General features: G+C 42.1%; 98 protein-coding genes, 1 tRNA gene and 1 pseudogene (1 of these 100 cut by a window edge). 51 read left to right on the top strand and 49 right to left on the bottom strand.

Annotated features, from left to right (window positions below; all coding sequences use genetic code 11):
* Nucleotides 1-124: 124 nt before the first annotated feature.
* Entirely contained in the window at nucleotides 125-2,962 is a 2,838-nt protein-coding gene (gene leuS / locus QM738_RS09495) for a leucine--tRNA ligase (protein ID WP_462276713.1), read from the bottom strand.
* Nucleotides 2,963-3,219: 257 nt separating this feature from the next.
* On the opposite strand from leuS, the gene QM738_RS09490 reads away from it, so the two are divergent.
* From QM738_RS09490 to QM738_RS09465, 6 genes are all read left to right on the top strand, one after another.
* The gene (locus QM738_RS09490) at nucleotides 3,220-4,098 is read left to right on the top strand and encodes a cell division protein FtsX (protein WP_462276450.1); all 879 of its coding nucleotides are present in this window, start codon (nucleotides 3,220-3,222) and stop codon (nucleotides 4,096-4,098) included.
* Nucleotides 4,099-4,120: 22 nt separating this feature from the next.
* Nucleotides 4,121-4,411 carry a DUF3098 domain-containing protein gene (locus tag QM738_RS09485; protein WP_462276449.1) on the top strand — a complete coding sequence of 97 codons (291 nt, stop codon included), beginning with the start codon at nucleotides 4,121-4,123 and terminating at the stop codon, nucleotides 4,409-4,411.
* Between the two features lie 78 nt (nucleotides 4,412-4,489).
* Entirely contained in the window at nucleotides 4,490-5,281 is a 792-nt protein-coding gene (locus QM738_RS09480; RefSeq protein WP_462276448.1) for an undecaprenyl-diphosphate phosphatase, read from the top strand.
* Nucleotides 5,282-5,347: 66 nt separating this feature from the next.
* Nucleotides 5,348-6,808 carry an MFS transporter gene (locus QM738_RS09475; protein WP_462276447.1) on the top strand — a complete coding sequence of 487 codons (1,461 nt, stop codon included), beginning with the start codon at nucleotides 5,348-5,350 and terminating at the stop codon, nucleotides 6,806-6,808.
* A 27-nt stretch (nucleotides 6,809-6,835) separates the two neighbouring features.
* Nucleotides 6,836-7,858, top strand: coding sequence for a TraB/GumN family protein (locus QM738_RS09470; RefSeq protein WP_462276446.1), 1,023 nt, complete (start codon nucleotides 6,836-6,838; stop codon nucleotides 7,856-7,858).
* 6 nt (nucleotides 7,859-7,864) lie between these two features.
* A complete protein-coding gene (locus QM738_RS09465) occupies nucleotides 7,865-8,776 on the top strand; it encodes an MBL fold metallo-hydrolase (protein ID WP_462276445.1) in 912 nt (303 codons plus the stop codon).
* On the opposite strand, the gene QM738_RS09460 is transcribed toward QM738_RS09465, so the two are convergent.
* A complete protein-coding gene (locus QM738_RS09460; RefSeq protein WP_462276444.1) occupies nucleotides 8,777-9,559 on the bottom strand; it encodes a DUF3108 domain-containing protein in 783 nt (260 codons plus the stop codon). It abuts the gene before it with no gap.
* 14 nt (nucleotides 9,560-9,573) lie between these two features.
* Nucleotides 9,574-10,554, bottom strand: a complete 981-nt coding sequence (locus tag QM738_RS09455) for a lysylphosphatidylglycerol synthase domain-containing protein (protein WP_462276443.1) — start codon at nucleotides 10,552-10,554, stop codon at nucleotides 9,574-9,576.
* 43 nt (nucleotides 10,555-10,597) lie between these two features.
* Between QM738_RS09455 and ruvC the strand changes: the two genes are divergently transcribed.
* From ruvC to QM738_RS09440, 3 genes are all read left to right on the top strand, one after another.
* Nucleotides 10,598-11,167: a crossover junction endodeoxyribonuclease RuvC gene (gene ruvC / locus QM738_RS09450; protein WP_462276442.1), complete on the top strand. Its 570-nt coding sequence runs from the start codon at nucleotides 10,598-10,600 to the stop codon at nucleotides 11,165-11,167.
* A gap of 186 nt (nucleotides 11,168-11,353) precedes the next feature.
* Nucleotides 11,354-12,625: a sensor histidine kinase gene (locus QM738_RS09445; protein ID WP_462276441.1), complete on the top strand. Its 1,272-nt coding sequence runs from the start codon at nucleotides 11,354-11,356 to the stop codon at nucleotides 12,623-12,625.
* A 10-nt stretch (nucleotides 12,626-12,635) separates the two neighbouring features.
* A complete protein-coding gene (locus QM738_RS09440) occupies nucleotides 12,636-13,322 on the top strand; it encodes a response regulator transcription factor (protein WP_462276440.1) in 687 nt (228 codons plus the stop codon).
* 73 nt (nucleotides 13,323-13,395) lie between these two features.
* On the opposite strand, the gene QM738_RS09435 is transcribed toward QM738_RS09440, so the two are convergent.
* The 3 genes from QM738_RS09435 to QM738_RS09425 all read right to left on the bottom strand — a co-directional run bounded on the left by QM738_RS09435 (nucleotide 13,396) and on the right by QM738_RS09425 (nucleotide 15,352).
* Entirely contained in the window at nucleotides 13,396-13,785 is a 390-nt protein-coding gene (locus QM738_RS09435) for an HIT family protein (protein WP_462276439.1), read from the bottom strand.
* A gap of 76 nt (nucleotides 13,786-13,861) precedes the next feature.
* Complete coding sequence (gene greA / locus QM738_RS09430; RefSeq protein ID WP_462276438.1) at nucleotides 13,862-14,335, bottom strand: transcription elongation factor GreA; 474 nt, start codon at nucleotides 14,333-14,335, stop codon at nucleotides 13,862-13,864.
* Between the two features lie 84 nt (nucleotides 14,336-14,419).
* Nucleotides 14,420-15,352 (bottom strand): NAD(P)-dependent oxidoreductase, encoded by a 933-nt coding sequence (locus QM738_RS09425; protein WP_462276437.1) that lies wholly within the window; start codon nucleotides 15,350-15,352, stop codon nucleotides 14,420-14,422.
* A 45-nt stretch (nucleotides 15,353-15,397) separates the two neighbouring features.
* Here QM738_RS09425 and QM738_RS09420 point away from each other — a divergent pair, with 45 nt between their 5' ends.
* Nucleotides 15,398-15,910 carry a hypothetical protein gene (locus QM738_RS09420; RefSeq protein ID WP_462276436.1) on the top strand — a complete coding sequence of 171 codons (513 nt, stop codon included), beginning with the start codon at nucleotides 15,398-15,400 and terminating at the stop codon, nucleotides 15,908-15,910.
* Between the two features lie 6 nt (nucleotides 15,911-15,916).
* Here QM738_RS09420 and QM738_RS09415 read toward each other — a convergent pair whose 3' ends face one another.
* Nucleotides 15,917-16,297, bottom strand: coding sequence for a RidA family protein (locus tag QM738_RS09415; RefSeq protein WP_462276435.1), 381 nt, complete (start codon nucleotides 16,295-16,297; stop codon nucleotides 15,917-15,919).
* A 68-nt stretch (nucleotides 16,298-16,365) separates the two neighbouring features.
* Between QM738_RS09415 and QM738_RS09410 the strand changes: the two genes are divergently transcribed.
* From QM738_RS09410 to QM738_RS09375, 8 genes are all read left to right on the top strand, one after another.
* Nucleotides 16,366-16,977, top strand: coding sequence for a 3-hydroxyacyl-CoA dehydrogenase family protein (locus QM738_RS09410; protein WP_462276434.1), 612 nt, complete (start codon nucleotides 16,366-16,368; stop codon nucleotides 16,975-16,977).
* Nucleotides 16,974-17,642 (top strand): tRNA (adenosine(37)-N6)-threonylcarbamoyltransferase complex dimerization subunit type 1 TsaB, encoded by a 669-nt coding sequence (gene tsaB / locus QM738_RS09405; protein WP_462276433.1) that lies wholly within the window; start codon nucleotides 16,974-16,976, stop codon nucleotides 17,640-17,642. The genes QM738_RS09410 and tsaB overlap by 4 nt, the downstream gene beginning before the upstream one ends.
* Before the next feature lie 127 nt (nucleotides 17,643-17,769).
* Nucleotides 17,770-18,123 carry an ArsR/SmtB family transcription factor gene (locus QM738_RS09400; protein WP_462276432.1) on the top strand — a complete coding sequence of 118 codons (354 nt, stop codon included), beginning with the start codon at nucleotides 17,770-17,772 and terminating at the stop codon, nucleotides 18,121-18,123.
* An 80-nt stretch (nucleotides 18,124-18,203) separates the two neighbouring features.
* Nucleotides 18,204-19,607 carry an MBL fold metallo-hydrolase gene (locus tag QM738_RS09395; RefSeq protein ID WP_462276431.1) on the top strand — a complete coding sequence of 468 codons (1,404 nt, stop codon included), beginning with the start codon at nucleotides 18,204-18,206 and terminating at the stop codon, nucleotides 19,605-19,607.
* Nucleotides 19,608-19,920: 313 nt separating this feature from the next.
* Entirely contained in the window at nucleotides 19,921-20,487 is a 567-nt protein-coding gene (locus QM738_RS09390) for a hypothetical protein (protein WP_462276430.1), read from the top strand.
* Between the two features lie 137 nt (nucleotides 20,488-20,624).
* Complete coding sequence (locus QM738_RS09385; protein WP_462276429.1) at nucleotides 20,625-21,170, top strand: hypothetical protein; 546 nt, start codon at nucleotides 20,625-20,627, stop codon at nucleotides 21,168-21,170.
* Nucleotides 21,139-21,624, top strand: a complete 486-nt coding sequence (locus tag QM738_RS09380) for a hypothetical protein (protein WP_462276428.1) — start codon at nucleotides 21,139-21,141, stop codon at nucleotides 21,622-21,624. The genes QM738_RS09385 and QM738_RS09380 overlap by 32 nt, the downstream gene beginning before the upstream one ends.
* 43 nt (nucleotides 21,625-21,667) lie before the next feature.
* Nucleotides 21,668-21,991, top strand: coding sequence for a hypothetical protein (locus tag QM738_RS09375; protein WP_462276427.1), 324 nt, complete (start codon nucleotides 21,668-21,670; stop codon nucleotides 21,989-21,991).
* Between the two features lie 81 nt (nucleotides 21,992-22,072).
* Here the strand turns inward: QM738_RS09375 and QM738_RS09370 are convergent, their stop codons facing one another.
* The 5 genes and pseudogenes from QM738_RS09370 to nadB all read right to left on the bottom strand — a co-directional run bounded on the left by QM738_RS09370 (nucleotide 22,073) and on the right by nadB (nucleotide 26,117).
* Nucleotides 22,073-22,951 carry a lysophospholipid acyltransferase family protein gene (locus tag QM738_RS09370; RefSeq protein WP_462276426.1) on the bottom strand — a complete coding sequence of 293 codons (879 nt, stop codon included), beginning with the start codon at nucleotides 22,949-22,951 and terminating at the stop codon, nucleotides 22,073-22,075.
* A gap of 153 nt (nucleotides 22,952-23,104) precedes the next feature.
* Nucleotides 23,105-23,827: pseudogene (locus QM738_RS09365) on the bottom strand (lysophospholipid acyltransferase family protein); the annotation flags it as partial.
* An 11-nt stretch (nucleotides 23,828-23,838) separates the two neighbouring features.
* Entirely contained in the window at nucleotides 23,839-24,000 is a 162-nt protein-coding gene (locus QM738_RS09360) for an LpxL/LpxP family acyltransferase (protein WP_462276425.1), read from the bottom strand.
* A 49-nt stretch (nucleotides 24,001-24,049) separates the two neighbouring features.
* Nucleotides 24,050-24,445, bottom strand: coding sequence for a four helix bundle protein (locus QM738_RS09355; RefSeq protein WP_462276424.1), 396 nt, complete (start codon nucleotides 24,443-24,445; stop codon nucleotides 24,050-24,052).
* 73 nt (nucleotides 24,446-24,518) lie between these two features.
* Nucleotides 24,519-26,117 (bottom strand): L-aspartate oxidase, encoded by a 1,599-nt coding sequence (gene nadB / locus QM738_RS09350; protein WP_462276423.1) that lies wholly within the window; start codon nucleotides 26,115-26,117, stop codon nucleotides 24,519-24,521.
* A gap of 173 nt (nucleotides 26,118-26,290) precedes the next feature.
* On the opposite strand from nadB, the gene QM738_RS09345 reads away from it, so the two are divergent.
* Nucleotides 26,291-28,276, top strand: coding sequence for a prolyl oligopeptidase family serine peptidase (locus QM738_RS09345; protein WP_462276712.1), 1,986 nt, complete (start codon nucleotides 26,291-26,293; stop codon nucleotides 28,274-28,276).
* Between the two features lie 562 nt (nucleotides 28,277-28,838).
* On the opposite strand, the gene ispG is transcribed toward QM738_RS09345, so the two are convergent.
* From ispG to mutY, 8 genes are all read right to left on the bottom strand, one after another.
* A complete protein-coding gene (ispG, locus tag QM738_RS09340) occupies nucleotides 28,839-30,806 on the bottom strand; it encodes a (E)-4-hydroxy-3-methylbut-2-enyl-diphosphate synthase (protein ID WP_462276422.1) in 1,968 nt (655 codons plus the stop codon).
* A gap of 91 nt (nucleotides 30,807-30,897) precedes the next feature.
* A complete protein-coding gene (locus QM738_RS09335) occupies nucleotides 30,898-32,550 on the bottom strand; it encodes a VWA domain-containing protein (protein WP_462276421.1) in 1,653 nt (550 codons plus the stop codon).
* Nucleotides 32,551-32,666: 116 nt separating this feature from the next.
* Entirely contained in the window at nucleotides 32,667-33,509 is an 843-nt protein-coding gene (gene blaOXA, locus QM738_RS09330) for a class D beta-lactamase (protein WP_462276420.1), read from the bottom strand.
* Between the two features lie 23 nt (nucleotides 33,510-33,532).
* A complete protein-coding gene (locus QM738_RS09325) occupies nucleotides 33,533-34,123 on the bottom strand; it encodes a DUF3109 family protein (RefSeq protein ID WP_462276419.1) in 591 nt (196 codons plus the stop codon).
* A gap of 174 nt (nucleotides 34,124-34,297) precedes the next feature.
* Nucleotides 34,298-34,996 carry a gliding motility lipoprotein GldD gene (gldD, locus tag QM738_RS09320; protein WP_462276418.1) on the bottom strand — a complete coding sequence of 233 codons (699 nt, stop codon included), beginning with the start codon at nucleotides 34,994-34,996 and terminating at the stop codon, nucleotides 34,298-34,300.
* A 59-nt stretch (nucleotides 34,997-35,055) separates the two neighbouring features.
* The gene (gldE, locus tag QM738_RS09315) at nucleotides 35,056-36,402 is read right to left on the bottom strand and encodes a gliding motility-associated protein GldE (protein WP_462276417.1); all 1,347 of its coding nucleotides are present in this window, start codon (nucleotides 36,400-36,402) and stop codon (nucleotides 35,056-35,058) included.
* A 67-nt stretch (nucleotides 36,403-36,469) separates the two neighbouring features.
* A complete protein-coding gene (locus QM738_RS09310) occupies nucleotides 36,470-36,901 on the bottom strand; it encodes a single-stranded DNA-binding protein (RefSeq protein ID WP_462276416.1) in 432 nt (143 codons plus the stop codon).
* A gap of 39 nt (nucleotides 36,902-36,940) precedes the next feature.
* Entirely contained in the window at nucleotides 36,941-38,020 is a 1,080-nt protein-coding gene (gene mutY, locus QM738_RS09305) for an A/G-specific adenine glycosylase (protein ID WP_462276415.1), read from the bottom strand.
* Nucleotides 38,021-38,172: 152 nt separating this feature from the next.
* On the opposite strand from mutY, the gene QM738_RS09300 reads away from it, so the two are divergent.
* The 3 genes from QM738_RS09300 (at nucleotide 38,173) to QM738_RS09290 (ending at nucleotide 41,270) form a co-directional block, all read left to right on the top strand.
* Nucleotides 38,173-38,556, top strand: a complete 384-nt coding sequence (locus tag QM738_RS09300) for an HU family DNA-binding protein (RefSeq protein WP_462276711.1) — start codon at nucleotides 38,173-38,175, stop codon at nucleotides 38,554-38,556.
* A 27-nt stretch (nucleotides 38,557-38,583) separates the two neighbouring features.
* Entirely contained in the window at nucleotides 38,584-39,435 is an 852-nt protein-coding gene (locus tag QM738_RS09295; RefSeq protein ID WP_462276414.1) for a tetratricopeptide repeat protein, read from the top strand.
* Nucleotides 39,436-39,719: 284 nt separating this feature from the next.
* Nucleotides 39,720-41,270 carry an Rne/Rng family ribonuclease gene (locus QM738_RS09290; protein WP_462276413.1) on the top strand — a complete coding sequence of 517 codons (1,551 nt, stop codon included), beginning with the start codon at nucleotides 39,720-39,722 and terminating at the stop codon, nucleotides 41,268-41,270.
* 68 nt (nucleotides 41,271-41,338) lie between these two features.
* Here the strand turns inward: QM738_RS09290 and QM738_RS09285 are convergent, their stop codons facing one another.
* Complete coding sequence (locus QM738_RS09285; protein ID WP_462276412.1) at nucleotides 41,339-41,830, bottom strand: glycine zipper family protein; 492 nt, start codon at nucleotides 41,828-41,830, stop codon at nucleotides 41,339-41,341.
* Nucleotides 41,831-42,118: 288 nt separating this feature from the next.
* Between QM738_RS09285 and QM738_RS09280 the strand changes: the two genes are divergently transcribed.
* Genes QM738_RS09280 through QM738_RS09260 form a run of 5 tightly spaced genes read left to right on the top strand, consistent with a single transcriptional unit; the run spans nucleotide 42,119 to nucleotide 52,200 of the window.
* Nucleotides 42,119-43,303 carry a Pycsar system effector family protein gene (locus QM738_RS09280; RefSeq protein WP_462276411.1) on the top strand — a complete coding sequence of 395 codons (1,185 nt, stop codon included), beginning with the start codon at nucleotides 42,119-42,121 and terminating at the stop codon, nucleotides 43,301-43,303.
* Nucleotides 43,304-43,322: 19 nt separating this feature from the next.
* Entirely contained in the window at nucleotides 43,323-45,350 is a 2,028-nt protein-coding gene (gene ppk1 / locus QM738_RS09275; RefSeq protein WP_462276410.1) for a polyphosphate kinase 1, read from the top strand.
* Nucleotides 45,340-46,170 carry an SdiA-regulated domain-containing protein gene (locus QM738_RS09270; protein WP_462276409.1) on the top strand — a complete coding sequence of 277 codons (831 nt, stop codon included), beginning with the start codon at nucleotides 45,340-45,342 and terminating at the stop codon, nucleotides 46,168-46,170. The genes ppk1 and QM738_RS09270 overlap by 11 nt, the downstream gene beginning before the upstream one ends.
* On the top strand, nucleotides 46,170-49,790 hold the full coding sequence (locus QM738_RS09265) for a BamA/TamA family outer membrane protein (RefSeq protein ID WP_462276408.1): 3,621 nt from the start codon (nucleotides 46,170-46,172) through the stop codon (nucleotides 49,788-49,790). Before QM738_RS09270 ends, QM738_RS09265 begins: the two co-directional genes overlap by 1 nt.
* A gap of 4 nt (nucleotides 49,791-49,794) precedes the next feature.
* Nucleotides 49,795-52,200: a CBS domain-containing protein gene (locus QM738_RS09260; RefSeq protein WP_462276407.1), complete on the top strand. Its 2,406-nt coding sequence runs from the start codon at nucleotides 49,795-49,797 to the stop codon at nucleotides 52,198-52,200.
* A gap of 51 nt (nucleotides 52,201-52,251) precedes the next feature.
* Here QM738_RS09260 and QM738_RS09255 read toward each other — a convergent pair whose 3' ends face one another.
* The 4 genes from QM738_RS09255 to QM738_RS09240 all read right to left on the bottom strand — a co-directional run bounded on the left by QM738_RS09255 (nucleotide 52,252) and on the right by QM738_RS09240 (nucleotide 56,317).
* Complete coding sequence (locus tag QM738_RS09255) at nucleotides 52,252-53,631, bottom strand: hypothetical protein (RefSeq protein ID WP_462276406.1); 1,380 nt, start codon at nucleotides 53,629-53,631, stop codon at nucleotides 52,252-52,254.
* 137 nt (nucleotides 53,632-53,768) lie between these two features.
* Nucleotides 53,769-54,296 (bottom strand): hypothetical protein, encoded by a 528-nt coding sequence (locus tag QM738_RS09250; protein ID WP_462276405.1) that lies wholly within the window; start codon nucleotides 54,294-54,296, stop codon nucleotides 53,769-53,771.
* A gap of 473 nt (nucleotides 54,297-54,769) precedes the next feature.
* The gene (tig, locus tag QM738_RS09245) at nucleotides 54,770-56,137 is read right to left on the bottom strand and encodes a trigger factor (protein ID WP_462276404.1); all 1,368 of its coding nucleotides are present in this window, start codon (nucleotides 56,135-56,137) and stop codon (nucleotides 54,770-54,772) included.
* A gap of 98 nt (nucleotides 56,138-56,235) precedes the next feature.
* A tRNA-Leu gene (locus QM738_RS09240) sits at nucleotides 56,236-56,317 on the bottom strand.
* 618 nt (nucleotides 56,318-56,935) lie between these two features.
* On the opposite strand from QM738_RS09240, the gene QM738_RS09235 reads away from it, so the two are divergent.
* Nucleotides 56,936-59,173: a RelA/SpoT family protein gene (locus QM738_RS09235; protein WP_462276403.1), complete on the top strand. Its 2,238-nt coding sequence runs from the start codon at nucleotides 56,936-56,938 to the stop codon at nucleotides 59,171-59,173.
* 116 nt (nucleotides 59,174-59,289) lie between these two features.
* Nucleotides 59,290-59,631, top strand: a complete 342-nt coding sequence (locus tag QM738_RS09230; RefSeq protein ID WP_462276402.1) for a hypothetical protein — start codon at nucleotides 59,290-59,292, stop codon at nucleotides 59,629-59,631.
* Between the two features lie 49 nt (nucleotides 59,632-59,680).
* Here QM738_RS09230 and QM738_RS09225 read toward each other — a convergent pair whose 3' ends face one another.
* The 3 genes from QM738_RS09225 to QM738_RS09215 form a co-directional block, all read right to left on the bottom strand.
* On the bottom strand, nucleotides 59,681-60,328 hold the full coding sequence (locus QM738_RS09225; RefSeq protein ID WP_462276401.1) for an NADPH-dependent F420 reductase: 648 nt from the start codon (nucleotides 60,326-60,328) through the stop codon (nucleotides 59,681-59,683).
* A gap of 26 nt (nucleotides 60,329-60,354) precedes the next feature.
* Nucleotides 60,355-61,245: an NAD(P)H-binding protein gene (locus tag QM738_RS09220; RefSeq protein WP_462276400.1), complete on the bottom strand. Its 891-nt coding sequence runs from the start codon at nucleotides 61,243-61,245 to the stop codon at nucleotides 60,355-60,357.
* A gap of 61 nt (nucleotides 61,246-61,306) precedes the next feature.
* A complete protein-coding gene (locus tag QM738_RS09215; RefSeq protein WP_462276399.1) occupies nucleotides 61,307-61,729 on the bottom strand; it encodes a MarR family winged helix-turn-helix transcriptional regulator in 423 nt (140 codons plus the stop codon).
* Nucleotides 61,730-61,854: 125 nt separating this feature from the next.
* Between QM738_RS09215 and ruvB the strand changes: the two genes are divergently transcribed.
* A complete protein-coding gene (gene ruvB, locus QM738_RS09210) occupies nucleotides 61,855-62,886 on the top strand; it encodes a Holliday junction branch migration DNA helicase RuvB (protein ID WP_462276398.1) in 1,032 nt (343 codons plus the stop codon).
* On the opposite strand, the gene QM738_RS09205 is transcribed toward ruvB, so the two are convergent.
* The 5 genes from QM738_RS09205 to QM738_RS09185 form a co-directional block, all read right to left on the bottom strand.
* Nucleotides 62,887-63,585: a response regulator transcription factor gene (locus QM738_RS09205; protein WP_462276397.1), complete on the bottom strand. Its 699-nt coding sequence runs from the start codon at nucleotides 63,583-63,585 to the stop codon at nucleotides 62,887-62,889. It abuts the gene before it with no gap.
* Between the two features lie 95 nt (nucleotides 63,586-63,680).
* Nucleotides 63,681-64,052 carry a four helix bundle protein gene (locus tag QM738_RS09200; RefSeq protein WP_462276396.1) on the bottom strand — a complete coding sequence of 124 codons (372 nt, stop codon included), beginning with the start codon at nucleotides 64,050-64,052 and terminating at the stop codon, nucleotides 63,681-63,683.
* 76 nt (nucleotides 64,053-64,128) lie between these two features.
* On the bottom strand, nucleotides 64,129-65,076 hold the full coding sequence (locus QM738_RS09195) for a cytochrome-c peroxidase (protein ID WP_462276395.1): 948 nt from the start codon (nucleotides 65,074-65,076) through the stop codon (nucleotides 64,129-64,131).
* A gap of 93 nt (nucleotides 65,077-65,169) precedes the next feature.
* A complete protein-coding gene (locus QM738_RS09190) occupies nucleotides 65,170-67,263 on the bottom strand; it encodes an insulinase family protein (protein WP_462276394.1) in 2,094 nt (697 codons plus the stop codon).
* Nucleotides 67,264-67,336: 73 nt separating this feature from the next.
* Nucleotides 67,337-68,599: a M16 family metallopeptidase gene (locus QM738_RS09185; protein ID WP_462276393.1), complete on the bottom strand. Its 1,263-nt coding sequence runs from the start codon at nucleotides 68,597-68,599 to the stop codon at nucleotides 67,337-67,339.
* Nucleotides 68,600-68,753: 154 nt separating this feature from the next.
* Here QM738_RS09185 and QM738_RS09180 point away from each other — a divergent pair, with 154 nt between their 5' ends.
* Nucleotides 68,754-70,304: a helicase HerA-like domain-containing protein gene (locus QM738_RS09180; RefSeq protein WP_462276392.1), complete on the top strand. Its 1,551-nt coding sequence runs from the start codon at nucleotides 68,754-68,756 to the stop codon at nucleotides 70,302-70,304.
* Between the two features lie 114 nt (nucleotides 70,305-70,418).
* Complete coding sequence (locus QM738_RS09175; RefSeq protein ID WP_462276391.1) at nucleotides 70,419-72,338, top strand: LTA synthase family protein; 1,920 nt, start codon at nucleotides 70,419-70,421, stop codon at nucleotides 72,336-72,338.
* Nucleotides 72,339-72,624: 286 nt separating this feature from the next.
* Here QM738_RS09175 and QM738_RS09170 read toward each other — a convergent pair whose 3' ends face one another.
* Nucleotides 72,625-74,526 (bottom strand): RecQ family ATP-dependent DNA helicase, encoded by a 1,902-nt coding sequence (locus tag QM738_RS09170; RefSeq protein ID WP_462276390.1) that lies wholly within the window; start codon nucleotides 74,524-74,526, stop codon nucleotides 72,625-72,627.
* Nucleotides 74,527-74,547: 21 nt separating this feature from the next.
* Nucleotides 74,548-76,656 (bottom strand): heavy metal translocating P-type ATPase, encoded by a 2,109-nt coding sequence (locus QM738_RS09165; protein WP_462276389.1) that lies wholly within the window; start codon nucleotides 76,654-76,656, stop codon nucleotides 74,548-74,550.
* A 62-nt stretch (nucleotides 76,657-76,718) separates the two neighbouring features.
* On the opposite strand from QM738_RS09165, the gene tsaE reads away from it, so the two are divergent.
* Together tsaE and QM738_RS09155 are read left to right on the top strand one after the other, a co-directional pair.
* The gene (gene tsaE, locus QM738_RS09160; RefSeq protein ID WP_462276388.1) at nucleotides 76,719-77,126 is read left to right on the top strand and encodes a tRNA (adenosine(37)-N6)-threonylcarbamoyltransferase complex ATPase subunit type 1 TsaE; all 408 of its coding nucleotides are present in this window, start codon (nucleotides 76,719-76,721) and stop codon (nucleotides 77,124-77,126) included.
* 117 nt (nucleotides 77,127-77,243) lie between these two features.
* Nucleotides 77,244-78,458: an alanine dehydrogenase gene (locus tag QM738_RS09155; protein ID WP_462276387.1), complete on the top strand. Its 1,215-nt coding sequence runs from the start codon at nucleotides 77,244-77,246 to the stop codon at nucleotides 78,456-78,458.
* Between the two features lie 6 nt (nucleotides 78,459-78,464).
* On the opposite strand, the gene QM738_RS09150 is transcribed toward QM738_RS09155, so the two are convergent.
* The 6 genes from QM738_RS09150 to QM738_RS09125 all read right to left on the bottom strand — a co-directional run bounded on the left by QM738_RS09150 (nucleotide 78,465) and on the right by QM738_RS09125 (nucleotide 86,694).
* Entirely contained in the window at nucleotides 78,465-79,082 is a 618-nt protein-coding gene (locus tag QM738_RS09150) for an ABC transporter ATP-binding protein (protein ID WP_462276386.1), read from the bottom strand.
* Between the two features lie 201 nt (nucleotides 79,083-79,283).
* Nucleotides 79,284-80,081 (bottom strand): acyl-ACP--UDP-N-acetylglucosamine O-acyltransferase, encoded by a 798-nt coding sequence (gene lpxA / locus QM738_RS09145; protein ID WP_462276385.1) that lies wholly within the window; start codon nucleotides 80,079-80,081, stop codon nucleotides 79,284-79,286.
* Nucleotides 80,082-80,185: 104 nt separating this feature from the next.
* A complete protein-coding gene (locus tag QM738_RS09140) occupies nucleotides 80,186-81,592 on the bottom strand; it encodes a bifunctional UDP-3-O-[3-hydroxymyristoyl] N-acetylglucosamine deacetylase/3-hydroxyacyl-ACP dehydratase (RefSeq protein ID WP_462276384.1) in 1,407 nt (468 codons plus the stop codon).
* Nucleotides 81,593-81,735: 143 nt separating this feature from the next.
* Nucleotides 81,736-84,216: a DUF5686 and carboxypeptidase-like regulatory domain-containing protein gene (locus tag QM738_RS09135; protein ID WP_462276383.1), complete on the bottom strand. Its 2,481-nt coding sequence runs from the start codon at nucleotides 84,214-84,216 to the stop codon at nucleotides 81,736-81,738.
* Between the two features lie 169 nt (nucleotides 84,217-84,385).
* The gene (gene lpxD, locus QM738_RS09130) at nucleotides 84,386-85,426 is read right to left on the bottom strand and encodes a UDP-3-O-(3-hydroxymyristoyl)glucosamine N-acyltransferase (RefSeq protein WP_462276382.1); all 1,041 of its coding nucleotides are present in this window, start codon (nucleotides 85,424-85,426) and stop codon (nucleotides 84,386-84,388) included.
* An 86-nt stretch (nucleotides 85,427-85,512) separates the two neighbouring features.
* Entirely contained in the window at nucleotides 85,513-86,694 is a 1,182-nt protein-coding gene (locus QM738_RS09125) for an HD domain-containing protein (RefSeq protein ID WP_462276381.1), read from the bottom strand.
* A 155-nt stretch (nucleotides 86,695-86,849) separates the two neighbouring features.
* On the opposite strand from QM738_RS09125, the gene QM738_RS09120 reads away from it, so the two are divergent.
* The 6 genes from QM738_RS09120 (at nucleotide 86,850) to QM738_RS09095 (ending at nucleotide 92,080) form a co-directional block, all read left to right on the top strand.
* Complete coding sequence (locus tag QM738_RS09120) at nucleotides 86,850-87,170, top strand: response regulator (protein WP_462276380.1); 321 nt, start codon at nucleotides 86,850-86,852, stop codon at nucleotides 87,168-87,170.
* Nucleotides 87,142-88,410, top strand: a complete 1,269-nt coding sequence (gene porX / locus QM738_RS09115) for a T9SS response regulator signal transducer PorX (protein WP_462276710.1) — start codon at nucleotides 87,142-87,144, stop codon at nucleotides 88,408-88,410. Before QM738_RS09120 ends, porX begins: the two co-directional genes overlap by 29 nt.
* 185 nt (nucleotides 88,411-88,595) lie before the next feature.
* Nucleotides 88,596-88,865: a hypothetical protein gene (locus QM738_RS09110; RefSeq protein ID WP_462276379.1), complete on the top strand. Its 270-nt coding sequence runs from the start codon at nucleotides 88,596-88,598 to the stop codon at nucleotides 88,863-88,865.
* A gap of 145 nt (nucleotides 88,866-89,010) precedes the next feature.
* A complete protein-coding gene (locus tag QM738_RS09105; protein ID WP_462276378.1) occupies nucleotides 89,011-89,790 on the top strand; it encodes an MBL fold metallo-hydrolase in 780 nt (259 codons plus the stop codon).
* 41 nt (nucleotides 89,791-89,831) lie between these two features.
* Nucleotides 89,832-90,785 (top strand): ComEA family DNA-binding protein, encoded by a 954-nt coding sequence (locus tag QM738_RS09100; RefSeq protein WP_462276377.1) that lies wholly within the window; start codon nucleotides 89,832-89,834, stop codon nucleotides 90,783-90,785.
* A 155-nt stretch (nucleotides 90,786-90,940) separates the two neighbouring features.
* Nucleotides 90,941-92,080, top strand: a complete 1,140-nt coding sequence (locus QM738_RS09095; protein ID WP_462276376.1) for an acyl-CoA dehydrogenase family protein — start codon at nucleotides 90,941-90,943, stop codon at nucleotides 92,078-92,080.
* A 69-nt stretch (nucleotides 92,081-92,149) separates the two neighbouring features.
* Here QM738_RS09095 and QM738_RS09090 read toward each other — a convergent pair whose 3' ends face one another.
* Nucleotides 92,150-93,328: a thiolase family protein gene (locus tag QM738_RS09090; protein WP_462276375.1), complete on the bottom strand. Its 1,179-nt coding sequence runs from the start codon at nucleotides 93,326-93,328 to the stop codon at nucleotides 92,150-92,152.
* A 179-nt stretch (nucleotides 93,329-93,507) separates the two neighbouring features.
* Between QM738_RS09090 and QM738_RS09085 the strand changes: the two genes are divergently transcribed.
* Both QM738_RS09085 and QM738_RS09080 read left to right on the top strand, forming a co-directional pair.
* On the top strand, nucleotides 93,508-94,554 hold the full coding sequence (locus QM738_RS09085) for a quinone-dependent dihydroorotate dehydrogenase (protein ID WP_462276374.1): 1,047 nt from the start codon (nucleotides 93,508-93,510) through the stop codon (nucleotides 94,552-94,554).
* 10 nt (nucleotides 94,555-94,564) lie between these two features.
* On the top strand, nucleotides 94,565-95,359 hold the full coding sequence (locus QM738_RS09080) for a TerC family protein (RefSeq protein ID WP_462276373.1): 795 nt from the start codon (nucleotides 94,565-94,567) through the stop codon (nucleotides 95,357-95,359).
* Between the two features lie 55 nt (nucleotides 95,360-95,414).
* Here the strand turns inward: QM738_RS09080 and QM738_RS09075 are convergent, their stop codons facing one another.
* From QM738_RS09075 to dnaB, 6 genes are all read right to left on the bottom strand, one after another.
* On the bottom strand, nucleotides 95,415-100,433 hold the full coding sequence (locus QM738_RS09075) for a LamG-like jellyroll fold domain-containing protein (RefSeq protein WP_462276372.1): 5,019 nt from the start codon (nucleotides 100,431-100,433) through the stop codon (nucleotides 95,415-95,417).
* A 73-nt stretch (nucleotides 100,434-100,506) separates the two neighbouring features.
* Nucleotides 100,507-101,130, bottom strand: coding sequence for a response regulator (locus tag QM738_RS09070; protein ID WP_462276371.1), 624 nt, complete (start codon nucleotides 101,128-101,130; stop codon nucleotides 100,507-100,509).
* Nucleotides 101,131-101,185: 55 nt separating this feature from the next.
* Entirely contained in the window at nucleotides 101,186-102,595 is a 1,410-nt protein-coding gene (locus tag QM738_RS09065; RefSeq protein ID WP_462276370.1) for a sensor histidine kinase, read from the bottom strand.
* 17 nt (nucleotides 102,596-102,612) lie between these two features.
* Nucleotides 102,613-104,427 carry a tetratricopeptide repeat-containing sensor histidine kinase gene (locus tag QM738_RS09060; protein WP_462276369.1) on the bottom strand — a complete coding sequence of 605 codons (1,815 nt, stop codon included), beginning with the start codon at nucleotides 104,425-104,427 and terminating at the stop codon, nucleotides 102,613-102,615.
* Between the two features lie 31 nt (nucleotides 104,428-104,458).
* Nucleotides 104,459-105,169, bottom strand: coding sequence for a 16S rRNA (uracil(1498)-N(3))-methyltransferase (locus QM738_RS09055; RefSeq protein ID WP_462276368.1), 711 nt, complete (start codon nucleotides 105,167-105,169; stop codon nucleotides 104,459-104,461).
* A gap of 130 nt (nucleotides 105,170-105,299) precedes the next feature.
* The gene (gene dnaB / locus QM738_RS09050) at nucleotides 105,300-106,886 is read right to left on the bottom strand and encodes a replicative DNA helicase (protein WP_462276367.1); all 1,587 of its coding nucleotides are present in this window, start codon (nucleotides 106,884-106,886) and stop codon (nucleotides 105,300-105,302) included.
* Between the two features lie 370 nt (nucleotides 106,887-107,256).
* Here dnaB and pheT point away from each other — a divergent pair, with 370 nt between their 5' ends.
* Nucleotides 107,257-109,683 carry a phenylalanine--tRNA ligase subunit beta gene (gene pheT, locus QM738_RS09045; RefSeq protein ID WP_462276366.1) on the top strand — a complete coding sequence of 809 codons (2,427 nt, stop codon included), beginning with the start codon at nucleotides 107,257-107,259 and terminating at the stop codon, nucleotides 109,681-109,683.
* 77 nt (nucleotides 109,684-109,760) lie between these two features.
* Nucleotides 109,761-110,048 (top strand): hypothetical protein, encoded by a 288-nt coding sequence (locus QM738_RS09040; RefSeq protein WP_462276365.1) that lies wholly within the window; start codon nucleotides 109,761-109,763, stop codon nucleotides 110,046-110,048.
* A gap of 3 nt (nucleotides 110,049-110,051) precedes the next feature.
* Here QM738_RS09040 and QM738_RS09035 read toward each other — a convergent pair whose 3' ends face one another.
* Complete coding sequence (locus tag QM738_RS09035) at nucleotides 110,052-110,306, bottom strand: hypothetical protein (RefSeq protein WP_462276364.1); 255 nt, start codon at nucleotides 110,304-110,306, stop codon at nucleotides 110,052-110,054.
* Between the two features lie 171 nt (nucleotides 110,307-110,477).
* Here QM738_RS09035 and QM738_RS09030 point away from each other — a divergent pair, with 171 nt between their 5' ends.
* From QM738_RS09030 to QM738_RS09000, 7 genes are all read left to right on the top strand, one after another.
* Nucleotides 110,478-110,762, top strand: a complete 285-nt coding sequence (locus tag QM738_RS09030; RefSeq protein ID WP_462276363.1) for a cell division protein ZapA — start codon at nucleotides 110,478-110,480, stop codon at nucleotides 110,760-110,762.
* A gap of 167 nt (nucleotides 110,763-110,929) precedes the next feature.
* Nucleotides 110,930-112,495: a ribonuclease Y gene (gene rny / locus QM738_RS09025; protein WP_462276362.1), complete on the top strand. Its 1,566-nt coding sequence runs from the start codon at nucleotides 110,930-110,932 to the stop codon at nucleotides 112,493-112,495.
* 195 nt (nucleotides 112,496-112,690) lie between these two features.
* A complete protein-coding gene (gene rplS / locus QM738_RS09020) occupies nucleotides 112,691-113,050 on the top strand; it encodes a 50S ribosomal protein L19 (RefSeq protein WP_462276361.1) in 360 nt (119 codons plus the stop codon).
* 182 nt (nucleotides 113,051-113,232) lie between these two features.
* A complete protein-coding gene (locus tag QM738_RS09015; RefSeq protein WP_462276360.1) occupies nucleotides 113,233-113,364 on the top strand; it encodes a hypothetical protein in 132 nt (43 codons plus the stop codon).
* 107 nt (nucleotides 113,365-113,471) lie between these two features.
* A complete protein-coding gene (locus QM738_RS09010; protein ID WP_462276359.1) occupies nucleotides 113,472-113,738 on the top strand; it encodes a Sec-independent protein translocase subunit TatA/TatB in 267 nt (88 codons plus the stop codon).
* A gap of 114 nt (nucleotides 113,739-113,852) precedes the next feature.
* Nucleotides 113,853-115,328, top strand: coding sequence for an Asp-tRNA(Asn)/Glu-tRNA(Gln) amidotransferase subunit GatA (gene gatA / locus QM738_RS09005; protein ID WP_462276358.1), 1,476 nt, complete (start codon nucleotides 113,853-113,855; stop codon nucleotides 115,326-115,328).
* Nucleotides 115,328-115,343: the 5' end (the start) of a lytic transglycosylase domain-containing protein gene (locus QM738_RS09000; protein ID WP_462276357.1), read on the top strand. The gene runs 1,184 nt beyond the window's last position; 16 of the gene's 1,200 nt are visible here — the first part of the coding sequence; it begins with the start codon at nucleotides 115,328-115,330; the stop codon falls past the right edge of the window. The genes gatA and QM738_RS09000 overlap by 1 nt, the downstream gene beginning before the upstream one ends.

The raw sequence follows: 115,343 nt of genomic DNA, 5'->3' as shown, positions 1-115,343 counted from the left end.
AATCAAAAAATAATCAGGGGAGTATATTTTAAAGAGTATTTGTATTTGTAGCCGGATTACTACAGTTGCAGGGTTTATTTCTTTTTTAAAAAAATAAACCCTGCACCATAAAAATTTTTGCCTGTTAGATCACTACGTTGATCATTTTGTTCTTTACATACACGATCCGTTTTGGCGCCTTGCCTTCCAGCCATTTTTGTACCACTTCATTCTGCAGCACCAGTTCTTCCACCTGTTTCTGATCAATATCCAGCGCAAGGTTGATATTCGTTCTTACCTTACCATTAATGGATACAGGGTATTCTTTACTGCTTTCCACCAAAAGGGCTGCATTCAGTACGGGATAAGTTGCGTCCAGCACAGAGCCTTTGTTGTCCAGCTGCTGCCACAATTCTTCTGCGATGTGCGGTGCATACGGTGTAAGCAATACCAACAGTTGTTCCAGTATTTCTTTCTTGCTGCACTTTGCATCCGACAATTCATTCACACAGATCATGAATGTACTAACGGCCGTATTGAAACTAAAGCGTTCTGTATCTTCTTCAATCTTTTTAATGGTCTTGTGCAATATCTTCAATTCTGCTTCAGTTGCTTTTTCCTCCTTCCATATCTTTCCTTTCAGTTCATCATTGAACAGGCGCCATAATTTTTTTAAGAAGCGGTGTACACCTTCAATCCCTTTTGTATCCCAGGGTTTGCTGGCTTCTACCGGGCCTAAGAACATTTCGTACATGCGGAAAGTATCAGCACCGTATTGTAAGCACAAATCTGTCGGGTCAACAGTATTGTATTTTGATTTAGACATTTTTTCTGTTTCCACACCACAGATGTATTTGCCATCATCTTCTAAAATAAATTCTGCGTCTGCAAATTCACCGTTCTTCCACTTTTTAAATTCATCTATGTCCAGTTCAACGCCATCCACAAAATTCACATCTACATGTAATGCATCGGTTGGTTCTGCAAAGCCTGCTTGATTCTTTTTATTAAAGGAGATGAATTTTTTTGTGCCTGATATCCTGTACACAAACCTGCTGCTTCCCTGTATCATTCCCTGGTTCACCAGTTTCCGGTAAGGTTCATCAAAGCCTACCAGGTCCAGGTCAAACAATACTTTCGTCCACATACGGCTGTATAGTAAATGGCCTACTGCATGTTCGGTACCGCCGATATAAATATCCACCTGGTTCCAGTAATCGCTGGCTTTACGGTCGCAGAATACGGCATCATTGTGCGGATCCATATAGCGTAAAAAATACCAGGAAGAGCCTGCATAACCGGGCATGGTATTCGTTTCCAGTTCTTTGGCCACCCACTCCGGTATATTGGCCAGCGGGCCCTGTGCATCGGGACCAGGGCTGTAACTATCCACATGCGGCAGTTCCAGCGGCAGATCACCTTCCCATACCCTGGCAACATTATCCTTCCAGGTTATAGGGAATGGTTCGCCCCAATAACGTTGGCGGCTAAACGCAGCATCCCGCATTTTATAATTCACCTTGTGTTTGCCGATGCCCATCTCTTCCAGTTTTTTTATCACTATCTCCATGGCATCCTTCATCACCACACCATTTAAAAAACCACTGTTCTCTAATTTTGCTTCTTTGGTGGCATTGGCTTCTTCTCCATTATAGTGGCTGCCAATGATATTGGTAATGGGTATATTAAAATGTTGTGCAAATTTAAAATCACGTTCATCACCACAGGGCACGGCCATGATAGCGCCGGTGCCGTAGCCCGCCAGTACATATTCGCTGATCCAGATCGGTATCTTCCTGCCGTCGAAAGGATTTACGGCATACGCCCCTGTAAAACAGCCACTGATCTTTTTTTCTGCCATGCGCTCCACATCGCTGCGGCTTTTTACATATGCAATGTATTCATCCACCGCTGCGGCCTGTTCTGCAGATTTTATTTCGTTGATCAGTTCCAGTTCCGGCGCCACTACCATAAAATCCACGCCGAAGATGGTATCGGGGCGGGTAGTGTACACTGTGAGTGGTGAGTGGTGAGTAGTGAGTGGTGCATTACTCACAACTGACAACTCACTACTGACTTGAAAAGTTATTTCTGCTCCCGAGCTCTTACCGATCCAGTTGGTCTGCATATCCTTCATAGCATCGCTGAAATCCACACGGGTAAGCCCTTCCAGCAGCCTGTCGGCATAATCGGTAATGCGCAGATACCACTGGCGCAGTTTCTTTTTTACCACGGGATGACCACCGCGTTCGCTTACGCCATTCACTACTTCATCATTGGCCAGTACAGTACCCAGCGCTTCGCACCAGTTCACTTCGCCATAGCCGCAATAAGCCAGGCGATAGTTCATCAGTATGTTCAGCTGCGTGGCTTCATCATAGTCCTTCCACTCTTCGGGAGTGAATGGTGAATGGTGAGTGGTGAGTGGTGAGCCTGAAGTTGCAAACTGTTTCACCAGCTCTGCAATGGGTTTTGCTTTATTTTCTTCTTTATTATAATAGGAATTGAAGAGTTGTAAAAATATCCACTGCGTCCATTTGTAATAAGATGGATCACTGGTACGCACTTCTCTTTCCCAGTCGTAACAAAAACCAATTTTATCCAGTTGGCTTTTAAAAGTGGCGATATTATTTTTAGTGGTCACGGCAGGGTGCTGCCCTGTTTCCAGTGCATACTGTTCGGCAGGCAAACCAAAACTATCGAAACCCATCGGGTGCAGTACATTAAAACCTTTCAGCCTTTTATACCGGCTAAAGATATCGCTGGCAATATAGCCCAGCGGGTGCCCCACATGAAGGCCTGCCCCACTTGGGTATGGGAACATATCCAGTACATAATATTTTGGCTTAGCAGAGTTGTTGGAAACCTGGTATGCTTTGTTTGCTTTCCAGTACTCCTGCCATTTTTTTTCTATCTCGGTAAACTTGTATTCCATTTGTCTTTTTTCTTTTTGAGCCTGCCAGTCGATCCTGTTGAATTTCATTGGCAGCACACTCCTAAACAGTATGTATTTATTGGTTTTTTCTTTTTATATTTTCTCTCAAAAATGTGAAAGAAAAGTTATTTAACCCCCGTTCACCCCATATCCGCTCCATCCATAAAAATAAATAAGGCAGGCAGTCGTTTTGTGGACAGCAAAAATAACGCAATACAGTCAAATTGAATTAATTTGCGTTCTGCTGATCAACTGTACAGGCGGCTGCCGGGTACTTACAACCATTAAATAAACTAAAAGCAAGTATGTCTCAATTCGGAAAAGCAAGCAGCAAAAGAGGTAAACCAACTTATGCCTATGCCATTATTGGTGTGTCGCTGGTATTGTTTTTATTTGGTCTTGTGGGCTGGTTTTTCCTGAACCTGCGTAAAACAGGCGACTATTTTAAAGAAAATATACAGGTGCAGTGCTTCCTGAACAGGGACGCCACGCCAAAAAAGATCGATAGTGTAAAGAATTATATTGCAGCCCTACCTTACGTAAAAAGTACGGAATATGTTACCCGGGAAAAGGCCATCCAGAAATTTGAGGCTGATAATGATACTACCTGGCGCCAGTTCATCAAAAGCAACCCGCTGCCGGAAAGCATTGACTTTTTTGTTACGGCCGATCATGTGCAGCGAGACAGTTTAAGGGCCATTTCTTCCACCATAGAAAGCAATTTTCCCGGTGCTATCTCGGAATATAAATTCCCCGACGAAATTGTGACCAAGGTGGGCGATTTTGTAAAATATGTGTTCATAGGCACTTTGGTGGCGGCCATCATACTTACCATACTGGTGATATTCTCCATCGATAATACCATCCGCCTGGCCATGTACAGCAACCGTTTTTTAATAAAGACCATGCAGATGGTGGGGGCCACCCGGTGGTTCATTGCCAAACCCATCAATGTAAGGGCTATCATCAATGGTTTGATCGCTTCGTGCATTGCCATAGCAATGATATGGGCCGTGGTGATACTGGTGGAATCCTTCCAGCCCCAGTTCAAGGTTTTAAGGGATAACAAAAGCCTTATCCTGCTGTTCCTCAGCATTATTGCGCTGGGCATTACCATTACGCTGGTAAGCACCCACAGGGCGGTGATCAAATACCTGCGAATGAAATTGGATGATTTATACTAATATTGCACTTCAATAACCAATTATGGCAACTACAAAAAAAACGGCAGAAGCAACAGCAGCCACTACTAATACAAAAAACAGTACCAGCAATGTGAACCTGTTCACTAAAGATAATTATATGTGGATGGTGATCGGCCTGGTGGTAATGGCGCTAGGATTTCTTTTAATGTCGGGAGGTAAAAGCGCTGATCCAAAAGTTTTTAATCCTGATGAAGTATACAGCACCAGGAGGATCACGATTGCCCCGATACTCATTATTGGCGGATTGCTGATAGAAATATTTGCGATCATGAAAAAACCGAAGAGTAATTAATAACTGATAGTTAATAATGAATAGTTTTTGCGAAGTTTTGCTTCGCATTTTTTATTTTACGTTTTCAAAACCAATTGCATGGATACTTTACAATCAATCATTATTGCGATAGTGGAAGGACTCACCGAGTTCCTGCCCATTTCTTCTACAGGCCACATGATCATTACCGAAAAAGCGCTGGGTATGACCGAAACAGATTTTGTAAAAGTGTTTACGGTAGCCATACAGTTAGGTGCCATACTGGCGGTGGTGGTGCTGTATTATAAAAAGTTCTTCGATTTTAAAAGATGGCAGTTCTATATAAAACTTGCCGCGGCAGTGATACCGGCGCTGGTACTGGGTAAATTATTCTCCGATAAAATTGACACCCTGCTGGAAAGTTCTTTGACCGTAGCTATTTCTATGCTGGTGGGTGGCATCATCTTATTATTCATAGATAAGGCATTTAAAAATCCCGTGGTGGATACAGAAGAAAAAGTTTCTTACAGCAAAGCAGTTACAATAGGTGTTTGGCAATGTATTGCTATGATACCCGGTGTAAGCCGCAGCGCCGCTTCTATCGTTGGCGGTATGCAGCAAAAGCTGACCCGCAGCGCCGCAGCAGAATTCTCTTTCTTTTTAGCCGTGCCTACTATGTTGGCAGCTACCGGTTATAAGCTATTCAAGTATTACAAACAAAGTGGTGGATTTACCGGTAGCGAAATAAAGCAACTGGCCATTGGTAATATAGTGGCATTTGTGGTGGCCATGCTCGCCATTAAATTCTTTATAGGATTTGTAAAAAAATACGGCTTTACCATCTGGGGCTGGTACCGCATTATAGTAGGTGCCGTTTTGCTGCTGCTGATATGGAAAGGCATCATACAATAAGCTTACGGTAAATTTCCGTTGCGATTTAATTTTTAATGATTAATTTTTCATCCTTAATTAATCAGCATGCAAACAGCTTCCAAAAAAGTGATCAATGGCTGGGCTATGTTCGACTGGGCCAACAGCGTTTATAATTTAGTGATCACCACCACCTTCTTTCCTATATACTTTACATCGGCAACCAAGGCGGCATTTAAAAGCGAACAGATCAGTTTCCTGGGCAGAAAGTTCGAGAACTCTGCATTATACGATTATACCCTTGGCGTTGCTTATTTCATCATAGCGTTAAGTTATCCAATACTTACATCTATTGCCGATATAAAAGGCAATAAGAAAAATTTCACGCGCTTTTTTACCTACATGGGTTCTATTGGTTGCAGCGGGTTGTTTTTATTCCAGGGCGAAAATGTAGGGTACGGTATTGTATGCTTTATGCTGGCAGCAATGGGTTATGTAGGTAGTCTCGTTTTTTATAACGCTTACCTGCCCGAATTAGCTGCACCTGAAGACAGGGACAGGATCAGCGCAAAAGGATATACCTATGGATATATCGGGAGCGTATTGCTGCAGATCATTGGTTTTGCACTCGTCATCATCATGAGCGAAAACCAGGGACTTGCTTCCCGTATCACTTTTTTACTGGTTGGCTTGTGGTGGTTTGGCTTTGCACAAATAACTTTCAGCAGGTTACCTAGCGGCCAGGCATCAGCACATAAAAAAGGCGCCAGCATATTTACGGAAGGTTTTTCAGAAATGAAAAAAATATACCAGCAGGTAAAGCTGATGCCGGTGCTGAAAAGATATTTAAGAGGTTTCTTTTTTTACAGCATGGGTGTACAAACCGTAATGCTTGCCGCTACTTTATTTGGCAGTAAACTGTTGCACCTGGATGATACCAAGCTGATCATTACGGTAGTGATCATTCAGCTGGTAGCTATCATTGGTGCTATAATGATGTCGAAGCTTTCTTCAAAATTCGGTAACCTGAAAGTGTTGATGGGTGTGGTATTGTTCTGGATATTGATCTGTGTGGCCGCTTTTACCATTGCTGGCAAAGCCGAACCGTTAAAAGTTTATTTTGACAAGATAGATGTAATAAAGAACGAAGAAACCACTTTAAAAGATGCGGATGCTTCTTTAACAGCCAACTCCCCGGTAATAAAAGAAAAAGAAGCTGCAATGGAGGTGATAAAAAAAGAAGTGGCTCCATTGCAGGCGCCTATTGAGTATGGTTTTTACGGGTTGGCGGTAGCCGTGGGATTAGTAATGGGCGGTATACAATCATTAAGCCGTTCCACTTATTCCAAACTCATGCCCGAAACAACTGATACCGCTTCTTATTTCAGCTATTATGATCTTACAGAAAAGATCGCAATTGTGATCGGCATGTTCTCTTTCGGTTTCATTGAAGAGTTAACCGGCAGTATGAAAAATTCAGTATTGTCACTGATCATATTTTTTGGATTGGGCCTTGTTTGGTTACTGGCTGCATCGTCTAAACAAAAACAGCTGAGTACACAGGCATGATCGTTTCCTTTTCATAAAACTTTACCCATGAAAAAACATTTTCTTTATACTATTTTATTTTGCCTGCTTGCTGTTGCAGTAAATGCACAACAAAACAATACTTTTTTATGGCGTATCAGCAACCCTGCCAATAAACAGGTATCTTATCTTTTTGGCACCATTCATTTGCCCCAGGAAAAATTTATGCCGGTTACTGATTCTGTGTACAGGGCCATTATGAACACCGATTATTTTTATGGCGAACTCGATTACCAGAATATGTACAAGGAGATGAGTAAGAACAACGATTTCTTTGACTCGAAACTCCACTACATGGATTCGGTGAAGACCACTGCGGGCTGGAAAAGGATGATCAATGCCATCAACAGGAAATACGATAAACACCTCAATCCCGAAAATGTAGATGAATTCAGTCAATTCGGGCAAAGTCTCCTGGATGATTATATGAAACCCGACCCCGGCGTAAAACCGCTGGATATTGCATTGGCTGCTTATGCAGTTAACCTGGGCAAACAGGGACGTGGGCTGGAAACTTTTGTATTGCAGGTAGACATGTTGTATAAAATTATTGATGCCCGCCTGCGGGATACTACTTTATTATTTGATGAAGACATCAGGCTTACCGCTGACCTCACTAATTTTTATATTCACCGGCAATTTGATTCTTTGAGCAATCTTATCGAAGGATTGAATGCGAACTACCGTAAAGTATTATTCGATGACCGCAATATCGGTATGGCAGATTCGATGTACAATATCACGAAAAACAAGACCGCCTTTTTTGCAGTGGGTTGTGGCCACCTGCTGGGCAGCCATGGTATCATTGCGCTTTTAAGAGCAAAAGGATTAACACTTACACCGGTTTTCTCCAATAAAACTTATTCTGTTACCATAGTAACAAAAATGCTGAAGGGCACAATGAATAAGCTCGACAAGAGTATGAACTGGAATGATGCGCCCAAAGAAAGAATGGAAGAAATAAAAGAGGACGTGCAGATAAAACCCGGCGCACTTATAGGCGCACCGGCAAAATCTAAAACAAAAAACTAACAGGCTATGAAATTATATACGGTAAACGCAGGCTATTTTAAACTGGATGGCGGCGCCATGTTCGGCGTGGTGCCCAAAAGCATCTGGAACAAACTGAACCCTGCCGATGAGAATAATATGTGCAGCTGGGCCCTGCGTTGTTTGCTGATTGAAGACGGTAACAAATTGATACTGGTGGATAATGGTATGGGCGATAAGCAGGATGCAAAATTCTTTGGACATTATTACCTGCATGGTGATGATACATTAGAAAGATCATTGGCAAAACATGGTTTCAGCAAAGATGATGTTACGGATGTTTTTTTAACGCACTTACATTTTGATCATTGCGGTGGCAGTATTGTTCGTGAAGGCGATAAATTAGTACCTGCATTTAAGAATGCGGTTTACTGGAGCAATCCAATACACTGGCAATGGGCCACACAACCCAACGAAAGAGAGAAAGCAAGTTTTTTAAAAGAGAATATCTTACCGATAGAAGCAAGCGGGCAATTGCAATTCTTTAACGTGAGTGGTGAGTCGTCAGTCGTGAGTAGCAACCTGGAAGCAGCAGGGTCCTCCACTCACCATTCACCACTCACCACTCACGATTCACGACTCACGTCTCACGTTTCCTTCCTCACCGTAAACGGCCATACGGGCGCTATGATGCTGCCTAAAATAACTTATAAGGATAAAACCATCGTATACATGGCAGATCTGTTGCCTTCCACTGCACATATACCACTGCCTTATGTAATGGGATACGATATGTTTCCGCTAACCACGCTGAATGAAAAAAAGGTCTTCTTTGACGAAGCAATGGCCAATAATTATATCCTGTTCTTTGAACACGATCCCGTAAATGAATGCTGCAATTTACAAATGACCGAAAAGGGCATTCGCCACAAAGATGTTTTTAAGTTGAGTGAAGTGTGATTATTTTACACTGATGAGCGAACTTAATGGATAACGCAAATTGCGGTAGCCCATCATATCCACTTTAATACTGCCCACGGCAATAGGGCTTTCCACCCTCAATAATAAATGATTGGGATCGTCGCTGATCCATGCGTTCATTTTTTCGCCGCCTTCAAAAATGGTTCCTTTTATCAGCAGCGGTTTTATTTTTATAGCGTTGAATTTTCCGTAGCGAGTTTTGATCTTTTCCTTGCCCATATAGCGGATGTATAAATGAAATACCTCATCATCCAGGAACATATCAAAAGGTATCTTATCATCCACCTTGTATTTATTGAAATCAATATTGCGGGCATAATACACAGCGCTCACCACATCCTGTATGCAATTGGTAACTTTAAAAACACCATTGGTACTTACGGCTGTACCGGCGCTCTGGTTAAAAGTTACATTGTTGTATTTTTTATATCCACCTTCATCTACGTTGCGGATGAATTTGTAAGGCACCAGGTTATTGGTATCAATATAACTTTCATAACGGTCCCTCACCTTAAAAAAATTATCAAAGAAAGAATAGGTCTTGCCATCTCCCACGCAGTGATACACCGGTTTGCCATTATACCGTTCCAGTGTAGTGGTAAACGTTGCTTCGCCGGCGCCGATATAAGCGCCCAGCGCACTGTAATATACTTTCATCACCACCACTTCATCTTCTTTAAAAGCAGTATTCTTTGTGCCGCAAAAATCGTCGTTACCCGACGTAAAGCCCAGCCCGCAAATACTTAAAATCAGTAAACCCAATTTAAAGTGATTGATCATTTTTCTTTTACTATTTTAATACCTAAAATTAATAAACTCCCGATTAATGCCGGTACTACCAGGTTGATGAGCCATATTGCCAGCGCTGCCGACTCTATACCCAGCGTATTGGTGCTGTACAGTTTCATCAGTTCCACACTCGCCTTTGCCCTTACCGGCAGTTCTAAAAACCCTATCGTGGGCGCCACTGCCATCAGCAGGTAAAAAACTGATATCAGCCAAAAACTCAACCCTGCTTCAATATGCACCTCCATTACCCGCAATAACAACACGTATTGTAATACAAACACCAGGTAACGCAACAACGACAGTGACAGTATCCTAAGCAATTGGCTTGCCGAAAATTCGTCCAGCACCTGTATGTGTTTTACAATTTTATTAAATGCTGTTAATTTTTCCATTAAGCTTACCAACCAGCCCAGGCGTATGTAAAATAAAAAGAGCAATACTGTTCCGCTAATGCTGAAATAGATCAGTATGTTGTTCCAAAAGTCTGGTAAAACGCTTAATGCGCTGCGTCCGCTGTGTGAAAAAAACCTTAAAAAAATCAAACCGGCGCAACCCATTATCATGGTTACCAGCAATTGACTGATGCTGCCTACAATATTCAGCGAAATAGCTTTGATGCGGTGCTCTTCTTTTATAAACAATATCCTGCCGCCATATTCGCCAATGCGGTTGGGCGTAAGCATGGTAATACTGCAACCTGATAAAACCGATTTGAATGCCCGCCCGAAAGAAAAATCCTGTACATGCAATACCAGCACCTGCCACTTTCTTGCTTCAATGCCCCAGTTTACCAACATCAGTAAACACACTACAAAAAAAAGAGGCTGTTGCCAGCTGTGTTTTACCTGTTGCCAGCGTATGGCCAGGTCCTGCTGCTGCAGCAACTGCCTGTATAAACTGTAACAAAGTACAATTAATAATACAGGTCCTAAAAAATAGTTGATTAATATTTTAATATTTTTGTTCAATACACAATGTTAGTTCAATTATCAAACTCAAAAAACTTTTAGTGTGCCACAGGCAAAACCATCCATTATTTTAGGTATCGATCCCGGCACAATTATCATGGGCTATGGTTTGATAAAAGTGGAGCATAATAAAGTATCCCTACTGGAAATGGGGGTATTGCAACCCGGTAAAGTAAAGGATACCTACAAAAAATTGCAGCTGATCTTTGATAATGTAAGCGGGTTGATTACGAAGTACAAGCCTGATACATTTGCCATTGAAGCGCCCTTTTTTGGCAAGAACGTACAGAGTATGCTCAAGCTGGGCCGGGCGCAGGGTGTGGCTATTGCAGCAGCTATGCGCCATGGTATCGAAGTAACAGAATATTCGCCCAAAAAAGTAAAACAATCTGTAACAGGCAATGGTAATGCAGGCAAAGAACAGGTAATGAAAATGCTGCAGCAGTTATTAAGTTTTAAAGACGATCCCAAACATTTTGATGCCACTGATGCGCTGGCCGTTGCAGTCTGTCATCATTTTCAGCAGAAAACTCCTAAAGCCGTTGCCGGTAAAAAATTAAAAGACTGGGAGGCGTTCATCGCACAGAATCCGGGAAGGGTTAAGAAAATATAAGTTACGGGTTGTTTTTGTTGCGAGTTGCGGGTTACGGGTTTTTGATCGTTAGCGGAAAGCATTTCTAATACTCGCAAACGATCAAAAACCCGCAACAAAAACAACCCGCAACTCTTACGTGTAAACAATCTGTTAACCCCATTCTCTTTAAATCTATAACTTTTGCCAAACCCGTAACTTTGCCAGATGGTCATTCGTTCAAAAACACTGCGGTTCGTGATCCTGATCAGTACGGTGCTGGTAACCATCATTATTGGCGTACAGTTGTTCTGGTTGCAGAAGGTATACCTGCTGGAAGAAAAGCAATTCAACATCAATGTATCCAAAAGCATCCGTAACCTTTACCGCGACATGCAGCTGGTGAATGATGTAAGTGATAATGTGCAGAAAGTAGTGGAAAATCCCAAACCTGATCTTTATATACTTCGCATAGACTGCACACCCAATCTGGATAGTCTTTGGCTGAACCTGAAAGCGGAATTCACCGATTTTGATGTGTACACCGATTGCGAAGCTGCTATCTACAGCCACGAAAAGAATGCCTACATATACGAGCAATATATCGACCTGCCGGATGCTTATCACACGGTTGACAAAAAAACTTCCAACCCTGTTTTAAAAAGAGATTATTCCTATATCGCTTTATATTTTCCGCACCGCGGCGAGTATATTTTAAAACAGATGTATTTCTGGATGGCATCAGGTGGATTATTGCTGCTGGTATTGATCGCATTCGGCGCCAGTATATTTTACCTGTACCGGCAAAAATTCCTCAATGAAACACAAAAGGATTTTGTAAATAATTTTACGCATGAATTTAAAACACCATTGGCGGTTATTAAGATAGCAGCCGAAGTGTTACAGCAACCCAACATTTCAGAAAAGCCGGATAAGCTGAAAAACTATGCGGCTATCATTGATGAACAGACCACGCATTTGCAATCACAAACACAAAGGCTTTTGGAAATTGCCTATACCGATAGCAATACACTGCCGCTGGAAAAAGAAAGATTTGATGTAACGGTTTTACTACAGCAAGCTATTGCCGACCTGCATCCATTGGTGGAACAAAAGAATGCGGTCATCACTACTTCTTTTGCAGAAGGAAACAATATCATCAATGCCGACAGGTATTACATGCTGCTCACCTTTATCAACCTTATTGAAAATGCCATTAAGTATGCCTCCCAGCCGCAGATACAAATATCTACTTATACTGAAGCAAATGATTGCTGCATTTCCATAAAAGATAATGGTATCGGCATCAGCGCAGAAAACCAGAAAAAAATATTCGACCGGTTTTTTCGTGTTACCGAAGGCGAATTACATACTGCCAAAGGTTTTGGACTGGGCCTGAATTTTGTAAAGAAAGTGATCGACGCACACAATGGAAAAATTGAAGTAAAGAGCCTGCCCGGTACCGGCAGTATCTTTACCATAAAAATAGCAATGAATTAAAATTTTTATAATGAGCAAGGCAAAAGTACTACTGGCAGAAGATGATCTTTCACTCAGCTTTGTTATTAAAGACAACCTGCAGGATGCAGGCTTTGAAGTTACACACTGCACCGACGGAGAAAGCGCCTGGCAAAAATTTCAGAAAAAAGAATTTGATATCTGTTTGCTCGACATCAATATGCCGGTAAGGGATGGTTTTTCGCTGGCAAAAAAGATACGGCAGCAAAGTGATGTGATACCCGTGATATTCCTTACTGCCAAAAGCCTGGAAGAAGATAAACTGAAAGGATTTCAAACCGGTGCTGATGATTATATCACCAAGCCATTCAGCATGCAGGAATTACTGATGCGCATGGATGTTTTTTTACGCCGCACCAAAAAATTAAAATCAGATGCGGTGGAAGAATACAAGTTGGGTGCTTTACGTTTTGCTTACAACGAATTAAAAATATACAGTGACAGCGGCACCACATCGCTTACACAGCGGGAAGCCGACCTGCTGAAATTTTTTGTACTGCACTTAAATAAGATATTAAAAAGAGAAGAATTACTGCGCAACGTATGGGGCAAGGATGATTATTTTTTAGGCAGGAGTATGGATGTGTTCATTACCAAATTGCGTAAGTATTTAAAACCCGATCCTTCTATATCATTAGAAACTATTCACGGGGTTGGTTTTCGCCTGCAGATAAATTAGATACAGTATTACACGAATTTTTACGAATTACACTAATAAAAGCAATTCGTGTAATTCGCAAGAATTCGTGCCATTAAAGATTGCTTAATATTTTTTCCTGTACTGCTTTTAGCTCTTCGGGTGTTGTTTTTGTTTTGCCCTTTGTAAAGTTCAGATCGTTGGCCGAATTGATGGGCAGCAGGTGCACATGTGCGTGCGGCACTTCCAGCCCCACCACGCTGATGCCGCAACGGTTGCAGTTAAACGACTTTTCAATAGCATGTGCAATGGGTTTTGCAAACACCAGCATGCCCGCCAGGTAATCATCCGGCACATCAAATAGTTTGTCCACTTCAATTTTAGGTACCACCAGTACATGCCCTTTCACCAATGGTTCTATATCTAAAAAGGCAAAGAATTTTTCATCTTCTGCAATTTTATAACAAGGTATCTGGCCTGCAATGATTCTTGAAAAAATGGTCATACAAATGTTTTGCTAAAGGTACAATAGAAAAAGCCCATTCAACAATGAATGGGCTTCAAAAAAATATCGTGAACACTTAGATAGAAATATCCTCGATCTTGAATTTTAAAGTTCCTGCAGGTACCTGCACATCCACGAGGTCGCCCACCACTTTGCCCAGCAAACCTTTGCCGATTGGCGAAGTAACGGAGATCTTGCCCAGTTTAAGATCGGCTTCTTTTTCAGAAACGATCTGGTAGGTCACTTGCTTTTTAGTGCCCAGGTTGGTAAGCGATACCTTGGTAAGAATACTTACTTTGCTGGTATCAATATTGGTCTCATCCAGTATACGTGCAGTGGCAATAACGCCTTCCAGGTATTTTATTTTTGCTTCCAGCATGCCCTGTGCTTCCTTGGCCGCATCATACTCTGCGTTTTCTTTCAAGTCACCTTTTTCACGGGCTTCTGCAATAGCCTTACTTGCTGCAGGTCTTTCCACGCTCTTCATCACGTGCAGCTCTTCCTTCATTTTTTCAAAGGTTTCTTTTGTTACATAATTAGTGGTACTCATACATTTCTTTTTAGTAAAGAGAAAAAAAATACAACGCCCCAGGTCGACTAAGGCGTTGCATATATTGCAAAAATAGTAAAAATTTTAAATACCCAGTTTTTCCAGTATCACGGCGCTCATTTTGTAAAAAGCTTCGTGCGAATAACCTGCAATGTGTGGTGTTACGATCACGTTGAGCTGGCTGGTCAAAAAACGCAGTTGTTCCTGCTCTGCGGGTGAAAGTTGGGGTATCTTTTCATTCTCCAGTACATCTAGTGCAGCGCCTGATATGCGGTTATTTTGCAGGGCCCTTATCAATGCGGCAGTATCCACCACCTTGCCACGGGAAGTATTAATGATGATGGGTTTTTGCTGCAGGCTGTTAAAGAAATCATCATTGGCAATATGCCTTGTTTCTTCTGTTAAAGGCAAATGAAAACTGATCACATCTGCATAGCGGCCGATCTGTTCCAGGTTGGCTTCCTTGATATAATCTTTACCAAAACCAAATTTATATTTATCGTACGCCAGCACCGTTACATTGAACGACGATAATATTTTTGCAAAGCTGCTGCCGGTATTACCATAGCCAACAATGCCCACCGTTTTGCCGCTCAACTCTGTGCCACGGTTGGCATCTCTTATCCACTCGCCGTTTTTTACTTCATTAAAGCTGGAAGGTATTTTATTCAGCAGGCCCAGCAGCATACCGGTAGCATGTTCAGCCACTGCATTACGGTTGCCCTCAGGACTGCTTACACATTGTATGTTTTTGGATGCAGCATACTCCACATCAATTAATTCCATACCACTGCCCAGGCGGCCGATCCATTTTAACCGGCCCGCTTTATCGAGTATATTTTTATCGATCGATAATCTTGTGGTAACCACCAGCCCTTCTGCTTCACCTATCTGCGCTGCCAGTTCATCATAAGTAACAGCAGGCTGGTACAATACCCTGTACCCTCTTTTTTCGAGTGTATCAATAAGGTATTGATGTACTTTAGCGGTTATTATCACCTTTTTTTCGTGCTCCATTCTGCTGAATTGTTTTTATCTTACCTGTAAAATTAAAGCGCCATCATGTTTACCAAAACTTCTTTTTTAACAGCAGCGATCCTGTTTTGTTCGCTGTGTTCCTTTGCACAAATAACCGACCTGGAAGAAAAAAAGCCGGAAACTGTTGACGGCATGGAATATGGTTATTATATAAAAAATGAACAGGTAAAAAGTGTAAAGGAGGAAGAATACAACCGTTTCGAGATCACCCTCTACGTTACCAATAAAAGCGGCTGTACCAAATTGTATACCGACCGGACTTCAGTATTATCTTCCGAACAAAATAACTTACTCGCCAGCTTTAACTGCACCAACGCCAATGGTAAAAGATTGACCGCCAAAAGCGGCAGTGTAAAAGCACGTGACTTTTATATCAATGCTAAAGTGCAGGAAAACGGAAAGGATGTGACCAAAGCTGTAAAGGCCGGTTATATTTTCCGCAATGGCGAAACACTTAAAACCAATATCATTGTACTGGTGCCCAAAGATCAAAGGCCGGTGATGCAATGCACCATCAATACATTACCTGAATTATAGCAATCCTTATACTGCAGCGATCATACTTATCTCCACGTTCACATTTTTAGGCAATGTTTTTACAGCCACGGTTTCCCTTGCAGGGAAGTCGCTGCTGAAATACTGTCCATAGATCTCGTTCACCTGTGCAAACAGGTTCATATCGCTTAAAAAAATGGTGGTCTTCACCACGTTGCTGAAATCCGCCGAAGCTTCTGTAAGTATGGCCTGGAGGTTTTTCATTACCTGGTGTGTTTCTTCAGCAATAGAAGCCATTGCCAGGTCATTGGTGCCCGGTATCAAAGCCACCTGGCCGGAAATAAAAAGCAGGTTGCCCGTTTGCACAGCCTGGTTATACGGACCAATAGGCGCCGGAGCATTCGTAGTATTGATTATTTTTTTAGCCATATCCTATTTTATTTATTGGAATGCAAATATATCTTTTTGTAACCACCTATTTTTGCAAAAAATCGTACATGCAGATCGTTGTAGTTGATAAGGGTAATGAATGGGAAGTATTGAATACTGCCGATACCGGTATTGAATGGATAAAAGCCGGGGCGCCTTTTTCATTTACAGATCATCCCGGCGCAGCTGCTTTTTTATTACTGGATGAAAACCCGGAGTATGATCTTACAGGCACTACTAAACCCGTATTCATCAACAGTGTTATCAAAACGTTGCAGCAATTAAATGCACCATCGAATGTATTGCGCATCAATGGCTGGAGTGGATTTTTACAAAGACCCGTTTGGGAAATTGCCGGTTCACCCGATGATAACAGCAGGCTAATACTGGAAAAAATGAATAAACGTATCAGCCCTGTAAAAGATGAACCGGGATTTATAGCGGCCCGTATCATAGCCATGATCATCAACGAAGCTTATTTTGCATTGGGCGATGCCGTAAGCACCAAAGCCGATATTGATACCGCTATGAAGCTGGGCACCAATTATCCTTACGGCCCTTTTGAATGGGCAGAAAAGATCGGTATAAAAAATATTTTTTTGCTTTTGCAACAACTAACAATTACGGACACACGCTATTTACCTGCGCCTGCACTGGCGGCAACACAAAATAATTCATGAGCCTTTTATTAAATATCGACACCGCAACAGAAACCGCCTTTGTAAGCATTGCAGACAAAGGGTTGATCATTGCGTCGCAAAGCAACGCATCGCAAAAAGACCATGCAGCATTTTTGCAGGTGGCTGTGCGGCAGTTGGCACAGGAAACAGGCATTCATCTAAGTGATATTGCCGCTGTAGCAGTTGCTGCAGGCCCGGGATCGTATACCGGTTTGCGTGTAGGCATGTCCGGTGCAAAAGGTATCTGTTATGCATTGAATAAACCATTGATCACGCTTAATACTTTAGAGATATTGGCTAACGGTATCTTACTGCAGAACGATACTCCGGGTACGTTACTATGCCCCATGATAGACGCCAGGAGAATGGAAGTATTTACAGCAGTTTACGACCATTCGTTGAATGCAGTATTGGATCCCTGTGCAATGGTACTGACGGAAGATTCATTCAAACAATTGCTGCAGGAACACAGTATTGTATTCTTCGGCAACGGTGCCGCTAAGTGGCAGCAGGTATGTCAACATCAAAATGCTTCATTTGCAACAGTTTCCAATGCAGCGGCGGCCATGGCTCATTTATCCCATCAATATTTTACCCGGCAGCAGTTTGCCGATCTCGCTTACAGCGAACCGTTCTATCTTAAAGAATTCCAGGATAAAATATAAAAGATTGCTTTTACCTGTAAAAGGCATTTTTTTAGTTAAAATATGGCTATAAATTAGTTGCATAAGCAATAATTTGTATATTTATGCGTTCAAATATTGTTCAAGCATAATTAAAATTTAAAGTCTTATGATGGTTGCAACCCAATCAGCGGAGTCTGTTTTGCCGACTTCCAAACCCTCGTCCGAATCTTCTATTAATGTGGATTATCATGCCCTGAAAAAAGCGGCCCTCGTTTTAAGAGCATTAAATCACAAACTTCGCCAGCAATTATTGAAACTGATCGAAGAAGAGAAAAAGATTACTGTTACAGAGATTTATGTACGCTTACGTTTAGAACAATCCGTTGCATCGCAACACCTGGCTATTTTAAGAAAAGCCGGTATTGTTTCTACCCAGCGTGATGGTAAATTTATTTACTATGCAGTTAATTTTAAACGTATAGAAGAAATAGACACTTTTGTTAAACAATTAGTTGGTTAACATGTTATAAGTGTCAAGTGAAGCGTCCCGTCAATTTCGGGACGCTTTTTTATTTTACCTTTGTACTAAATAATTATTCTATGTTCATTAAGCAATTATATACCGGGTGCCTCAGCGAGGCGGCTTATTATATTGAAAGTGAGGGAGAAGTAGCCATTATTGACCCTTTGAGAGATACCGAAGATTATATTGCTTTGGCCAAAGAAAGAAATGCCGGCATCAAATATATTTTTGAAACGCATTTTCATGCCGACTTTGTAAGCGGGCATTTAGACCTTGCCAAACAAACCGGCGCTCCCATCATTTACGGACCCAATGCCGTTACCGATTTTAAAAGTTATACCGCCAAAGACGGTGAGCGTTTTAAGCTGGGTAAAATAAGTTTTGAAGTGTTGCATACACCAGGTCATACGCTGGAAAGCACTTGTTATTTATTAAGCGATGAGAACGATAAACCGCACGCCATCTTTACCGGCGATACGTTATTTGTTGGCGATGTGGGTCGTCCCGACCTGAGCAGCGGCAACATGACCAGCGAAGAACTGGCGGGTATCATGTACGATACTATTCAAAATAAAATATTGCCGTTGGCCGATGATATCATTGTGTATCCTGCGCACGGCGCCGGCAGCAGCTGCGGAAAAAATTTAAGTCCGAACACTTACAGCACCATTGCCGAAGAAAAGCAAGGTAACTATGCACTGCAACCACAAACCCGGGAGGATTTTATTAAAGCGGTAACCGATGGTTTAACGGAAGCACCCAAATATTTTGCAGTAAACGCAGAAATAAACATGAAGGGTTACGACAGCCTGGATGATGTAAAGCAAAAAGGACTTACAGCTTTAAGCATTGCTGATTTTAAAAAATTAATAGAGGAAGATGTATTAGTATTGGATACCCGTCATGCTGATATTTTCACGCAGGGTTTTGTACCCGGCAGCATTTTCATTGGCCTGGAAGGCCGCTTTGCAGAATGGGCCGGCAGTTTATTGCCTTTTGATAAACCCATGATACTGGTAACCGAACCCGGTATGGAAGAAGAAACGGTGATCCGTTTATCCAGGGTAGGCTTCGATAAGATGCAGGGCTATTTAAAAGGCGGTTACGAAGCCTGGAAAGCAATCGGCGAAAAGACCGACATGATCATCAATATTGAAGCCGATGAACTGGCCATGGATATTCCGCACGACGATCATTTAGTAGTAGTGGATGTAAGAAGGGAAACAGAATTTGCTGATGGCCATGTTAAAGGCGCCCAGAATATTCCTTTGAATGAAATGACCGATATCGCCAACATTGCCGGCTTTGAAGACAATCAGAATCTCTACATCCATTGCGCCGGTGGTTACCGTAGCGTGATCGCTTCTTCGTTAATCAAACGCCAGGGCGTACATAACCTGCGCAATGTACTGGGCGGCTGGGGCAAGATCAAAGAAGAGAAAGGAATTGTGATTGATAAGGATGCGAGTGTGTTGAATTGATTGGAATTGATGAATTGTTTTATTGATAAATTGATCCCCGGTAATTGCCGGGGATTTTTTATGCGCCAGATTCAAATCAGCTGTTATCCCTTCCCTGCTTTCACTTTGTACTATTTGCAGTCACTTCTCTTTAAAATTTTTAAAAATATCTCACTTGGTATTGCTTTTACAAAAGCAGTTTATTATTTTGGGAGAGTAAAAATCGTATCATACTATACCCGTTTTGATTTTCTCCTTTAACCTTAAACCAATTTTATGAGAATCCTTCTACGGCCTTATCATCACCTGCTTTATACTATCCTGCAGCGTCAGTATGTTTGCCCAGGGCAAGATCACAGACGAGGACTATCTAAAAGGAAAAGAAAACGATACCGAGGTATTCGTTATAACAAGTGACAGTGTAAAACATAGCGGGACCAAATTAAAATTCCCTCCCCGTTATTTTAAAACGTCAGAGTACATTGCTATTGATGGTGTAAGATATTCACGCAAAAAGAAACAGGATATTATTACTTTTCAAACAGAAGATTGGTATTGTGTTTATTTTCCAACAATTGGAGATGATATCACAAGGATAAGAAAAGGAAAAGTGAATTTGTATTTCTATTATGTCGATACCTATACTCCCGGCCATGCTACCGCTGATTACGCCCGTCACTATGTAATTGAAAAAGAAAAAAATACTTTTGTGATCGCCCGTTATGAAGTACTGGAAAATGCATTTGCTGATAACAGCGCTGTACTGGAAAAATTTCATGAACTTTTTCCTGATAAAGAAAAAGCGGATAAGATATTCCTTAAAATCAATATTCCTTTTAAGGTTGAAGCTGAAACATTAAAAAGTATGCTGTTGTTGATGGATATGTATAATGGAAATTGATATCCCTTTCCACGCTGCATTATTCTCCGATGTATTTTTATGCAGCATTTTTTACACTTACCCTATTCCCCGGTAATTTTTTAAACCCAGGGATGCAAAAGCAGCAAAAAAGCACGCTTTACTCATAGAAATAAACAATGAGATTTTACACCCTTCTGGTTTTGACGCTTTGCCTGGCAAATTTTGCAGATGGGCAAAGTAATATTAACACGAACAATCGTTTGCTGTTTGTAGACAGCAATTTTATAACTCAAATGTGTATTGGAAAGAGTTTGTCTTACTATCGAAAAGTATTTGCAACAAATGATCATTCAATATTACAACTTAAAGTGTATGATCACAAAAACGTTTTAATTGTTGGCGGTTATTTAATTGAAGGTAAAAAAGATAAATATTTAGCTCACGGGCAGTGGCGTTTTTATACAGCCTCTGGAAAGCTCAGGAAAACCGGGTCTTTTGACAGTGGCTTTAAGACTGATTACTGGTTAGATTTCAATTCAGATCAGGAAGAGTTTTATAAAACACATTATAGAAAAGAAGACAAAATTGGAAATGAGCAAATAGCAATTTTAGACGCCGGAGTTAATTTAGAAATTTATTTCGACATTAAACAGTTACTAACCGGTATAAAGCTCCCGAATCAAAAGGATAATGGCAACAACATTAAGAATCATTACCGTTAATGTTGATATAGTAGCATCAAGTAAGTCACTAGAATCGCAATATTCCAAAGCTGAAAACGAATCATTCTTTATAGTGATTACACTCGAAAATACACAAGACACTACCGTTCATTTTACAACGATGACATGCTCCTGGGAAGATAGCTTTGTATTTAATAATGATTCCATGTATTTGTATTACCCTGGTTGTGACAGTAACTACCCGACATCACTTGATATTATACCACATGGGAAAGTAAAATTTTTTGCTGAATTAGCGGGAATAGGAAAAAACTATGACTGGCAAAATCCACCATCTTTTAAAATAGGCTTTGCTGATTTGCCGTCAAAGTTTTTTTGGGAAAACCATTCCCGAAGAGACAAAATGAAATACCCTATTTTCTGGAGTGACAATACTAATTTAATCAGTAGCCTTTATGACTATAAAGAAGAGAAGATACCTGGGAGCAAGTAGTAAAAAACGATCTTTTATTACCTAATAACTCAAACCTGTAAAAATGGATGCAGAAACTACCAAGGCATATTTAGCAGGGCTTAAGCTTAAAAATTCCGGCTTAAGCGAAGAAATTATCTATGCACGTTTAGAGAAACAAGGGTTTCCGGAAGAATTAGCCAGGCGTGTAGCCAGGGATGTGATCAGAGAAAATGAAAAAGAAAGTTTAAAAGACAGCATACATTATGGGTTAATAATTGCGGTAATGGGGTTTTTAGTTTCAGTAGGTTCGTTCTTTATTTTTGAAGACCACATTTATATATTTCCGGGGCTCATCATTGCAGGAATTGGTAGTGCAATTTGGTTACTGAATAAACGGAAAGATTGATAAAGCAATGTGTGTTTTTATCCTCATCTGGCGGTTTATAACCGCTGCATTCTACCCAATAAAAGAATAGTATTGAGACTCTTACCCCAACACATTCCCATACTCCGGCTTCCAGTCAAATTTAAATCTGCGGTGGCTCCATAAATAATTGGCGGGATCTTCGCGGATCGTTCTTTCCAGTGCATCGCGGTATAAGCAGGTAAGTTCGCCTGTGGCTGTACCGGCGCTTTTTTCGGCTAAAAGTGTAGTGGTGAATTTATAACAGCCTCTTGTAATTTTTTTAAACCCTACATATACCACGGCTGCATTGTTTAGTACAGCGCCTTTTTCAGGTCCTGTAACAAAAGGCGTTGGTCTGTTAAAAAAACGGATCCAGTAAGCGCAGCTTGCATCGCCGGGATTTTGATCGGCAGCTAAAGCAAGCAGGTATTGCTTTTTAAAAACATCGCACTTTTCTTTTTTAAAATCGCAGGCGCTTATCAATATCGTTCCATAACGGTTACGGATATCCAAAAATATTTTATTGAAAATTTTATTTTTAATGGGCATATACACACCCACAAATGGTATTTTTAAATTCATTGCATACAACAGGTTGGCATACTCCCAATTGAACTGGTGCCCCGCCATGATGTTGATGTTATAGCCTTTATCGATCAGTTCGTTGATCAGGTCAAAAGAACCGGTGCTTCTTTTTAATAATTGCTTTTTTGAAATGGAGATGAACTTGAGGGTTTCAATAAAAGTATCAGTGAAGTATTGGTAGAATTTTTTGGCAATGGCATTTCTTTCTTCCATAGTTTTTTCCGGGAATGCGATAGCCAGGTTATTAAGTATAACTGCTCTCCGGTATTTAATTACGTTTGACAATAAAAAAGCTGCGAAGTCGCTGATGCGGTAGAGAATAAAAAAAGGTAACAGGGAAATGAGGTATAATAAGGGGTAAACGATATAATACATTAGCTGAATTTAGGATGCATGCAATTGTTGAGGTGAAGATAAGGTTTAGTTGGAAGTAAACCACCCCGTTAACATTTATATTGCATCTAAAACCCGGCTATCCTGTTTTTATTGTGTTACTACAACGCCGTACTACAAGTATTTTTAAACCATCTATATTGATTGGTTGTCCACCCACATTTTTCGATACTCTTCCTGCCATTCAAATTTAAACTTACGGTGGCTCCACAGGTAATTGGCAGGATCACTTTGCACCGCCTGCTCCAATGCATCCCTGTACAGGCAAATGAGCTGCCCACGTTTATCCGTTTTGGATGCGTCATCTGTTAACAGCACCGATTCAAAATGATAATAGCCTCTTTTAGTTCTTTTAAAACCAACAAATACCACCGCCGCTTTTTTTCTTACTGCACTTTTTTCTGGCCCTATTAAAAAAGGGGTGGGATGATGGAAGAAATTCAACCAGTAACCTGATTTCGGTGCGGCAGGTGATTGATCGGCCGCCAGCACCAGTGCATGTTGTGCATTGAATACATGATGCAGCTTGCTGCCGAATTCTGCAGGGCTTACCAGTATGGCATTAAAGCGGGTGCGTATCTTAAACATCAGCCGGTTGAAGACTTTATTTTTTACCGGCAGATACACCGTTACAAAAGGCACTTTCAATTCAGAAGAATATAACAGGTTGGCATACTCCCAGTTGAACTGGTGCCCACACAACAGGTTGATACTTTTTCCTTCGCTCAATAATTGATTGATGATATCATAAGTGCCACTCGTTCGTTTGCGCATTTGCTTTTTAGAAATGGAAAGAAATTTAATGGTCTCTACAAATGAATCTGCAAAATATTGATAGAATTGTTTGGCGATTTTTTCTCTCTCTTCAGCTAATCTTCAGGGAATGCAATTTTTAAATTATGCAGCACAACATCTCTTCTGTACTTAATAACTCGCCGCAGCAAGAAAGCAAAAAAATCACTGATACCATACAGTATAAAGAATGGTAACAATGAGATAAGGTACATCAAACCATAAACTAAATAATACATTACGAGTACAGAGTTTTAAGTACAAAGTTAAGAAGCATAATATTTGAAATTACTTTTTGAATTTATAACCTCGTGAGTTTGACTGATGAATAGTTCTTATTAATGCTGATATCATCTTGCATATTTCATCTGCAAGATGATACATCTGATTTTGTTCCTCCGCTGTTATGTAGCTCTTGTCGAATGCACGATAGAGCTGGGATTGATATTCTCTTGCCGAGGCAGCAGCTATAGTTAAAAAATGAACAAATTCGCCGTTACCCATTCTTCCAAATCCTTCAGCAATATTATCCATCACAGAACCCGAGGAAGCATCCATTTGCGCACTGAATTTAAAGTTAGCTGCCAGAGCAGGATATTTTTTATGACACACATCAAACAGTTTACACAATTCTCTTGCCTTCTGCCATGCAATAATATCTTCAAACCTGGTAAAGCTTGCCATATTTATCTTAGGGTTAGAATTGAACAAATTTGTACTCTGTACTTTGTATTTTTTTACTTTGTACTCTGTACTCCTACAACACAATATTCTGTATCATATCTGATTTACCCGGGTAATCCGTATTAAAATGCAGTCCCCTGCTCTCATGCCTGAACTCTGCACTTTTAACTATTAAGAAAGCTACCGTGATCATATTTCTTAACTCACATAATTGCGGCGATACATTGGTTTTCTTATACAGGTCTTCTGTTTCTGCAAATAAAAGATCGAGGCGCTTCATCGCTCTCTGCAAACGCTCATTATTCCTTACAATACCCACATAATCGCTCATCAGCAATTTCAGTTCTTTTACACTTTGCGTTATCAGGATCATTTCTTTGGGATGCGATGTACCATCTGCTTTCCAGTCGGGTACATTCTTATTGTATTGTTGCTGATCAATATTCTTAACCGCATCAATATAGGCCCGGTGTGCAAACACCATGGCTTCCAAAAGCGAATTGCTGGCTAGGCGGTTGGCCCCATGTAAACCGGTACTGGCGCATTCGCCGGCAGCATATAAATTATTGATGGAAGTTCTACCATGCTCATCCGTTTTAATTCCACCGCAACTGTAATGCGCTGCAGGTGCAACAGGGATGAGGTGTTGCGTGATATCTATTCCTATACTCAAACATTTATTATAGATATTCGGAAAATGCTCCACGAATTTTTCTTTGGTAAAATGACGGCAGTCTAAATAAACGTTTTCCGTACCGGCCACTTTCATTTCATTATCAATTGCACGGGCAACAATATCACGGGGTGCAAGATCTTTTCTTTCATCATAACGTTCCATAAAGGCATCGCCGTTATGATTGCGCAAAATACCTCCATCACCACGTACCGCTTCGGTAATTAAAAAACTTTGTCCGCGTACGCCCGGCTCGTACAATGCTGTTGGATGGAATTGTATGAATTCCATATTCTCGATCCTTCCCTTTGCCCTGTATACCATGGCCACACCATCTCCCGTTGCAATGGCAGGATTGGTAGTGGTACGGTATACCTGCCCGTTACCACCTGTTGCCAGCAAAGTTATTTTGGCAAGTATCTTTTCTATTTTATTGGTGGCAAGGTTCAATACATACACACCATAGCATTCAATATCCGGTGTGGATTTGGTTACCAGGTAACCCATGTGGTGCTGCGTAATAAGATCGAGTACAAAACAATGGCTGATCAATTCAATATTCGTTCTTCTTTTGATCGCTTCCAGCAATGCCCTTTCCATTTCCTTGCCCGTAACATCTTTATGATGCAATATCCTGAACTCGCTGTGCCCTCCTTCTTTACCTAATTTAAAATCACCATCCGGTTCCTTGTCAAACTGCGCCCCCCATCCAATCAGTTCCTGTATCCTCTCCACGCCTTCTTTTACCACTATCTCCACCACATGCCTGTTGCACAACCCATCACCGGCGATCAGGGTATCTTCAATATGTTTTTCAAAACTGTCGTTATTAAAATCCATTACACCTGCAATACCACCCTGGGCGTACTTGGTGTTGGTCTCATCGCTTTGCGTTTTGGTGAGAATGGTTATCTTTTTATCGGGGCATTCCTGCGCCACTTTTAAAGCATACGTAAGGCCCGCAATACCGCTGCCGATCACTAAAAAATCTGTTTCCATATTCTGCTATAAATATTAAGACAGTAAAATTAATTTTTCTACCTTGTAATTAAATCATTGTGACCAAAATAAATATACTGCACATGAGAAAGCTATTTTTTACATTCACCGCTATAACTCTTTTTAATTCCGCCATGAGCTAGGTAAAATTCAATCCTCCCGTCACACCCGTTATCCCTGTAACTGACACCCTGCATGGCACTTTGCTTACAGATAATTACCGCTGGCTGGAAGATAAGGATAATGAGCAGGTAAAAGCCTGGACAAAGGCCCAGCACGATTATACGCTCCAATACATGAGTGAAACACAGAAAACGATAAAAGGTTTACGGGAAGAGATCGCCGCTATTGTGGATATGGATTACGAAGGGCCTGTTTCCACTGTGGGAAAATATAAATTCCAATCCATCAAAAGAAAGGGCGATAAGCAAAATAAGATCTACCGGGTGCTGGAAGATGGCAGTAAACAATTGCTTTTTGACCCGGTTGCCTATGATACTTCGGGTAAAACTGCTTTGTCAGGATCCAATTATTCTTACAATGGCGAAGTATGTGCTTTTAGTATACAAAAAAGCGGGTCGGAGATCAATACCGTATATTTTATTGATACCCGAACCGGCAAAGAATTGTACCCGCCGCTGGATGGTGTGTTTGGTTTTGACTGGACAAAAGATCAGCAACATGGCTATATTACATTGCGCAATAAAGAACTGATCGATAAACAACTGCCGCTGCCCACCTACCTGCACAAGCTGGGCGATGACAGGAAGAACGATGTTTTTTTAGGAGAACCCAAAGATGCGAAGAACAGCTTTTACATTTACGACAACCGCTACAGCGATGTAAGTTTTTTAGGTGAAAGTGATTTTTACAGTAATACACTACGTATAAAAAAGACGGGTACACCGGACAGTGGTAAAGTAATTTACAGCAGTACCAAATACAGGGCTTATCCCGAAGCGATCGGTGATAGAATGTATATCATGACCAATGATAATGCACCCAATTTTAAACTGCTGATCGGCAACACCAAAAATCCCGATAGCAAGAACTGGAAAGTATTGATCCCCGAAAGCAAAACAGTAATGGAAAACTACAGTGTTACCAAACACAACATTATTGTACAGGATAAAAAAGATATTGTAAGCCGGTTACGGATATTTGATTTTGCAGGCAAATATGTAAAAGATGTACCTATGCCTGAGCCGGGCAATATCAGCAGTTTCAGTTACGACAGGGAGGAAGACCTGGTATACCTTACCATCACTTCCTTTACCACTCCTGCAAAAACTTTTGTGGCCAATGCTGCGGATTTTAAATGGAAACTGTATTTCTTCCGGGAATTACCGGTGGATACAAAGAATATTACCGGCAGCATACAATTCTATATTTCCAAAGACGGAACAAGGATACCTATAAAAGTGATCCATCGTAAAGACTTGAAACTGGACGGCAATAATCCTGTATTGCTGACGGGGTATGGAGGTTTTAATTCCGGTATCAGCATTGGCTTTGTGGGCAGCTATGCTTCCTTTATCAATCGTGGCGGCGTGATACTGGAACCCGGTATAAGAGGCGGTGATGAGTACGGCGAAAAATGGCACGAAGGCGCTATGCTCCAGAATAAACAGAATTGCTTTGATGATTTTATTGCCGCAGCAGAATGGGCCATTAAAGAAAAGTACACCAATAAAAATAAATTAGCAATCTGGGGCGGCAGCAATGGTGGTTTATTAATGGGCGCCATGGTTACACAAAGGCCCGATCTTTTTAAAGCGGTGATATGTGGCGTTCCGCTGCTGGATATGGTACGGTACCATAAATTTTTGATCGCACGGTACTGGATACCCGAATATGGCAGTGCAGACAATGAAGCTGATTTTGGATGGCTGTTAAAATATTCTCCTTATCATAATATCAGGGCGGGTGTGAACATTCCGAATATGCTGGTAACCGCCGGCGCTTACGACAGCAGGGTGGATCCACTACATGCCAAAAAATTTGTGGCCGCCATACAGAATAATGTGGGTCAGAAAAGCCCGGTAATGCTCTGGATCGATTTCAACAGTGGTCATGGCACCGGCCAGCAAACACAGCAAAGGATCGATAATGCCACCATGCAGTTCAGCTACCTGATGAACCAGCTGGGGATGGAATAGAATGATAAATACAACCCGCCAGGGCGGAAGAAAACAGAACACAGATTATCATGATCAAGCGGATAGATCATGATCTTATAAAAAACGAGTGACCTCATCATCTGATGAACCATTTGCGAATGAAGTAAGAGCTTTAAGAGATCGTCTTTCTTTTTTGTAGGGTTCTTTTATTCGAACAGCACCAGGCGTTCCTACGGAACGCCGCGGCTTTTTGTTGCACTTTGTTACCAATGAAATGTCCCTACGGGACAGCAAAACTGCACCTCGTATTTCGTTCCGGCAGTATCTCTCGTTTCTCAAAAATCTGGTAATGTGAATGTATGTTTTACAAGAGTATTTCCTCGTCTCTCAAAAAAATCAGCTACTATATTTTTGTCCGGCAGGGGTATTTTCTCATTTCTCAAAAAATTAAATGATGTACTTTTGTTCCGTAGGAACATCTCATCGGTAGCCCAGGCAATGTGGGAGGGTTTCGTTCCGTAGGAACGTTTTGCGCAAAGCAGGTTGTAACAGATAAAAGCAAACCGGGCATTATGATTTATCCCGTCAATAAAATGGCAGATTAATTCTCCACCCAGGCCTCGTTTTCCTTTAATAGGTTGATCAGTTCATCCACGGCAATAGCGCTGTCGATATTTCTTTTTACCACCTCTTTGCCTTTGTACAAGGTTATTTTACCAACACCACTGCCCACATAACCAAAATCGGCATCCGCCATTTCGCCGGGACCATTTACGATGCAACCCATGATAGCGATCTTAACACCTTTCAAATGATTGGTCACTGCACGGATCTTTGCCGTTGTTTCCTGCAGATCGAATAAAGTGCGGCCACAACTGGGGCAGCTGATGTATTCTGTTTTGGAGATACGGGTACGTACCGCCTGTAAAATAGAAAAAGAAGTATTGTTTAAAAATTGGTGGTTGTTCTTTGTTTGCAGGTAAGTTCTGCCCGAAACTTTTGCATTCACGATCTTTGAAGGATCATTGATCAGCCAGATACCATCACCCATACCATCTAAGAACAAAGCGCCGCTTTCTGTAGCAAAATGTATCAGTTGTTCATCAATAGAAGTATGATGACTTTCAACAGCAAGAATTACCGGTGTTTGCAAGGGCATCAATCCATTGATAAAACTCCGGACCGATTGCATACTGTTTTCAGCAGAAGAATACACACAAAGTACGGTTGTATTATCATTGCTGATCTTTTCTATCAGTTGCTTCTCATCCTTTGCAGTATCAAAGGCAATAAAATTCATGGCAGCAGATCTTTTTTCTGCTGTGCTGAATTCTGCAACAGTAAATAATGGAAAATATTTTGGGCTATCCGCAACTGCAAGCCAGGTATTATAATTACAGATCACTTTTACGGTGCCTGGTAAAGCAAAGTCAATGGTTTTATCGGCCGTATAAATATAATCCGCTGCCGCATCCGCAATATTCCATTTATCACTAGGCACATCGTAGCTATAACCTATTGCCTGCAGGTCGGTATGGCCGATCACTTTATCAAGCATAAAATCAGCAATAACTATAGGAACATGTTTAGCGCCAACATTACCCAGTTCGTACGTTTCTCTTCTTTTATATTCAAAAGGAGAATAAGAAAGTTTACTTTCTGCAGTTAATGCATTATCATTTACTTTAGATTGATAACGCTTTACAATATCCTTACAAACCGGTATCTCAAATTCCGGATCTTCTGTCAACGAAACCCTGATCGTATCACCAATACCATCTTCCAAAAGCGTACCGATACCGATCGCAGATTTTATCCTGCCGTCTTCCCCATCACCTGCTTCGGTTACGCCTAAGTGTAAGGGATAGCATTCACCAAACTCTTCCATCATGTGTACCACCAGCAGCCGATAAGCCTGTACCATCACCAGCGGGTTACTGCTCTTCATGCTGAGGATGATCTCGTGATAATCCTCGCTTCTTGCGATACGCAAAAATTCCATAGCACTTTCCACCATACCAATAGCAGTATCACCATAGCGGCTCATGATACGGTCGCTTAAGCTGCCATGATTGGTACCAATACGCATAGCAGTACCATGCTCCTTACAGATCAAAACCAGTGGTGTAAAACGTTCCCTGATCCTTTCAATTTCTTCTGCATATTCTTCATCGGTATATTCCAGTTGCTCAAACTTTTTCTTATCAACATAGTTGCCGGGGTTCACCCTTACCTTCTCTACAATTTTTGCAGCGATCTCTGCTGCATTGGGTGTAAAATGAATATCAGCCACGAGCGGTGTATCGTAACCACGCTTTCTTAATTCATCCTTGATGTTCTGTAAATTCTCCGCTTCTTTTTTAGAAGGCGCCGTGATACGCACCAGCTCTGCTCCTGCCTCAATGCAACGGATAGATTGTTCTACTGTAGCCATCGTATCCATGGTATCAGTAGTGGTCATGGTTTGAATACGGATGGGATTATTACCGCCCAACACAAGGTTGCCGATCTTTACTTCTCTTGTCTTAAGGCGTTTATACGAAGTGAGTGATTCGCTGTAGCGTTGCATGGTGCAAAATTAACGTAAAATGGCGGTTCCACATTGTCTGACGCCCCGTCTGACCATGTGATTGATCTGACGCCCTCGTCTGATCATGTTTTTACCAATCCTTATCTGGTTTATTAGGTGATGCAGTATTTACTTTTCTTAATTTATCCTGCAGGTTCTTTTCCTGCTGCAGCAATGCCTTCAGCTTTTCCTCTGCATCTTTTTTACTTATTTTAGGTTGTTGCTGCTGTTGTTGTTTTTGCTCTTCTTTTTTCTTTTGTTCATCTTTTTTCTGTTCATCTTCCTTCGGTTTTTTCTTCTGCTTGTTGTCTTTTGGCTGTTGCTGTTCCTGCTGTTGTTGTTGCTGTTTTAGTTGTTTTAACGCTTTTTGCAAATTCTGCCGGGTATCATCATCATCAGGATTCAGCTTTAAAGCATTTTTATAAGCCTCGATACATTCCTGCAGTTTATCAGATTTTTGCAATACAACACCTTTGTTATACAACGCTTTCGCCTTTTCCTGTTTCGATTGCAGGCTGGAAGCCGCATTGTCATAGGCTTTTACAGCCTCTTCCTTCTTATCGTTTTTATACAATGCATTGCCCAGGTTAAATTGTGCGGTGGCATTGGTAGGTGTTTTAGTGATCACTTTCTGGTACTGCTCTGCCGCCTTGCCATATTCATTCTTCTTATACTCCTCGTTGCCTTTTTTGATCTCTTTTTCATCCTGCGCAAAACTAAAAGCCGGCAATATTAAACACAGCACAGTGGCAAATGCAGCCGCCTTTGTCATTTTACTTTTATCCGTCTTCGGCCTGATCCTTTCCGGCAATACCATTTCTATCAGCAGCAGTAAAACAGCAAACAATAAAAAATACTGGTAAAAACTTTCATAATTCACCAGCGAATCTTCTGTAACCGCACGCTGGTCCATATTCCCCAGCTGTGTATCCAGCTTAGCCACCACATCATCTGTGTTGTTATATAATTGATAGATGCCGTTGCCTTTTTCTGCAATGGTTCTCAATTCTGCTTCATTCAGTTTAGTGATCACGGTATTGCCTTCATTATCTTTTTTAGTCTCATTGGTAGAAGGATCAAAAATAGGAGAACCATCGGGCGAACCAATACCGATCGTATTGATCACAACACCATCCGAAGCCATCTGTGTGGCTACTTTTGCAGCTTCTTCATCATGATCTTCACCATCACTGATAAGGATAACCGATTTATATTTTTTTTCTTTGGTATTAAAAGAGGCATTGCTCATTCTCAACGCATCTGCGATCACCGTGCCCTGCGTAGGCACAATATCAGGCGTGGCAGAAGAGAGATACATTTTTGCAGCGCCATGATCACCGGTAAGCGGCATCTGCAGGTAAGCCTTGCCTGCAAAAACAATAATGCCGATCCTGTCGTTGCCCAGTTTATCGATCAGTTTGCTGATCACCTGTTTGGCCCGGTCCAAACGGCTGGGCTTGATATCCTGCGCCAGCATACTCTTGCTTACATCCAGCGCCACCATTACATCAATACCATTACGGCTTACTTTTTCGGAGCCCCTGGGCGTACGCAGGTTGGCCAGTGCCAAAGCGCCGGATGCAAAAGCAACAATGATAAGTATGAATTTGATAGCAAAGCGTTGGGCAGAATAGTTTTTCGTCATTTCCTTCACCAGCCTTTCATCCCCGATCTTTTTAATGGTCCTCTTTTTCCAGCGCAACACAAAAAAATACAGCAATGCCAGTAAAGGTATTGCTGCCAATGCGAGTAAATATTCGTTATGTTGAAATGTATACAAAACCAGATCGATGCTTTGTGTTTATTAATGATCAACAGGGTAAAATAAGCACATTCAGGGCAAACAATTCTGTTAAAAAATTATTTCTTCCCTTCAAAAAAGCCCAGTTGCTTTAATATACCGGTGGTAATATTTTTACGGATGGTACGCATATCTATATCTCCCGGGGCGCCTTTAATAAAAGTTACAAAGAAATATACATGGTTATTCTCCTCGATCCAGCCCACCTGCCAGCCAATATTATTTTTCTGCTCATCAAAGCCCCAGCCCGTTTTATAACTCAATTTGTATGCCGTATTATCTTCCTGCAGCATTACATTCTTAACCTGTTCGTGCACACCTTTTCTAAAGGGCAACTGGTCAAAATACAGTTTTTTTACCAGGCCCAGCTGTTCATCCGGTGATATTTTTAAATGATTGTTCAGCCAGAACGAATCAACAGGACCACCGATATTTTTATTGCCATAACCAATACTGTCTATCCAGTGCTGCATGGTATCTTTTCCAATACGGCGGGCCACTTCCTGGTAATAAGCCACATTGCTTACTTTAAACGCCTCCGTCATGCCCATATCTTTGTTCCAGTCCTTTGCAGTATCGCCACCGGGAAAAATGCGCACCTTACCATCCCATTTTATCATCATCGTATCATTGGTAATAGCACCTGTTTGCAGGCCAATGAGAGAGTTAACAATTTTAAAAGTAGAGGCCGGTAAAAAACGCTGTGTATCCAATGCCATATTGTACACTGTTATCTGTCCGTCGGCATTGTTGAGTAAAGTAAAACAACCATCCACTTTATTTTCATCAAAATATTTTTTTAAGCTGTTATCGATCTTTGCCTTGTTTACGCTGCAGGAATTAAAAAGAAAGATACTGGCAATTACAAGGGATACAAAGCCGGTAATGCGAAATGATCTCATAAAAAATAACGGGGATTTTGTCTTTAAGGTTTCGGGGATTTATTCAAATGTTTTGCAGTGGCATCCAGGGCATCATAAAATTCCTGCCCGAACTTGCGTACCAGCGATTCTTTTAAAAATACATACACGGGCACTTTTAATTTCTTACCCAGGCTGCAGGCAGCTTTGCAGTTATCTTCCCTTGGTTCGTAATTAACGTATACATTGGCGCTGCGCTTGCTCTCTTTGGTTATTACAGGGAAAAGATGGCAGCTGATCGGTTTTTTCCATTTTACTTTTCCATCCAGGTAAGCCTGCTCAATGCCGCATTTAACAATGCCCTGTTTATCGGTAATACCGTATACACATATCTTGCTGTTGATGGTAGGTGTAACCCAGCCAAACTCTTTATCGTATACATAACGGCCCTGCCTGTCGATCTCCGCTTTGCTTTCCTCGTTCAGGTAAGGCAGCACGGCATCAAACACTTCGTTGATCTTTTCCAGTTCAGCTTTTTCAAGTGGTGCACCGGCATCGCCATCCACGCAGCAGGCGCCCTTGCACTTGGTAAGGTCGCACACAAACTGCTCCTTCACCACTTCTTCGCTGATCAAAATATTGTCTATTGCAATCATGCTGCAAAGGTACAGCAAACAGGCAGGCTAATAAAATTTGTGATGAATGGTCTGGCACATGGTCTGACGCCCTCGTCTGACCATGTGCAGCACTGACCATGAAATGGTCAGACGAGGGCGGCAGGCCATAGGGTGATCGCGGTCAACATGGTCAGACGAGGGCGTCAGACCATGTTAGCTATGCACCCACCGGAACGTATTGATCATGTGCTCAATATCCTTCTGCAAAAAATCCTGCACCGGCTTTAAGGAATCTGAGTTGGGCGTTACATCAAAATACAGGGCGCCGCGGATAAAGTTTTTGGTTGTATCGCTTAAAAAGAATTGTTTGGCCGTGGCCGCATTGCCGCCCACTTTAAAAAAGATGCCGGTAACACCATTCGGCGTATGCATCACACTGTCTTTAATGGCATTGGTAATGGCCTGGTTCTTATTGGTAAGATTATATGCATCCGTTACCATATTATCAAAAGCGTTGATACCCGTAGAGTCTTTATAAGCTCCGTTGGGTTGTTTTACTTTATAAATAGCCTTGCCACCAATGATCTTGTAACTCAAAAATATCCTGCCGCCAAATTGCGGAAAATCAAGGTTGATCCAGTAAGGGTTTTCAGGATTGCTGTCAAAATAAGTGCTGTCTTTTACCACCTGTGCATAAGCCGGGTATTCAAAAGTATAAGGGAAGCCGGGTTGCTGAAAGGCAACGTATTTTCTTTCAGGAAAATCCACTTTAAAGTAACCTCTTTTTTTTGAGGTATAAGTAGAGTTGCAGGAGAACAGGAGCAAAGTACAAAGTACGAAGTACAAACCCAGGCTGATCCAATTACGTTTAGATATCATGCTGCAAAAATAATTATCCTCTATCAACTCCATACTTAAAATTTTGTACTCAAACTTTACACTTTTAACTCTCAACTTTTAACTCTGTACTCTCAACTTTTCCCTTCCGCTTCTTTTAAAATAACTTTCACCTTATCGATCCTGTTCTTTTTTATCTCCAGCGGGATGAATATAAAATCGCCGCTCACCACTTCTTCATCCACCTGCGGAAATTCGCCGGCTATTTCCAGCACCAGCCCTGCAAGCGAATCACTGTCGCCCCGCACATTTTCAAAAGTATCTACCGGCAAACCCAGTGCCTTGCACACATCATTGATCATTGTTTTACCTTCAAAAATATAAGTATGGTCATCTATTTTTTTATTTACGCTTTCTTCATCATCAAATTCATCCTTGATATCACCAATGATCTCTTCCATGATATCTTCCAGCGTTACAATACCCGAGGTGCCGCCAAACTCATCCACCACCACGGCAAAATGATTGCGGCGGTTGCGGAATTCCTGCAACAGGTCTTCGATCAGTTTTTGTTCATGCACAAAAAAAGGCTGGCGCATCAGGGTATGCCAGTCGTAACCGGGGCCTTCGTTCAGGTGCGGCAGCAGGTCCTTGGTATGCAGCATACCCACCACTTCGTCCAGGTTGTTCTTATACACCGGCAGGCGGGAGTAATGCAGTTCTTCCACTTTCCTGATCGTGTCTTCAAAACTGCTGTTCACATCAATGCCACTAACGTCCAGGCGTGTACGCATGATCTGCTTTACCGTGGTATCACCAAATTTGCGGATGCCTTTCAGTATCTGTTTTTCTTCCACCGTAGCTTCATGCTCGGGCAAAAGGTCAATGGCATAATCCAGGTGGCTGCTGTCCATAGCAGCAGTATTATCCGAAGAGAATTTCTTTTCAATACCATCGCTCCACCTTACCATGCGTTTGCTGAAGCGGTAAAAAACACTGTTGAATATTTCTACAATCAGCGATGCTGTTGCAGCAAACCATATTTTATGATGTGTGGCCCAAACCTTCGGTAACACTTCGGCCACCAGTACCAGTAAGATGGTTACCGCTACTACTTTTATTAAAAAGATACTGAGGAAATTAAAATGCAGTCCGCCGATCCATCCATCGATCAGGATATTAAAAATGAGAATGATACCGATATTGACAAAGCTGTTGGTGATAAGCATGGATGCCAGCAATGTTTTGGGCTGCTCCAGTAAATTAACAATGCGGCGGTAAGCAGGCTGCTGCTTGGTTTTAAGTATGTTGATATCCTTATAAGTAAGCGAAAAAAAAGCTACTTCCGAACCCGCCAGTAAGAAGGAAATGATAAGCAGCAAAAATACCAGGAACATCAGTACAGCATTTGCCGCAAGTGTTATTGCCAGTAAAGGAAATGGGAATGAGTGAATAAAGCTGTTAGCCGAATGGTAATCCAAAATATAGATTTTATATAAACAATGGTAAAGCCAAAAACCGCTTTACGAATTCAATGGGTTAAACTTATTAAAATGGCAGGCGTTCTGCTCCATCGTCAATTGGTGGAATATCGGGACCACCCAAACCTTCCATACCTTCAACACCTGCAGCAGGATGACTGCCATCGCTTCTTTTTTCCAGCATGATAAGATTATCGCCCACTATCTCAGTAGCAAATTTTTTATTGCCGTCCTTATCTTCCCAGCTGCGTGTTTTTAATCTTCCTTCTATATAAACAAGGCTACCCTTGTGCAGGTATTTTTGTGCCAGGTCGGCAAGCCCACGCCACAATACCACGGTATGCCATTCTGTTTGAGAAATTAATTTGCCGCTCCTGTCCTTAAAAGTTTCTGTTGTTGCCAGCGAAAATTTTGCCACACCAATATTGCCTTCTAAAAATTGTATATCGGGATCCTTACCCAGATTTCCTATTAACATTACCCTGTTTACGCCTCTCATAAAATTTTTATTTTAAGAATGTAGACTCATGGTTCCCCTCTATAACAAATTTAAAGATACATTTTTATCTTTCAAATAGGATGTTATCAATTTTGGGAAAGGCAGCAGCTCCAGCTCTTTTTCTGTAACTGCCTCGTAGCCTTCCAGTTCGGGTGCATTTTTAAGGTGCAGCCTTGCAAACTGGCCATGTATGGTTTGGTGGGTCAGTTTCTGGCTGTATATTTTAGAAATGGGCCCCGCGGTATAAGCGTTCTTTGTCAGCATCTTTTTAAATCCGGGCGAACGCTTTACTTCTTCCATATCCGTTGGGGCGGGCGATTCCAGCAACACAAATTCGTACAGGTTTTCCCATATATCCTTCGCACCCCGTTTGCGCACATACAGCCTGCCCTTATATTCCATTACAAAATAAAAGAACCACCTTGTTCGCTGCACAATGGTCTTTTCTTTAACAGGCAAATTGCTTACCATTCCGGTTAAATAAGCGCCACATTTTTTTTGCAGCGGGCATTGTGTACACAAAGGCAATTGTGGTTTGCATACCACGGCGCCAAAATCCATCAATGCCTGGTTATAGATACCGGGCTGTTTTTTATCCAGTAATTCATTGGCCAGTGCTGTAAAAAAACGTTTGCCTTCGGTGCTGTCTACCGGTGTGTTGTTAGCAAAAAAACGTGATAGTACCCTGAACACATTTCCATCCACCACCGCATGAGGCAGGTTATAGGCAAAGGATGCAATGGCAGCGGCCGTGTATGGCCCCACGCCTTTCAGTGCAAGAATGTCTTCATACTGATCGGGGAATTGGCCCCTGCATTCATCTGCAATATAGCGGGCAGTGGCCAGCAGGTTCTTGCAGCGGGTATAATAGCCCAGGCCTTCCCATAATTTAAACACCTGTGTATCGGGCGCCTTGGCAAGATCCATAATAGTAGGAAAAGCAGCCACAAAACGATTGTAATATTCCCAACCCTGCTCCACCCTGGTCTGCTGCAATATCACCTCACTCAACCATATTTTATAGGGATTTTTTTCCCCTTTCCAGGGCATGTGCCGGTCGTTAACGTCTGTATTCCACTGCAAAAGCCGGCTGGTAAAATATTTTTTTGAAGCATCCATATTGCCAAAACTGTTTTTTATAAAGATATTATGCCAACATATTTATACATATCAAATAAAGCACATACCGTTGATTATCAATCAATTAGAGCCGTTTTTCATCTTGCGTTAAATGATTTCTTTGCAACAAAGTAGCTGATAATCACTAACTTATTTGGATTTTTGGAGCAAATTTTGTATTTTACTCAAAGAATTCTAAAAATCATTTTATGAGAAAAGCAGACCTTATTAATCAAATTTCCGAAAAAACCGGTATTCCTAAAGTGGATGTACTGGTAACTCTTGAAACTATGTTTAAAGAAGTTAAAAAGTCATTATCTGAAGGCGAAAATATTTATATACGCGGATTCGGCAGCTTTATTACCAAAAAAAGAGCGGCCAAGATCGGCCGTAATATCAAGAAGAATATCGCTGTTGAAATACCCGAACATTTCATTCCCGCATTTAAGCCTGCCAAAGAGTTTATGCAGGAGATCAAATCTTCCAAAAACATTAAAGAGAGCACCGATAACCATGATGATGAAAGCGAAGACTGATGTAACTTTGCCTTCTAAATTTTTACGGTGAATAAACAATTATTACTTGCTGCAACAGGTTTGACCCTGGTAGCGGCATTGTTCTTTTTTGGACGTACCACGGCAGAAAAAAAACCGGCTGCTCCTAAAGCCATGCCGGCAGCGCAGGTTCCTTCCTTTAATATAGATGGTTTTATTGCCCAGGCAAAACAGCAACTCACTGCCGGGCAGATAGTTACGCTGGATAAACTGGAGAACAGCGTAAAACGCGGCGACGTGCTGCACCAGCAGATAGAGGCCAGTAAACAGCTGGCAGACTTCTGGAAGGACAGCGCCCATGCGTTTGAACCCTACATTTATTATTTATCAAAGGCTGCTAAGTTGGAGAATTCAGAAAAAAACCTCACCTTTGCTGCCCAATTAATTTTGGACGATCTGAGAGGTGAGCAGGACGAGGCTAAACTGAACTGGAAAGCCACAGAAGCGATCGGGTTATTTGAACAGGCTATTAAGCTGAACCCGGACAACGATGATCTGAAAATTGGTTTGGGCAGTTGTTATATATATGGTAAGGGCCGTGGCGGTAACCCGCAGGAAACCATGACCGGCATACAGCAGTTGCTGGCCGTGGTAAGAAAAGACTCCACCAATATGAAAGCACAACTGGTGCTGGGAGTAGGTGGTTTTGTTTCGGGGCAATATGATAAAGCTATTGACCGTTTAACAAAAGTGATAAAGGCCGAGCCGAAGAATGTGGAAGCCGTGGCATTTTTAGCCGACAGCTACGCAGCAAAGGGAGATAAAGCCTCCGCCATTAAATGGTACCAGGCTTTAAAAGGATTGACCAATAACCCGGAGCATAGCAAAGAGATAGACCAGCGGATAAAGATGCTGCAATAAAACGCAAAGAAGACCTGAAAAATATTATTTTAAAACATAAAAAAGACTAGTTATGCCTTGTGGTAAAAAGAGAAAACGTCATAAAATTGCAACTCACAAGCGTAAAAAACGTTTAAGAAAGAACCGTCATAAGAAAAGATAAGTAGCTTTTCTTAAGATGCCGGGAATCCTCATCCCGGCACATTTATCTGTATGCACTGCAGTAAACGCTGAATATAACAGCGATACCGGTGCATGCAGGTATGTTTGCTTTCCACGATGTATGGTCTTATAAAATTTTACGCTTGACCAAGGAACTTATTATAAATGCTGCACCGCAGGGTGTTGAGATTGCCCTGCTTGAAGACAAAAGACTGGTGGAGCTGCATAGCGAAAAAGCTGACGCCAGTTTTGGTGTGGGGGACCTTTATCTTGGAAAAGTAAAAAAATTGATCCCCGGTTTAAATGCGGCTTTTGTAGATGTGGGTTTTGAAAAAGATGCCTTTTTACATTATACCGACCTTAGCCCCTATGTACGTTCGATATTAAAATTCACCAACGAAGCCATTAACGACAAGACCGAAGGCGGTTTTGATTTTGGCAAATTCAAGGTGGAGCCCGAGATCGTTAAGACCGGCAAGATCACCGAGATACTCAGCGGACGCCCCAATATACTGGTACAGATATTAAAGGAACCTATTGCTGCCAAAGGCCCGCGCCTCAGCTGCGAATTATCGCTGCCCGGCCGCTTTGTGGTGGTTACTCCTTTTAATGATATTGTGGCAGTATCCCGCAAAATTCATTCTTCCGACGAAAGGAAACGTTTACAGAAGATCATAGAAGCGATCAAACCCAAGAACCTGGGTGTGATAGTACGTACTGCTGCAGAAGGCAAGCATACTGCCGAACTGCACGAAGACCTGCTGAGCCTGATCGCTACCTGGAAGACCATTCAGAATAACCTGAAAGGCGCCACACCTCCTGCAAGGATATTGAATGAACTGGGCAAGACCACCAGTATACTGCGTGACCTGCTGAATGAAGATTTCAATAAGATCGTGGTGAATGACAAGAATATCTTCAGTGATACAAAAACTTATATCCAGCGTATAGCGCCCGATAAAACAGATATCGTTTCTTATTACAATAACGGCTCTCCTATCTTCGATAGTTTTGGTATTACCAAGCAGGTAAAAGCTGCTTTTGGTAAAACTGTGAACCTGCCCAGCGGCGCTTATTTAATTGTTGAACACACCGAAGCATTGCATGTGATAGATGTGAACAGCGGTTATAAAAGCGTAAGCAATAACCAGGAGCAGAACGCACTGGAAACAAACCTGGAAGCAGCAGAAGAAATAGCAAGGCAATTGAGGTTAAGGGATCTTGGTGGCATCATCGTGGTAGACTTCATTGATATGAAGCTGATGGAGAACAAGAAGAAGCTGGCCGATGCCATGGAGCAACTGATGCGTACCGACAGGGCCAAGCATGCCGTATTGCCGATCAGTAAATTTGGTTTGATGCAGATCACCCGCCAGCGCATGAAGCCGGAGATGACGATCAACACCACCGAGATCTGCCCAAGTTGCGAAGGCACCGGAAAAATATCTTCTACTTTAATTCTTGAAGACGAAATAGAAAAGAACCTGAATTACCTCATCATGCAAAAGCATAAAGGTTTAACAGTGGAAGTACATCCTATTTTGTACGCTTATCTTACCAAAGGTTTCTTTACCTCCAAACTGGGTAAATGGAAACGCAAGTTCAAACAAAAGATCAAACTGAAAGAGAACACCAACTATCATTTAACTGAATTCCATTTTTTTGATGACAGCGATGAAGAGATAAAACTCTGACACAAATAATTAAAAAAAGATCCCTGGCTAATTACCAGGGATTTTTATTTTACAAATGGTTTCAAAAACTATTGTTTTGCAGCCTGCCTCCTCGCTTTTTGCCTTGCCACACGGCCGCTTTTTTTATCTCTTGATCTGCCGATCGCATAACCGGTACCTGCGCCCAACACTGCACCTATCACAGCGCCCTTGGCTTTATCTTTACTTACCACAGCACCTAATATAGCCCCGGAACCTGCACCAATCGCGGTACCTTTTGCAGCATCACTCCAGCCTTTATCCTGCTTTACAGGAGCTGCAGCAGCATTATTACCACCACCACCTGTACCTGTATTGGAATTATTATTGGCCGTATTTGCTGCGTTATAATTGCGTATCACGGCAGTTTTTTGTTTTACACCCACTGCCACCACATCTTTACCTATATCGGTGCTGGCATTGTTCTGATAAAGTCCGGTGGTATCGGTCATCACCATATCTCTTTTATCATCTGTTGCGGATTTGTTTTTACAGGCAGCCATTGCTGTAATAAATGCTGCCATTAAAAGTGCTTTTTTCATAAACTTAAATTTTAGTTTTAAAAGAGTCGAGCAGATCTTCACGCTCACAGACACACTTGTAAAAAACCATGCCAAAGTATTTTTTTTATATATAACAGTATTGTCATACGGAGGCAGTATTTTTATATATGCAGCAGCATTTCAAGGGTTAACGTTGGTTGGTACAAATTGTAAAGCAGGCAATTGTTTAATACCTTAGATGATATTTTCAAACCTGTTCCCCCGTTCACCAACGGATCAGCAGTTTAAACCGGGAGCAGGATACTGACCTCTAAAAATAACTTTACAATGATGAATTTTAATGAACTGACCGGCAAGGTGGAATTGTATGTAAAGCAACTGGCCAACAGCGATAACAGCGGCGTATTGCATTATCACAACATGGAGCATACCAAAATGGTGGTGGCTGCAGCCAGGCAGATCGGTGATCATTACCAGTTGAATGAAAGAGATTTTTTTGTGGTGGTAACAGCAGCATGGTTCCATGATATCGCCTATTGCAAAGGCATTCGCCAGCAGCACGAAGAAAAGGGTGCAGAGCTGGCCCGTACCTTTTTAGCAGAAAATAATGCACCGGATGATATCATTAGTGCCGTGGGGAATTGCATACTTGCTACAAAAATTCCACAGGTGGCGAATAATTTACTGGAGATGATCATTTGCGATGCCGATATGTTTCACCTGGGCACAGATGATTTCAGTGAGCGCAATAAACTGATGCGCAAGGAAATGGAAGCCGTGCTGCACAAGGATCTTGATAAAGGTGAATGGCGCACCGGCACCATTCAGCTGATGCAGCAGCACCATTATTTTACTGATTATTGTCAGTTGCTTTTGAACGATAAAAAACAACAGAACCTGGATAAACTTTTAAAAAAACAGGAAACAAAAATGAATACAGAAAATATTATCCCTGCTGAAACGTCTGTAAAAGAAAAGAGCAAGGAGCCCAGCCGCGGTATTGAAACGATGTTCCGCATCACATCATCCAACAACCAGCGGCTGAGTGATATGGCCGATAATAAGGCGCATATATTGATCACGGTGAACTCGATCATATTGTCGGCCATTATCAGCTTGGTATTGCGCAGGCTGGATGAGACAAATTATTTTACCTATCCAACCTTCTTTTTACTCATTGTAAGCGTGGTTACCATCATTGTGTGCATACTGGCTACAAGACCATCGCTGCCCAATGGTGTGTTCAGTGCAGAAGACATTGATAAAAAAAGGACCAACCTGCTTTTCTTTGGCAACTTTTATAAAATGAGCCTGGATGATTACAGCAGTGGCATGCTGAAGGTAATGAAGGATAAGGATTTTTTATACGGTACATTGATCAGGGATGTATACTCGCAGGGAGTGGTGCTGGGTAAAAAATACCAGTTGCTGAGAAAAGCCTATAACATTTTTATGGTGGGGTTAACGCTTTCCATATTGAGTTATATCGTTGCGGTAATGATGTCACGCTAATTTTTTTGAAAAGGATCACATGGCAGAATACAGGTATTTCGACAGGGATATAAGCTGGCTTTATTTTAATGAAAGGGTTTTGGAAGAAGCCGCCGACAGCAGCGTGCCATTGATAGAACGGATCAGGTTCCTCGGTATCTATTCTTCCAACCTGGATGAATTTTATCGTGTACGCATGCCTGTTTTAATGGCATTGCACGAAATAAAGATACCCGGCAACGATCAACAGAGTTATTATAGCGAAGCCAGTACGCTCATCAGCAAACAACTGGATTTTTTTGGCAGTACTTTGCGGCAGCAGATCATTCCTGCGCTTAAAGAAAACAATATCTGCCTGGTATACAACGAACCTGTTCCCACCGCCATCAAAGCAGCTACTGATGAATATTTTTACAATGTACTGGCTGCTTATACCGAGATCATTGATCTTGAAAAAGACAGTTCTTTCTTTCCGGAAAACAATAAACTGTACATCGCCGTTGCTTTTAATAAAGCAGGCAAGGCCGGTATCCGCATTGTAAATATTCCTTCTGCGCAGGTATCCAGGTTCTTTACCATTACCGCAGCAGAAAAGACCTATATCGTTTTCATTGACGATATTATCAAGAACAATCTTTCGTTTATTTTTCCCGGTGGTGAAATTACCGGGGCTTATAGCATCAAGGTCACACGGGATGCAGAACTGGACCTGCAGGATGAATTTGAAGGAGATATTGCAGAAAAAATAGAAACACAGATCAGCCGCAGGGATTATGGTCTGGCTACAAGATTTCTTTACCAGCCCGATATGCCCGAAGCTATTTTAGCTGCTATTATTCAGCAGTTCAAATTATCGGGTGCAGGCATTGTGCAGGGTGGTTTTTATCACAACCTGAAAGACCTTTCCGCTTTTCCGTTAAGCACACCTGCATTACTGTATACCAAACAACCGCCTGTCAATATTAAGATCGCAGCGCCTTCATTATTAGCTGCTATACAGCAAAAGGATATACTGGTACACCCGCCTTACCAGTCGTACGATACAGTGCTGCGTTTTTTTAACGAGGCAGCTATTAACGAAAACGTGGAAGAAATTTATACCACCATGTATCGTGTGGCCAATGATTCCCGCATTGTGCATGCTTTGATAAGCGCCGCAAAGAATGGTAAAAAAGTGACGGCCTTTGTGGAATTAAAAGCAAGGTTCGACGAAGCCAATAATATAAAATGGGCCAAAGTGATGAAGGCCGCAGGTGTAAAGATCATTTACAGCATACCTAAATTAAAAGTGCATGCAAAAGTTGCATTGGTAAAAAAGAAAGACCAGGAACGCATGCAGTATATTGGTTTGCTGGCCACCGGCAACCTGAATGAGAGCACTGCAAAATTTTACACCGATCATATTTTATTGACGGCTAACGGCGCTATGTTGCGGGAGCTGGAACTGCTGTTCATTTTTTTAAGCCAGCGTAAAAAAACTGATGATACCAATAAGATAAAATTTGAACACTTACTGGTAGCACAATTCAACCTGCAGAAAAAATTCCTTTCGTTGATCGATAACGAGATCAGCAATGCGCAAAAAGGATTGCCGGCCGGCATTACCATCAAGCTGAACAACCTGGAAGAAGAAGTGCTGATCAATAAATTATACGAAGCAAGCAATGCCGGTGTAAAGATCAACCTGGTGGTACGGAGTATTTGCCGCATAGTACCGGGCATGCAAAACATGAGTGACAATATTACAGTTAAACGCATTGTGGACAGGTATTTGGAACATGGCAGGATATTCATTTTTACCAATGGTGGTTCGGAATTATATTTTTTAGGCTCCTCCGACTGGATGAACAGGAATATCTACAGGCGCATAGAAGTATGTTTCCCGTTGTACAATAAGCAATTGCAGCAACAGGTCAGGGAGATCATCAACCTGCAGTTGAATGATAATGCTGCGGCTGTGATGATTGATGAGCATCTTAAAAATGTACGGCAGCCGGCAACCGGTACTATCATACGTTCGCAGCTGGAGATATATAAGCTGCTGCAAAAAAACAATCATGAAAATTAAACTCTTTTTCCTGGCAATTGTTATGTATTGCGTTTCCTGCAATAACAACAGTGGTCAATACAAAAGCCCGGAAGGTTATGACCTTACGAAACCGGAAAAATTTGCCATGCCAATAGTGCTGGACGAAATTTCAGGTATCACTTTCAGCAAGGGAAGTAACGATACTATATATGCCGAACAGGATGAAGAAGGCAAGCTCTTTCATTTTAAGTTGGGCGATAAAAATATCAGCAGCACAAAATTTGGCAAAAGAGGAGATTATGAAGATCTGGCCATCAGTGATAATACCGTGATAATGTTACGCAGCGATGGCACTTTATTTTCTTTTCCTTTAAGTGAAACATCCAATAAGGAAACCGACAGTGTACAGGAATGGAAAGGGTTGGTGCCGGAAGGAGAATATGAAGGTTTGTATGCAGATGACAGCAGTAATATCTATGTTTTATGTAAAAACTGCGGCAAACAAACCAATGTGTATGTTTTAAAATTAACAGCAGGAACTATTACAGCAGCAGGCAATTTTACTATTGATGTAAAACCAATAGAAGAACTTACCGGCGATAAAAAAATAAAGTTCCACCCTTCTGCTTTGACAAAAAACCCATTAACGCACGAATGGTATATACTTTCTTCTGTAAATAAATTACTGGTAACTGCAGATAATAACTGGAACATAAAAAATGTGTATCCCCTGGATGGTTTGCTTTTCGATCAACCGGAAGGCATTGCATTCGACAAACAGGGAAATCTTTATATAAGCAATGAAAAAGGAGAAACGATAGAAGGAACAATATTGAAATTTAACTATAACAAAAAATAATGCCGCTGAAAAAACTATACCTGCTATTTTTTACTGCGCTTTTAACACAGCAACTTTCCGCACAAACAGATTCTGTGCGCAGCCGTATTATTTTTATTGGTGATGCCGGAGAAAAAAATCCACACCAGCAAAAACTGATCGATGATGCTGCATCAAAAATAATCGCCGGCAAAACAACCGTAATGTACCTGGGTGATAATATTTATCCGCAGGGCATGGGCCTGCCCGGCAGCAGCGATGAAGCGGCAACACAACAGATACTCCGCTCGCAATTTGCCCCCATGCGTAGCAAAGGCGCCATGGTGTATTTTACCCCTGGCAACCACGATTGGGACAGGATGGGCGTACATGGCCTCGAAAAGATCATTGCACAAAATAATTTCATCAAAGCGCAGCACGATCCCATGCTGAAAATGGCCCCCGAAAATGGTTGTGTGGGCCCAACTGAAATTAGCGTAGGCGACAGCATTACCATTATTGCATTTGATAGTGAGTGGTGGCTCTTCCAGCACAATAAAAAAAATCCTGCTGCAGATTGCGAGTGTGATACCCGGAAAGAATTCACCGATAAATTAGCGGAGTTATTATACAAGAACCGTTACAAAATAATTTTACTGGCAGCGCATCATCCTTTCCAGAGTTACGGGCATCATGGCGGTTATTTTTCATTTGCCGATCACCTGTTCCCATTAACGGCCATCAATAAAAATCTATACATTCCTTTACCAGTTATCGGTTCTCTGTATCCCTTATTAAGAAGCACACTGGTGAACCCGGAAGATAAAAAGCACCCGTTGTACAAAGACATGATCAAAGAGATCGATGATGTATTTGCAGGCTTCCCTAACCTGGTGCATGTAGCGGGCCATGAACATGGTTTGCAATTCATCAAATCCGATCAAACACAGGTGGTGAGCGGCGCCGGCGCAAAGAATGCTTTTGTAAAGAAAGGAAAGAATGCATTGTTTGCCGAAAAGAACAGCGGCTATGTAGTGGCCGACCTGCTTGCAGGCAACCAGTTAAGATTTACTTATTACGTAATAGGATCAACAGGTAATATTGATGCAGGCTTTAGTTACCTGCAACCTTACACCAGCGTAAAACAAATAGAAGATTCATTATACAATGCAGCTGCGGCAAGTAATAACGACAGCGCACTGGTGCAGGCAAACGCTTCGTACGATAAAGTAAGTGGTTTACACCGCTGGATGTTCGGTAATAATTACCGTAAGGAATGGGCTGCCAAAGTAAAACTGCCTGTCATAAAATTATCTACCATTAAAGGTGGTCTTACGCCTTTGCAAAGGGGCGGTGGTCACCAGTCCATGTCGCTGCGCCTGCAGGACAGTACCGGTAAAGAATGGGTATTGAGAAGCGTGAACAAATATCCCGAGGTATTATTACCCGAAGCATTGCGGGAAACATTTGCAAAAGATATCATTACCGATGCCATGAGCGCACAGCACCCCTACTCAGCTTTAACAGTGCCGGTATTGGCAGATGCTGCGGGTGTACCACACAGTAATCCCATAATTGGATTGGTAGCACCTGATAAACAACTGGGCATTTACCAGAAAGATTTTATGAATACCGTTTGTTTGCTGGAAGAACGGGAACCATTAGGAAAATCGGACAATTCGCCAAAAATGTACAAAGAGTTGTTAAAGGATAATGACAACAGCCTCGACAGTACTTTATTGCTGAAAGCAAAATTGCTGGATCTTTTATTGGGCGACTGGGACCGCCATGAAGACCAATGGCGCTGGGCCTATGAAAAAGATGGCAAGGGTAAAAAATACCTGGCCGTTCCCCGCGACCGCGACCAGGTATATCATATTATGGATGGCGTATTGCCTTCTTTTATCAACCGGCCATGGGTATTGCCGCTGCTGCACGATTTTGATGGAAAGATCAAACAGGTGAATGCCTTCTTTACCGAAAGTGATTCTATGAGCAGGCGCCTGCTCAACCAGTTCAGCTACGAACAATGGATGGCGGTGACCAATGAGTTTGTATCAAAAATAACAGATGATGTTTTAGAAAAAGCCATCGCAAAACTGCCCCCGGTCAACGGCCCTAACAGCACTGCAAAGATCCTGCAGCAATTGAAGCAAAGAAGGAGTAATATTCCTGCTGCCATGAGCAAATATTATCACTTCATCAATAAGATCGTGGATATACAAACTACTGATAAAAATGAAATGATAACCATTACGGATGCCCCCAATAAAGGATTGGAAATTGTGATCCGTAAAATAAACAAGGATGGCAAAATAAAAGAACAATTGTACAGGAGGGTATTCGATCCATCCATTACAAAAGAGATACGGTTATATGTACACGAAGGAGATGATAGCGTGATCGTGAACAACCATGCATCGATCAAACTCAGGATCATTGGAACAGAAGGCGCAAAAAAATACAGTATCATCAACAGCAGCCGCAAACTGCAATTATATGGCAAGACAAATGGTGTAAGCATCAATAATACTGGTGGTAAACTGAAACAGCATTTATCAGATGATCCCGCCAATACCGCTTATATGCCCACCAATTCGTACAACAAGATCATACCTATGTTGAATGTGGGTTATAATTTAGATGATGGCCCGATGCTGGGTGCTTCTGTAAAATTCATCAACCAGGGTTTCAGAAAGAAGCCTTATGCAAGTATGCAGATCATATCATTCACCCATGCATTTTCCTCAAAGGCATACAAGATAAATTTCCACAGCGAATGGTTGAATGCTATTGGTAAAACTGACATCATTACCAATGTAAAATTGCTGGCGCCGGATAATACACAAAACTTTTTCGGCATCGGCAACAACACCGTTTATAACAAAAGCGCTACACCTATCAAATATTACAGGGCCAGGTTCTCTATTTACCAGGCCGATGCCTTGCTGCGCAAAAGGTTTGATAAAAAGAATACTTTATCATTTGGTCCCTCCTTCCAGTACTATCACTTTGATACTGATGATAATACGGGCAGGTTTATCACCAACAGTTCGTTGATCGGCTCTTACGACAGCAGCACCATCGCCAGTGATAAGGCATTTGCCGGAATTGTTGTTAACTTTGTAAGAGATAACAGGGCCAATAAGATAATGCCGGTACGTGGCAGTTACCTGTCGTTAAAAACACAGGCTTATGCAGGCGTGAATGACCACTCAAAAAACTTCGTACAGGTAATTCCTGAATTTGCCTTTTACAAAAAACTGAGCCGCAAAGGAAATATTGTATTCGCCAACCGAACAGGCGCCGGTATCACATTTGGCAAAACCACTTTTTACCAGGCGCAGTTCCTGGGCGGGCACGAGAATTTATATGGTTACAGGCAATACCGCTTTGCCGGTGATCAGATGCTTTATAACAATGCAGAGTTGCGCATCAAGCTGGCACAGGCAGGCAGTTATATACTGCCCGGTCAATTGGGTTTGGTAGGTTTTTATGATGCAGGAAAAGTGTGGGCCGATGGGCACGACAGTAAAAAGATACACCAGGGTGTAGGAGGTGGCATCTATTTTGCGCCTGCACAAATAGCGGTATTGCAATTGGTAATGGGGCACTCACCGGAAGGCTGGTACCCTTATTTTTCACTCGGATTTAGATTTTAATTTTATGAAGACAACATTACTTGACATAACCAATGGCAGGAAAACTGCAGCAGACAATCTTGATGTAAGTATTTCCTTCAATGGTTTTATTAAACACCTGCAACAACGCATACAGGAAGAAGATGGCATTAAAAGAGAATTCTTTGAATACGTTTTATCCAAATTACATGCAGATAAGAATGCCACCGGAGATATCAGCCTCGATGAAACAGAAAAGCACAAAGAAGCGCTGTACCTCATTTACAATTTACTGGTACCTGTAATTACTGATGAAGCACAGCAGCTGTGGGGATTAAGCGTGCCCTTAAAGCCGCATATATTTTTTGGCACCAACGCCTTTTACGATCTGCTCACCAATATGGATACCGGCGCCGTAAAATGCCAGATACTGAACAATGCGGACAATGATATGCACGACAAAATGAAGATCCAATTGTTGTGCTCGCTGGTATTGGAAAAACTGTATCGTTTTCCTGCATTGCATAAAAATGAATTATCGTATTCAGTAGAAGATGAAACGACCGGGCTCATGAACTTCTTCAAAATAAATATTGATACAAGGTTTGTGGAAGTAACGGCCAAAGAAGAATTGCCCGAACTGAACCTGTTTGAACTGGCCGCAGAAATGGAGAATGCAGATTTTGACTGGAGTAATTTAGCTGCACGATTACCATTGACCTCACTCAAATTTTCCGGCTTCTCCATCATCACTGCAAAAGATATTACATCCATGCAGGCCATCGAAAATATTAAAAGCGCTATTATTAACCGGCACCCCGGAGATGAAGGCGATTATTACAAAGGCGTGGTGAGTTCGCTTAAAACCATCGTGGGCAGCAATGATATTGAATTTGGCTTACTGCCTGTTTTTAAACTTAACAATAAGCTGGTGATCACCCGTGAGAACAGAACGCATAATATGATGGTAAGAGTGTTTGGCACTATGGATCAGCAGGATGATTTTTACCAGCGCACTGAGGCCTATCTTGAAAACCCTAGAGTGATACTGTACAGCAATATCAATACCGATAATAAAGAACATAAATACCTGAGTTATCTTTACCAGAATGGCATTGTATCCTACGCATTGTTCCCGGTGTATTCCGGCACCCATTTGGCAGGTGTGGTAGAAATATTTTCTAAAAAAGAAAACCTGCTTACTGCAACCACGCTCACCAAGCTGGAACCTGCATTGCCTTTATTATCACAATTGTTCCAGCACCATATCGATGAATTCAGCAGGAATATTGAAAACATCATCAAGGAAAAATTCACTTCGCTGCAACCTGCTGTGGAATGGAAGTTCAGGGATATTGCATTGAGTTATTACGACAGCAATGAAGACAGCGGTAAAAAGAAGACAGATGAAAAGATCATCTTTAAAGAAGTGTATCCTTTATACGGCGCCGTTGATATCCGCAACTCCACAGTAGAAAGGAACAACGCCCAATCTGCCGATCTTATCGTTCAGTTCAAACTCATCATCACCACTTTAAAAGAAATAAAAAAGCAGGTGAATATCACGTTGGCCGATGAGCTGATATTTAAATGCAATACCTGGTTAAAAGCCATTGAAACAAAAAATATCAACGAGGATAATTTAAAGATCACGGAGTTCCTGGATGAAGAGATCAATCCTTTCCTGGATTATTTTAAGAACAATAATCCATTGGTAGAGCCTGTTATCACGCAATACTATCAATCCGTTAATGAAGAGAACGGCATAGTGCATCATAACCGCAGGGTGCTGGAAAAATCCATGCAAACCATCAATGCGGCCATCAATCAATACCTGGAATTATTCAGGGATGAAGTGCAGTTATCTTATCCCTGCTATTTCGAAAAATTCCGTACGGATGGTATTGAGTACGATATTTATATCGGGCAATCAATAACACCGCAAAAGCCTTTCAATAATTTGTATTTAAAAAACATCCGTTTGTGGCAACTGAATTCGATGGTGGCCATAGCACGCATTACGCAGGCATTGCAACCCGAGCTGGAAAAGAAACTGGAAACAACACAACTCATCTTTATCCGTTCATCTGCCATTGATATTGCTTTCCGCAATGATGAACGCCGCTTTGATGTGGAAGGGTCCTACAATATCCGTTACCAGATCATTAAAAAACGTATTGATAAAGTACATGTAAGAATTACCGGCGAAAGGCTTACACAACCCGGTAAAATTGCATTGGTATATTTCAATAAAAAAGAAGCGGACGAATACCTGGAATACATTAAATACCTGCAGAGTAAAAACCTATTGAAAAAAGAAGTGGAATTTTTAGAGCTGGAAGAGTTGCAGGGTGTATCGGGCTTAAAAGCCATCCGCGTAAGCGTGGTGCTGCACGAAACAACGGTTGCAGAAAGAAAGACCATTGCTGCATTAGAAGGAAAATTAAATTAAGTACAATAATAAAAAGTCCGTCAAGCCTGAGGCTTGACGGACTTTTTTATTTTATATCCTTACATTCTTTCCAAACATTGCTTTCATTTCATCTTCCGAAATATTTTTAAACTCAGGTTTTATGGACTGTTGTTTACCGATCACAAAATCTTCCTTGCATTGCATGATCTGCCCGTTACTTTTTGTAAAAGCAACAAACGTCACTTCCTGGCCCACTGGTAATCCCTGCAGTATATAGCGCATGCCGCTGCTCTTGCCTAAGCTGCCATTCATCAGCCCATTGAATGATTTGTAAATAATAAAATATTGTATATCCGGTTTATCCAGTGTGATGGGCAATTCCAGCGGCACTTCTGTTTTTTGAGGGTTATCATAAAAACGATCGCAGTTGATCCACCCCAGCCTGTTGATGGATGAAGGTGCATAATAACGTTGCACCTGCCCGGTCAAAGAATTTTCTTCTGTCACCCTGTTCCATTCTTCGGTATATTTTTGATTGGCTTCGCGGTAAATGGCTAATCTTTTCTCTTCTTCGCATACAGAATCTTTTTCTTTAGCCAGTTCAGTGCTCGATATCATGCGATACATTTTATACCAGCGGTCATGTTCTCTAAAATAAAACGGACTCCTTTTATAGCCGACTGTTTTTGTCAGGTCTATCGTCATTGTATCAATAATCTTATCAATACCCCTGCTTTGCAAAGTTGCCACCATTTCTTTCAGGCTCATCGTTTTGTTATCAAATATCACTTTGCTTTCTATAGAATTGTAAAGCTGGTATTTATTGTTTTTATAGGTTTTGTTGAACACACTGTCCGGGTAAGGGGGCTCGTATATTCTCAGATCAACATGCTGGCTAAAACTCAACGGTTGTTCCATCGGCAGCCAGTTCATATTACCTTCATCATCTCTTTTGCCATAAAACAATTCCATATCACTATCCTTCAGTTTAGGAAAATCTACCTGCAGGTGAGCGCCTTTTTTGATCTGTATCTTTTTACTGCCACTTTCCATACCGATAAAATAACTGCCGCCCGAAGCCAGCAAGCGGCCATTGCTCATAGTGGCAGCATTGCTGCGGAAAAGGTCGGCACTGTTGGTCAGTTCAACAATGCTGATCGCGATCTCACTATTAACAGGGCTGCCATCTTCATACTGCAGCGATGCAGGATTCACCGTGACCTTTAAACCTCCTTTTGCAGTTACAACAGACACACGGCTGGCAGCAACTACAAAATGCTGTGCACAGTTCGCAATAAACTGGTCGTTATAAGATAAGATACGCAGCGCATCTACAGCAGGAGCCATAGCAGCGCTGTTTTTTTCCGGGCTAACTGTACTTGCCGTATCCGGAACTGTTTTTCTTTCATTGCAGGAAAATAAAATGGCAGCGCATAGCGCTAATGCTGCATAAACACGTTGTGTTGGCATAAAAGGGCAGTTTTGATGGTTATAAAATGGAGGGAGACAACCAAACAACGACCACTGTTAAAATTATTGTATAAATGGAGTGCTAAGAATTTGTTAAAGGAAAATAGTGGTAGGTGAATTTGAAGTGAACTGCTCGCTTATGATTTCTTCTTAAATTTTATTTTCCAACCAGCACCGATGCCGATCCAGCTATAACTTGATCTGTTCAGATCATTTAAATAAGAAAATTTTGCTGACAGATCAATGTTGAAGCCTTCTGAAATTTTTACAAGATAACCTGCGCCAATATCAAGATTAATACCTGTCCCTTTAGCAATCGCTCCCGTTAATATCGTCAGTCCGGACCTGGCTTCCACGTAAAAATTTGAATAAATAGTATAATTGAATCCCAGTTGGATAGGGATCATTTCAGCCTTTGGAGATTTCGGAAGTGTATCTTTTTTATTCCAGTAAGCATAACCAAGACCGGCTAACAGGCTGCCCTTTTTTGAAATGGAGCGATAGCCTGTTACATACAGACCATTGCCGGATTTAAAGTTCCTGGCAAAACTTCCCAATGGCATTTCAATTGCTCCCTGCATTTTTAAATAGGTATTTTGTTTTTGTGCAGAACAAAAACCGGTGCCTATAAAAACAAATAAGATCGATAAGATATTTTTTTTCATCCAGGAAATTAATGCCCGATATCAAAGAAGTAAAATTTTTTTTATTCCAGCAAGTCAAACTTTACAACTGTGTTGTTTTAGGCATAAATCGTGTTGTTTTGCCGATAACTGTGCCAGGGCGATACAGCACTTATACTGTAGCTATACTGTAACACACCTGCTTTAACCTTGCCATATATCCGCATCAGAAGTATAGCTACCTCAGGCTGACTTTACACCATCCCGATAGCATCTCCGCGGCAATAGTAAGGCTACTCCGGCGTAAATTGGATGCAAGCCGCTTGCGAAGTGCTGGCTTCACCACTCACCAAACGGTTCAGGTCGCTTAAAGCGCCCCGACCCTCAATTCACGACTCACCACTCACGCCGCACGTCTAACGAAACGGTTCAGGCCGCGGGGAGCGTCCCGACCCGGCAACAAAAAAGCGGCAGTCTTTTACAACTGCCGCCTTAACTATCTTAAACAATTTGTATTAATGATGATGATTGTGCATCATACCATTCAACTCTTCACCGGTCACTTCTTTTTCTTTTGCCTTTACCTGTGTTTCTATAAAGTTGAATAATTTATCGGTGATCAAACGACGGTAGCTGGCATCCACTTGCTTTTCGTCTTTCATCATGCGGTCGATATAGCTTTCTATCCAGCTGGTATCGTCGCCCAGTTGCACCGCACCAAAATAACGCATGATCTCTGCCTTCATACTATCCCTCAATTCTTCATTGGTAACCTGCAGTTTGTTATCCTGTACCAGTTTATCACTGATCAGCGTCCATTTTAACTGGTTGCTGAAACCAGGAAATTCAGCTTCCGCTTCTTCGGCAGTTTTAGGATTTTCGCCACCGGTCTGTAACCAGCGCTTTAAAAAATCTTCCGGAAAAGACATGGTTGTTTCATCGATCAGGTAATGATACAATTGATCCTGTAATTGATTCTTACTTTGTGCATCCCAGTATTGCTGTATCTCTTCTTTGATAGAAGCTTTTAATTCATCCGCTGTTTTAATATCCTTTGCGGGATAAATCTCTTTAAAGAAAGTTTCATCCAGTTCTCTTTTTTCAACCAAACCAATTTTTACAATTTCAAGATTGAAATATTTTTTGGCGGCATCCTTATCAGCTGCATCAAAGCCCAGGTCCTGCAGCATCATTGCCAGTTTATCATCATCAAAAGCTTTGCTCAATTGAGCGGTTACCACTTCACCTACTTTTTTACCGGTGAATTTTTTCTGTATCGCTGCGGTAAAATATTTCAGTATCACCGAATTTTCTTTTGATACACCACCTTCCACTACTGTACCTTCTTTATCGGCTTCGGTAAATAAAATGTTCAGTACATTTTCTTCGTTATCCACTGTTTCAGGTTCGGTCATTTTACCGCCCTTTATCTGCATACGGGTAATTTCTTCATCCACCATGGCATCGGTAGCCGCTACTTTATGCAGGGTAACTTTTGCCTTGCTTACATCGGCCAGGGTATAATCAGGTTTCAATCCCATTTCAAAACCAAATTCATAATCGCCGGGATTGTTGATGTCCAGCTTTGTTACATCATTGGTCAAAGGTAGTGGCTGCGCAAAAATTTCCGGCTTTTCAGTATTCAGGTAATTGTACAATTCCTTCTCCACTGTTCTTAAAACCTCGTCGGTAAAAATAGAGCTGCCGTACATTTTTTTGATCATGCCTGCAGGCACCATTCCTTTTCTGAAACCGGGAATATTGGCGGTTTTGCTGTATTCTTTCAGCTTTTTATCAAAGGCGGGAAAATAATCGTCTTTACTTACTTTAACAGTTAATTTGTCGTGCAACAAACCAATGTTTTCTCTTACTACTGTAGCCATTTAAAAATGTTGATTGGTTAATTTGTTTATTAGTTAATTAGTTATAGCCTTCTTCCCTGAGTACCAATTAACTAATTAACCAGTTAACTTTAAAAAAGTCCGGATGATAGGGGTCGAACCTACATGGATTGCTCCGCCAGATCCTAAGTCTGGTGCGTCTGCCAATTTCGCCACATCCGGTTATTAAATATTCTTTTTACCTGGTGCTTCTGCTCCCGCCTTAGGCAGGACCACATCCGGTTATTTAATACTCTTTATTAATGCTGGTGTGTCTGCTCCCGCCCCAGGCGGGACCACATCCAAGTATTAAATATTCTTTCTTACCTGGTGCTTCTGCTCCCGCCTTAGGCAGGACCACACCCGGTTAAGGGGTGCAAAAGTAAGGGATTTATGCAAAACAGGAAAGGGAAATTATGCTAAAAATGGGTGGGCCGGGTGTTTAAAACCAGGTCAGTATATTTTTTTACTTTTCACTTAATTGAACCACATAGACACATAGGATACGTAATAAAAACTGTGTTTTGGCACTCCTATGTCCTCTACGTGCCTATGTGGTAGAAAAAAAGGCAGCGGGTGTTAAACCAGCTCAGTATGATTTTTCATTTTTTGTGCAATTGAACCACATAGGCACATAGTACACATAGTTAAAACTGTGCTTTAGCACATTTATGTTCCCTATGTGCCTATGTGGTAAAATCCTCCATAGTGTTTAAAAATCATTGTGTTTCAATCCTTAATCTTCCTGGTGTACCTTTTCACCAAAAACCACTTTTTAATCTTAAATTCGTAAGTACTGATATGGAAACAACGATCGACATACCCAAATACAACCTCACCGAGGAGGAAGAGAAAAAAGAGATACTACGCCAGTACCGGGGCCTTTTACGTGTTTTAAAGCCCAAGCTTAAGCCGGGAGATAAAGAACTGGTAAGGATAGCATTTGAAATGGCTGCCGAAGCCCATAAAACCATGCGGCGCAAAAGCGGTGAACCCTATATACTGCATCCGCTGGCCGTGGCCAAGATATGCGTGGAAGAGATCGGCCTGGGCGTACGCAGCACCATTTGCGCCTTGCTGCACGATACCGTGGAAGATACGGACATCACCCTCGATGATATCAAAAGGGAATTCGGCACCGAGATAGCAAAGATAGTGGACGGGCTTACCAAGATAAGCACGGTGATGGATACCAATACCTCGCAGCAGGCAGAGAATTTTAAAAAGATACTGCTCACCCTTACCGATGACCCGAGAGTGATACTGATAAAACTGGCCGACCGCCTGCACAATATGCGTACCATGGACAGCATGAAGCGGGAAAAGCAGTTAAAGATCAGCAGCGAAACGGTATATGTATATGCTCCGCTGGCCCACCGTATGGGCTTGTACAATATCAAAACAGAGATGGAAGACCTGTCCATGAAATACATGGAGCCGGATACGTACCGCTACATTGCCCAAAAACTCAACGATACAAAAAGAGAAAGGACCAAATACATCAATGATTTTATAAGGCCATTAAAAGAAAAACTGGAAAAAGCGCATTTTGATTTCGAGATATACGGAAGGCCTAAAAGCATCCACTCTATCTGGACCAAGATGAAAAAGAAGGGCGTATCCTTTGAAGAAGTGTATGACCTTTTTGCCATTCGTATTTTGGTAAACGCTTCCCTGGAAAAAGAAAAAGAAGAATGCTGGAAAGTGTACAGCATCATTACCGATGCCTACAATCCTTCGCCGGAAAGATTAAGGGACTGGTTGAGCAATCCTAAAAGCAATGGATATGAAGCATTGCATACTACTGTAATGGGCCCGCAGGGTAAATGGGTGGAAGTGCAGATACGCACCAAGCGCATGAACGAAATTGCTGAAAAAGGTTTGGCGGCGCATTGGAAATACAAAGAGGGTAAGGATGATGAAAGCCGCTTTGATAAATGGTTTCACCAGATAAGGGAAGCGCTGGGCAACCAGGATACCAACTCGCTGGATTTTTTACAGGATTTTAAAACCTCTTTTCTTGCCGAAGAAATTTATGTATACACACCCAAGGGTGAGATACGTATGCTGCCTGTAGGCGCCACCGCACTGGATTTTGCTTTTAGTGTACACACGGCCGTTGGTAGCCGTTGTATTGGCGCCAAAGTGAATCATAAACTGGTGCCCATTGGTACCAAGCTGCGCAGTGGCGACCAGATTGAAATTATTACCAGCGCCAAGCAAAAGCCCAGCCAGGAATGGTTGAATCTTGTTGTTACCACCAAAGCAAAAACAAAGATCAAGGATACTTTAAAAGAAGAAAAAAGAAAAGTGGCCGAGGATGGCAAACATATACTGCAGAAAAAACTGGAAGCCATCGGCGGTATGATGACGCAGCACAATATGGAAGAGCTGGCTTCATTTTACAAACTCAATTCATCGCTGGACCTGCTGTACGAGATCGCTATTAAAAAGATCGATCTGAAAGAATTGAAAGATTTCACCGCTTCCGGCGACAGGCTGTTCTTTCCCAAACCGGCTGTAAAACCAGAAGAAGAAAAAACAGAAACCGAAACGAAGCACAGCGGTAAAAAAGACAAGGATGCCGAGCTGATCATCTTTGGCGAAAGCAGCGATAAGATACAATACACGCTGGCCAATTGCTGCAAACCCATTCCCGGCGATGATGTGTTTGGTTTTGTAACCACCGGTGAAGGTTTAAAGATACACCGCACCAACTGCCCCAATGCCGCCAGGCTGCTGGCCAATTACGGCCACCGGGTGGTAAAAACAAAATGGGCGAAGAATAAAGAGATCTCTTTCCTTACCGGTTTAAAGATCATCGGGCTGGACGATGTGGGTGTGATACACAAGATCACCAACCTGATCAGCGGCGAAATGAAATTCAATATTGCTGCTATGACCATTGAAGCTGCCGAAGGGATCTTTAAAGGCAATATCAAAATATTTGTACACGATAAAGACGAACTGGATGAGCTGGTAAGAAGGCTTACAGACCTGCCGGGTATTGAAAGGGTGGACAGGTATGATACTGAATAACGATCCAGGCCGCTTAAAGCGTCCCGGCTCGAATTAACATTAGGTTTACCATTCAATACAACCATTCCGGCGAAAAACGCATCATATTTGTACTTCAAATTTTAAAACGAAATTTTATGCAGGAACTCATTACCCGCCTTACTGAAAAAGCAGGCATCAGCGCAGATCAGGCCACCAAGAGCCTGGAAACAATAAAGGATTTTGTAAAAGAAAAATTTCCTATGCTGGCAGGCGCAGTAGACAATATGTTTACCCCTTCGCCCGAAGCAACAGCCGCAGCTACTGCAGCAACAGCAAAAAAAGATGAATCAATGATGGATAAGATCAGCGATGTGATCCCGGGCCAGGCAGGAGAAAAAGTAGAAGAATTTGCAAAGAACGCCGCACATAAAGCCGAAGAGGTTTTTGACAATGTAAAAGACAAGATCAGCGGCATGTTCGGAAATGATAAAAAATAATTGCAGCTGAATGTAAAAAGCCCCAACAATTGTTGGGGCTTTTTTATGTTTACGTTCTCAGTAATTTAAAAGCATGCGTCCATTCGTTCTTTAAAAAGCCCGGTATACACCACAGTATACAAAGCGATTCGATAGTACCCGCCGCTTCTGCTTTGCCCAGGTCTTCTGTTTCCCAGCCAAAAATATCCAGTATACCCGTTACCGTTTGCTTTGCCGCAGCATCATTGCCACAAATAAACATCGTGGGTTTTATATCACCGTACGAAGGTTTGTACATAACGTTATTGCCTACACTATTAAATGCCTTTACAATTTTTGCTTCGGGTAATGCTGCCTGTACCTGCTGTAATAAAGAGTCGTTTTGCGTTGTAAAAAACTGCAGCACGCCATTTACTGGTGGTGCGGCAGCAATGGGGTTGGTGGTGTCGATCACGGTCTTTCCTGTAAAATTTTCTTTCCCTGCCAACTCTATCGCATTCAGCGCAACAGCACCATTCGTACACAGTAGTATTATTTCGCCAAACGCAGCCGCTTCTTTAAAGCTGCCCGTTTGTGCGCCTGCATTGGTAGCTTTCCATTTTTGCACTTCGGGTTTTTCCGTATCTCTTGTACCCAGCATTACCTGGTGGCCTTCTTTTAAAAAACCGGCTCCTAGTACCTGGCCAACAATACCGCTGCCGATGATGCCTATTTTCATAACAGTGCTTTTAATTTTTCTTCAAATTACTGCGCATTGAATGCAGCTGCAAATTCTTTTGCAAAATCTTCCAGTTTTACTTTGCCTAACACCGGCTTGTGCTTCCAGTAATCTTCCTGCATCCTGCCTTCTCGTAAAGATCTGCCCATGGTTGTATACCCTTCTGCCATGGTTTCTTTTAATCCTGCCTGCCTCATTCCTTCCAGTGATTGTTCATCTGAAAACACTACCCAGGGAATGCCGGGTTTATTGATGGTATTACTTAGTAAAGTGGCGATCTCGGTACCAGTTTTTTCATCGCTGGAAATATACCTCACAGAAATACCCGTAAAGTTCAGTGCCAGTAATTCTTCTGCGGCTACATCTGCAATATCACTGGTATGCACTAACACCAGCTTTTCATCACCACCGCCAAAATTACTCCCCATAATATTCATTCCTTTTATCAGCGGTATCATGTTAAAAAGGTTGTACATAAAATAAGAAGGCCTTAAAAATTTTGCATTGATATCCTTTTGTTTTTTCAGCAGGTCTTCCAGGTCAGCGAGGCCATCCACAGGACCAACCCCGTTACCAACGTGTGCACCAATGCTGCTAAGCAGCACTACATTTTTAACAGCGTTCGCTGCAATTGCTTCCACATAATTTCTTGCCACCGTGTTTTGATAATGGCGGAAATTTTCTGCTGCAAAATTGGGTGGTATCATCAGGTATACCGCATCCGCTCCTGCAAATGCCTGCTGCACAAATGCAGCATCTTCTATAGAGCCTATCGCAGCTGTAGCGCCTTTATCCACTAAGGGTTGCAGTTTTTTTGCATCGCGGCCAATAACGGTTACATCGTGGCCTGCGTTTAATAATTTTTGTGTGAGGGGTGAAGAGATATGTCCTGCACCACCGGTAATTACGTACTTCATGATCATTGATTTTTGTTGGTTAAACAATATTTGTATATACAAATATTGTGATAAAAAAATTTTATAGCTTATCCGTCAGTTTGTTAATGTTTTGTACCATACGCATACTTTCATCCGCACCCAGTATGTCCGTATAGGTTTTGGTGAATTCCCCCATGCACACTTTCATCTTGGGCAATAATTCTTTTCCTTTCGGGGTAGGATATACATTGGTGATCTTTCCCTCAGTAGTGCGTATCACCAGTTTTTTTTCTTCCAGTTTTTCTATCAGCCGGGTAATGGTACTGGGCGTCAGCTGCATTTCATCTGCAATGCAACCAGGCTGGGCACCAGGGTTTTCCAGCACCATCATCAATAAATAAGCATGGCTGGGGGAAAGGCCTACCTTCTTCCAGTTTTCCACTGCAATTTTCTCTACTTTCCTTGCCAGTGCATTGGTGGAAAAATAAAGACATTTATTAAAACGGCTGTTAGATGATTTCATTTATACCACAAAGAAAAGCATTTTATTTGTACATACAAATAAAATGGTCATTTATTTTTCCACCATTCTTTTTTACCGGCCCTAAATATTAACAGCGCTTAGCCATCAATTCGTTAATTTTACTTATGGCAAATCCCAATTTAAATAACCAGTCAGCATTTGCAGATAAGGAATTTGAGAATACCATCCGGCCGGCTGCTATCAACGATTTCAGCGGGCAGGGGCAGATCATAGAGAATATTACCATTTTTATAAAAGCAGCCAAGCTGCGTGGCGAAGCCCTGGATCATATTTTATTTCATGGCCCGCCAGGATTGGGCAAAACAACATTGAGCCGCATTGTGGCCAACGAATTGGGCGTTAGCATTAAAGAAACCAGCGGGCCTGTTATTGAAAAGCCCGGCGACCTTGCGGGATTGCTTACCAATTTAGAACCCAATGATGTTTTATTCATTGATGAGATACACCGCCTGAGCACCGTGGTGGAAGAATACCTGTACGCAGCGATGGAAGATTACCGCATCGACATCATGATCGACAGCGGGCCCAATGCAAGAAGTGTGCAGCTGAATTTGAATCCTTTTACTTTGATCGGCGCCACTACCAGAAGCGGTTTGCTTACAGCGCCCTTGCTCAGCAGGTTTGGCATAAAATCAAGACTGGAATATTACGAAGCAGGCACTTTAAAGAATATCATTCTGCGCTCTTCCAAAATACTCACCACCAAGATCACCAGTGATGCTGCAGCAGAGATAGCCGGCAGAAGCCGCGGCACGCCCCGTATTGCCAATGGATTATTAAGAAGGGTAAGGGATTTTGCGCAGGTGATCGGCAATGGTGTGATTGACCTGGGCATTACACAGCATGCTTTAAAAGCGTTGAATGTGGATGCTTACGGACTGGATGAAATGGACAACCGCATACTGGCCACTATCATAGAAAAATTCAAAGGCGGTCCGGTGGGCATTACCACCATAGCAACTGCTGTGGGCGAAGAGCCGGGCACCCTGGAAGAAGTGTATGAACCATTTTTGATACAGGAAGGCTTTTTACAACGCACCGCAAGAGGCCGGGAGGTTACTGAAAAAGCTTACCGGCATTTAGGAAAAATGCCACCCATGTCGGGAGGCACTCAAAATAATCTGTTCAGCCAGTAATTATTCCGAAACCACTAAACGGAAACCGTTACCGTGGATATTTACAATTTCGATAGAAGGATCTTCTTTTAAATACTTACGCAGTTTTGCAATGTACACATCCATACTGCGGCCGTTGAAATAAGTATCGCTGCCCCATATTTTCTTTAAAGCCACTTCACGGCTCAGCAGGTCGTTCTTGTATTCGCTCAGCATTTTAAGTAATTCATTTTCCTTTGGAGAAAGCACCTGCACTTTACCATTGATGCCCAGTTCACGCAGGCGTGGATTGAAGTGGTATTTGCCCAGGTCAAACTCGGCATTCACTTCTTCCTTGTGCATTTCTTCATTGCGTTTTAAGATCGCTTTTATCTTATGCAGCAATACTTCGCTGTCGAATGGTTTGGTGATATAATCATCGGCACCCAGTTTGTATCCCTGGATGATATCATCCTTCATCGTTTTTGCACTCAAAAAGAACAAAGGCACATCCGGGTTTACATCCCTGATCTCTTCGCCCAATGTAAAACCATCCATATTGGGCATCATTACATCCAGTAAACAGATGTCAAATTTTTCCCGCTGAAAAGCTGCCAGTCCCAAGCGTCCGTCCCTTTCCAGTGTTACATCATAATCGTTCAGCTCTAAATAATTCTTTAATACCAGGCCCAGGTTGGCGTCGTCTTCGCAAAGTAATATTTTAGGTTTCACTGCTTCCATGTTTTATTAGTTTAAGAGCAAATAAAATTAATTCATTTTTGGTACAGCGAATATAGTGCCTAATTTTTTGTTAAACATGAAAATTAGTCATTAAGTCATTTGTCATTGGGTTTAGCAGTTCCAATGCTTTTGATATACTTATTCAGCAGGAGATGGCATTCGGTAAGTTTACCAAGTATACTATTGAATTCTTCTTCTGTAATTAATTTACGGTTATAGGCTTTTTGATTGGCTGTTTTAGTTTCATACAGCGAGCCCCGGGCATACCAGCAAAAATTCTTGTTCTCTTTATAATGGAATCTTCCGTAACCTTCGGAAATATTTAAGGCAATAGAATCAGCAGCTCTCATATATTGATCACCCAGGTTCTTCTTATTGAAGATGTCCCATTTCACTGTTATTTCATGAACCAGTTCACCAATTTGCATAGCAAGCTTGTAAACAATTAAGTCTTCGAGGAGGATCATAGATTTTATTTTGGCAGCTAAAAGTAAAGAAAAAATCTTTCATCCCTTCAATGACTTAATGACCAATGACCCTTCATTAATGACCTTTGAGGTACTTTTTATCCGTCAATGTTTTCAGAAATGCAATAAGATCTTTCTTCTCGTTTGGTGTTAGTCCTAAAGGCTTTTTAAGATCATCATCAATGTTGATGGCATCGGGTACAAATTTTTTAGGATCGTTATAATAGTCTACTACTTCTTCCAGGGTTTTAAACATGCCATTGTGCATATAAGGCGCCGTTACTGCAATATTGCGCAGACCGGGAATTTTGAACTTGCCTTTGTCGCTTTCTTTTTGGGTGATGTTGTACAGGCCTGCATCATTCAGTTCCTTGCCATTGTACAAACCAATGTTCTTAAATTCATCGGTGGTAAAATCTTCCTGGCTGTGGCAATTAAAACATTTTGCCTTATCTCCAATGAAAAGTTGCCGGCCCCGCTCCTCCTGTGCTGTCAATTTTTTAAGATCGTTGCTCCAGTCATCAAACTTACTGTCTACTGTTTCCAGTGTACTTTCATAAGCAGCCAGTGCCTCGGAGAGGTTTTTTGCAGAAGGGTTTTGCTTAAATATCTTTTGAAAAAGCAAGCGGTATTCTTTTGAAGCATTCAATCGTTGAACAGCTTCGTCAATGGGCAGCCCCATTTCATCAGGGTTTTGTACCGGCATCAGCGATTGCTCCTGTAACGATGCCGCCCTTCCGTCCCAGAAATAATAAGGGCGGTTCTTCATATTCAAAACAGAAGGTGCATTGCGTAAAGTGAGCTTACCATGTATACCAATACTGAAAGCGGTGGTATCTGCAAATGCATAAGCGGGTTTATGACAGGAAGCGCAGCTTACAGAAGTATCTTTGGATAATAGTTTTTCAGTGAACAGTTTTTTACCCAATGCCGCTTTGGTATTGATCCATTCTTTTTGCTGCTGTATAAAAGCAGTAAAACAAAGCACCGGTATAAAAAGCAATACAGTAAACAGCCACTTCATAAGCGCAAATTAAAAAAGGTTTTATTAATTGCTGCAGTTATTACACCGTTGCAATTAATAAAACCTCTTATTGTAATGATCCGATTCTGTGATCTATTTAAAATCGTCTTCAGTCACACCCTGGTTGATCTTGATATTGCTCAGGTTCAGGGTCAGCTCCTGTCCGTTACTGTTCCTTACGATCTGCGTAGGCAGCATGATGGTGCCTACTTTCTGGTAATTCTTGTAATCGATCGTTACAGGAATATCTTCTGTACCCTGTTTGCTGGTGGTTTCTTCCTGCAGCAGCAAACCTGTTTTTAAAGAGAACTGCTGTACAGAAGTTCTGCCGCTCGGCATTACTATTTTAAGGCGGTAAGTATCTTCATCCCCTACTTTTCCTTTACCCATATACTCGGTTTTGTAATCCGCAGTGTTGTAATACAGTTGCGGAATAACACCTTTATCATCCTGTTGTTCTTTGATCTCTTCCGGAACCATATCCTGCTTTTGTGGCCCCTGTTGCTGGTAGCCGGTAAGGCCATTGAACACGGCTTTAAAAACGGTCATCGATCCCATCTGCAATTCCGTAAGCATTTTATTAGGGTTCATGTGCAGGTCCCTGCCGGTAAAATCGCGGCCCATCATCTGCATACTTACGGTAGAAGAAATAGTAGTTACTTTTTTCACTTCATCTTTTCCGCCGATCGCTTTTAAGTAATCTTCAATAATGCTGTACCCGGAAATCGCATCCGATGTTTTACCGGTTTCATTCACCTTGGTGTCTTTCACTTCTTCCACAACCGGCTCAGCATATTTATCATACTTTTTAATAGGATAACCCAGCCTTGCCAGGTTAGGCAATATTTTTTTGCCATTACCTACTATCACGATCCTGCTCCTGCTTTCACTGAAAAAGTGTTGTGATACCCTTTTAATATCTTCTACTGTAACTGCGTTTATCCGTTGCAGGTAGGTACGGTAAAAATCCTTGGGTAAATTATTGATCAAAATATTGGTGGCATAAGTGGCTGCTGTGGCCGGATTTTCCATACCCAATGCAAAAGAGCCATTGTACACCGCTTTGGCCATGCTCAGTTCATCAGGTGTTATTTTACCATCCCGCATGTTCAATATCTCACCGATCAGTTCCGCAACAGCACTGTCCACTTTATCGGTACGTACCGCAGCGGATGCTGTAAAAGTGCTCTGGAACCTTCCACTACCAAGCCTTGAATAACTGCCGTAAGTAAAGCCGTGCTTTTCACGCAGGTTCATGAATAATTTACTTTCTGCACCGCCACCTAAAATATGGTTGGCCATCAGTAAAGGAAAATAATCACTGCCATTCATCGGGTTATTGATCAGGTTGCCCACTCGCATTTCTCCCTGCACTGCAGTAGGCAGATCCACAAAATCAATTTCAGTTTTGGCAGGATTTTCTGCATCGGCAATTACCGGCAGGGTCAGTTTTTTTCCGGTCCATTTACCAAAAACTTTTTCTGCCAGCGCTTTTGCAACAGCAGGCGTGATATCTCCCACAAAAGTTAAATAACTGCGGGAAGGTGTTATATAATTATCATACGCTTCTTTTACATCTGCCAGCGTTAATGCCTTTACCGTTTCTTCCGTAGTGAATTCGCCCTGTGCAGTATTTTTTCCATATACCAATGCAGCATTCACTCTTCCTGCAATGGCAGGTGCACTCTTTTCGTTCGATTTTAAACCGGTAAGGGTTTGCGATTTTAATTTATCAAATGATTCCTGTGGAAAAGAAGGGCTTTTTAAAGCATCCCCCATCAGTGAAAAAGCCTTGTCAAAATATCTTGTAAGCGCTGATGCAGAACCGCCGTTATAATTGAGTGATACATCCGCACCGATCATATCCACCGCCTCATCAAATACGGCTTTATCCATTGTGGTGGTGCCTTCGCTCAGCATGCCGCCCATCAGGTCCATCACGCCGGCTTTTTTACCTTCTTTTACAGGACCCATATCAATATTCAATGTGGCACTTACTTTAGGTAATTTATGATTTTCCACCACCAGTATGGTCATGCCATTGGGCATATTAAAGATCACGGGGTCTTTAATGGTGATGGTTGGTGCAGGGCCTGCAACCGGTCTTTTACTGCGGTCTACTTTTACCTGTGCAAAACTGTATTGCAATAAACAAACAGCAACTGCAAGTATGATTGTTTTTTTCATTCCGAATATTTTTGAAAAATGAATTGAAATTATTTTTTAGGAAGATAATACAGCAATACCCTTTGATTCTTGTTCAGGTATTTTTTAGCAACATTCTGTATATCCTGCCGGGTGATCTTCTTAACTCTTCCAGTTCTGTATTGATGTTATTGGTATTCTTAAAAAAAGTATACCCATCTGCTAAGTTTTCTGCAACACCCAGCATACGGTTGTTCTTATCTACATACTGGTTCTCAAACTGGTTCAGCAGTTTGGTGAATTCTTTTTCGCTGATCAGTTCATTCTGCAGTTTTACTATTTCATCATCCATGTCTTTTACCAATGTATCCAGTGGCGTATCATTGTTGGGCAAGGCATACATAAAATAAGCGCCATAATCTTCCAGTGCATAACTGAATGATCCCACCTGCAACGAATTCTTTTTATCATCCACCATTTTTTTAAACATACGGCTGCTGCTGCCCTGGCTCAATACTGCCGAAGCCATTTCCAGTATCTTGGATTCTTTGCTCGTCATACCCGGTACACGGTAAGCAGTGATCACTGCGGGTATCTGTATATTACTATCGAAGGCAGAATCAATGATTTCTTTGGTGATAGGCGTTTCGGTATATTTTGTTTTTACCACCGGTGCATTGCCCGGTATAGGGCCGAAATAAGCATCCACCAGTTGCTTGGTTTTGGCAATATCAATATCGCCTGCAATCACCAGCACTGCATTGGAAGGGCCATAATATTTTTTATTAAAGGCTTTGAATTCATCCAGTGTAGCAGCATCTAAATGCTCCATGCTACCAATGGGCACCCAGGTGTACGGATGTTTGGTAAAAAGCCTTTTCATTACTTCCGGCAAAAAATTACCATAAGGCTGGTTATCCACCCGTAATCTTTTTTCTTCCTTCACCACTTCGTTCTGGGTTTTAACACCGATCTCATTAATTACAGGGTGCATCATCCTTTCGCTTTCCAGCCACAGGCCTGTTTCCAGCTGGTTGCTGGGAAAGGTCTCGTAGTAAAAAGTTCTGTCCTGGCTGGTATTGGCATTGGCCTGGCCACCGCTGGAGCTTACGATCTTATCGAATTCTCCTCTTTTGATATTATCAGATCCTTCAAATAAAAGGTGTTCAAAAAAATGGGCAAAGCCGGTACGGTTGGGCTGCTCGTCTTTACTGCCCACATGGTACATTACCGATACGGCCACCACGGGTGCAGTTTTATCCTGGTGCAGTACCACCCCCAGGCCATTTTTAAGTTTGTACTCGGTGTAGGCCACTTTTTGTGCCTGTACCGAAGCCGTTGCTGCAACCAGCACAAGGCCAAGAATGCTTCTTTTCATGTTTATAAGTTAAGGCAACAAAAATAGGCAGTTATTGACCGCAGCAAAAAGAAATAACAGTTTTTTGATAAGTGGCAAACACCCCTTTTTATTTTTAACCAGCGATAAACAACCTGTTTCAATAACCTTCGTACCTTCCCGAAAATTTTATATCATGCCCAGCAAAGAAGCATTTATACAGGCCATCAATAATGGCTATACTTTTAAAGGCGAATCTGTAAAGATCGGCTGTGCCGTTCTGGATGGTGAAGTGGTGGCCGAAGCTGCTATTAATCTTCCCTTAAAAACGATGAACCGTCACGGCCTGATAGCCGGTGCCACCGGAACGGGTAAGACCAAGACGCTGCAGATGATCAGCGAATTTTTGAGTGATAACAGTGTGCCGGTTTTATTGATGGACATCAAGGGCGACCTGAGCGGTATTGCAGCCGAAGGCACCACCAACGATAAGGTAAAAGAACGTTACACCAAGTTAAATTTCGAATACAAACCGGCGTTATTTCCATCAGAGTTAATGACGCTTACCGGACAAAAAGGGGTACACCTGCGTGCCACCGTGAGTGAGTTTGGCCCGGTATTGCTTACAAAAATATTAGGACTGAATGATACACAAGGCGGCGTAGTGGCCATGATATTCAAATATTGTGACGACTCTCAATTACCGTTGCTGGACCTGAAGGATTTTATAAAAGTATTGCAATACATTGGTGATGAAGGCAAGGCTGAAATAGAAAAAACTTACGGTAAGATCTCCACTACCAGCACCGGCACTATTTTACGTAAAGTGATAGAATTACAGCAGCAGGGTGCTGATATTTTCTTTGGCGAAAAAAGTTTTGAAGTGGACGACCTGATGCGCATGAGCGATGATGGCCGTGGTATGATCAATGTACTGCGTGTTACCGACCTGCAGGATAAACCCAAACTCTTTTCAACATTCATGTTGCAGATGCTGGCCGAATTATATGCCAGCTGCCCTGAGGAAGGCGATCTTGAAAAACCCAAACTGGTAATGTTCATCGACGAAGCGCATTTGATATTCAATGAAGCCAGCGAAGCATTATTGCAGCAGATAGAAACGATCGTAAAACTCATCCGTTCCAAAGGCATTGGTATTTTCTTTTGTACGCAAAACCCGATGGATGTGCCTGCAAGTGTACTGGCGCAATTAGGTTTAAAAGTGCAGCATGCTTTAAGGGCTTTCACGGCTGCTGATAGAAAAGTAATTAAACAAACAGCAGAGAACTATCCTGAAACAGAATTTTATAAAACTGAAGACCTGATCACACAACTGGGTATTGGTGAAGCACTGGTAACCATGCTGAACGAAAAAGGTATACCCACGCCGCTGGCGCATGTAATGTTGTGTTCACCCCGCAGCCGTATGGATGTATTGACCGATGGCGAGATCGATGCGATCAATGCCAAATCGAAACTGGTGGCTAAATACAATCAAACCATCGACAGCAAGAGCGCATACGAAATATTAACCGCCAAGCTGCAGGAAGCGGCCGATAAAGGCCAGGATGAAACGGATAATGCCAAGCCTAAAAAGGAAGAAAAATCCACGTTGGAAAAAGTGGCTGACAATACTATTGTAAAGAGCATGGTGCGTACTGCAGGCAATACCATTGTGCGCTCCTTACTGGGCGCACTGGGCCTGGGCGGCAGAAGCAAAAGCTCGAAAAGCAAAGGATGGTTTTAACATGATCTGACGTCCCCGTCTGATCATGTTGGGAAGGTCAGACCTTCCCAAATTCGCACAAGGTCAGACGGGGGCGTCAGACCTTGTGCGAATTTTTGTTTCCTATCTTTGCCCATGCTTAAGAAAATCTTTCATCATCGTTTTGGCCCCGTAGCACTGGTAGCTGTTTTGGTTTGCTCCATCAGTTGTATCACCCGGCTCATTCTATTAATTAAAAGCTGGTCTTCGCTCGAGTTAAATCCGCTAAGCTTTATTGGTATTTTTTTGATCGGTTTTTTTTACGACCTGGTGGTGAGCAGTTTTTTTGCTATACCCGTAGCATTGTATTGCTGGCTGATGAAAGACAGCATTTACCGTAAACGCTGGCATCGTATTCCATTGTTCCTACTTTTTTTTCTCATCAGTTTTATTTTATTGCTGAATGCAGGTGCAGAGATCACTTTCTGGGATGAGTTCAGTGTGCGCTTTAATTTTATTGCGGTTGATTATTTGATATACACTACTGAAGTATTAGGTAATATCTGGGAATCCTACAATATCCCCTTAATAGGTGCCGGCGTAGTATTGGCAACTATTGCAGTTGTTTTCCTCATTCGGAAAAAGATCATTGCATCACAACTGGTAAGCATGCGTTTTGCAAAGCGCAGTATTTTTTTCGGGTTGTTTTTATTGGTGCCGGCTGCTGCTTATTTTTTGGTGAACAATCGTTTTAAAAATATCAGCAGTAATAATTACGTGAACGAACTGGGCGGCAATGGCATTTATGAATTTGGTACCGCTTACTGGAACAATGAAATTGATTACAACCGTTTTTATGCCACACAAAATGATACGGCCAATTTTAAGATACTGAAAGCAATGCTGCAGGCGCCCAACGCCACATTCACCAACGATCCTTTAAGCATCGAAAGAGTAATTAAGAACGACAGCCCCGAACATAAATGGAATATTGTACTGGTAAGCGTGGAAAGCCTAAGCGGTGATTATTTAAAATACTTTGGCAACAAACAAAACATCACGCCTTTCCTGGATTCATTGATACCGCACAGTTTATTCTTCGAAAATTTTTATGCCAGCGGTACCAGGACGGTAAGAGGTCTGGAAGCATTGTCGTTAGCTATACCACCCACACCAGGCCAATCCATTGTGCGCAGGCCCGATAATGCGGACATGTTTACCATGGGCAACGTTCTAAAAACAAAAGGTTATGATGTGAATTACATCTATGGCGGCAATGCCTTCTTTGATAATATGGGAAAATATTTTGGCGCCAATGGTTATACCGTGCTGGATAAAAGAGACATTCCTGAAAAAATGGTGCACCATACCACGGCATGGGGAATAGATGACGAAGGCGCTTTTGAATACACACTCGAGCAATGCGATAAAAGTTTTGCAGCAGGCAAACTTTTTTTCAATCATATCATGACCGTGAGCAATCACCGGCCCTATACCTATCCCGATGGCAGGATCGATATCCCCTCTTCCACGCAGTCTATCGAAGGAGGTGTGAAGTATACGGACTATGCCATCAATAAATTTTTAAAAGATGCGCAGCACAAACCCTGGTTCAATAATACGTTGTTTGTAATTGTTGCCGACCATTGTTCTAAAAGCGCCGGTAAAACAGACCTGCCGGTGAACCGTTATCATATCCCCTGCTTAATTTATTCGCCGGCTTTGGTAACGCCCGCAATTGAAAAAAGATTGACGAGCCAGATAGACTTGGTACCAACAGTGCTGGGTATGCTAAAACTAAATTACACCAGTCGTTTTTTGGGTTATGACATTTCTATGACAAAGCCCGGCAATGAAAGGATCTTCATCAGCACCTACCAGGATATGGGTTATATCAGGGATGGAAAGCTCATAATTTTGTCGCCGCAGAAGAAAATTACCAGCTTTTCGCCCGACTTTATTTCGGGTACCAACAGCAAAATACCCCCCGAAAAGGCCCTTACCGACGAGGCAATTGCCTGGTACCAGGGGGCAAATTTCCTCTATAAATCGGGTGGTTATAAAATAATAAAATAGAGCTATTTTTACTGCATATTTAATTGATTATCAATTAATATAGAAGTTATACTGTGTACTTCCCACATGATTATGCAACTGATTGCATTAGAAAATATTTTAAAAATACTTCATTAAAATGTTGTGTAATCGTAAATTCCGCATTATCTTCGTCTCGGTTTTTCATAGGATATTGGATTTTAAAGCGGGACTAGATTTCTATCTTGGTCCCTTTTTTATTTTATGGACTTTCCGTTCCAAATTTGATGTCGAAACATCGGTATAAGCCCTGGTTTTAAAAAAGTTTTTAACAATACAGCCTCCCCTCCTTATCTGTTGCAATTTTATTTTCGGCCTGCAGAAAGCTGATCACCTTCCACAATTTCTCTTTTTTAATTATTTTAAGTTGCTGTTGAATTTCGTTCAAGTGAAGTTTATTTTCTTTTACCAATTGTAAAAGCGCAATCGATATCGTTTGGAATTCTTCCTTTGTTATCACCAATTCTTTTTGATTGATGCAATTATCACAAATGCCACATGGTTTTTCAAGGGCCGCATTAAAATAACCGGATATGAATTTGCTCCGGCAGCTCAATGTATCACCCGTATATTCCAGCATAGCTTTCACCCTTTGCTCAAAATTCTTTTTGCGTTCCAGGTGAGCGGTAATATTAATGGCATAACTGTCGGTATACATCCTGTTCTTGAGTAAGGTTATTTGTGGCTTTTCTTTTTGCGGTGAATAAGCGATCATGCCATGATCGTTCAATTGCTGCAAACCTTTTTTAACAGCAACAATATCCTGCTTTAAAAATTTAGCCAACCTGCTTTCGAAGATGATAACAGGAAGATCAAATACGCCTTCATAAGAACGCAGCAGTCCTTTGATCAGCGGTTCCAGTTGCGGCTGCATCTTTTCAAACTCTGTAAGGTCATCGCGGTTAGCAATTACCTGCACCGTGGCCGGTTTAAAAACGATCTCGTTAAAACTTACAATATCATCCTGCTCCAGCGCTTTGATGGCATAAGTGGCCTGCAATACATCCAGTTTAAACGCAGCTGTAAAAGTGGCAATATCAAGATCATAACTCACCCCTTCGCCACTGCCTGCCGCCACCTGCAGGTGGTTCATTAATGCGATATAAGTTTTTTTGATCTCGTCCGGTGAAGGAAAGCGGGTATTACTTTGCTGTTGCAGATCGTTCACATCCTTATTCTGGTATAATAAAACAGCATAGGCCCTTCTTCCATCTCTTCCTGCACGCCCTGCTTCCTGGTAATAATTTTCCAGGCAGTCGGGCACATCGTAATGCACCACCACCCTTACATCGGGTTTATCAATGCCCATCCCGAATGCATTGGTACAAACGATCACCCTTGTTTTATTCTGTATCCAGCTTTCCTGTTTATTCGTTCGCTCTTCGCTACTAAGACCGGCATGATAATGATCTGCATTGATCTTATTCATGCGCAGCAGCTCCGCAATTTCCTGTGTATGCTTCCTGCTTTTGCAATACACAATGGCAGTGCCCGGTACATTCTTTAATATCTTCAGTAATTTATTTTGTTTGGAAGCCACATTAAAAACACTGTACGAAAGATTCGGCCTTTCAAATGATTGCTGAAAGCGTTGTTGGTTTTTACCGAACAATAATTTCTCGCAGATATCATCCTGCACATTTTTAGTGGCCGATGCTGTTAATGCCAGTACCGGCACCTGTGGCAATAATTCCCGCAGCGCAGCAATGCGTAAATAAGGCGGTCGGAAATCGTAGCCCCATTGCGATACACAATGCGCCTCATCTATAGCCAGCAGGTTGACATTGATGGCAGGCAGGTATTCTAAAAATAATCTCGTTTCCAGCCTTTCCGGCGATACGTACAGGAATTTATAATTACCAAAGGCGGCATTCTGCAATGTTTTTTTTACTTCAAAAAAACTCATGCCACTGTATACCGCCAATGCATTGATGCCACGGCGTTTCAGGTTTTCCACCTGGTCTTTCATTAAAGCTATCAGCGGACTAACCACCAGGCATACACCGTCTTTTGCCAATGCAGGTACCTGGAAGCAAATGGATTTTCCTCCACCCGTAGGTAGCAATGCCAGCACGTCTCTGCCTTCCAGCACTGCATTGATGATATCTTCCTGCAAAGGACGGAAATCATCATACCCCCAATATGCTTTAAGAATTTCTTTTGGCGCCAACAGAATTAATTTAGCCTCAAATTAAATTACTTTCCTGTAATTAAGGCGTATAGAATTTATGGCCAGCACCACATCGCTGAAACCCATTGCCAGTGCGGCAACCCCGGGATGCAGTAAGCCTATTGCTGCGATGGGTATCGCTACGATATTATAAATAAAGGCCCAGAACAGGTTGCCTTTGATAGTTAAAAAAGTATACCTGCCCAAGCCCAGCGCCAGGGGTAAATGTTTAATACCATTATTGGTAAGCACCACCTGCGCCGTTTGCATAGCCAGTTGCGATGCATCGGATATGGAAATACCAATGGTTGCTTTAGCCAGCGCAGGCGCATCATTGATGCCGTCGCCTACCATCGCTACCGGCGATACTTTATTCAGTTGTTCAATGATCTGTAATTTTTCTTCCGGCGTTTTTTCCGCATATACTTCGTCTATGCCTACGGTTTGTGCAAGGCGGTTGGTCTTTTCAAAACTATCACCGCTTAAAAGCACGGTCTTTATATTTTTTGAATGCAGGTAGCTGATGATATCTTTTGTTTCTTCCCTTATTTCATCTTCCATATCAAAGCCACCCAATAAAACATCGTTCTTTAAAAGTACAGCCTGCCGTTTTCCAGCGCCGGTCTTTCCCAATTGATAAATATTGCCTTCATTATCTTCTGCCTTCATGCCCACACCTTTTACTTCTTCTATCTTTTTCCAGCTGATGGGGTCATTCACTTTCCACTCGGCAGTAATTGTTTTTGCAATGGGGTGATTAGAATATTTTTCTATGGAGAAAACGATGCGTTTAAATGTTGCTTCGTCAATATTTACATATTCAACATTCGATATTTTCAATTTGCCTTTAGTCAGTGTTCCTGTTTTATCAAATACCACTGTGCTGATGTTCTTAAACAACTCCAGGCTTTTTGCATTGCGGAACAGGATGCCTTTTTTAGTGGCCCTGCCCAATCCCACGGCAATAGCTGCAGGTGTTGCCAGGCCCATGGCGCAAGGGCAACTGATGACGAGTACTGCAATGCTGCGCATTAATGATGGCGTCAGCGCAATATTGAATGCAAAATAATTCAGTAAAAAGGTAAGCACAGCTATGCCCAATACCACGGGTACAAAAATGGCGCTGATCTTATCGGCCAATTGCTGAATAGGCGGCTTTTCGCCCTGCGCCTGTTTTACAAGGTTCAGGATATTACTTAATACCGTATCCTTGCCTACTGCCGTTACCTGCGCTTTTACCGTACCCTCTGTAAACAAACTTCCCCCTATCAAGGTGTCCTTCTTTTGTTTATGAATGGGTTTACTTTCGCCGGTAAGCAGTGCTTCGCTTACATAGGCTTCGCCCCATAGTATCTTACAATCTGCCGGCACCTGTTCCCCCGTTTTTATCAGCACTAAATCGCCGGTATGTAATTGTGTATTTTCTACAGGAAAGATCAGTTCTTTATGTTCTTCATCAAATGCGATCATATTGGCCATTACTTTTTGATGGCCTGCCAGTTTGTTCAGTTCTTTTTGCGTGGTGGATACTGATTTATGTTCTACCCATTCGCCTAAAAATACCAGTGTGATAATGGTAGCAGTAGTTTCATAAAAAATATAATCAGGTCCGTAATTGTTCAACGTGCCAATGAAACTGTAGATAAATGCAGCCAACGCACCCACCGCTATCAATACATTCATATTGGGTATGCCGCGGCGCAGGCTTTTTACAGCGCTTACCCCAAAATATCCCATACCAACTATGAATACCGGTAAGCAGATCGCCAGCTGTATCCAGGGGTTCATTAAAAAATGAATATGCCAGGGCAGCATGTGCAGCATCAGTACCAATGTAAAAGGCAGACAGAAGAGAAATCGTTGTAAGTGGTTGCTGAAGAGATGTTGAAGGTTGAAAGTTGAACGTTGAAGGTTAGTGGCAATATGTTCATCCACTACTTTGTAGCCCAGGTCGGCAATGCCTTTGGTGAGTGTTTCTTTAGATCGGGTACCGTCTGTTTCAAAGTTCACATCGCCGCCAATAAAATTCACTTTCACCTCCTTCATACCTTCTTTTTGCAGGTACCTGGTGATGGTTAATGCACAATTGGTGCAATCCATGCCCTCTACTTTCCATTCAACTTTTTCCATACTGCAAAATTATTTATTGCATTTGTGGGCCAATTACTAATGAAGGAAAATATATTTGCAACATGGAGGTAATTTTTAAACTGGAAGATATACAACAGGCTGCTGCTGAGTTTATAAAGCATGCCCCCGGGGCAAAGGTATTTGCCTTTTATGCGCCCATGGGCGCCGGTAAAACCACCTTTATACAGGCATTGTGCAGGGCCCTGGGTGTTAAGGACAATACTTCCAGTCCTACTTTTTCTATTATCAATCAATATAAGGCGGGTAACGACATCATTTACCACATGGACCTGTACCGTGTAAGGGATGAAAATGAAGCCATTAATGCCGGTGTGGAAGATTGCCTGTATTCGGGCAGCATTTGCTTTGTGGAATGGCCCGAAAAAGCCCCCGGTATCTTACCCGATAATACCCTGCAAGTATCGATTACAATCATCGATTCCCATACCAGGAAACTGAGTACTCTTTAAGGTATATGGAGAATTGCAGCTTTTAGAATTTAACCCTCCTGGTTTTTAAAAGGTTGCAAAAAAAAATGTAATTTGAGAAGCTTATTTATTATTCACTAATCAATTATTAATTAAAAAGTGGCTACTTCAAAACCCTTTGTATCTCCTTCCTTTTCGTACGAAACATTAGAAGAAACACTGGATGTAAAACCCAAAGGCGCTGAATTGTTCATTGGCATCCCCAAAGAAACTTCTTTCAGCGAAAACCGTATTGCCCTTACCCCCGAAGCAGTAGGTGTAATGGTGGCCAACGGGCATCGTGTGGTGGTGGAAACCAGGGCAGGCCTGGGCGCCAGCTATACCGATAAGGATTACAGCGAAGCAGGCGCCAAGATCGCCTACGACCGAAAGGAAGTGTACGAATGTGATATACTGGTTAAAAGCGCCCCTGTAAGTGAGTCTGAATGTGAATTATTAAAATATGGACAATACATCATCTCTCCTATTCACCTGGCAGTAATGCAGCGGGAGATATTGCAGAAGATGATGGATAAAAAGATCACGGCTTTAAGTTTTGAGAATTTAAAAGACGACAGCGGTCACAATCCCATTGTACGCAGCATGAGCGAGATTGCCGGGAGTGCTGTTATGTTGATCGCCGGGCAATATCTAAGCAATGCCAACAATGGTAAAGGTGTATTGGTGGGAGGTATCAGTGGTATTCCGCCTACAAAAGTTATCATCATTGGCGCCGGTATTGTGGGCGAATATGCTGCAAGAACAGCATTGGCCATGGGCGCCAGCGTAAAAATATTCGACAACAGCATTTACCGTTTAAAACGTTTACAGAATAATATCGGTGGTCGTCTATGGACATCCGTTATAGAGCCCAAAATACTGGCCAAGCAGTTAAAGACCTGCGATGTGGCAGTGGGCGCTTTAAGCAGCACCGGAGGCCGCACACCTATTGTGGTAATGGAAGAAACCGTGAGCAGCATGCGGCCCGGCAGCGTGATAGTGGATGTGAGTATTGACCGGGGCGGTTGTTTCGAGACCAGCAAGGTTACCACGCATGAGAACCCGGTGTTTAAAAAATACGATGTGATCCATTACTGCGTACCCAATATTCCCAGTGGTTTTGCACGCACTGCTTCCCAGGCCATCAGTAACGTATTGATGCCTTTATTGCTGGAGACCGGTGAAGATGGCGGTATTGATAATGTGATCTGGTATAAAATAAATATCCGCAGTGGTATTTATTTATTCAAGGGAAGTCTTACTAATTTTTATTTAAGTGAAAGATTTGATCTGAAATATACAGATCTGAATTTGCTGATTGCCAGTAAGCGTTAATAACGGTTACTTGTAATCGCTTATTTTGATCACTTGCTCACAAAAAGCATATTCCTGCTGGTCATTGCTGCTTACGATCACCAACCTGTTGTTGACATGATCGGCAACAAGCTGCTGGTATAAAGCGATCCCTTCTGCATCTAAATTAGTGGTGGGTTCATCCAGCAACAAAACAGCCGTATCGCTGAAGAATGCCTGCGCCAGTTTCAGCCGCTGTTTCATACCGCTGCTGTAATAGCGTATCTGCTTATTGGTTGCACTTTTTAATCCTACCGTTTGCAATATAGTTTCGATAGAAACCGAACTGATCAGCGGCTTGAATTGTGCATGAAAATGCAGCATTTCCTTTGCGGTCATTTCTTCCACCAGTTCTAAATAAGGGGCTGCAATAGCAATATGGGTGTATAATTTTTCTGCAGTAATGGGCTGATATGCGTTTTTGATCTCGATGCTGCCTTCGTTGTGTGTAAGGGAACCTGATATTACCTGTAATAATGTTGATTTGCCGGAACCATTGGAGCCCGTGATGGCATAAGAAGTGCCGCTTTTAAACTGGTAACTGCAGTTGCGGAAGATCCACTCCCGGTTGTATCGTTTACCAACATTATTTAAATTGATCTGCATTGGAATTTACCTGTAAAAAGATAAACTTAATAAGTTTTTATATGCTTTGATAAAAGTTCAACAATGGTATGCAGTACAAGAATACGACGCAACAATGCAGCATTGAATTACAAAAGTTGGTCTCAAAAAACTGGTACAATTTAAGTACCTGAACAAAAAGCGATGCCGTAACAATCTTAGTTCCCCTTTAGGGGACAGGGGTTATTCGTCGTCGCTGTTGCCTTTCGTAAATCTTTTTATGATCCCCCTGCCGCTTTCTCTTACAAAAGTTACGATCTCATCTCTTTCATCAGTTGCAGGAAATTCTTCTTCAACAAAATTCAGCGCCTGCGAGGTGTTCATGCCCTTGTTATAGATAATGCGGTAAATATCCAGTATGGAATTGATCCTTTCCAGCGAAAAGCCACGGCGTTTTAAACCTACAGAATTTACACCGGCATAGCTTAATGGCGTACGGCCTGCTTTAATATATGGTGGCACATCTTTGCTTACCAAACTACCGCCTGCAATAAAAGCGTGCTGGCCTATCTGCACAAACTGGTGTACGGCACACATACCGGCCAATATTGCATTATCGCCCATTATCACGTGCCCGGCCATTTGCGTGTTATTGCTCATGATGCAGTTATTGCCCACAATGCAATCGTGCGCAATATGGCTGTAGGCCATTATCAGGCAGTTGTTACCTACTCTCGTGGTCCATTTATCTTTACTGCCGCGGTTAACGGTCACAAATTCACGGATGGTGGTATTGTCGCCTATCTCAACGGTGGTTTGTTCGCCATCGTATTTAAGGTCCTGCGGTATGGCTGCAATTACAGCACCGGGAAAAATGCGGCAGTTCTTGCCGATCCTGGCGCCTTCCATAATAGTTACATTACTGCCTATCCAGGTGCCTTCTCCAATTTCTACATTGGGATGTATCACGCTGAAGGGGTCGATCTTTACATTGGTAGCAAGCTTTGCGCTGGGGTGTATGTATGTGTGCGGATGAATCATTCTCTTTGGTTAATTCGTTAATTAGTTGATCAGTTTATCCGTTAACTGGTGTATTGGTTAGCAGCAAACGAATTTACTACTTAACCAGTTAACCAATAAACTATTTAACTGCGTTTTACAAGTTGTGCGGTAAGATCTGCTTCGGTGCAAAGTTTATTGCCCACGTATACACTTCCCCGCATGATGCATATACCACGGCGGATGGGTTCAATCAGTTCCATCTTCAACAGCATCGTATCTCCTGGCACTACTTTTTGTTTGAACTTACAATTCTCAATCTTTAAAAAATAAGTATCATATTGTCCTTCGGGCATGGCATTGATACATAGCAGGCCGCCTGTTTGCGCCAATGCTTCAATCTGTAACACACCCGGCATTACAGGATTACCGGGAAAATGTCCCTGGAAGAAAAATTCGTTGAAGGTCACGTTCTTGATACCTACAATTTGTTTATCGCTCAACTCAATGATCTTATCTACAAACAAAAAAGGGAAACGGTGCGGCAACGTTTTTTCTATCTGCTGCTGCGTATATACCGGTTGCTGGTTGGGATTGTAAATGGGTATATCCTTGGTGTGTTTGTTCTTTTTGATGTATTGTTTGATCTTACGGGCAAACTCCACGTTGCTGCTGTGGCCCGGCCTGTTGGCAATGATATGCGCCTTGATAGGATAACCAATCAATGCCAGGTCACCAATTACATCCAACAGTTTATGCCTTGCAGGTTCATTGGGGAAACGCAGTTCTAAATTATTGAGGTAGCCTTCGCTTTTTACTTCCACTTTAGCACGGCCAAAGGCTTTTGCCAGGCGGCTCATCTCTTCATCCGTAACAGGCTTGTCCACCACCACAATGGCGTTATTGATATCACCACCTTTCACCAGGTTATTGTCCAGCAGCATTTCCAGCTCGTGCAAAAAGCAAAATGTGCGGCAGGGTGCGATCTCGGTTTTAAATTCCTTGATGGTTTTTAAACTGGCATGCTGTGTACCCAATACCGGGCTGTTAAAATCTATCAGCGTGGTAATTTGATAATTAGTGGCCGGCAAAGCGGTCATGTCCACCCTTTTTACATCATCATAATGCGTGATATTGGTATCGATGGTGTACCATGCTTTGGCAGCATCCTGTTCCAGCACACCGGTTTCTTCAATGATCTCTACAAATGGTTCGCTGCTGCCGTCGATAATGGGTATTTCCGGCCCGTTGATCTCGATAAGGCAGTTATCGATGCCCATACCCACCAGTGCGGCCAGTATGTGCTCTACAGTGCTTACTTTAATGTCCCCCTGTTCCAGCGTGGTGCCCCTGGAAGTATCGGTAACCAAGTCGCAATCGGCCTTTATCACCGGCATTCCCGGCAAGTCGATACGCTGAAACTGGAAGCCAAAGCCCGGGTTGGCCGGTTTCAGTGTCATATCCACATTTACACCCGTATGCAGGCCCGTGCCCGAAATACTTACTGAAGCCGCCAGCGTATGCTGCTTATCAGGATTAAAATTGTTATCCATCAGAGTTGAAAATTTTGGGTGCAAAGATATTTCATTTAATGAACAATGGATAATGAATAATGTATAGTAATAACACTACAAAATAGGCTGCAACCCGGTTTAAATGAGCCAATTATCCATTTTTCATTATTAATTATTCATTGTTAAAACTGGAACTGGAAGCTGCCGAAAACACCAAAACGGGATATTTTATTGGCAGGCAATGGCCGTGGCAGCACCCGCCATACAAAATCAAGCCGGAGTACCTTCAGGATATTATCGATACCCGTGCCCACTTCCAGGTAAGTACTGCCATTGAGTGTTTTAAAGCTGCCCGATTTATTATTCAGCGTGGTATTGGCATCGCTCAGCGAACCCCACAATGCTTTCGCATTCCAGAACTGGCGCAGTTTTAATTTGCGGGTAAAAGGCACAAAGCGGAATAATCCCGAACCAATATTATGCTCCACATTTACCCCGGCATACTGATCACTTAAATATTCAAAGCGGTTCATCAGGTTAAAGCTGTTGGGATTGTAATAATAGATATCGTTACCGGGATGATTTTCAAGGAACGCAAAGGGCAGTGTACCATTGATCTTACCGGCGTATACTTTATAAGAAAATGAACCGTAGGGCGATATCTTCATATAATCTTTTACCGAAAGACCGATCTTGGTATAGTTATAAGCGCTGTTCAAAATGCCGGAAAAACCTTTGGCCAGCATCAGTTCGGCAATGGGATACTTGGTGCCCAATGAATAACGGAAATAATCCCCCTCTATGAATTGCTCCAGGTAGGCGAAACGCAGTTTCATGGCCACTTCAAAATTGCTCAGGGGCAAGCCTTCACTTACCGGGAAAGTTTCTTTAAAAGGCAGGTTCTTAAGTGGTGTGTATTGGCGGTGAGAAATGAACCATTCGGTGGAAAATCCTTTGCCCAGTTCGTTAAACACCTCAAAGCGTACATCCTGCAATTGAATGAACTTACGGGTGGTATTGGGTTTGCGGATGGCAAGCGAAAATATATTATCCTGTCCCACATCGCCCACCTGGCTGATGCCATTATCAATATCATTGGAATAAGAAGCGTGTAGGCGGAACCGTTTGGGATCCCTTTTCACGATCCAGAATGCTTCGGCTTTGCCTTTGAATTTTTTATCTGCAAAGCCATAAGCAAGATAAGTATGCAGATAAATATGTTTATTGAAACCTGTAGTGGTACCCAGGTCGAAACGCAGGCGGAGGCCTTCCCAGCTGTTGGTACTGATCCAGTTGAACCAGGGCCCGATCTCGTAATTAGTTAGTTGTTTATACCCTGTGCCAATGAACTTCAGCGTATTCTGCAGGCGTTGGAATTTGGGCATCTGCAACAGTTTGTCCACCGTGGCATAGATGGCTTTTTCATTGGTCGATAAGGTATCGTGCCGCAAGGCATTCCATACAGAATCTGATTTTAAATTGCTGCCCGGTTCTGTTTTTACCACTTCTTCTATAGGTTGCTGTTTGAACAATGCGGTAATAGAATCGCTGTTGATGATGATATTGCGGTACGAAGTGGTTTTACGTCCGATGAATGTCAACGATTGCTTGCCGAGAATTTTAAAATCAGCAAAGAATTTATCCCTGTTCAAAAAATATACGGTGTCATTCAGCGGAATGAATTCCTGGAACACACTTACGCGGTCAATGTAATTGATATTGGCGTCTTTGCCCAGGTAAAGGTTTATTTTTTGTATCTGGTAGGTTTGTGCGGTTACCCATGCATCGCCTTCAAAAGTATTTTGCCCCGCATGCTTGGGTGAAAAAACAAAATGGAATATTTTTTTTCCATTCACCACCTGTGTATCGGGCACCTGGAAATTGTAATACACATCTGCATTATCATTAAAAGGACCAATAAAATCCTTGTCCATCACGTTCACATAATTACCATATACATTCACATTCTGGTTCATCACACCCATCAGCTTGGTAATGCTCTCGTTGGAAAAACCCTTGGTATTACTGGCTTTTACGTTCTCAAAATATTTTTTGGTGTTCTTTTGAAAAGCATAATCACTTACACTTTCTACCAGGTAAGCCGGTAAAAAAGGTTCTTTTTCCGAAGTGCTGTCGATATTATCAAACACAAAAGAAAATGGTTTGAGCAGGAAATTCCTTTTTGCCTTTTCGGGTTTAAAATTCTTCAGGTCTATTTCCAGTTTATTGTAAGCTTCGTATCCAAAATTGGGCAGGTTATAGCGGTTGTATTGTTTCTTTTTACTCATGATCTTTTTCCACAAATACAATCCTTTATTGATCTTTGATTTTACCAATACACCATTAGTGGCAGCACCCCGCTGCAATTGCACCACAATGGTTTGATTGTTCATAGAATCGGTGATGGGCAGCTTGTAGGTTTCGTAACCAACAAAGGTTACCACCATGGTATCTTTTGAAAATTTGCTGATGTAAAAAGAAAAATTACCGGCGCTGTCGGATGTTTTACCAATAGAGGAGCGGGTAAAATACACCGAGGCATAGCTTACCGGTTCTTTGGTATGTGCATCCTGTATAATGCCTTTAAAGCTGATGCTTTGAGCATGCAGCTGCGCCGCCAGGATAATTGCACCAATAAATAAAAAATAACGTAAAAAACTCAATGTAATATCTGTTGATACCGATTAAAAATTACAAGTCATTTGTCTTTAAGTCAACTGGCAACTTTTGACGTAACTAACCTGTTCTTAATTTGTAAATTTTGTTGCATACAAAATAAGAAGATTACAATAACAGCAAAATCGTTGGCAGGTAATAAAAGCTTTACAGAAATTATATCTTTTCTTTTAAAGCAGCTATCTGTTTTTCCAGTTCCTGGATACGTTTTTCCATATCAGGCAGTTTGCGGCTGGCAGCCTGGCTGCGCAATGCCGCTGTATAATCATGTGCCGGCAAGCCGGTAACGGCCTTGCCCGGATCGAGCGATTTACTTACGCCGCTTTGTGCATTGATCTTGGCGCCATCACCAATGGTGATATGGCCCACAATGCCCGCCTGGCCACCTATCATTACATTATTACCAATTTTTGTACTACCGCTTACGCCACTTTGTGCAGCAATAACGGTATTATTACCCACTTCCACATTATGCGCTATCTGCAATAAATTATCCAGTTTGGCGCCCGATCGTATAATGGTGCTGCCGATAGTAGCCCTGTCAATAGTTGAATTGGCACCTATCTCCACGCCGTCTTCCACAATCACATTGCCTATCTGCGGTACTTTTTTAAATGTGCCATCGGCCTGTGGCGCAAAACCAAATCCATCGCTGCCGATAACAGTGCCTGCATGTATGGTAACATTTTTACCAATGATACAATCATGATAAATCTTTACCCCGGGATGTATGGTAGAGTTTGTTCCAATCTTTACATTATCGCCTATAAAAGCATGTGGATAAATCTTTGCACCATCAGCCACCACTACATTTTCACCGATATAAGCAAAGGCGCCGATAAAAACATTGTCGCCGGTTTTTGCAGTAGCGTGTATATAAACCGGCTGCTGAATGCCGCTCAACTGCTGGCGTTGTATCTGTTGGTATTTATCCAGTAACACCGCAAATGCCGTATAAGCATCGGGTACTTTTATCAATGTTGCACCAATGGGTTCTTTCAACTCCTGCGATTCATTTACAATAATGATGGAAGCCTTGGTGCTGTATAAATGTTCTTCGTATTTGGGATTGGCCAAAAAAGCCAGCTGGCCATTTTGCGCTTCTTCAATTTTTCCAAAAGAAGCAACGGCAACATCGGGGTTGCCTTCCACTTTTCCGCCAATGATCATGGCTATTTGTGTTGCAGAGAATTGCATATGTGGTTAATGGTTGATAGTTGATGGTTGATAGTCAATAGTACAGTAGATTAAACGCAATCCTATGAACCATTAACCATGAGCCATTATCTTAAGTAACAAATGTAATATTTTTTAACCTTACCCCTCATATTTTGATTGATCAGTGCATTGTCCACTTCGGATATATCTTTTACAGTACCATCCTTGAATAAAATATAAATATGTTCATCTTCAAAATTATAGGTGCTGCTGGCTGCTTCGCCGGTAAATACCAGCCAGCCTGCTTCTTCTTCGGTAATGTTTAATTTTTCGCAGGCCATTTTTGTTTTTTCCTGCAACAGGTTATTATCTACCGGCTCACCAAAGTATTTTGTTTTTAACAGCTGGCGGTTAATAATGCCTTTGCATAATACTGACAGTATCTTATCCTCGTGGTTGCTCCATGATTTTATTACCGTATGCAGGTCAAAATCATCCAGCCCGCAGAATTCTTCAATGGTGATCTTTGTACCAGGTTCATTGATCAGTTTATGAATGGTGCCCGGCGCCGGCGCTTTTACCTGTCGGGCCCTTTTAATGATGCGCCGCAACATCTGCTCTGCACAGTTAACCGTTTTATGCAGGTATACCTGCCAGTACATAAGGCGACGTGCCACTAAAAATTTTTCGATGGAATAAATGCCTTTTTCTTCCACCATCAGTTCGCCGTTTTGTACTGTCAGCATTTTTAATATCCGGTCATATGCGATCACACCTTCATTTACACCGCTGAAAAAACTATCCCGGGTAAGATAATCCATACGGTCTACATCCAACTGACCGCTGATCAACTGGTGCAGGAATTTTTTATGGTATTTAGCAGTAAAAATATCCAATGTCAACTGCAGCTTTCCCTCAAATTGACGGTTCAACTCCTCCATAATGAGCAATGATATTTCTTCATGGTGCATGCCTTCTATCAGTATATGCTCCAGTGCATGGCTGAAGGGCCCGTGGCCTACATCGTGCAGCAGTATGGCGATCTTAGCAGCCCGTTCTTCTTCGTAGGTTATTTCGATGCCTTTGCTTTTTAGTTCATTCAATGCATTGCACATTAAATGATAGGCCCCCAGCGAATGGTGCAGCCTGGTATGCACAGCCCCGGGATACACCAGGTAAGCCATTGCCATTTGATTAATGCGGCGCAGGCGCTGGTAATAAGGGTGCGCAATAACCTGGTATACCAGTTCATCATCTATTGTAATAAATCCATAAACCGGGTCGTTGATTATTTTGCGGAAATACATTATTTGTTATTGGTTAATTATTTGCCTGATAACTGCAACATCAGCCTATTTGTTAAAAGATGTACAAAGCTAAATAAAGCCCTTCATCATTGATATAAAAAATTAAATTTGTAAAAATGGTCAGACGAGGGCGTCAGACCATGTAAAAAACAACTATGAGCATAGCAAAAATACTTTGGGTAGACGACGAGATAGACAGTCTTACATCGCAGATCATGTTTTTAGAAAATAAAGGGTACGAAGTACAAACCAAGACCAATGGTTTTGATGCCGTGGAATTTGTAAAGGACAATTTTGTGGATGTGGTGTTGATGGACGAAAGCATGCCCGGACTTACCGGTCTGCAAACACTGCAACAGATAAAGGAAGTGAACAGCAACCTGCCCGTTGTTTTAATTACCAAGAATGAAGCAGAGAATTTAATGGACGAAGCTATCGGCTCGCCAGATAAGCGATTACCTGATCAAACCCGTTAACCCCAACCAGGTATGGCTGAGCTTAAAAAAACTGATCGATAATAAAAGGCTGGTGGCGGAAAAAACCACTTCGGCTTACCAGCAGGAGTTCCGCAGTTTGTTCATGGCGTTGAGCAATAATCCTGATTATAATGAATGGATGGATATCTATAAAAAACTGGTGTTTTGGGAACTGGAGATGAAAAAGAGTGACAGCCCGGAAATGCAGGAAGTTTTTCAAACGCAAAAGAATGAAGCGAATACGGAGTTCTTTAAATTCATTTCCAAGAATTATGCTTCGTGGGTGGGACCCAAAAGCAGTGCCGCCGCTCCCATTATGAGCAATACACTGATGAAGTTCAAGGTATTTCCGCATCTTGAAAAAGGCACACCGTTATTTTTTGTACTGATCGATAACCTGCGTTACGACCAGTGGAAGACTATCCAACCCATTTTTGCAGATAGTTTCCGCATTCATGAAGAGGAAACCTTCTATTCTATATTGCCCACTGCTACACAATATGCCCGTAATTCCATTTTTGCAGGTTTGCTGCCGGTGGATATTGAAAAACAATTTCCAGTACAATGGAAAAATGATGATGAAGAGGGAGGCAAGAATTTATTTGAAGAAGAGTTTTTTAAGGCGCAGTTAAAAAGACTGGGTAAAGCGGATCTTAAATATTCCTACACCAAGGTTACGAATAATAACGACGGGCAAAAGCTGGTGGATAATATCCATAATTTTTTGCAGAACGATATCAATATCATTGTATACAATTTTGTGGATATGCTGAGCCATGCACGTACCGAAATGGAAGTGTTGAAAGAGCTGGCCGGCGACGAAACCAGTTACCGCAGTATAACTGAAAGCTGGTTCACACATTCTCCCTTACATGCCGCACTTAAAAGAATTGCCGATAAAAAATTAACGATGATCGTGGCAACGGATCATGGCAGTGTGCGGGTAAAAACGCCGGCAAAAGTGATCGGCGATAAACAAACCACCGCCAATCTGCGTTATAAACATGGGCGCAACCTGAATTACGAAGCCAAGGAAGTGCTGGCATTCAGGGATCCGCGGGAAGCAGGGTTGCCGGTACCGAACGTGAATTCTTCTTTTATTTTTGCCAAGGGAGACCTGTTCCTTTGCTATCCCAATAACTACAATCATTTTGTGAATTATTACCGCAACACGTTTCAGCATGGCGGGGTAAGTTTAGAAGAAATGATAGTGCCGGTAGTGAGAATGACCAATAAATAAAGCCCCCTCCGCCCCCTGAAGGGGGGACTGCAGGAGCTTCTAGTTTTGTATAGTATGTTGAAAAGCAACTGATTTATATGTTTTTATCAACGTTTGTTGAAAACGTTTTTTTTTAATCCACTGCTATTGCAGCAGATTGCATTAAAATTAGAAGTGAAAAGACCCGCCTGGCGGGTTGAGGTACTATGAAATACACATCGAGCATATTAGATAAAATTGAGCGAATTGCGGAAGAGGCTGGTTATGTGATCCGTTACGAAAGAGGCAATTTCCAAAGTGGCTACTGCATTTTACAGTCAAAAAAAGTGATCGTACTCAATAAATTCTTTCAAACAGAGGGCAGGATCAATACCCTGATCGACCTGATGCCCCAGCTGGATATCCATTTTGACGCACTTACACATGAAAGCCAGAAGATGTATGAGGAAGTGATGAGCGCAGAGGCGAACAAATAATAACTGGTTTTAGATTTCGGATCTGCGATTTTAGATTGCCAGACAGTTGACTAATCACTATATCGTATAAGCCCTTTAAAAATTAAGGAATGCTTCCTTGAAGCTTGAGGCTTGAAACTGTTCCCCTAATGCTTATTTTTGCAATGTGCAGTCTCCCCCTTTAACAATAACGTTTCTTGGTACCGGTACCAGCAGCGGTGTGCCGATGGTTGGTTGCAGTTGCTATGTATGTACTTCTCCCGATAAAAAAGACAAGCGCCTGCGCAGCAGTATACTGGTGGAAAGTTATACCACTACTATTGTGGTGGACACCACGCCCGATTTCAGGTACCAGATGCTGCGGGCCCATGTAAAAAAACTGGATGCGGTGATCTTTACTCATCCGCACAAAGATCATATTGCGGGGCTGGATGATGTGAGGGCCTATAATTTTCTGCAAAAAAAGCCCATGGAGATATATGCCAATTCGTTAACGGAAGAGGCTATCAAGCGGGAATTCTCCTACGCGTTTTCAGATAAAAAATATCCCGGAGTACCGGAGCTGAATTTAAATACGCTTAACGGTGAGCCTTTTTATATTGGTGATATACCTGTAATGCCCATTGAAGTATGGCACCATAAAATGCCGGTGCTGGGCTTTCGTTTTGGTACTTTTACTTATATAACGGATGCCAACAGAATTGAAGACGCTGAAAAAGAAAAAATAAAAGGCAGCGAAGCTATTGTGTTGAACGCTTTACGAAGAGAAAAACACATTTCCCATTATACCCTTGATGAAGCCATTGCCGAAGTGCAGGGCCTGCATATCCCCCATGCTTATTTTACGCATATCAGCCACCAGCTGGGCCGGCACGAAGAGATCAGTGCGGAATTGCCCGCAGGTATACAACTGGCGTATGATGGCATGCAACTCTTTTTCAAATAAATTCCACTTACTAATAACAGCAGTTCTAATGCTGTTTACTTATGTGGAAGCAAATTGTATCCTCTTACTTTTCCTTTACTAAAAAAGAACGCACCGGTATTTTTATACTATTGATCTTAATAGTACTATTTACCCTGCTGCCTTTTTTATACCCGCTCTTTTCAAAGCCAAAAGCCACCAATGCCGATGATTTTAAAAAAGAGATCGCTGCATTAAAGATACAGGAACAGGATACTGCTCACCGTTATGTACAAAGAAATTACAATGAAGATAATGAGCAGCCTTACAACCAGCCTTCTGAAAAAAATTATTACAATAAACCGTCTAAAGGTGAATTATTTTATTTCGACCCCAACACTGCTTCTGCGGCCGACTGGCAAAGATTAGGGGTGCGGGAGAAAACGATCGCCACGATTCAAAACTATTTGGCCAAAGGCGGACATTTTTATAAGCCGGAAGATATTGGCAAAATATGGGGCCTGCATCCTGATGAAGTGCAACGCCTGCAACCTTATGTGCAGATAGCAGCAAGAGAAAATAATATCCCTGCAAAGAATTACAACAACCCTCCTTTTGAAAAAAATAAGCCTGCCATTTCCATGATTGATATCAATACAACTGATACCAGCGCTCTCATTGCTTTGCCGGGCATTGGCAGCAAACTGGCGCAACGCATCATTAATTTCAGGGATAAGCTGGGCGGCTTTTATAAGGTGGAGCAGGTAGGTGAAACCTTTGGCCTGCCTGACAGTACTTTTCAAAAGATCAAGACAAGGTTATCTGCGGGTAGCGGCAACGTGAAGCAGTTCAATATCAATACAGCTACCCTGGATGAAATGAAGGCGCATCCTTATTTGCGCTATAATATTGCTAATGCCATTGTGCAGTACAGGGCGCAGCATGGCAATTTTTCATCGGTGGATGAAATCAAAAAGATCATGACGGTGACGGATGAAATATACAGTAAAGTAGCAGCCTATCTTACCGTTCAGTGAAATTTGCCCGCAGATGCCGCGGATGGCGCAGAGATCAATTGACAGACTTTTTTCTGCGATATTTCCGCAATCTGCGGGCCATTGGGGTTTTCTAAAAACTAACAGCCGTTAGCATCAAAAATTCCTTATGTTTGTAACTTAAAGATTGTATTACTATGAATTTTCAACAAAGCGAATTAACCCAGCAGGTGGCACAAACAGCAAAGGATTTTGCGGTACAGCATATCAAGCCCCATTTAATGGAATGGGATGAAAGCCAGGAGTTTCCCCTGCACATTTTTAAAGCAATGGGACAACTGGGACTGATGGGTGTATTTGTACCGGAACAATATGGCGGCAGCGGCATGGGTTATTTTGAATATAGTGTGGTGATACAGGAGATTGCAAAAGTATGCGGTTCTATAGGTTTGTCTTTGGCGGCGCATAATTCCCTGTGTACCGGTCATATTTTAACCTTTTGCAGCGAAGAGCAAAAGAAAAAATACCTGCCCAAATTAGCCAGTTGCGAACATTTGGGCGCCTGGGGCTTAACAGAAGCTAATACCGGCAGTGATGCAGGTAATATGAAAACGACTGCGGTAAAAGATGGTGATCATTGGGTGATTAACGGAACAAAAAACTGGATCACCCATGGTAAAACAGGTGATATTGCCGTAGTGGTATGCCGCACCGGTGAGCCTAGGACAAAAGACAATGCCACCGCATTTATTGTGGAAAGAGGTACACCCGGTTTCAGCGGAGGCAAAAAAGAAAATAAACTGGGCATGCGTGCCAGCGAGACTGCCGAAATGATCTTTGATAATTGCCGTATACCTGATGCCAACCGTATTGGCGAAGTGGGCGCCGGTTTTAAACAAAGTATGAAAGTGCTCGATGGAGGAAGGATATCTATTGCGGCATTAAGCTTAGGCATTGCCAAAGGTGCTTATGAAGCAGCCGTACAATATTCCAAAGAAAGATACCAGTTCGATCAACCGATCGCTAACTTCCAGGGTATTAGTTTTAAACTGGCAGATATGGCCACCGAGATCACTGCAGCTGAATTGCTCATTAACCAGGCCTGCCATTTAAAAATGAGCGGACTGCCGATGACAAAAGAAGCAGCGATGGCAAAATATTATGCCAGTGAAGTGGCGGTAAAAGTAAGTACAGATGCCGTACAGGTATTTGGCGGTTACGGGTACACGAAAGATTTTCCGGTGGAAAAATTTTACCGCGACAGTAAACTGTGTACTATTGGAGAAGGCACCAGCGAGATACAAAAACTGGTGATCAGCAGGGAAGTATTGAGATAATATGCTGCAAAATAATTTCAAATAAAAAGCCCACAACAATGTGGGCTTTTATTTAGTATCAAAAAATATCTATGCAATATGCTCAATGATCCCCGCAATACCCTGACCACCGCCTACACAGGCTGTAACAATACCATACTTCTTATCCAGGCGTTTCATATCATTCACCAGTTGTATGGTAAGTTTGGCGCCGGTACAACCTAATGGATGGCCCAATGCAATAGCACCACCATTGATGTTCACGATATCAGGATTCAATTCCAGTTTTCGTATCACTGCCAGCGATTGAGAGGCAAAGGCTTCGTTTAGTTCAAACATGTCAATATCACCCAGGTTCATGCCGGCTTGTTTCAACACTTTGGGCACTGCTTCCACTGGGCCGATACCCATAATGCGGGGATGCACTCCGGCACTGGCGCAATTCACCAGGCGTGCAATAGGTTTTAATCCCAGTTCGTTGATCATTCTTTCGCTCATAACAATTACAAACGCAGCGCCATCGCTGGTTTGCGAGCTGTTACCTGCTGTAACACAACCATTGGCTGCAAATGCCGGTTTTAATTTAGCCAGTCCTTCCAGCGAAGTATCTGCACGTACACCTTCATCAGTATCGATCACGTGTGTACGCTTTTGCTTTTTACCTTTTTCATCCAGGTAAACTTCTTCTACATTAATAGGCAGAATGCCGTTTTTAAAAAACCCATTCTTAATGGCGTTACCAGCTTTTAAATGACTGCCGTAACTGAAAGCATCCTGGTCTTCTCTCGATACATTGTATTCCTTTGCTACTGCTTCGGCAGTAAGGCCCATGCTTAAATAATAATCGGGTTCTTCTACTGCAATTTTATAGGATGGCACCGTCTTCCATCCGGCAGTAGGCACCATCGTCATACTTTCGGTACCGCCGGCAATGATACATTCGGCCATGCCGGTACGGATTTTAGCGGTAGCCATGGCAATACTTTCCAAACCGCTGGCGCAATAGCGGTTGATGGTGATGCCCGGAGCATGTATGCCCACGGCTTTGGCAGAGATCATCCTGCCCACCTGCAATCCCTGCTCGGCTTCCGGTACGGCATTGCCTACGATCACATCATCCACTCTTTTTACATCCAGTTGCGGCACACTGGCCAGCAATCCTTTAATTACGTCTACAGCGAGGTCATCGGGCCTGGTAAACCTGAACCCGCCTTTTTTACTTTTTGTTACCGCAGTTCTGTAGCCTGCTACTATATATGCTTCCTGCATTTTAAAAAAATTGATAATTGATGGTTCATAGTTCAAAGTTGAAAGCCAAAATATAGTTACCCAGAACTATGAACCATTAGCTATCAACCGAATTAGTTGTTTATGCAACTTTATATATCAAAGGTATAATTTCTGCATGAAAACAAAAAACTGAAAAAGCTACCCTATTTTTGCGCCGCATGTATAAAATTCTCCGTTCAATTTTATTCTTTTTTGATCCTGAATGGGTTCATTATTTTTCGATGAACAGCCTGAAGCTGCTTTGCAGGATACCGGGCGTAAAGGCGCTGATTACCAGCTGCTTTAAGCCCAAAAGCAATGTTCAATATTCAATGTTCAATATTCAATTCTCCAATCCGGTGGGCCTCGGGGCTGGTTTTGATAAAAATGCCCGCTACCTGAATGAACTGGAAGCGCTGGGTTTTGGTTTTGTGGAAACCGGTACCGTAACACCCAAGCCACAGGCGGGCAATGATAAACCCAGGTTATTCCGTTTACCGAAAGATAAAGCCCTCATCAACCGTATGGGTTTTAATAATGATGGCGTGGAAGTGGTTGCTGCCAGGTTAAGAGCATGGCACAATAAACAATCTGCAATCGCCAATCTAAAATCTAAAATTGTAATTGGTGGAAACATCGGCAAAAACAAAGTCACCCCCAACGAAGATGCCTGGAAAGATTACGAGATCTGCTTCACCGCTTTGCATGATTATGTAGATTATTTTGTAGTGAATGTAAGCAGCCCCAATACACCCGGCTTAAGAGAATTGCAGGAGAAAGATTCTTTGAAAAAAATTCTTACAAATCTTCAGATACTAAACACTCAACATCTAAACCCTAAACCCATTCTCTTAAAGATCGCACCTGATCTTACCAATGAACAACTGGATGATGTGGTGGAGCTGGCAATAGAAATAAAACTGGACGGCCTAGTTGCTTCCAACACGACCATCAGCCGCTCCAACCTCACGACTCACGACTCACGACTCACGCAGATAGGAGCCGGTGGCCTCAGTGGGTTGCCCGTAAAACAAAGAAGCACCGAAGTGGTACAATACATTCATAAAAAAACCAACGGAACAATTCCTATCATTGCAAGCGGTGGTATTTTTAACGCAGCAGATGCTAAGGAAAAGATGGAAGCAGGAGCTTCCCTGGTACAGGTATGGACCGGTTTTATTTATGAAGGCCCCGCTATAGTAAAAAATATTTGTAAAGGATTATAAACTCAAAGCAATGGAACAACAACTGCAGCAATTATTTACAACGAATGGTTTGAGCGGATTACTGGCATTGACCTTAATGGAAATAATGCTGGGTATCGATAATGTGATCTTTGTGTCCATTATTTTAGGCAAATTAAAAACAGATGATGAGAAGAAAAGAGCCAGCACTACCTGGATGATAGCAGGCATCATTATCCGCATCATTTTATTATATGTATTAGGTTCATTACTCAACGGCGAAAAAGAATTATTCCCTATCTGGGGCCATCCTGTAACACTGAAAGATATTATCATGGTGGCAGGTGGATTGTTCTTAATGGTGAACACCACTTTGGAAATTCATAATAAACTGGAAGGCGAAGATCCTAACGAAACAATTCAGAAAAAAAAATCGGGCATTGGTTTTGGCGCTATTGTAAGGCAGATAATTTTAGTGGATTTTATATTCAGTGTAGATGGTATCATTACTTCCATCGGTATGAGCGAACTGCAGCTGGTACGTTATGCAGCGGTAATTATTTCTATGATCGTGATGTTTCTTTTTGCCCGTAAAATAAGTAAGTTCATCAACCAGCACCCCACTTTTAAAATGCTGGCTTTATCATTCCTGTTACTGATCGCCTTTACTTTAATTGTGGATGGTGTGCATGTTGAAAAATTCGAGATACCACACGGTTATGTATATTTTGCCATGGCATTCTCCCTGGGTGTGGAGATACTCAATCTGCAATTGCGCAAGCGCAGTAAAAAACCGGTTGAGTTACGCACTCCTACTATCGACAAAGAAGAAGATAATAATTTATAAAACCAAGGGCTTCCAAATGGAAGCCCTTATTATTGATACATGAGAAAAAAGTATTTTACTGTTTGATGATCTTTTGCGTGCTTATCACTCCATCATTGTTGCTGTACTGTAATACATAAGTACCGGCATTCAGTTTACCCAGGTCCAGCGTAAGGGTTTGTGACCGTACTACCTGCTGCTGTATCAATTTACCATCCACAGCAAATAAGCGCAACATCCCTTTTTGTTGCAGGCCGCTGATAGTTACCACATCCTTTACCGGGTTAGGGAATATATTCAGTGCATTAACCTTCGTAGCTAATTTTATAATGGGTGAATAGGTGAACCTTGCGTCAATATCCACCGATCTTAACCGGTAATATACCAACGCCCTGCTGCTGAAAACATTGGCATCCGTAAATGAATACGTAGTATTGCCCGGATTCACTGATCCAATGGCAATAAAATTGCGGCCATCATCACTGCGTTCCACTTCATAGCGCTTGATATTAATTTCGTTGGCAGTGATCCATTGCAGCTGTGCATCATTATTTTGTTTGCTGCCATAAAAACTCACCAGCGTTACCGGCAATGCAGTAAATACAAATTCATGTGCACCAATATCCGGCGTGGACGTATTGCGCACTATATTTAAAAAATCAAATGGCACCATAGCACTCAGTGCCATTCCTTTATTGCTTGCCTTAACCGGTTCTGTAAGATTGGCTGTATTTACAAAAAGATCTGCGGTTGTTTTATTGGTAAAAAGATCTGCAGCATTGGTATTCACACCGCTTTGTCCTTCCTGCGTTGCAGCATCCTGCCCTGTTGCAGCCTGCCAACTGGAAAGTGTATGCGAAGCTGCATCTACCTGTGCAAGCGATGCTGGTGTGGGGCTTACAAAATAATTATTATTGCCGGTATAACCACCGGTACCACCCAACAGTCCTAGAGAAAATGCAGTGCCTGTGCCGCCGGTGGCATTGTACAATATATTGTTCTTTATATCTATTACTGGTGTGGCGGCGTCTTTCAATAGAGCATAGCTGTTAGTACTGCTGCTGCCTTCCATTAAAATACTGTTGTGGTATATATTCGCTTTAACGGTACCATCCATTGTGCGTATACCGGCCAGCTGTGCGGTAGTATTAGTATTTATCGCCACCATGTTATTGCGCCATATAGAAACATTATTATCATCGGGGCGGCTGCGCAGCAGCAATGGTGCCAGTGAGGCAGTTGCCGAAGTGGCGGCATTTTGCATATTGTATACTTTATTCCTTTCCACAATTACTGCATTGCCAAATACTGATATGGCATGCGCTTTTACCGGTGCGTTATTTGTTGCAGTGGCATTGATGTCGTGAAGAATATTATCGCGGATGATGGCCGTACCATTGATGGCGCTGTTAGGCATCAGTACGGTAAGGCCACTGCTGTTGCCAAAACTGCTGAGCGTTGGATCGGTAAGTACTGTAGCACTTGCATCTGTAATATTATTGATGGCATTATTGGCAAACACCATGCTGTCGCCGGTTACAATATCATTATTAAAACTTATGCCCCTTGTAATACCAGCAGTACTGGGATCGCTGCTCACTAAATTGGTAATGGTATTATCTTCCACCCGGCCCTTTGCCCGGTTAACAGCCGTAGATAAATTACTCATAATAATACCTCTTATAGACATACCACTTCCCAATGGCGCAATAATATTATTCACCAGGTTGCCCTTTACCGTTACTGTTTGCTCCAGGTTGGTTACTGCAGCTGATACCGAATAAGAAATACCATTGGCTACACTGGCGGCCCCCGTAATACGCAGGTTGGTAATGGAGTTACCGGTTATACTGGCGGTTACAGCGGTGGCAGCAGTTGTGCTATTGCTATGTACTATCCCTGCTAGGGAAGTATGCAGTGCATTAATATTCCTTACCGTATTGCTGTCTACATTTACCGTTGATACTGTAGCAGGAGCACTGCTGCTAATAGCCTGGAAGTTAAACACACCCGTTGCACTATTGCTAATGCTGATATTATCTGCAGTAGCAGAGCCAATAATATTATTTTTGATATTATTGCCCGAACCGCTTCTTGTATCCATCCCAACAAAAAAAGGACTAACAGCGCTGCCGCTTAATGCCGAAGCTGTAATGTTGATACCGCCAACAAAATTATTAGCTACAGGCGTTGCACAACCTGTTTGCAAAAGAAAACCAAAGCCACCGATGCTGCCTGTACTGGCCGGTTTAAGATTAAGAGATACGGAATTATTCGTTACATCACCCACAGTATTATTATTAAATGCCTGCAGCTTGGCAAAGGGTACAAAAATACCCACAAAAGGATTGGTGGTACCGGTGGTTGGGTTGGCAACTTCCACATCAATATTCCTGATTACATTTCGTGTAACCGAACTTGTTTGGTCATTAGTATTATCCGATAACCCGATCGCAAAAAAAGCAATGTTGTTATTGGGAGAACTGATCACCATTTTGCTTCCGCCGCAGCCAGGGGCTGAGCCACCAATAAAATTACTGTCAATAACAGCACCGCTGCCGAGCAGGGTGCTCCTTGCTGATACTATAATAGCATTAATACTAATTCCGTTCAAGGTATTATTAATGGGTAAAGTATTATAAATGGAGTTGCCTTTAATGAATGTGTTGACACAACCGTTTTGTACCGATATCCCAAACGAGTTCAGGTTAGTGATAAAAACATTTTCTATACTATTATTGGTGATCTGGGTATTACTCACCACGCTGGTTGCTGAAGTATTGGTACCGCTTATCATTATACCAATACCAGCACCGCCGGCTCCTGCCCTGCGGATGATATTGCTGTCGATGATATTACCAACACTATTGCCAATAGTTGTTACATTGATCACAAGAATACCTTGTGTAACGGTGCTGCCGCTGTTGCTGCCTTCCAGTATACATTTTTTGACAGTATTATTTGATGCTGCATCCAGCAGTTTTATTACGCTTGCTGTTGTCGTTCCTGTATTGCGTAAGGTAAGTGTATTGGCGCCTGTTAAACTTTGTCCGTCAAAAATTACATTGTCTGCTCCATTCAGTAATATCATGGCCGTGTTAAGATTACCTTCTATCGTACGGTTGCCGGAAGGCACAACTGATACCGTGTAATTGGTTTCATTCAATAAAGCCTGCACCGTTTCAGTGGTGTTATTATTTACAGTAGCTGTTACTGCACCGCTTCCGCCACCTGCATTGATCGCATCAAATGCTTCTTTCAACGTAGCATATTCTCCCGTGAGTGCGCCGCTTAAACTGATATTACCAATGGCCAATGTACCTACCATATACTCGGTATTCTGCCCCGTTGCAGTGAGTGTATTAGCTGTGGTATTCAACAGCGCCGATGCATTATTCCACACCGTTGTGGCATTATCAGCTCTCTTATACAGCGTAAATGTATTTTCATTACCGGTTATGCCGGTGTAATTGTAAGTGGCCGTGTATTGATTGCCCGTTCCATTGATAGGGAACACACCAAAATATCCATCATTTCCTGCAAGGACTACCTGTCCATTGGTGGTATTCGGCGCTTCCGTTACGCAGTATACCTGTATACCAGCTGCGTTGCCTGCAGTAAGCGTTGCTGTAAGTGCATCGTTACGTACCGGGTTAGCAAGTGTTGCACTACTCGTTGCACCTGTATAACTATGTGCACTGGTATTACCTATATGAGCGCCGCTGGTAACCCATACAGGTCCATTGGCCAATGCGCCGTTATTATTATTGATAGTGCCATCAAAAGCTGTATTGCCACTACCTTCATCGAAATTGTAATAGGCTACCAGGTTGGCATATAACGGATCTGCAGCAGTAATTTTATGACACATTCTGTCACGTACTTCTGATTGTGATAATCCTGTATTCCAGATACGAATTTCGTCTATACTTCCGGTTAAGTTGTTGGGGCTGACTGCTATCGGCCCTCTTGTGCCGATATTCAGGTTTTGGGTATTATTCACATTACTGAGATCGCTAAAATCCGTATCAGTTCCCTGTAATACACCATCAATATAAAAACTCAGCAAAGAGCCCGATTTGGTAGCCATTAAATGATGCCATTTATTATCGTCAACAATAGTTACACCATCCACGCCTCTGCTTGATATACCATTATATCTTGCAAAAGCTACAGAATGACTTACCCTCATCAACCTCAATACAAAAGGATAGCCGATCCCTGCATTATTGCCACCCCATTTTTCTAAAACAGAATTATCGGGATTTACAGTATTATTTTGCGATGCAGCAATTTTAACCCAGCATTCAACTGATAAGTCGCCGGGGAATTGTAAAGCAGCGTTGCTGGTCACTTCAATACCATCATCAGCACCATCAAAGCTGATGGCATTACCGCTACCGGGTTTTTGTACCTGTGCACTCGATGCGTACTCCGCCTGTATTTGTTGAATGGTTAATGCCTCATTGAATATTTTCATCTCATCCAGGTTACCTTTGTAATGACGTATCAGATTATTATTGATGTCCCTTAATCTCCCGAATTCAATTACAGGACTTGCATTAATATTTATAACAGCAGCATCTGTAACACTATTTACCAATGTTCCATCAATATAAATCCGTAACGTAGTATTCTCTTTTATACAGGTAATAAAATGCCATTGGTTTGGCGAAACCGCAGAAGAAATCTCAACGCCACCTGCTCCACCAGATGGGTTACGGTGTAAAAAGCGGATATTGCCTGTATTATATTCCACTGCTACATAAGTTCTGGTAATATCAGAAGGATCCGCGGCACTGAAAATCGTATTATCCGTGCTATTATCAATAGCATTCATCCAGAAAGAAATTGTATAATTATTGCCGACAAAATTTATTTGACCCACAGTAATAAAGTCATTAATCCCATCGAAGCTATAAGCTCTACTGTTATTGCTGAACCGATCTGCAGTAAGTGTAGCACCATTTACAGTTCCGTTATTATTTCCAATTATATCATTGGCGTTTCCACTAAAAGGATAATACGCAATCGGCGTTTGTGCATTTATAAAAAAAGCAAGCAATAATGAAATGGAGAATAAAACTGCTTTCATGATAGATAAATTTTGATGTTTCAAAACTATCTATTGGTAGAAATGTTGCAATCGCTAATTGTAGTGAAACGGTTTACTGGTGCAGGTTCTTGTAATAATAGGCTATGGCTTCGCCGAGAGAAGAAACGTGCAGTTTTTCGTAAATGCGCTTGGCGTGTGAATTAACAGTATGAAAACTAAGGAATAATTTATCGGCCACCATTTTATAACTCAGCCCTTGTGCCAACAATTGCAATACCTGTTGCTCCCTTTCGGACAAAGGACTTTTTTGTTCCTGCGGTTTAAAATATTCCAGCACTTTTAATGCAATACTGGGATTCATTACCGCACCGCCTTCATACACTTCCTGTATGGCTTGTAAAATTCTTTGCGGCGGATCTTTCTTTAAAATATAACCGCTGGCGCCATTCTTGATACATTCAAAAATCTTATCGCTGTCATCAAACACTGTCTGCATCAATACTTTAATATGCGGAAAATTTTGTTTGATCGTCTTTAATCCTTCAATTCCATCCACCACCGGCATATTGATATCCATCAATACCACATCCGGAAAACAGGTCTCCATATCCTGCACCGCCGCACTGCAGTTGATGGCCTCTCCCGCAAACTCCAGCTCAGGACTCAGTTCCAGCAGGGCTTTCAGGCTGTCCCTGCGGGAAAGATTATCATCGTAAATAAAAACTTTAATGTTCACTATTCAAATTTAACTGCTAATACCATAAAGTGGTTAACTAATATTAGTGAAAGCGCTACACCGTTTCTTTTACTGCTGCTATCGGCACGATCACCGAAATGGTAGTGCCTGCACCGGTTGCAGTAATAATATCCATTGCGCCGCTCAGTTCATTCACCCTGTACTGCATATTTTTTAATCCATTACCTGTGGTTGCTGCAGTATTATTAAAACCAATACCATCATCGCTGATACAGCAAAACAACGTATCACTATTAATGCCCATTACAATTTTGGCTTCTCTTGCCTGGCTGTATTTGGCAATATTATTCATACCTTCTTTTATCAGCAGTAAAATATTTTTCCGTGCATAAATATTCTGCAACACATTTTCTGCTGCCGTGCTGATCTCGTAGGTTAAATTGATATCCCTGTCAGTAAGTAATTCCACACCAAAATTCTTGATCTTGTCTTCAAGCGTGGTGCTGCTGTCAGCCGCTGTTTTCATGCTCCACACAATATCATTCATATTCTCTAAAAGCTGTTTGCTTTGTTTGCCGATCCGCTGCACCATCTCTTCTGTCTTCGCAGGATTTGCAACAATGTTCTTTTCAGCAATGGCGCTGTATATCTGCAGGCTGCTTAACGAAGCACCGATATCATCATGCAGATCGTTCGCAATACGCAATCTTTCTTCTTCCTTTGTTTTATAAATGGTCTGAATTTTTTCGATCTCTTTTTGTTGCAGTACTTCATTTTGCCTAATGAGATCACTCAATGCCGCTTCCTTTTCCAATGCATCTGTTTTTATCTTATACCCAATAGCAGAAGAAAAAAGTAATACATCAACAAAAAAGCCCATCATGATCCAGGATATGGCATTAAAGAAAAAATCATGCTTTACATTAACGATATATACCACCGTAGATATGATACCTGATGCAATAATAACAATGGCCCCTGCAGCAAGATAATTATAGTACACCTTTTTACGCTTTAATATCACTGCCAGCAGCATGAACAATCCTGTGAATAATAAATAAATCCTTATCAATACTTTTAAAGACAGGTAAACAATATGCGGCAGCGTAACATTAACAACGGCCACCTGTATTGCTATATAGCACAATGTGATATAGAAAGAATAACGTACAAAGCGCCACGCATTCTTATCCCTTTGCTGATCAAGATCCAACGCTGTGCCCATAAAACGTATATACATGGCAAAGGCAAACATTTGCAAAGTTTCATCTGTGTTTAAAAAGTTTAAAAACGGGTTATTGCTTTCGCTGGAAGGATTTATCAACCGGTAAAAAGTGAAAAGTGCAGTGGCCCACAGGTACATGCTGTAATGAGCGAGTATGGTGGTACGACGGTGTATAAACAACACCGTATGGTAAACAGCAGCCAGCAGTACAGCTCCTGTTACCATTATAATAACCAGGTAATTGATATCGATCCCGTTGATCATAATTATTTCCTGCAAAAGATTTTACATATAGCTCACCAGCCTTTATTATTAGCGATCGCCAACGGAATAGTAATATTTATCGATGTTCCGTTGCCGGAAGAGGTCATTTCAAAACTGCCTTTCAGTTCTTCTGTCCGCATTTTCATATTGTCCAACCCGTTCCCGCGTTTAGCGGCAGTATTTTCAAAACCTTTCCCATTATCTGCAATAATAAGATGCAACTGTTTGTCCTTAACCCCTAATTGTAGGGTGGCTTCCGTAGCCTTGCTGTGCTTGGCAATATTATTGATCGATTCTTTGATGATCAGCAAAATGTTTTTCCTTGCCTGCATACTTTGCAATACGGTTTCTGTTTCGGCAGCAATATCGCAGGAAAAATGAATGTCCTTGTCCTGGAGCAGCTCTACTGCAAAGTTCTTGATCTTTGCTTCCAGCGTAATGCCTGTTCCACTCGCAGAGCGCATACTCCATACAATATCATTCATATTCTCCATTACCGATTTGCTCTGGCGTGAAATTTTCTGCACCATCTCAATCGCTTTGCCGGGATCATTGCCAATCGTTTTTTCTGCAATAGCGCCATATATCTGCAAACTGCTCAGTGAAGCGCCGATATCATCGTGCAGGTCCTGGCTGATCTTTTGTCTAACATTGGCCAGCTGCATTTTTTGCTTTTGGAAATAGCGGTACCAGAAAAAAGCAACCAGCAGCAAAGCAAAAGCCACGATCACAACTATAAGCCGCGTATTGGCCAGGTTCTGCTTTTGCTGTGCATCGATCACTTCCATCGAAAGCAAACGCTTTTCATTTTCAACACCGGCATTTAATATGGTTTGAATTTGCGCACTATTGCTTTTTACATTCTCTGCTTCAATATGCGATTTTATTTCCAACGCTCTCGCCATCATTGCAGGGTCATTTCTTTGTTTATAGATAGCAGTGGCAGCGCTTAAAAACTGCAAAGCAAAAAAACGGTTCAGTGTAGGGTTGGTTTTTAAAATACTGAATGCTGTATCAAGGTATTTTTTTGCTTCTTGGTATTTATTAACTGCATTCAAACATTTGGCAACACCTCCGTAACACAATAATTCCACATCAATATCTTTTGAATTTTTAGCTGCCTGTTTACCTAACTGATAATTATACAATGCACTGTCCATACTATTAGTAGCAAAGAATATATCGCCGGCACTGGTATGCCCCACAGCAATACCCCTGCCCCAATCTATCTCGCTGGCTTTTTGCAATGAAAGCCGGATATTGATCAAGGCACTGTCGTAACGGCCCAGCTTATAATAGGCCTCCGACATATTACCGTATAAATGATGTGGTTTGCTTAAGCTGAAATATTGTAGTGGGTAAGGTGGTTGCCTTGTAAACTGTAACCCATTCTTATAAAAAACGATCGCCTTTTCGCTGCTGTCGATGTTCATGTAAAACAACCCTAAAAAATTATAACTGTCTGCAAGTAATAAACTATCATTCAGATCTTTTGCAACCCGCAGGCCTTTAAAACTTTCCTGCAGGCCCAGTTGCTGCAGGTTGTTATAATAATACACTTCGGCCTGCCGGGTAATTAAAAAATAATTGAAGAGCGATGATTTTTTTACCGGCAGCTTATTGTGGATCTTGTTCAGCCATATCTGCGCAGAATCATACTGTTCAATATCCATATAATTATCCGCAATAAAAAAACAGGTTCTTACATACAGTGAATCATTGCCCTGCTGCTGTACAAATACCTGCTTGGCAGAATCGAGTAATAAAGATTGTGCAGCTACCCGGCACAAAAAGAATGGTGCGCAAAAAACAATTATGAAAACATACCAACGGTAGCTTTTATTCATAAATGAAAGATAAGAAAAAGCGGGAGAATTTTTATGCTATGCAAAGTAAGGTGGCAGCCACCACTGCAGCAGTTTCTGTGCGCAACCTCGTATTGCCCAGGCTCACCGGCATAAAGCCACTTTTAAGCGCTGCTTCAATTTCTGCTTTTGTAAAATCGCCTTCAGGCCCCACCAGGATGAGTTTAGAGGTGGAAGAGTTGAGGAGTTGAGCGCTGAGAGGCGTTTTATTATTTTCATCTATACAATGCGCAATGAATTTTTGCGATGCAGATGCATGACCCATAAGTGTGGTGAATTTTACCGGTTCTTTTAATTCGGGTATCCATGCCTGTTGGCTTTGCAGCATAGCGCTCACCAAAATACTTTTCATGCGCTCGTACTTAAATGCCGTTTTTTCGGTGCGTTCACACAGTAATGGAATAATAGTGGCCACTCCGATCTCGGTGGCCTTTTCCAGGAACCATTCAAAGCGGGTATTGTTCTTTATTAAAGAAACAGCAATAGCAATTTCAGATTTACGATTTACGATTTCAGATTTATCTATAGCTGTTACGGTACATTTTTTACGGTTATTATCTGCTATTTCACAAGTTAGCAGTACGCCTTTACCATTCGTTAATTGCAACTGTTCTCCATTCTCCATGCGCAATACCTGCACAATATGTTTGCTCGTATCCTCATCCAGCACAACCTGTGTCGTGTTCAGATCAATATCTTTTGTATAAAAAAAAGGCAACGACATGAGGGGTTGTAGATTTGAGATTGGCGATTTTAGATTTATTATTAAGTCAAACTTAGTAAAATTAAAAATGGAGAATGAATTTTTACCATCACTCTCCATTATTAATTATTCATTTAAAAATTATTCATTATCAGAAAGGTGCTTCATCATCAAATTCCCCATCATTCATCTTACTACCCTTTTGTATATACAGTTTAGCACCACCGTCACCGCCATCTAATCCCGCCACGGGCTTCCAGTTACCGCCACCACCGGGAGAACTGAATCCACCACCACCAAAGTCACCACCACCCGGATCATCTTCCACAAATTTCTGAATATGCAGCATCGCCCTCAGCTTCACCGTATCCAGGCTACCATTACGGTGCTTGGCTATCTTTACATAAGTCTCGCCTTTATTGCTTTCGCCCATTTCATTGCTGGTAATATCATAATATTCGGGTCGGTACAGGAACATTACCATATCCGCATCCTGCTCAATAGCACCCGATTCCCTCAGATCCGATAACTGCGGTATCTTATTACCCTCTTTCCTTTTTTCTACTTCACGACTTAACTGCGATAGCGCAATGATCGGCACCTGCAGTTCTTTCGCCAAACCTTTCAGGTCCCTCGATATTTTACTGATCTCCTGCTCACGGTTGCTGTTGCGGTTATCACCGGCGCCACTCATCAGCTGCAGGTAGTCAATAATGATCAGTCCAAGATTATGTTTATTCTTTAAACGGCGGCATTTTGCCCTCAGTTCAAAAATATTCAAGGCCGCAGTATCATCAATAAATATCGGCGCCTTGCTTAATTTTTCAATACCTTTTTTATACAGCTGCTTCATTTCATGCTCCTCCAGTTTACCACGGGATATCTTCTCCAGCCATATCTCGCTCTCGGCACTTAATATACGTTGCACCAACTGGCTGCTGCTCATTTCCAAACTGAAAAAAGCAACGGGCACTGCCTTGGATGGATCTTCGGGCACAGCCGCACTGCGGGCAAGGTTCAATGCAAAAGCCGTTTTACCCACAGATGGCCTTGCTGCCAAAATGATCAGATCCGTAGGCTGCCAGCCGTACGTGATCTTATCCATGGTAGGGAAACCTGTAGGCACACCCGTAATATCATCATTACGGTTACGCATATCCTCAATACGCTGAATGGTTTTTACCAGCACCGTATCAATGGTATCAAAATTCTTACGCAGGTGATTATTGGTGATCTCGAACAGTTTTCCTTCAGCCTCATCCAGCATATCAAATACATCCGTACTATCTTCATAAGCATCACCCAATATCTCCCCGCTGATCCTGATCAGCTCCCGCTGAATGAATTTCTGTAAAACGATACGGCTGTGTGCATCAATATTGGCCGATGATACCACCGCATTCGTCAACTTGGTAACATAATACGGGCCACCCACCAGGTCCAGCTCTTCCCTGAATTTCAGTTCTTCCACCACCGTCAGCAGATCAATAGGCAGGCTTTTAATAGCCAGGCCCTGCATGGCCCTGAAGATGCGCTGGTTGGCATCCACATAAAAACATTCGGGTTTTAGTATCTCGATAACGGTGTCAAATGCACTCTTTTCAAGCATAATGGCGCCAAGTACGGCTTCTTCCAGTTCTTTTGCCTGTGGGGGTACTTTACCGTATATCATACCGCTCAGATCGGGTATGGCTTTACGGCGGGTCTTTTTATCTTTATTATAATTAGTAAGTTCCATATAGTTCTTGCTGGCCTGGGTTATTTTTTGGCAGGGCGGCTAAGATAAAATGAAATCAACATTATAGTCCTTATCATTTTTATGCACAACAGGCCATAAAACGGATTTATACATGTTTTCCACGCTTCATTCACAACAAAGTTAGCTTATCCACGGCTTATTAACAGCAAACCCACAATTTAAAAATCAACAAAATTGCCCCGCCACCTGCTTTTATTAACAATTTGGTAATCTCCAAATTTCTTTTTCTGCACCTTAAAAAATGCCGGTGTCGGTATTTTTTTTAAAACATTTCGGCAATTATCTGTATGCCCTATTTCATAGCCAAACAATTATCTTTGCTGCCGGTAAAAGAAAACAATTTATAGCAATGACGATCAGTTACAATTGGCTCAGTGAATACCTGCCGGAGAAGGTGGAACCGGAAAAATTAAGCAGAATTTTGACTTCAATAGGGCTTGAAGTGGAGACGATGGAAGCCTTTGAAGAAGTAAAAGGCGGGTTGAAGGGCCTCGTGATCGGCGAAGTACTGGAATGCCAGAAACATCCTGATGCAGATAAATTATCGCTCACCAAAGTAACAATTGGCAGCGGCGATCCCCTGCAGATCGTTTGCGGGGCGCCCAATGTGGCAGCCGGTCAAAAAGTGGTGGTGGCCACCATTGGCACCACTATTTACCCCAGCACCGGGGAACCGCTTACCATGAAAAAAGCAAAGATCCGCGGCGCTGAAAGTCATGGTATGATCTGTGCCGAAGATGAGATAGGACTAGGGCAAAGCCATGACGGCATTCTGGTGTTACCTGCCGATGCAAAAGTGGGTACCCCTGCGGCAGAATATTTCAATACTTATACTGATATCATTTACGAAATTGGCCTTACCCCCAACCGTATGGATGCCATGAGCCATTTGGGAGTAGCCAAAGACGTGTGTGCTTATCTTTCGCACCACAATAAAAAAGATACTTCGGTAAGATCTCCTTTTAAAAATAATTTTAAAGCCGATAACCATACATTGCCGGTAGAAGTGGTAATTGAAAACACCACTGCCTGCCAGCGTTACAGCGGCGTAAGCATACAAGGGGTAACCATTGCCGAAAGCCCGAAATGGCTGCAGCAAAAATTAAAAAGCATCGGCCTGCGCCCGATCAATAATATTGTAGACATCACCAACTTTATATTGCACGAAACCGGACAGCCACTGCACGCCTTTGATGCAGATGCTATCACCGGTAAAAAAGTGATCGTGAAAAATGTTGCGGAAGGCACACCATTCATAACCCTGGACAGTAAAGAAAGAAAACTGTCTGCCGAAGACCTGCTCATCTGCAATACCGAAGCGCCTATGTGCATTGCCGGTGTATTTGGTGGTTTAAAAAGCGGTGTAACAGCCACCACAAAAAATATTTTTTTAGAAAGCGCCTGGTTCGATCCCTCCACCACCCGTAAAACATCTTTCCGTCATGGCCTTCGTACCGATGCAGCTGCAAGATTTGAAAAAGGTGTGGACATCAGTAATACCGTAAACGTATTAAAGCGGGCTGCCATCATGATCAAAGAGATCGGAGGCGGACAGATAGCCAGCGATGTGGTGGATGTATATCCCGATCCCAAACCAAAAACAGAAGTGGCGCTTAAATACCATTACCTTAAAAAGTTAAGTGGTAAAAATTATCATGGCGATACAGTAAAGAATATACTCACCAGTCTTGGTTTTGAAATGATAAAAGAAGGGATGGATGAAATGTGGGTGAAAGTACCCTTCAGCAAACCCGATATTTCCATTGGAGCCGACCTGGTGGAAGAGATCATGCGGATAGACGGGCTGGATAATGTGGAGATACCACAAATGATCTCTATAGCGCCTGCCGTGGAAACCATGGCGCATACCACCGCTTACCAGGAAAAGACAGCGGCTTATTTAGTAGGCCTTGGCTTCAACGAGATATTTACCAACAGCATTACCAACAGCGCTTATTTTTCCGAAACGGTTTTGCAGAGCACAGTTAAAATGATCAATAACCTGAGTGAAGAGCTGAACGTAATGCGTCCCTCCATGCTGGAAACAGGGCTGGAAACTATTGCGCATAATCTTAACCGTAAGAACAATAATATCCGCTTTTTTGAATTTGGCAGAACCTATTCCACCAGTGGTGTGGGCACTTACGCCGAAGATAATCACTTGTGCTTATTTGTAACCGGCACCAAAATTGAAGGCAACTGGAACAGCAAAGCGCAAAAGGCCGACCTGTATTTTGTAAAAGCCGCCGTGGAAAAAATAGCAGCACTTTCTGGTTTAACTATCAGTGAATTTACAGCGGTTGAAAACGAAAAACTGGCAAATGCCATCGAGGTAAAAAGCAGGAATGAAGTAGTGGCGGTAATCGGCGAGATAAATAAAAAAACGCTGGATAAGTTCGATTGCAGGCAGCCGGTATTCTTTGCAGATATCAACTGGGATAAACTGATGCAGCTGAATAAAAAAAACAGCATCAGCTTTAAAGAGATACCGAAATTCCCTTCGGTACAGCGGGACCTTGCCATAGTGGTGGATAAAAATATCGCTTACCAGCAGATAGAAAAAACCACCTTTGCAGTAAAGCTGAACAAGTTGAAGAGCATTAACCTGTTCGATGTGTTTGAAAGCGAAAAACTGGGCGCAGGAAAAAAATCAATGGCGGTAAGCTTTACCTTTTCTGATGAAGAGAAGACCATGACCGATGCAGAGATAGATACGATGATGAACAAGATCATCGGCGCTTATGAAAAGGAACTGAATGCAGAGATCAGGAAATAGCAGTACATTGTTTTATTAAAGAAACATACATCTAAATACTATTTTAAAATCTCCGGTCGAAAGGGAGATGCAGAACGATGTCAGAATTGCAAACAAATATCAAACGCATCAACGATAAGCTGCAAAAACTGCTGCGGCAGTACAACCAGCTATTGAAGGACAACGAGCGCCAGAGCAAACTGATAAAAGAATTGCAGGAAACAAAAGAAAAGAATACCCAAACCATCAGCGAACTGCAGCAACAGGCAGGCATACTCAAGGCTTCAACAGGTCAAATGAATGCTGCTGAAAAAAAGGCTTTTGAAAAACACATCAACCAGTACATTAAAGAAATAGACAAATGTATTGGCCTGCTGGGCGGGTAAAATTTACACCCTCTTCACCAATTTCAATAACTGGTCGCCTTCGGTACCGCTCAGTTCTAAAAAATACCGGCCATAAGGCAGGTCATTAAGACCCCTCCAGTTAAAATATTTCTGGTTGTGAGATGGGGTGGTTTCTAAAGTGGTGCACACCTCTCCCTTGTCGTTCTTTAAAACAAATTTCAATGGATCAGGCGTGATCCTGTCCCATTCAATGGTAAGCGAATCGGTGAAGAATGCTTGTTTAATTTTGGCAAACATGGTTTAAACTGGTTAAAATTCTTAAATGGTAATGAGGGTTGCGTTTTGGATAAGGTAAAGATGTCAATCCATTACCATAAAAGTAATGGGTAAACGACGGCGGTGATTTTGAGATAGGAAAATTGGTGCTTTCTTTGGTAAGGGTTACAAGATAAAACATTAATTTTAATTATGCAAGAGCTGATACCGGTAAATATTGTAATTGGTGATAGAACATACCGCATAAAAACCAATCCTGCAGACGAGGAATCGGTACGCCGTACACTAAAAATCATAAATGATAAGATAATTGAATTTAAAACCCAGTTTGCCGGTAAGGATATGCAGGATTATATTTCGATGGTGCTGATATGGTTTGCCACCCAGGCTGCCACAGCCGGCAACAGCCCTGTAATGGAAAAAGAATTTACCGATGCCCTGCTTAAATTAGAAGAACAGCTGGATAAAGCCCTGTAAACCTGCACTGGCAACACATTTTTTTATAATGCTTCGCTAAATCGAAGCGCCGGCCACCAAAAACTCCAAACAATTTTACTATCTTCGCCTACTAACTATCTCATTTATTTATATGGGTTTAGAGAGGATATATCAGATTGTGAACCGTTTTAAAACAAAAACATTCAATGGAACCGACCATAATTTACATCATCATTGGTATTGCCGCCCTTGTAGTTGGGGTAATACTGGGTAAGCTGATTTTTGCCAAAAACACGCAAAAAAGGCTGGAAGAAGCTGAGCAACAGGCACAAAAAATAGTTGCAGATGGCCAGTTACAGGCTGAAAATCTTAAAAAAGAAAAGCTTTTAGAAGCCAAAGAACAAATGGTGGTATTAAAAGCCGAACATGATAAAGAGGTGTTGCAGCGCAACCAGAAGATCATTGAGGGAGAAAGCCGCATTAAACAAAAAGAACAATCGCTGAACCAGAAAGACCAGAACCTGGAAAAGCAGATCAAAGAAAATGAAGGCATTAAGCAAACGCTTAACCGCCAGATAGAGGTGGTGAACACCAAGCGTACCGAGCTGGAAAAACACCAGGAAGAGCATATCCGCCGCCTGGAAAAAGTGGCCGGTCTTACCGCCGAAGACGCAAAAACCCAACTGATAGAAAGCCTGAAACAGGAGGCCCAGACAAAAGCCATTGCCATACAGCAGGAAATTATTGAAGATGCCAAGCAAAAGGCTGGTAAAGAAGCCCGTAAGATCGTAATTCAAACCATACAGCGTACTGCTGCAGAAGTAGCCATCGAAAATTCCATCACTGTATTCAACCTGGAAAGTGACGAAATAAAAGGTTCTATCATTGGCCGCGAGGGCAGGAATATCCGTGCTATTGAAGCCGCAACAGGTGTGGACCTGATAGTGGACGATACTCCCGAAGCGATCGTACTTTCTTCCTTCGATCCATTACGCCGCGAAATAGCCCGTTTATCATTACAGCGCCTGGTGGCCGACGGCCGTATTCACCCTGCCCGCATTGAGGAAGTGGTGGAAAAAACCAAAAGGCAACTGGACGACCAGGTAATGGAAATTGGTGAACGCACTGCTATGGAACTGGGTGTGCATGGCCTGCATAAAGAACTGATAAGAATGGTGGGCCGCATGCGCTTCCGCTCTTCTTATGGCCAGAACCTGCTGATGCACAGCCGTGAAACCGCCAATCTTTGTGCTATCATGGCCGGCGAGCTGGGCATGAACCCCAAACTGGCCAAACGTGCTGGTCTATTACACGATATTGGTAAAGTGCCCGACGAAGAAACAGAATTGAGCCACGCCTTATTAGGTGCTAAACTGGCGGAAAAATATGGTGAAAACCCTGCCGTGGTAAATGCCATTGGCGCTCACCATGATGAAATGGAAATGCAATACGTGATCTCCCCCATCATACAGGCCTGCGATGCCATCAGCGGTGCAAGGCCGGGTGCAAGGCGCGAGATCATGCAGCAATATATACAGCGTATCAAAGACCTGGAAAATATGGCTATGGGCTATACCGGCGTGGAAAAAGCCTATGCAATACAGGCCGGCCGTGAATTAAGGGTGATTGTGGAAGCTGATAAAGTAACCGATGGTGACAGCGATAAACTGAGTTTTGAGATAGCCCAGAAGATCCAGACCGAAATGACCTTCCCCGGCCAGATCAAAGTAACCGTTATCCGCGAAAAAAGATCGGTGAACGTAGCAAGATAAAGTTCAAAATTCATGGTTAAAAGTTGAAAGTTAACTGCTTTTATACCAGTAGATAATATTAAATCCGGCGAACCTATCGCCGGATTTTTGTTTTGCAAGAAAAAAGAAAAGCTATTGAATTTAAAAAACTTTCAACTTTGCACTTTCAACTATCAACTTTTTCCCCTACCTTTGCCGTCCGTAAAAAATAAGATTATGAACGCAGTAGCATTTGTTCATGAGCAGTTGACCTCAAAACCAACGCTCCCAAAGTTTAAAGCAGGTGATAACATCACTGTTAACTATAAGATCATTGAAGGTACCAAAGAACGTATCCAGAGCTTTAAAGGCGATGTGATCAAACGCCAGGGTACCGGTGCCACAGCTTCTTTTACAGTACGTAAAATGAGCGATGGTGTAGGTGTAGAACGTTTGTTCCCTGTATTTTCTCCAAATATCGAGAGCATCGTGCTGAACAAAGTAGGTAAAGTAAGCCGTGCCAAGCTGTACTACCTGCGTGACAGGAGCGGTAAAAGCGCCCGTATCAGGGAAAAAAGAATGGCTGTCGCCAAATAAGTTACACATTTTCAAATATTTACATGCAAGAATTCTGCCCGGATTCTTGCATTTTTGTTTTTTACAGCGTATATTTGGTACAGTAATTGAATGAATCAGTTACCAAATACAATACCTCTGAACGAACTTTTACCCCTTAAGATTTACTGTTTTATTTTTTAACCGTTAAACCCTTTTTTACCATGAGAAGAAGTATTGTATTTTCCCTGATCGTAATTTTCACTGTTTCTTTCTTAGTTTCCTGCTCCAGGAGTATTACTGTAGAACAAGCCGCCAATGGCCGTGCCAGGTGTGGTAAGAACTATCTTCGTTAATCATTCTTTAAAGCCGTACAAAGCATGTTAACCACAGGTTAATAATATTGCTGTATTTACTACAACAAGTAAATATTTGGTTTATCTTTGCTGTCTAAATATTTATTATGATAGTATCACTTATGAATGCCATTTTCTTATTCTCCCTGCCAGGCGGGGGTGAATGGATATTGATAATTGTTGTGGTTTTACTGATGTTTGGCGGCAAAAAAATTCCTGAATTAATGAGGGGTATCGGTAAAGGTATGCGTGAATTCAACGACGCAAAAGCCAATGTGAAAAGCGAAATTGAGGAAGGAATGAAAGAAAAAGATAAAGACGAAGAGATCAGGCAACTGAAACAGCAACTGGAACAACAGAAGCAGACATCGTAACCAGTACGGTTAGCTTCCGGTAGTAATATTTTCGGCTGAAGTGGTGTACAATTCTATGTGTCATCGCTTCAGCCGATTTGCATAATATTTATTCAACCCCACCCCGCCATTGATATGTTTACGTTTGGCAATATTCAGCAATACCATAAAGATCTTTTGCAGAACAACGGTACCTGTACCGATGCTGTTACCCATTACCTGCTGCAGATAGAACAGCAACAACAACTCAATGCCTTTGTGGAAGTGTACGCGGCAGAAGCCCTGCAAAAAGCGATGGAGCTGGATAAAAAAAGGCAGGAAGGCGAGCCGTTGAAGAAACTGCACGGCGTTGTAATAGCCATCAAGGATGTTATCTGCTATAAGGATCACAAAGTAACCGCCGCTTCAAAGATACTGGAAGGCTTTACCAGCCTTTATTCTGCCACTGCCGTACAACGATTGCTGGATGAAGATGCCATCATTATCGGCAGCTGCAATTGCGATGAATTTGCTATGGGCAGCACCAACGAAAATTCGGTATACGGCAATGTGCTCAATGCAGCGGATAACGGCAAAGTGCCCGGCGGTTCTTCCGGCGGTAGTGCTGTAGCGGTGCAGGCTGGGTTATGTATGGTAAGCCTCGGCAGCGATACAGGCGGCTCTGTAAGGCAACCTGCAGACTTCTGTGGCATTGTTGGATTAAAGCCCTCCTATGGCCGTATATCGCGTTATGGGCTTATTGCCTACGCTTCCTCCTTCGACCAGATAGGTATCTTCAGCAACAATGTGCAGGATGCTGCCCTTTTGCTGGATATCATGGAAGGCGCCGATGCATTTGACAGCACAGCCCTGCCTACGGCATCTCTTACAGAAAGCAATACGGACTATGCAGGATCATTGCAGCAATTACCTGCTAAAAAATACAGGATCGCATTTTTTAAAGAAGCGCTTTACCATCCTTCTCTCGATAAAGAAATAAAAGAAAAGATACTGGCGTTAACAGAGCAGTTAAAAGCCGAAGGCCATACCGTTGCCGAAATTGACTTTGAACTGCTGGATTACGTGGTGCCGGCTTATTATGTTTTAACCACCGCCGAAGCCAGCAGTAACCTCAGCAGGTTCGACGGGGTGCGTTTTGGGTACCGCAGCCAGGCCCCGGTAGCAGATTTAACAGAGTTTTACAAGCGCACCCGCAGTGAGGGTTTTGGCAAAGAAGTGCAGCGCAGGATACTGCTGGGCACCTTTGTTTTAAGCGCCGGTTACTATGATGCCTACTTCAGCAAGGCACAGCAGGTACGCCGCTTGCTGGTTGACAAGACCAAGGCCGTTTTTACTGAATATGATGCAGTTATACTGCCTACCAGCCCCACCACCGCCTTTAGTTTTGGTGAAAAAACCGGCGACCCTATTGCCATGTACCTGGCCGATATCTATACCGTATTTGCCAATTTAACGGGCATACCGGGCATTTCTGTACCACTGTTCAAACACAGCAACCAAATGCCTTTTGGGCTGCAGATTATGACAGCTAAGGCAGATGAATTAACTTTGCTGCAGTTTTCGGAGTACCTGGTGCAGTACCATAAAAGCTACACAGCCCAAAATAATTAATGAAACGAATTATAC

This window comes from Ferruginibacter sp., from assembly GCF_049840995.1.
Classification (GTDB): domain Bacteria; phylum Bacteroidota; class Bacteroidia; order Chitinophagales; family Chitinophagaceae; genus Ferruginibacter.
This window is presented reverse-complemented; position numbering and strand designations above follow the sequence as displayed.

Excerpts from the sequence above, each read along its gene's own strand:
- QM738_RS09095 (WP_462276376.1), top strand. The coding sequence starts at position 90,941 with ATGAATTTTCAACAAAGCGAATTAACCCAGCAGGTGGCACAAACAGCA.
- QM738_RS09420 (WP_462276436.1), top strand. The coding sequence starts at position 15,398 with ATGTTTACCAAAACTTCTTTTTTAACAGCAGCGATCCTGTTTTGTTCG.
- QM738_RS09415 (WP_462276435.1), bottom strand. The coding sequence starts at position 16,297 with ATGGCTAAAAAAATAATCAATACTACGAATGCTCCGGCGCCTATTGGT.
- QM738_RS09435 (WP_462276439.1), bottom strand. The coding sequence starts at position 13,785 with ATGACCATTTTTTCAAGAATCATTGCAGGCCAGATACCTTGTTATAAA.
- QM738_RS09445 (WP_462276441.1), top strand. The coding sequence starts at position 11,354 with ATGGTCATTCGTTCAAAAACACTGCGGTTCGTGATCCTGATCAGTACG.
- gatA (WP_462276358.1), top strand. The coding sequence starts at position 113,853 with ATGTTTACGTTTGGCAATATTCAGCAATACCATAAAGATCTTTTGCAG.
- QM738_RS09310 (WP_462276416.1), bottom strand. The coding sequence starts at position 36,901 with ATGAGAGGCGTAAACAGGGTAATGTTAATAGGAAATCTGGGTAAGGAT.
- greA (WP_462276438.1), bottom strand. The coding sequence starts at position 14,335 with ATGAGTACCACTAATTATGTAACAAAAGAAACCTTTGAAAAAATGAAG.
- QM738_RS09140 (WP_462276384.1), bottom strand. The coding sequence starts at position 81,592 with ATGGATAACAATTTTAATCCTGATAAGCAGCATACGCTGGCGGCTTCA.
- QM738_RS09180 (WP_462276392.1), top strand. The coding sequence starts at position 68,754 with ATGCCCAGCAAAGAAGCATTTATACAGGCCATCAATAATGGCTATACT.
- QM738_RS09380 (WP_462276428.1), top strand. The coding sequence starts at position 21,139 with ATGGCAACAACATTAAGAATCATTACCGTTAATGTTGATATAGTAGCA.
- QM738_RS09035 (WP_462276364.1), bottom strand. The coding sequence starts at position 110,306 with ATGTTTGCCAAAATTAAACAAGCATTCTTCACCGATTCGCTTACCATT.
- QM738_RS09125 (WP_462276381.1), bottom strand. The coding sequence starts at position 86,694 with ATGTATTTCCGCAAAATAATCAACGACCCGGTTTATGGATTTATTACA.
- QM738_RS09090 (WP_462276375.1), bottom strand. The coding sequence starts at position 93,328 with ATGCAGGAAGCATATATAGTAGCAGGCTACAGAACTGCGGTAACAAAA.
- QM738_RS09190 (WP_462276394.1), bottom strand. The coding sequence starts at position 67,263 with ATGAAAAAAACAATCATACTTGCAGTTGCTGTTTGTTTATTGCAATAC.
- QM738_RS09485 (WP_462276449.1), top strand. The coding sequence starts at position 4,121 with ATGGCAACTACAAAAAAAACGGCAGAAGCAACAGCAGCCACTACTAAT.
- QM738_RS09120 (WP_462276380.1), top strand. The coding sequence starts at position 86,850 with ATGAGCATAGCAAAAATACTTTGGGTAGACGACGAGATAGACAGTCTT.
- blaOXA (WP_462276420.1), bottom strand. The coding sequence starts at position 33,509 with ATGAGATCATTTCGCATTACCGGCTTTGTATCCCTTGTAATTGCCAGT.
- QM738_RS09325 (WP_462276419.1), bottom strand. The coding sequence starts at position 34,123 with ATGATTGCAATAGACAATATTTTGATCAGCGAAGAAGTGGTGAAGGAG.
- QM738_RS09280 (WP_462276411.1), top strand. The coding sequence starts at position 42,119 with ATGATGAATTTTAATGAACTGACCGGCAAGGTGGAATTGTATGTAAAG.
- QM738_RS09370 (WP_462276426.1), bottom strand. The coding sequence starts at position 22,951 with ATGTATTATATCGTTTACCCCTTATTATACCTCATTTCCCTGTTACCT.
- lpxA (WP_462276385.1), bottom strand. The coding sequence starts at position 80,081 with ATGATTCATCCGCACACATACATACACCCCAGCGCAAAGCTTGCTACC.
- QM738_RS09195 (WP_462276395.1), bottom strand. The coding sequence starts at position 65,076 with ATGAAGTGGCTGTTTACTGTATTGCTTTTTATACCGGTGCTTTGTTTT.
- nadB (WP_462276423.1), bottom strand. The coding sequence starts at position 26,117 with ATGGAAACAGATTTTTTAGTGATCGGCAGCGGTATTGCGGGCCTTACG.
- QM738_RS09060 (WP_462276369.1), bottom strand. The coding sequence starts at position 104,427 with ATGAATAAAAGCTACCGTTGGTATGTTTTCATAATTGTTTTTTGCGCA.
- QM738_RS09390 (WP_462276430.1), top strand. The coding sequence starts at position 19,921 with ATGTTTGCCCAGGGCAAGATCACAGACGAGGACTATCTAAAAGGAAAA.
- QM738_RS09100 (WP_462276377.1), top strand. The coding sequence starts at position 89,832 with ATGTGGAAGCAAATTGTATCCTCTTACTTTTCCTTTACTAAAAAAGAA.
- tsaE (WP_462276388.1), top strand. The coding sequence starts at position 76,719 with ATGGAGGTAATTTTTAAACTGGAAGATATACAACAGGCTGCTGCTGAG.
- QM738_RS09040 (WP_462276365.1), top strand. The coding sequence starts at position 109,761 with ATGTCAGAATTGCAAACAAATATCAAACGCATCAACGATAAGCTGCAA.
- QM738_RS09085 (WP_462276374.1), top strand. The coding sequence starts at position 93,508 with ATGTATAAAATTCTCCGTTCAATTTTATTCTTTTTTGATCCTGAATGG.
- QM738_RS09075 (WP_462276372.1), bottom strand. The coding sequence starts at position 100,433 with ATGAAAGCAGTTTTATTCTCCATTTCATTATTGCTTGCTTTTTTTATA.
- QM738_RS09270 (WP_462276409.1), top strand. The coding sequence starts at position 45,340 with ATGAAAATTAAACTCTTTTTCCTGGCAATTGTTATGTATTGCGTTTCC.
- QM738_RS09185 (WP_462276393.1), bottom strand. The coding sequence starts at position 68,599 with ATGAAAAGAAGCATTCTTGGCCTTGTGCTGGTTGCAGCAACGGCTTCG.
- QM738_RS09010 (WP_462276359.1), top strand. The coding sequence starts at position 113,472 with ATGATAGTATCACTTATGAATGCCATTTTCTTATTCTCCCTGCCAGGC.
- QM738_RS09250 (WP_462276405.1), bottom strand. The coding sequence starts at position 54,296 with ATGAAAAAAAATATCTTATCGATCTTATTTGTTTTTATAGGCACCGGT.
- gldD (WP_462276418.1), bottom strand. The coding sequence starts at position 34,996 with ATGGAGTTGATAGAGGATAATTATTTTTGCAGCATGATATCTAAACGT.
- QM738_RS09395 (WP_462276431.1), top strand. The coding sequence starts at position 18,204 with ATGTTCATTAAGCAATTATATACCGGGTGCCTCAGCGAGGCGGCTTAT.
- QM738_RS09410 (WP_462276434.1), top strand. The coding sequence starts at position 16,366 with ATGCAGATCGTTGTAGTTGATAAGGGTAATGAATGGGAAGTATTGAAT.
- QM738_RS09220 (WP_462276400.1), bottom strand. The coding sequence starts at position 61,245 with ATGAAGTACGTAATTACCGGTGGTGCAGGACATATCTCTTCACCCCTC.
- QM738_RS09150 (WP_462276386.1), bottom strand. The coding sequence starts at position 79,082 with ATGCAGATCAATTTAAATAATGTTGGTAAACGATACAACCGGGAGTGG.
- pheT (WP_462276366.1), top strand. The coding sequence starts at position 107,257 with ATGACGATCAGTTACAATTGGCTCAGTGAATACCTGCCGGAGAAGGTG.
- QM738_RS09440 (WP_462276440.1), top strand. The coding sequence starts at position 12,636 with ATGAGCAAGGCAAAAGTACTACTGGCAGAAGATGATCTTTCACTCAGC.
- QM738_RS09200 (WP_462276396.1), bottom strand. The coding sequence starts at position 64,052 with ATGATCCTCCTCGAAGACTTAATTGTTTACAAGCTTGCTATGCAAATT.
- QM738_RS09205 (WP_462276397.1), bottom strand. The coding sequence starts at position 63,585 with ATGGAAGCAGTGAAACCTAAAATATTACTTTGCGAAGACGACGCCAAC.
- QM738_RS09255 (WP_462276406.1), bottom strand. The coding sequence starts at position 53,631 with ATGCCAACACAACGTGTTTATGCAGCATTAGCGCTATGCGCTGCCATT.
- QM738_RS09465 (WP_462276445.1), top strand. The coding sequence starts at position 7,865 with ATGAAATTATATACGGTAAACGCAGGCTATTTTAAACTGGATGGCGGC.
- QM738_RS09165 (WP_462276389.1), bottom strand. The coding sequence starts at position 76,656 with ATGGAAAAAGTTGAATGGAAAGTAGAGGGCATGGATTGCACCAATTGT.
- QM738_RS09480 (WP_462276448.1), top strand. The coding sequence starts at position 4,490 with ATGGATACTTTACAATCAATCATTATTGCGATAGTGGAAGGACTCACC.
- QM738_RS09475 (WP_462276447.1), top strand. The coding sequence starts at position 5,348 with ATGCAAACAGCTTCCAAAAAAGTGATCAATGGCTGGGCTATGTTCGAC.
- QM738_RS09055 (WP_462276368.1), bottom strand. The coding sequence starts at position 105,169 with ATGTCGTTGCCTTTTTTTTATACAAAAGATATTGATCTGAACACGACA.
- rny (WP_462276362.1), top strand. The coding sequence starts at position 110,930 with ATGGAACCGACCATAATTTACATCATCATTGGTATTGCCGCCCTTGTA.
- QM738_RS09260 (WP_462276407.1), top strand. The coding sequence starts at position 49,795 with ATGAAGACAACATTACTTGACATAACCAATGGCAGGAAAACTGCAGCA.
- QM738_RS09425 (WP_462276437.1), bottom strand. The coding sequence starts at position 15,352 with ATGGAGCACGAAAAAAAGGTGATAATAACCGCTAAAGTACATCAATAC.
- QM738_RS09360 (WP_462276425.1), bottom strand. The coding sequence starts at position 24,000 with ATGTATTATTTAGTTTATGGTTTGATGTACCTTATCTCATTGTTACCA.
- QM738_RS09265 (WP_462276408.1), top strand. The coding sequence starts at position 46,170 with ATGCCGCTGAAAAAACTATACCTGCTATTTTTTACTGCGCTTTTAACA.
- QM738_RS09375 (WP_462276427.1), top strand. The coding sequence starts at position 21,668 with ATGGATGCAGAAACTACCAAGGCATATTTAGCAGGGCTTAAGCTTAAA.
- tsaB (WP_462276433.1), top strand. The coding sequence starts at position 16,974 with ATGAGCCTTTTATTAAATATCGACACCGCAACAGAAACCGCCTTTGTA.
- QM738_RS09225 (WP_462276401.1), bottom strand. The coding sequence starts at position 60,328 with ATGAAAATAGGCATCATCGGCAGCGGTATTGTTGGCCAGGTACTAGGA.
- rplS (WP_462276361.1), top strand. The coding sequence starts at position 112,691 with ATGAACGCAGTAGCATTTGTTCATGAGCAGTTGACCTCAAAACCAACG.
- QM738_RS09215 (WP_462276399.1), bottom strand. The coding sequence starts at position 61,729 with ATGAAATCATCTAACAGCCGTTTTAATAAATGTCTTTATTTTTCCACC.
- QM738_RS09385 (WP_462276429.1), top strand. The coding sequence starts at position 20,625 with ATGAGATTTTACACCCTTCTGGTTTTGACGCTTTGCCTGGCAAATTTT.
- ispG (WP_462276422.1), bottom strand. The coding sequence starts at position 30,806 with ATGCAACGCTACAGCGAATCACTCACTTCGTATAAACGCCTTAAGACA.
- ppk1 (WP_462276410.1), top strand. The coding sequence starts at position 43,323 with ATGGCAGAATACAGGTATTTCGACAGGGATATAAGCTGGCTTTATTTT.
- QM738_RS09015 (WP_462276360.1), top strand. The coding sequence starts at position 113,233 with ATGAGAAGAAGTATTGTATTTTCCCTGATCGTAATTTTCACTGTTTCT.
- dnaB (WP_462276367.1), bottom strand. The coding sequence starts at position 106,886 with ATGGAACTTACTAATTATAATAAAGATAAAAAGACCCGCCGTAAAGCC.
- QM738_RS09400 (WP_462276432.1), top strand. The coding sequence starts at position 17,770 with ATGATGGTTGCAACCCAATCAGCGGAGTCTGTTTTGCCGACTTCCAAA.
- QM738_RS09080 (WP_462276373.1), top strand. The coding sequence starts at position 94,565 with ATGGAACAACAACTGCAGCAATTATTTACAACGAATGGTTTGAGCGGA.
- QM738_RS09030 (WP_462276363.1), top strand. The coding sequence starts at position 110,478 with ATGCAAGAGCTGATACCGGTAAATATTGTAATTGGTGATAGAACATAC.
- QM738_RS09235 (WP_462276403.1), top strand. The coding sequence starts at position 56,936 with ATGGAAACAACGATCGACATACCCAAATACAACCTCACCGAGGAGGAA.
- QM738_RS09175 (WP_462276391.1), top strand. The coding sequence starts at position 70,419 with ATGCTTAAGAAAATCTTTCATCATCGTTTTGGCCCCGTAGCACTGGTA.
- QM738_RS09110 (WP_462276379.1), top strand. The coding sequence starts at position 88,596 with ATGAAATACACATCGAGCATATTAGATAAAATTGAGCGAATTGCGGAA.
- tig (WP_462276404.1), bottom strand. The coding sequence starts at position 56,137 with ATGGCTACAGTAGTAAGAGAAAACATTGGTTTGTTGCACGACAAATTA.
- QM738_RS09285 (WP_462276412.1), bottom strand. The coding sequence starts at position 41,830 with ATGAAAAAAGCACTTTTAATGGCAGCATTTATTACAGCAATGGCTGCC.
- lpxD (WP_462276382.1), bottom strand. The coding sequence starts at position 85,426 with ATGCAATTCTCTGCAACACAAATAGCCATGATCATTGGCGGAAAAGTG.
- QM738_RS09490 (WP_462276450.1), top strand. The coding sequence starts at position 3,220 with ATGTCTCAATTCGGAAAAGCAAGCAGCAAAAGAGGTAAACCAACTTAT.
- QM738_RS09355 (WP_462276424.1), bottom strand. The coding sequence starts at position 24,445 with ATGGCAAGCTTTACCAGGTTTGAAGATATTATTGCATGGCAGAAGGCA.
- mutY (WP_462276415.1), bottom strand. The coding sequence starts at position 38,020 with ATGGATGCTTCAAAAAAATATTTTACCAGCCGGCTTTTGCAGTGGAAT.
- ruvB (WP_462276398.1), top strand. The coding sequence starts at position 61,855 with ATGGCAAATCCCAATTTAAATAACCAGTCAGCATTTGCAGATAAGGAA.
- QM738_RS09230 (WP_462276402.1), top strand. The coding sequence starts at position 59,290 with ATGCAGGAACTCATTACCCGCCTTACTGAAAAAGCAGGCATCAGCGCA.
- leuS (WP_462276713.1), bottom strand. The coding sequence starts at position 2,962 with ATGAAATTCAACAGGATCGACTGGCAGGCTCAAAAAGAAAAAAGACAA.
- QM738_RS09470 (WP_462276446.1), top strand. The coding sequence starts at position 6,836 with ATGAAAAAACATTTTCTTTATACTATTTTATTTTGCCTGCTTGCTGTT.